The organism is Amycolatopsis oliviviridis (assembly GCF_014654365.1).
Taxonomy (GTDB): domain Bacteria; phylum Actinomycetota; class Actinomycetes; order Mycobacteriales; family Pseudonocardiaceae; genus Amycolatopsis; species Amycolatopsis oliviviridis.
Genome location: NZ_BNAY01000004.1, coordinates 665,154 through 756,388, shown reverse-complemented (window position 1 = coordinate 756,388; position 91,235 = coordinate 665,154). Strand labels below are relative to the sequence as shown.

Below are 91,235 nucleotides of genomic sequence, written 5' to 3'. Positions count from 1 at the left end.
TACCTGAACACCTACGGCATGCACTCGATCCACGGCCGCGCGCCGTCGATCGCGACCGGTCTCGCGACCGCGCGGCCGGACCTGTCGGTGTGGGTCGTCACCGGTGACGGCGACGCGCTGTCCATCGGCGGCAACCACCTGATCCACGCGTTGCGGCGCAACGTGAACATCAAGATCCTGCTGTTCAACAACCGGATCTACGGCCTCACCAAGGGCCAGTACTCGCCGACCTCCGGGCCGGGCATGGTCACGAAGTCCACCCCGATGGGCTCGGTCGACACCCCGTTCAACCCGCTTTCGCTGGCGATCGGCGCCGAGGCGTCGTTCGTGGGCCGCGCGCTCGACTCGGACCGCAAGGGCCTGACCGAGGTGCTGGAGGCCGCCGCGAAGCACCGCGGGTCGGCGCTGGTGGAGATCTACCAGAACTGCCCGATCTTCAACGACGGCGCGTTCGACGTCCTCAAGGACAAGGACGAGGCCGCCACCCGGCTCATCCCGCTGAAGACGGGCGAGCCGATCAAGTTCGGGCCGCAGGGCGAGTACGGCGTCACGCGAAGCGGCTGGGCCGGGCTCGAAGTCGGGAAGGTCGCGAACATCGGCGAGGAGAACCTCGTCGTGCACGACCCGGCGATCGAGGACACCTCGTACGCGTTCGCGCTTTCGCGGATCGGCGACCAGAACCTGAACCACGTGCCGACCGGCATCCTGCGGCAGGTCGAGCGTCCCACCTACGACGACCAGGCACGTGCCCAGGTCGAGGAGGCCCGCGCGGCCCGGAAGCCCGACCTTCAGGGCCTCCTACGCGGCAAGGACACCTGGACTGTGGTCAGCTAACCGGTCCTCAAGCGCGTGAAGGCCCCCTTCCCTCGGCTGAGCCGAGGGAAGGGGGCCTTCACGCGCTTCAAGCCAACGGCCGGAAGCCGACGCGCTCGGCGTCGGAGGCGGAGCGGAACCAAACCTCCGCGACCATCTTCGGGAACTGGGGCGAGTCCTCGGTGCAGTACCGCAGCGCCGTCACGCTGGCCTTGACCGCGAAGTCGTCGGCGGGACGGCCACCGCCCGGCCGCGGCATCGCCGAACCGGGACCGAACGGGCCGGGCGGAACGGACTCCGAGACAGGAGCGGCGGTCTGTCGCGCGGGCGGGGGCTCCGGCGCAGGCATCGCGTCGCCGGGCTGGACGGCCGGCTCGAACAGCGAACCGCTCTGCCCGCCGGACAGCTCCGGCTCACGACGTTCGATCGCCCGCATCGACGGCTGGATCGGCTGCGGCGGCTCGAAACCGCCGCGCACCGCTCCCCGCGGCGTGCGCTTGGGCAGCACCTGGGTGGCTTCGGCGGGAGACTCGGGCTCCGAGTCGAGGAGCCCGGCCTTCGCGTCTTCGTCGGAACCGAAGGCGTACGCGGGCGGATCGTGCAGTTCTTCTTCCCGCTCGAACCAGCTGGTCTCGACGGGCGCCTGCTCCGTTTCGACGCGCGAAGCGGGGCTGAACAGCGACACCGACTCCGGCTGTGTCTCGGCGCCTTCGGGGTCCAGCTGGATCTCCAGGCGGGACCGGTACGGCCCGTCGCCCGGCAAGACCGGCAGCGGCTCAGGCTCAGGCAGCGGCTCGGGTTCCGGCTCAGGCTCGGGTTCCGGTTCGAGGTCCAGCTTCGACGCGGGCTGGAGGTACTCGGTCGCCGCGGTGGCGTACGGGTTCTCCGGCTCGGGCTGAGGTTCGGGTTCGGGTTCCGGCTCCAGCTGGGCGGCCGGGATGTACTGCGTCCGCTCGGCCGCGGCCTCGGGCTCCGGATCGGGTTCCGGGTCCGCCTGCGGCGCGGTGCGGTACTCGGCCTCGCACTCGTCCTCCGGCTCGAAGGTCTGCGGCTCGACAGGCTCCACAGCCTCCCCGGGTCCCGCGGGCTCGAAGATCTGCGTCGCGGGTGCGACGGGCTCGGGAGCCGTCTCCTCGACGGCGTCCTCGTACACGTCCTGGACGGGCTGGGGAGCACGCTCCTCGACAGGTTCGGACCACGGCCGCTGCGCGGGCTCGTGCTCGGCGAGCGTCTCGGGGTACGCGGGCTTCGGCTCCTCGGCGGCCGCGAAGTCCTCGTCCAGCTCGTCGTGCGACGGCTTCGTGAGGTACGCGGTCCCGCCCGCGACGGCCGCGGCCCCGGCGCCGAGGCTCACCCCGGCGGGCAGCCGGGACTTCTCGGCGTGCGCGGTGGCCAGCGAGCTCTCCAGCTCACGGACGCGCTTGCGCGCCGGGAGCACCAGTACCAGCCAGGTGAGCAGCGCGCCGACGACGAACGCCAGCAGACTCCACAGCCAAACCTGTCCGAAAATGGACATCTAACCTGCCCTTTGTCAATGCGTTCGCGCGACCAGGTAGTCGGCGACCGATTCGCAGGCGTCCCGGGCGGGCGACGCGGGCAGCGCCGCGAGCTCGGCACGCGCCCGACGAGCGTAGTCGGAAAGAGTTTCGCGTGCGCGTTCGAGTCCGGACGAGGCGCGCAGCAGGTCCAGGGCCTCGGCGACGAGCTTGTCGTCGGAGATCGGCCCCGACAGCAGCTCGACCAGGCGCGGGTCGGTGGCCGGGTCGGCCAGCGCGTACAGCATCGGAAGCGTGCGGACGCCTTCACGCAGATCCGTGCCCTGCGCCTTGCCGAGCTCGTCCGAGGCGGAGGCGATGTCGATGACGTCGTCGGAGATCTGGAACGCCGTCCCGATGATGTCGCCGAAGCGGCGGAGCGCGTCGATGTAGTCGTCGGGCGCGCCGGACATCATCCCGCCGAACCGGCCGGAGGTGGCGATCAGCGAACCGGTCTTCTGCGCGATGACCGTGAGGTAGTGCTCGACCGCGTCGTCGCCGTCGCCGGGGCCGACCGTCTCGCGCATCTGGCCGGTGACCAGCTCGCCGAAGGTCTCGGCGATGATCCGGGCCGCGTCGGTGCCGAGGTCGGCGACCAGCCGCGAGGCGTGCGCGAACAGGAAGTCGCCGGTCAGGATGGCGATGGTGTTGTCCCAGCGGGCGTTGACGCTCTCCGCGCCGCGGCGCATCTTCGCCTCGTCCATCACGTCGTCGTGGTACAGCGTCGCGAGGTGCACCAGCTCGACCGCCGCGGCGGCGGTGACCACCTGGTCGCCCTGCTTCGGCCCGAACTGCGACGCCAGCAGCGTGAACAGCGGACGGAAACGTTTGCCCCCCGCCTCGACCAGGTGCGAAGCGGCGTCCTCGACGGCCTTGACGTCACTGCGGACGACGTCGCGAAGGAGCGTCTCGACATCGGCGAGACCGGTCGCGAGGGTGCGCAGGAGCTGCTCGTCGGCGATCTGGAGCCCGACGGACGCGCGCAGGTCCTCGATGGCACCACCTGGGGCAGGTGAAGACACAGACACGTCGGCTCCGCTCTCTTTGACACCGTTCGGGGTTGCTTCCAGCGTAGTGGCTACCCACTGAGCCCTGTTGACGTGCTGTCCAGGGGAAACGGTGACGAATATGACACCCCGGCCGCGTATCCTGCCGTCCTTGGCACGAACTGGGGGAACACCGTGGAAAGTCCGGACGATTCCGGCGACAGACCGGCGTGGGCGCCACCCGCCGAAGCACCTCGTGAGCAGCGTTCGACGGTAAGGACCACCGTCGTTCTCTTCGCCGTGTTCATGACGTTGGTACTGGTCGCGGCGGCGTTCGTGGTGGGCGGCTTGAAGCAGTCGAAGGCGGACCCTGTCCAGACCCGGCAGCCGACGCTCTCGCCGTCCTCGACGGTTGTGACGTCCGTGACGCCGCCGACGTCACGAGCGGAGGTGCCGACCCGTAAGCACGAGGCGGCGGCCAACCCCCTCGTCGCCCCTGGCGTGACACTGCCGAAGGTGACCTGCGAGCTGCCCAAGCTTGGCGGCACGAAGGACGGGCTCGAGGCGTTCCACACGGCGCTGATCCCCTGCCTGGAGCGGGCGTGGCATCCGGCCTTGAGCCAGGTCGGCGAACCGCGGATCCCTGTCGCGATCAACGTCCACGACGTCAAGGACACCGCCTGCGGCCCTTCGCCGCCTCCCGACGAGGCCATGGGCTTCTATTGCTCGGAGGGGGCGACGATCTTCCTCCCGCTGCCAAGGCAACTCGAGAACGGCGGGCCCGACCTGCTGACGCAGCTGTTCCTGCTCGGGCACGAGTACGGGCACCACGTCCAGGAGCAGTCCGGAATCCTCCGCAAGTACCACGCGCTCTACCGCGCCGCGGACGGCGATCAGCCGAAGATCCTCGAACTGAGCAGGCGGTTCGAACTCCAGGCGGACTGTTTCAGCGCGATGTTCCTCGCCAACGCCGCCGGCCGCGGCTCTATCGGCGCCGGGATGGTCTCCCAGCTCAGGCAGAGCACGTTCGAGGACAGCGACACCCATGGCTCGTCGAAGAACGCGGCGCTGTGGCAGAAGCGCGGCTTGACCGCGAAGGACACCTCGGCGTGCAACACCTTCGCGGCACCGGCGAAAGAGGTCTCCTGACCGCGCGGGATCAGCGGCGGCGGATCTTGATGTCGTCCATGCAGGTCGCCTTGCCCGCGACGTCGCGATACGGGTAGTCCTTCGCGTCCAGCAGCTCCATGACCTTCAGCTCGGCCTCGTCGAGCACGTCGCGTTCCTCTTCGCCCTGAAGCGTGACGCGGTAGGAGAACGCGCCGAGGTGCGCGCTGTAGGTGAACAGGCCGTCCTCGGTGAACCCGATCGCCTGGTGGTGACTCAACTCGGAAAGAAGCCTGGCGCGGGTTTCGGCGTCCGGGTGGTCGAACTTCCCGTTGACGAGGACGCGATAGGTCGGCATGACCTCGAATATACAGACCTGTATCCGGATACGAATCCGAATATCCAACGGGTGTCCATGATCCACGGTCGAGTGAAACGACTGTCACGCGCGCAACGGTCGAATCCGACACGCAGATAGTGATGACAAAGGAAGAACGGCCGATCCGGCTCGCTCTCCCGTCACGTGAGGAGGACGTGGAATGCGCATCACCATCGCAAGCCGGGCAGCCGTGGTCGGCGCGCTGCTGCTGGCGGGCCTCGGCGCCGGGGTGGCGCCGGCCTCCGCCGCGAACCCCGCGGGCGTGGCCTCGCTCGGCTCCGCCGCCTTCACCAAGGGCAACTCGGCGCCGATTTCGATCTCTTCGCTCGCCGACTGCGCGGTCGAGGGACCGACGAGCAACTCGTCCGGAGTCGTGAGCAGGACCGGGATCACGTTCGGTGGCGGCACGTCGACGTGCACGACCACCGTCGTCGACCCCGAGAACGACGTGACCACGACGTCTTCGGTCGCCGAGGGCAAGAACTTCGAGCTGTCGGCGCTCGTGTCGTCGAGCGGGCCGCGGATCAAGATCAAGACCTACAAGGTCACCTGCACGGCGACCCAGAACACCACGAACGCGAGCTGGACCTACGGCGGCGCGACCGGACTCGGCACCCTGCCGTCACCGGTGCCCGTGGGTTACGTCAAGCCGATCACCAAGTCGAACGGCACCCTGCTCGCCGAAGCGGTCTTCAACGAGCAGACCTTGCCGGGCGACGGCAGCATCGCGCTGACCATGCTGCGGATCAAGTTCGCCCCGGCCTCGGGCATCACCGGCGAAGTGGTCATCGGGCGCACGGCCTGCTCGCCCACCCCGTAAGCCATCCCTCCGAAAAGGGGCGTCCTGGATCTTTGCCAGGGCGCCCCTTTTCTCTTCTGGCTTATATAAGCCTACGCTGATATCTTGGCCGCAACCGAGCCGAGGAGGGCACCGATGGCCGACGTGCCGAGCCAGATCAACTCCGTCCAGCGCAAGCTGGGCAAGCGCGTGGTCGAGGCGGGCGAGGCGGTGACGGCGACCGTCAGCCAGGTCTACGACACCGACATCGACGATCTCTGGAACGCCTGCACCGACCCCGAACGCATCCCGCGCTGGTTCCTGCCGGTCAGCGGCGAGCTGCGCGTCGGCGGCAAGTACCAGCTCGAAGGCAACGCGGGCGGGACCGTCGAACGCTGCGATCCCCCGAAGAGCTTCGCCGCGACCTGGGAGTACGGCGGCGACGTCAGCTGGATCGAGGTCCGGCTGAGCCCCGAAGCCGATGGGCGCACGCGGTTCGAACTCGACCACACCGCGGTGCCCAACGAGCACTGGAACCGGTTCGGACCGGGTGCGGTCGGCATCGGCTGGGACATGATGCTGAACGGGCTCGCGCTGCACCTCGAATCCGGTGAGGCCGCCGACCCCGAGGCGGCCATGGCCTGGATGACCAGCGAAGAAGGCGTCCGATTCATGACCCTGAGCAACGAGGGCTGGTACGAGGCCGATGTCGCCAACGGAACCGACGCGGCCACCGCCCGCACGCGCGCCGACGCCACCTTGGCCGCCTACACGGCGCCGCCGGAGAGCTGAAGGTCTTCGGCGAGTTCCGGCTTGCGAAGCAGGTCGATGAGGTCGTCGTCCGCCCGGAACACCGCGCGGGCGCCGGGCATCCCCGCCTGCCGGAGCATCGCGTGGAGGACGTCGGCGTGCGGCTGATCGAGCAGGGTCCAGGCCATCGCGCGCCGCTTCACGTCGTCCCCCAGCTCGCGCGCGGTCCACCAGCCCATGACGAGCGCGCTCACCTGGTTGACCGCCGTTTCCCGCCCGCGCGCCAGTTGCGCGCGGTTCAGCCCGCACACCTTGATGGTCTGCTCGCCTTTTTCGGTCAGCGCGCGGTAGGTCCCGATCGACAGCACCAGGAACAGGTGGTCCAGCGGGTCCTCGGCGGTCGGGTCGATCAGCAGGCTGTCGCCGTCGTCGTCCACCGGGAACAGGTCGCGTTTGTGGTGGCTGTTGCAGTACTCGCAGGCGAGCACGTGGTTGAGCCAGTCGAACGCGCGGCCCGGGTTCCGCGCGATCGGCTCGAAATGGTCCACAGTGGACCCGAGGCCGTCGCCGCAGTACATGCAGTAGCCGCGGCCCGCGGCCATGACGTCCAGGCCCGCCCGCAAGGAACGCCGGACGGCACGGGAAACCCGCCAGAGCCGGCGCGCTTCCTTGCTGTCACCGGCGGGGATCCGCGCGGTCAGGTCTTCGAGGTCGGCCACCACCCGGCCCGGCAGCGCGATCCGGCGGATCCCGATCACCGATCGTCGGCCTCGAACCGCCTGGCCACCTCGTCCACCCGGCTCGGCGGCGAACTGCTCAGCATGCCGCGCAGGCGTTCCCATTCCCGGACGCCGTTCGCGTCCGCCCGTCCGGAAGCCACCTGGAACTCGAGCTCGGCGAGGTGCTCACGCAGTTCGACCGCCTGCGGCGAATAGGGCGTGTCCAGGCCGAAAAGGTCGGACAGCACGGCGTCGTCCCCGCTGCCGAACACGACCCGCTCGTAGAGCTCCTCGGAGACCACGCGCGGCGGGACCTCCTCGTCGGGCCCGGACAGCCGGATGAGGCCGCCGGGGTCGGCGGCCTGGCAGACGTAGGGGCTGTGCGTGGTGACGATGAACTGGATCCGCGGGAAATGCGCCTTGAACCAAGGTCCCATGCGCTTCTGCCACGACACGTGGAGATGTGCGTCGACCTCGTCGATGATCACGACGCCGGGACTCTCGTGATCGAGGCCCGCTCCGTCCAGTTGCTTGAGGAGGTCGACGACGAGCGCGGTCACCGTGCGGTAGCCGTCGCTCATCTCGCGCAACGGGAACCGGTCGCCGCGATACTCGACCCAGAGCCCGTCCGAATCGACGTCCCGGATCCGGTAACCGCCGGGCAGGAGGCCGTCGCCGAGGATCTCCAGCGCCGTGTCCTTCAGTTCGCGGGCGCCCGCTTTTCCTTCCAGGGCACGGAGATGCTGATTGATCAGCCACGTGACCCCCTCGGCGAGCGAGGCGTCTTCGTGGAAGAGGCTGGCCATCCGCGCGAGCGACCCCGCGCCGCGCATCCACGATTCGGCCTCGCCGCTGCCGCCCGCGAGCCGCCGGAAGGGCCCGTAAGCCGCGCAGAACGGCTGGCCCGGCGGAAGTCCGGAGATCGGCAGCAGACCGGAGTCGAGCCAGCGGACCTCGACCGGCGCCGGCCCCTCGTCGCGCATCACCGACAGCTCGATCGATCCGGAGGTCTGGTCCATCGAGATCCAGCTGCCGGCGTCCGACAGCAGCCCCCAGGCCACGTCCGGCGCCGCCGCGACCGCGATGGCGCGCAGCAACGAGGTCTTGCCGGAGCCGTTGCGCCCGGCGAGCACCACCCAGCCGGGGCCGGGCAACCGGAGGTCGACCGCGCGGGCACCGCTGAAGCCGCGGATGTTCTCCAGCCGGACCCGCTCGATGTACATGGAGGAAGCTTACGACGGCGCGGACGTCACCTCGCCACCCGAAAGTGGGTCGCCATCACGAAATCCATCACAGCGAACGCCTTGCCGACGTCCAGGACCGAAACGGCCTTCGAGCGGTCCCAGTCGTCGATCCCCCGCTCCCTCTCGGGCGTTATCCGCAACCGGACGTGCCCGCGGACGTCGATGTTCCCGAGCGGTGAGGCGTAAAGGGCGAATTCGCGGTCGTCCTGCGAACGGAACGTGATCCCAGGGCTTCCACCGAACGTCATCCGCTGGTGGTCTTTGAAGGTTCTGTTCGGATCCGCGTGCCATTCCCCCGGCGCGCCGCCGTTCGCGGTGGCACCGGCCTCGATCTGCAGCCGATGTTTCGGCTCGACGAAGTAGCACGCCCCCGGCGTTGCTATCGGCACGAACTCCGGGCCGAACGCCATCCTGACCGCGTCGCGGAACACCGCGCATTCGACGTTCGGATCGGCGGCGCCGGCGGCGATGATCAGCTCAGCGCCCGTGGGCACCTGCGCGGCTACGGCCGGATCGCAGTTCTCGCCCTTGCTGGTGACGACCCAGTCGGCGCAGGCCCCGAGTCGGCCGCTGTCCTGACCGTCCGGCGGGTAGACGAGATCGCGTGGCAGCTTCGCGGCCCCAGCGGTGGCGAAGTCCCGAAGGAGCCCGCAGTCCTTGCCGCGACTGGCGCTACCGATCTCGAATCCGATCGCCCGCTGGAAACTGACCGGAACAGTGATCGCACAGCCACTGATACCACCTTCGCGGTGCGTTTCGACCTGGTAGCCCTTCACGCCGCCAAGATCGATGACGGCTCCGTCGACCCGGCGAAGAACCAGATGTCTCGGCTCCACATCGCTGACTTCGAGAAGGTCGTGGCCGCCACGGAACAACGTGCACCGCTTCCTACCGTCCTTCACCTCCGTTTTTCGCTCGACCGGCCGGGTATCGCCACCCTTCCGTCGGTCGTAGGCGGCCTGGTCGATCAGCTGACAGAAATCGAGGGCGGCCAGCGCGGCATCGACGACCTGTTCGTCGCGATCCACGGGACGCGGTTGTTTCGGATGCCATTTCGGAAACTGCGGTCGCGGCGGGGGCGTATCAACGGAATCCGCACAAGCCGCCAACAGGCTGACGAGTAACGCGCCGAGAATCACTCTTCGGAACTTCATTACACAGAGTATGCAAAGTGGACGAGTCGACTACCAGGAAGAACCCTGCTTGCCGAGGAACGTTCACCTGAACGGTTTTCACGGATAGTCACCGAGTTCCTTGACGCTATTCAGTGAGGAACAGGACTTTATGCAGACCGGTTCCTCGTCAGGGGAACCCTGGTAATCTTCCCGGCGTCGGATTACGCAGGGTGCATCGGGGAGACGCGCCTTGTAGCCACGGGAGGGGCATATGACGACGGCGACTTCGGGGCGGCTTCGGCCATTCAGCGGGGATCGATTCAAGGCGTCAGGGGTGCGTGGCCGTGCCTGACGAACCGCCTGTCTACAAACCCGGAGTCAACTGGGGTGATGCCCTCGGTATCACTGACCGTCCCACCGGCGGCTCGTACGGGACGCCTGTGGCGGAAGGCGCGGGGTTCAAGTACGACGAGGCGACCCTTCACGAACTGGTGAAAGAGTGGCGCGCCTTGGCCAACGAGTACGCGGACGACCTCGACCAGGCGAGAGCCATCGCCGTGGCCCAGCCACCAGGGCGGGAATACGCCAGCGGGGGCAACGCTGAAATCACCCAGAAGTCAGGCGCCGCACTTGAAGACGCGCTCAGACATCGCATCGCCTACTGCAAGAATATGGCCAGCAAGTACCTGACCGCGCTGGGCAAGTACGCCACCGCCGAAGAACACGCCAAATCAGTCGTCAACCAGCTGCCGGAGGGCATCGCCTGATGCGACGCACCATTCTCATCCTTAGCGCGACCGCCCTCACCCTCGTCGCCTGCTCGCCTCCCACCACCAACGGTACCCCCACGCCTACTAACGGCGGGGCGAACCCGAACCCGTCGAACTCGGCCGGCCCGGCTCCCGAAGCCCCCAAAGTCGGCGACCCGATCGAACTCGCACAAATCAAACGAACACCTTGCAGGGCCCTTACTGACATCCAGGCCAAACAGATCCTCGGTCCCACCATCGAGCACGTGGAGCAGTTGGACGGCTCAGCAGGCCCGGCATGCAGATGGTCAGTTCCCTCCACCGCTCAGCCTCGAGTCAACGTGATCTTCAGCAATCTGCCGGACAGCGGCACTGCGAAGTTCTATGCGGCCAAGGGGACGACTTACAAACTCCTCGAACCGCTCGCTCCGATTGACGGATACCCGGTGACGGCCTACGACACCAAAGACGAGCGCGCCAGTGAGGGCCGCTGTTCGGTGGCTCTGGGAACCAGTGATACCCAAACCATCAGCATCTCCCTGGAGCAGTCCACGGCCAACATCGGCAAGAAGGACCCCTGCGACGCCGCACGCGAAGCGGCGATCAGAGTCCTCGCCACCGTCCGAGGGGGCAATTGATGGCCACCGAAGGACCGCTCACCGCCGCCCAGATCTACGAACAGGTCACCGGCGGCGACGGCACCGGTTCGCTCTCCGATGCCCAGCAAGGTGCCTACAACCTGGCCCTCCGGCACCAGGAGCGCATGCAGCGGATCACGAGGCTCGCCCAGAAGACCGCCTCCGGCTGGGAGGGCGGGGCCAGCAGCGCCGCCGTGGACGCGACGAAGCCGCTCGTCGAGGCATCGATGGACGACGCGATGCACCTGACCACCGCCCAGAACGCCATCACCGCGCAGCTGGGCGCGTTCGGTTCGGCCAAGAACTCCGTCAAGCCGGTGCCGCCTGAGCAGCCGCAGCCCACCGTCCAGGACGCGATCAACCTGATGGAGGGCAACCCCGTCGGCTACTTCGACAAGCTGAAGAGCTACCGGGACGACAGCCAGCACAACATCGACACGTTCGCGACCTACCACTCGGCCAGCACCGCCAACGGCGACGGGCTGCCCGCCCAGTACGCGCAGCTCGTCGACCCCGGCGGCAGCGTCACGTTGGACGACGGAAGCTCCGGGAAGCCGGCGGCGAAGGGGTTCGGCGACGGCTCCGACGGGCGCGATCCCGGGATCGGCGAGCCCTATCGCCGCACGAGCGGGCCGGAGGGCCCCAGTGGGCCGAGCGGCCCCAGTGGCCCGGGTGCCGGAACACCTGGACCGGGTCAGGGCGGCCCCGCCGACAGCGGTCCGCAGCCCGGTCAAGGCCCTCAGCCGGGTCAGCATCTGCCCGGCCAGCAGCCGGGCTCACATCAGCAGCCCGACGACGGGACCCGCGCGAATTCGTACACGCCGCCCCAGACCACACCGGTCGTGCCGCCCGCGGCGAACCTCGACTTCGGGCCGAACGGCAGGCCGCCCACCGCGTACAACCCGCCCGGCACGTTCCCGCCCGGGTACGGCCCCTTCGGCCCGGGGACCGGAGGACCCGTGACCGGCGGACCGGGAACGGGACCCGGCGGCCCGGGGACGGGCAGCAAGACACCGGCCGTGGCAGGAGGCGGGTTCCGAGGCGGTGTCCCCGGTGGCACGACAGGCCAGCCCGGCATGGGTGGCCGAAGCGGCGCCGGGCTGCCGGGTGAAACCGTCGGCGGCCGTGGCGCGGCCGGTTCCGCAGGTGCGGCCGGTCGTGGCGGCGCGAACGGGATGCCGATGGCGCCCGGCGCGGGCCGCGGGAAGGGCGAGGAGGACAAAGAGAAGAGGGCTCCGTCGTACCTCCAGAACCCGGATCCGGACGAGACCTTCGGCGGTTACATCGAGAAGCCGACGCCGCCGGTGATCGGCGAGAAGAAGAACTAGCACCACAGTCCCAGGGGAGGGAGACACGTGGTGCTCGCGCGCCCGGTCGAGATCACGCTCGACACCTTGTTGACCGCGTTCCGTCACGCCGGCTGCGGGGATCCGCATCTGATCTTCGCCGGCGGACTGCGTTATGTCCCGTCGTCGTCGCGCACCGGCGAGGACCACGCCGCGTTCGAGGAGCTCGGCGGGCTCGGGTTCACCGAGGGCAGGCGGCTGACCAGCGACTTCGAGGACGTCCTGCACATCCTCGACCGGCCGGACTCCGAGTACTACGCGACGGTTCGCACGGAGGCGGAGCAGTACAGCGTGCTCGTCGCCGGGCGCGGGCGCGCCGCGGTGACCGCGATCTGCGAAGGAAGCCGGGTGTGGCTGAAAGGCGTCCGGACGGCCGATCGCGCGGCGGCGCTCGTGCTGAACCTGCCCGAGTACCCACCGGCGCGGTTCGCGCCGTTTTCCCTGCCCCAGGACGATTTCAAACCCGGCGCGGGGAACGAGCTCTACGACGAACCCGAGTCACGAAGCCGGGAAGCGCGGCGGCTGGACGAGGTCTTCGAGCAGCCGTACTTCGGCGTCGGGTTCTTCGCCGCGGCCAAGCGCGCCGACGGCGGCAGACGCATCGAGGCCGTCGACGGCCTGACGTATCTGGACCTCGACGGAGGCCGGGTGGCCATGCACGTGACGGGTTCGCCCCGGAACCGGTACATCACCGTCCTGCCCGGTGAACCCGTTCTCCTGGCGCAAAAAGTCGCCGCACTGCGGGCCGGCCTCGATCACTGACTCGATCAGCCGCACCGATCGCGCGGGGTCCAGCGCGACCGCGTCCACTGTGGACTGCAGATACGGTTCGACGTCGTCGGGCCGGTGCAGGATCAGCCCGTATCGCCGGCTTTCCTGGTACACCAACGCTCGCGTGCCACCGAATTCCAGCAGGACATAGGCATCGCCGGGATGTGCCCCGGCCGAGAAGGGGATCACCCGCAGTTCGACATTGGGGCGCTCTGTCATCGCGACGAGATGCCGGAGCTGGTTCGCCATCACCCGCGACCCGCCGACCTGACGGTGCAGCGCCCCTTCGTCGATGTAGGCGACGAACTTCTTGTGCCCCAGCATCTTCTGCCGTTCCCTCCGCGCTTCGACAGCCGCGACGGGAAGGTCCGCAGCTCTCGAATAAGACGGGGTTTGCAGCAGACCGGGCAGGAGGACGGTTCCGAATTCGACGATCCTGGTGGCCTCCTTTTCGTAGCATGCGAAGGCTTTCCTCTGAAGAGACACGTCGCCGAACCACCAGGGCCCGATGTCGCGAGACAGCGCGAGCAGCGCGTCTCGCCGTTCACCGGTGACCCGGTAGATCGCGAGCAGTGCCGACACCTCTTCGGCGGATGCCGCCCGCGCCCCGGTCTCGATCCGGCTGATGGTCGCCTGGGACCAAGCCAGTTTGTCCGCCACCTCGGTGGCGGCCAGTCCGACCGCCCGGCGCGCCTCTCGAAGTCCCCAGGCGAGGGCCCTCGCCTGGGGTGTGGGCTTCGGTTTCGGCATCGCCAGCAACCTGCCCGATGCGCCCCGGCAAGTCATTCCCCGGCATGGGCGACTTCGCGGATCGCGGCCGAAATGGCGCCGAAGTCCTTCTTCAGCAGCGCGCCGTGGTTGCTGTCGACCTTGGCGCTCACCTTGATGTTCGGGTTGCGCTCGGTCACCGCGTCGAGGCCGGTCCGGATCTGCTCCTGCTCGTCACCCTTGCTGCCGAAGGAAGTTCCCGAGGCGACGACGTACCGCGTCTGCACGGTGATGCCGTCGAGCACTGGGCCCAGCTCGGACTGCCGGGAGAGTTTGCCGAGTTCGATGTTGCTTTCCGCCTGCTCCGCGGCGGACATGCGCGGCGCCAGGCCGGTCGGGCGCAGCAGCGGCATGACCAGGTTCAGCCGCTTGAACAGCTTCCGGATCCGCGCTTCCATGGCGTCGTCGAGCCAGTCGTACGGGAAGGCGCCATCGACGAGGACCGTGCCGAGAGCCCGCTCCGGGTTGCGGGCGGTCCAGTGCGCGGCGACGACCGCGCCGTAGGACCAGCCCACCACGACCGCCTTCTCCACTCCCCGGGCCGCGAGGACGGCGTCGACGTCGCGGACGGCGGCTTCGAAGGAGTAGTCGGCCGAACGCCCGGACTTGCCGCGCGCACGCTCGTCGAAGGTGATGTGGCGGAAGTCCGGCCCCAGATCGGCGAGGATCCGGCGCCAGTAGCCCTGGTTCGCGAACTGGCCGTTGAGGTAGACGACCGGGATGCCGGGGCCACCGGTGTCGGTGACGGCCAGCCGGGTGTCTTCGACCGGGAGCATCCCGGCCCAGGCGGCGGTGGAGGTGGTGGTCGAGGCGGTGCTGGTCTTGGTCATGAGGGAACTATCGCGATCCGGCCTGACACCACCCTGACGGCGCTCTGACACGCCCTCTGACACGAAAAAGGCCCCCTCACGACAGCGAGGGGGCCTTTCGCGACAACAGGACTACTTGAGGGCGAAACCGCCGGAGCCCGCCCAGTCGAGGGCGAACGCCGGGATCAGGCCGAGCACCAGCGTGACGATGACGCCGAGCGTGATCGCCGTCGTGGTGAACGCGCCGGGCACGGTGACGGTCGGGCCGTCGGGAGCCGGCTCGGAGAAGTACATCAGCACGATCACGCGCAGGTAGAAGAACGCGGCGACGGCGCTGAAGATCAGGGCGACGACGACCAGCGGCGCCATCCCGTCGGACAGGGCCGCCGAGAACACCACGAACTTGCCGACAAACCCACTGGTCAGCGGGATACCGGCCAGCGCGAGCAGCAGGAACGTGAACACCCCCGCCAGCACCGGGGACCGTTTCGCCAGCCCTGCCCAGGCGGACAGGTGCGTCGCCTCACCGTTCGAGTCCCGCACTAGCGACACGACACCGAACGCGGCGAGCGTGGTGAAGCCGTAGGCCAGCAGGTAGAACAGCGTGCTCGACAGGCCTTCCTCGGTCATCGTGATCGCACCGATGAGCAGGAACCCGGCGTGCGCGATGGACGAGTAGGCGATCATGCGTTTCACGTCGGTCTGCGTCAGGCCGAGTACCGCCCCGATCAGCATCGAGAGGATCGCGACGCCCCAGAGCACGCCGCGCCATTCCCAGCTGGTCGACTCGAACGCCACCGAGAACACCCGCAGGATCCCGCCGAACGCGGCGACCTTGGTGCAGGCACCCATGAACGCGGTGACCGGGGTCGGCGCGCCCTGGTAGACGTCCGGGGTCCAGGTGTGGAACGGGCCGACCGAGCCCTTGAACAGCAGGCCGACCGCGAGCAGCCCGAGCCCGGCGAACAGCAGCGTGTCCGACCGGTCCGAACCGGCGGCCGCGTTGGCGATGTCCGACAGCTTCACGGAGTTCGCGTAGCCGTAGAGCAGCGCGAGACCGTAGAGGAAGAACGCCGACGAGAACGCGCCGAGCAGGAAGTACTTGACCGCGGCTTCCTGCGAGAGCAGGCGGCGGCGCCGGGCGAGACCGCACATCAGGTACAGCGGCAGGCTCAGCACTTCGAGCGCGATGAACATGGTCAGCAGGTCGTTGGCCGCGACGAACGCCATCATGCCGCCGAGCGCGAACAGCGTCAGCGGGAAGACCTCGGTCTGCATGCCGGTGGTGCCGACCTGCGCGCGGTCCTGGATGGTGCCCGGGCGGATACCGGCCTGCGCGACGAACGCGCCGCCCGGCTCGACCGAACGGTCCGCGATCAGCAGCAGCGCGCCCAGCGCCAGCGCCAGCAGCGTGCCCCACAGGAACAGCGACGGCCGGTCGACGGCGATCGAGCCACTGAAGGTCGTGACACCGTTCTTGGGCGCCGACGAACTGGCGTACCAGACGAGGAAGACACCGGCCGCCCCGATCCCGACCAGGGACAGGAAGACCTGCGACGGCCACCGCATGTGCTTGGGCAGGAAGGCTTCGAACAGCACGCTGACACACGCGGCCCCGAGGATGATCAGGATCGGCGTGACGGCGAAGTAGTCGATCGACGGCACCTGAACCTGTGGCGCCTGAGTCAAGAAGTGCACTGTTACTTGCCTCCCTGTACGGACGACATCGTCGCCTGCACCGACGGGGTGATCGTGTCGAGCACCGGCTTCGGATAGAACCCGAGCGCGATGATCAGCACGACCATCGGCGCCAGGATCGCGATCTCCTTGCCGCCGAGGTCCTTGATGGTCTTCTTCGCCCCGAGTTCCGGAGCGATGGCCGTGCCGGGTCCGCCACCGGCGCCGACCAGGGCGTCACCGCGGACGGGGCCCTGCATGACGCGCTGGTAGAGCCAGAGCACGTACGCCGCGGCCAGCACCATGCCGACCGTCGCGATGATCGTGTACACCGGATAGTCCACAAAGGACCCCAGCAGCACCAGGAACTCACTGATGAAGGAGTTCGTGCCGGGCAGGGACAACGTGGACAGACCGGCGATGAGGAGCATCCCGCCGAGCAGCGGAGTCACCTTCGCCATGCCGCCGTAGTCGGAGATCCGGGTGGATCCGCCGCGCATCACGATCAGGCCGACGACCACGATCAGCATGCCGGTGGCGAGGCTGTGGTTCAGCATGTACGACACCGAGCCGACCATCGCCTGCTCGTTGAAGGAGAAGATGCCGAGCGCGATGAACCCGAAGTGGGCGATCGACACGTAGGCGATGAACCGCTTCATGTCGCGCTGCCCGGCCGCGAGGATCGAGCCGTAGAGGACACCCGCGACGGCGAGCACCAGCACCCACGGCGCGAGTTCCTTGCTGGCGTCGGGGAACATCGGGAGGCAGTAGCGCAGGAACCCGAACGTGCCGACCTTGTCCAGCACGCCGACCAGCAGGACCGCGACGCCGATGGGCGCCTGGCCCGCGGCGTCCGGCAGCCAGGTGTGGAACGGCACCAAAGGGGCCTTGATCGCGAACGCGAGGAAGAACCCGAGGAACAGCCAGATCTGCGTGCCCAGCGGGGCGTCGCGGACGACGGTGACGAGGGTTTCCCAGTCGAAGGTGCCCTTGCCGAGCTTGTCCGACGCCAGCGAGTACGCCCCGATCGCCGAGGCCAGCATGATCAGGCCGCCGAGGAACGAGTACAGGAAGAACTTGACCGCCGCGTACTGCCGGTTCGCGCCGCCGTAGCCGCCGATCAGGAAGTACATCGGGATCAGCATGATCTCGAACAGCACGTAGAACAGGAAGACGTCGGTCGCGGCGAACACCGCGATGGTCAGCGCCTCCTGCACCAGGATCAGCGAGAGGAACCCGCCCGCCGAGCGCCCGGCCGGGAGCTTGTCGGTCAGGCCCAGCGCGCCGACCACGATCGGCACCAGCAGGCCGATGACCGCGATCATCACCAGCGCGATGCCGTCGATGCCGAACGAGATGTGGATGCCGAAGTTCGGGATCCAGTCCATCGACGTCTTCTGCTGGATCCGGTCCCCGCTGGGCGTGTAGCTCGCCCACATCGGGATCACCAGCAGGAACGTCAGGAGGGACACCACGAGCGCGGTGAGCGTCGCCAGGCGGTCGTTTTTCTTCATCCCGGCGACGACCGCCGCACCGAGCAGCGGCAGCAGGATGGATGCGAGAACCCAGGTCATCAGGAGAACCTCACCAGCAGGAGTGCCGCCAGAAGCAGGAATGTGCCGCCCAGCATGGACAGTGCGTACGAGCGGACGAAGCCGGTCTGCAGGCGGCGCAGGCGCCCGGATCCGCCGCCGAGCCCGGCGGCGAGGCCGTTGACCGCGCCGTCGACCCCGCGGTTGTCCACGTAGACCAGGGCACGGGCGAGCCAGGTGCCCGGACGGGCGACCAGCGTCTCGTTCAGGGTGTTGCCGTAGAGATCGTTGCGCGCGGCCTTGACCACGGCGGAGACCCGCTCGGGACGCTCGACCGGAACGTCCTTGCGGCCGACGAACAGCCACGCCGCCACCGCGCCGAGCACGGACAGCGCCACGGTGAGGATCGGGACCAGCGCGTGCGGGATGACGCTGTGGCCACCCTCTTCGAGCGGACCGACCACCGGCGAAAGCCATTCGGCGAACCGGTCTCCGAGGGCGAAGAACGCGCCGGCGCCGAGCGAGCCGACGGCCAGGACGATCATCGGCCACTTCATCACCGCGGGCGATTCGTGCGGGTGGAAGTCGCGGCCGTCGCTGGACTTGATCTCCTTCCAGCGTTCCTTGCCGAAGAAGGTCATCACCATCAGGCGGGTCATGTAGAACGCGGTGAGCCCGGCGCCGAGCAGTGCCGCGCCGCCCATCACCCAGCCGCGCCAGCCGCCCTGGCTCAGCGCCGCTTCGATGATCGCGTCCTTGGTGAAGAAGCCCGAAAGCGGCGGGATGCCGATCAGCGCGAGGTAGCCGAGGGTGAAGGTCCAGAAGGTGACCGGCAGGTGCTTGCGCAGCCCGCCGTACTTCCGCATGTCGACCTCGTCGTTCATGGCGTGCATGACCGAACCGGCCCCGAGGAACAGCCCGGCCTTGAAGAAACCGTGCGCCACCAGGTGCATGATGCCGAGCGCGTAGGCGATCGGCCCGAGGCCGACGGCGAGCATCATGTAACCGATCTGGCTGACCGTGGAGTACGCCAGGACCTTCTTGATGTCGTCGTAGGCGCAACCGATGATGCACCCGATCAGCAGCGTGACCGTGCCGACGAGGGTGACGATCAGGCGGCCGTCCGGGGTGGCGTTGAAGATCTCGTGCGCGCGGGCGACCAGGTAGACGCCGGCGGTGACCATCGTCGCGGCGTGGATGAGGGCCGAGACCGGGGTCGGGCCCTCCATCGCGTCCGGGAGCCATGCCTGCAGCGGGAACTGACCGGACTTACCGCAGGCGCCCAGCAGCAGCAGGATCGCGATGGCGGTGATCGCGCCGGTCGGGATCTGGTCGATCGCGCCGAAGACCTCGGCGTAGCCGGTGCTCCCGACGTACTTGAACATCAGGAAGATCGCCAGCGCGAGCCCGACGTCACCGACGCGGTTCATCAGGAACGCCTTCTTCGCGGCGGTGGCCGCGGACGGGCGGTCCTGGTACCAGCCGATGAGCAGGTACGACGCGAGGCCGACACCTTCCCAGCCGAGGTACAGCGTCACGAAGCTGTTGCCCAGCACCAGGATCAGCATCGAGGCGACGAACAGGTTGAGATAGGCGAAGAACCGCGAACGGTCACGGTCCTCGGCCATGTAGCCGATCGAGTAGAAGTGGATCAGCATGCCGACGCCGGTGATCAGCAGCACGAACGTCAGCGAAAGCGCGTCGATCCGGAGCCCGAAGTCGACCTGCAGCGCCGAAACCGGGATCCACGAGAACAGCTTGACGTCCGCGGTGGCCTTCGTGTCGGCGGTGAAGAAGAGGATCAGGCCGTACACAAAGGACAGTGAGACGGTCGCACTGCCGAGGAGGTGTCCCCAGCCCCGCGCTCGTTTACCGGCCAGCAGAAGGATGAGGGCGCCGAGGGCAGGGAAGGCCACCAGCAGCCACGATGATGCGGTCAACTCGGTGCTCCTAGTACTTCAGCAGGTTGGTGTCGTCGACCGAGGCCGAGCGCCGGGTGCGGAAGATCGCCATGATGATCGCGAGCCCCACCACGACCTCCGCGGCGGCGACGACCATCACGAAGAACGCCATCACCTGACCGTCGAGCGACCCGTTGATCCGGGCGAACGTGACCAGGGACAGGTTCGCCGCGTTCAGCATCAGCTCGATGCACATGAACACGACGATCGCGTTGCGGCGCACCAGCACCCCGACCGCGCCGATGGCGAACAGCAGCGCGGACAGGAGCAGGTAGTACGTCGGGGTCATTCCTCGTCCCCTTCTTTCTTGCCCACGAGCGCGTGCGCGTCCGGGCCCGGTTCCGAACCGGTCACCTGCTTGCGCTCGTTTTCCAGCTGCGAGGCCGAAGTCGACTCGATGATCTCCGAGAGCGACTCCGGCGCGATCGAACCGTCCGGCAGCAGCGCCGGGGTGGCGACCGAGTTGGCGGTGGCGAAGACACCCGGGCCGGGCAGCGGCGAAGGCCGGTCGTGCTTGCCGGTGAACCGGTCGACGACGAGTTCCTTCTGCGACTTCTTGCCGCCCTTGGCGTGCCTGTCCGTGAACGCGAGCACCATCGCGCCGAGCGCGGCGGTGATCAGCAGCGCCGAGGTGAGCTCGAACGGGAACAGGTACTTGGTGAAGATCAGCCGTCCCAGCCCGCCGGGGCCGCCGCCGTCGAGGTTCGCCGGGTCGCGCGGCAGCGCCGGGGTGACGTTGGCCAGCGCGCGGGCGAGACCCGCGGCGAGCAGCCCGCCGACGCCGATGCCGAGCAGGGTCGCCATGACCCGCTGCCCGCGCAGTACTTCCACGACCGAGTCCGAGCTCTCCCGGCCGACCAGCATCAGCACGAACAGGAACAGCATCATGATCGCGCCGGTGTAGACGATGATCTGCGTGAAGCCGAGGAACGGCGCCTGCTGGATCATGTACAGCGCGCCGAGGCACAGCATCGTGAGGACCAGCCACAGCGCCGAGTGCACGGCGTTGCGGGAGAAGATCATGCCGAGTCCGCCGAGCAGCGCGAGCGGGCCGAGCACCCAGAACGCGATCGTCTCGCCGGTGGTGATCCCGGCGGAGACGTCCGGCGCCTGGGCGAGGAGAGCCGTGATCACTTGACCGGCTCCTTCGGTTCGGCGGGCTGCTTGCGCGCCAGCTCAGGGCCGTTCACGTAGTAGTCCTGCTCGTTGTCGCCCAGCCGCATCGGATGCGGCGGCTGCTCCATACCGGGCAGCAGCGGCGCGAGGAGGTCTTCCTTGGTGTAGATCAACCGCTGCCGGTCGTCGTCGGCCAGCTCGTAGAAGTTGATCATCGTCAGGGACCGGGTCGGGCAGGCCTCGACGCACAACCCGCAGCCGATGCAGCGCAGGTAGTTGATCTGGTAGTCGGCGCCGTACCGCTCACCGGGCGAGAAGCGTGCCTCTTCGGTGTTGTCGCCGCCTTCGACGAAGATCGCGTCCGCCGGGCAGGCCCACGCGCACAGCTCGCAGCCGACGCATTTCTCCAGCCCGTCCGGATGCCGGTTGAGCTGGTGCCTGCCGTGGTAACGCGGCGCCGCGGGGGCGCCCGCCTCCGGGTACTCCTCGGTGGCGACCTTCTTGAACATCATGCCGAAGGTGACACCGAAACCCTTGATGGGATCAAGAATCCCCATCGCCGGCCTCCCTTCCACTGGAAACCGCCGCGGGCTTGCGCTTGGCAGCCCGGGCTTCGGCCTTCGCGAGGGCCTTCTGACGCGGAGTGTGCTCCGGGACCTGCAGGTCGAGCGGCGGCACGGGGAACCCGCCGCCGGTCACCGGGACGTAGTCCTCTTCCGGGATCTTCTTGTCCGGCAGCAGCAGGCTCAGGATGACGACGACGAGGATGAGCGCGCCGCCGCCGATGAGGATCTGCGGTGTGGACAGCCCGCCCGAGTTCTTGATCGCACGGACCGAGACGATCACGACGATCCAGACCAGGTTGACCGGCACCAGGACCTTCCAGCCCAGCCGCATGAACTGGTCGTACCGCAGCCGCGGCAGCGTGCCGCGCAGCCAGATGAAGCCGAACAGCAGGATGAACAGCTTCGCGGTGAACCAGAGCAGCGGGAGCCAGCCCTGGTTGAGCGCGTGGTCCGCGCCGACGAACGGGAACTTCCAGCCGCCGAGGAACAACGTTGTCGCGAACGCCGAAACGATCACCATGTTGACGTACTCGGCGAGGAAGAACATCGCGAACTTCATCGAGCTGTACTCGGTGTGGAAACCGCCGACCAGCTCGGATTCGGCCTCGGGGAGGTCGAACGGGGCGCGGTTGGTCTCACCGACCATGGAGATCAGGTAGATCACGAAACTAGGCAGCAGCAGGTAGAAGTACCAGCCGCTCTGCTGCGAATCGACGATCTGCGAGGTCGACATCGAGCCCGCGTAGAGGATGACGCCGACGATGGAGAGACCCATCGCGATCTCGTAGGAGATCACCTGCGCGGCGCTTCGCAGTCCGCCGAGCAGCGGGTACGGCGAGCCGGACGACCAGCCGGCCAGCACCAGGCCGTACACGCCGATCGAGGAGCAGGCCAGGATCACCAGCACGCCGACCGGCAGGTCGACCAGCTGGAGCACGGTCCGCTCACCGAAGATCGAGACCACCGGGCCGAACGGGATCGCCGCTAGCGCGATCAGCGCCGGCACCGCGGAGATCACCGGCGCGAGGAAGTACACCTTGCGGTCGGCGGTGTCCGGAATGATCTGTTCCTTGAACGGCAGCTTGATCGCGTCCGCCAAGGACTGCAGGTAGCCGCCGGGGCCGACCCGGTTCGGGCCGGGCCGGTTCTGCATCCGGCCGACCGCCTTGCGCTCCCAGACGATCAGGAAGATCGTCAGGATCGGGCCGATCAGCAGGATGACGACCGTCTTGATCAGGATCAGCCACAACGGGTCGTCCGCCAGCAGCGCCGCCCGCTCGGCGGCGTCCGGCATCTGGCTGAGCAACGGAGTCACTTCTCACCTCGGCATTCTTCGAAGCCGCGCGACCGCGATCGCGTCGCCAGGGCGCGATTCGGCGATCCCAGCACAGCTGCTGAGTCGTGGCGCCCTGCCGCCGCGATAGCGGGGCCTTCGGCCAGGGCGCGGCGTAGTGCTTGGTCGCCACAGCTGAGCAACATCGAACTCACCCCTCCGCCCCGGTGAGGGTGACGGCAGAGCCATGTCCGGCACAAAGGGAAGCTCGTACGGCCGAACCGTCGGAGTTGCCCGGGAGCCACACGACGCCGTCCGGCAGGTCCGCGACCTCGATCGGCAACGTGATGGAACCGCGTTCGGTGGAGACCTTCACGCTGCCGCCCAGGCCTTCGGCGGTCTTGGCCGAGAGCTTGGCGACGACGTCGCGCTGCGTGCCCTTGAGGTGCGGCTCGTCGTCCTGCAGCGAACCGTTGTCGATCAGCTGCCGCCAGGTGGCGAGGAGGACCTGACCGTCCTTGGGCTCCGGGCGTGCAATGAAAGCGTCCTTCATAGCAAAATCTGCAATGAAAGCGTCCTTCATCTCACGCGACGGCAGCTTGGCCAGATCGGCGGCGGAAGCGGCCGGGGTCTGGGTGAACAGGTCCGCGTCCATCTCGACGGCGAGGGTGTCGAGCACCCGGCAGTCCGGCAGGGCGCCGGTGCCTTCGAGGGTGACGGCGAACTCGCGGCGGCGGCCTTCCCAGTTCAGGTAGCTGCCCGCCTTCTCGACCGCCGGGGCGATCGGGAGGACGACGTCCGCGTGCTCGGTGACCCCGCTGTGCCGCAGTTCCAGGCTCACCACGAACTTCGCGTTCTCGAGCGCGCGGCGGGCCAGGTCCGGATCCGGCAGGTCGTCCGGGTCGACGCCGCCGACCAGCAGGCCGTCGATGTCCTGACCCGAAGCGGCCTTGAGGATGGCGGTGGTGTCACGGCCCTCCGTGGCGGGAAGCGTGACGCCCCAAGCCTTTTCGACCTCGGCACGAGCCTCTGCGTCGGCGACCGGACGGCCACCGGGCAGCAGCGTCGGCGCCGCGCCCGCCGCCAGGGCACCGCGTTCACCCGCACGACGCGGGATCCACGCGAGCCGGGCGCCGGTGCGCTCCACCAGCCGGTGCAGGGCCGAGAAGAGACCCGGGACCTCGGCGGCACGTTCGCCGACGAGGATCACGGCTCCTTCCGAAGCCAGTGCCTGGTCGACATCCTGCGCGTGCTGCGCGATGCCGTCGATCGCGGCGGCCTCGGCACCCGGCGCGCAGGCCAGCAGTTCGCCGAAGGTCTTGCGGACCGACGAGGTGGTCCACTGTCCCAAGTGGACGACGCGGGTGCGGTTCTTGCGGGCCGCCTTGCGCAGCCGCAGGAACACGATCGGCGCTTCGTCCTCCGGCTCGAACGCGACGCACAGCACCGTGCGCGCCCGCTCGATCTCGCCGAAGGTGACTCCGCTTTCCGGCGTCGTCCCGACCACGTGCGACGCGAGGAAGCCCAGCTCCTCGGCCGAATGCGGGCGGGCGCGGAAGTCGATGTCGTTGGTGCCCAAGGCGATCCGCGCGAACTTCGAGTACGCGTAGGCGTCCTCGACGGTCAGACGGCCACCGGTCAGCACCGCGGCGCCCTTGCCGTCGCGTGCCTTGGCCAGCCCTTCGGCGGCCGCGCGCAGCGCGTCGGTCCAGGAAGCCTCTTCGAGCACGCCGTCGGCGTTGCGGACCAGCGGACGGCGGATGCGGTCGTCCGCGGTCGAGTAACGGAACGCGAAGCGGCCCTTGTCGCAGATCCACTCTTCGTTGACCTCGGGGTCGTCGCCCGCGAGCTTCCGCATGACCTTGCCGCGGCGGAAGTCGGTCCGCTCGGCGCAGCCGGAGGAGCAGTGCTCACACACGCTCGGCGAGGACACCAGGTCGAACGGCCGCGAACGGAACCGGTACGCGGCCGACGTCAGCGCGCCGACCGGGCAGATCTGGATGACGTTGCCGGAGAAGTACGACTGGAACGGCTGGCCCGAGGTGGTCCGGGAGGCCAGGTCCAGCACGTCGGCGGTCTCGGCGGTGCCGATCTGCTGGTGCGCGCCGCGTTCGAGGAGCTCGATGAACGGGTCGCCGGCGATCTCGCGGGAGAACCGGGTGCAGCGCTGGCAGAGCACGCAGCGCTCGCGGTCCAGGAGCACCTGCGAGGAGATCGGCAGCGGCTTCGGGAACGTCCGCTTCGTGTCGACGAAGCGGGAGTCCGCGCGGCCGTGCGCGAGCGCCTGGTTCTGCAGCGGGCACTCGCCGCCCTTGTCGCAGATCGGGCAGTCCAGCGGGTGGTTGATGAGCAGCAGCTCCATCACACCCTGCTGGGCCTTGTCCGCGACGGGCGAGGTCAGCTGGGTCTTCACGACCATGCCGTCGGCGACCGTCATGGTGCACGAGGCCTGCGGCTTCGGCATCGGGCGACCGCCCATTTCGACCTCGACCAGGCACTGGCGGCAGGCGCCCGCCGGGTCGAGCAGCGGGTGGTCGCAGAAGCGCGGGATGACCGTGCCGAGCCGTTCGGCGGTGCGGATCAGCAGCTCGCCCTTGGGCGCGATGACCTCTTCACCGTCGATGACCAGCTTGACGTGGCCCTCGGGGACCGGAGTCTCTTCGACCTCGGTTCCGGGCTTGTCGGGTGCGATCGTCATGCCTGCGCCCCCACCAATTCGCGCTTGTTTTCGTGACACAAAGCCAGGAACTCGTCCCGGAAGTACTTGATCCCGCTCTGGATCGGCGAGACCGCGCCGTCGCCGAGGGCGCAGAACGAGCGGCCGAGGATGTTGTCGCAGACGTCGAGCAGGGTGTCGATGTCCTCCTCGGTGCCCTTGCCCTCGACCATGCGCTCCAGGATCTGCGCCAGCCAGTAGGTGCCTTCACGGCACGGCGTGCACTTGCCGCAGGACTCGTGCTCGTAGAACTGCGTCCACTTCATCACGGCCCACGGCACGGAAACGGTCTCGTTGAAGACCTGCACGGCCGTCGTGCCCAGCATCGACCCGGCTTCCGCCGCGCCCTCGAAGTCCAGGGGAACGTCGAGGTGTTCCTTGGTGAACATCGGCGTGGACGAACCACCCGGCGTCCAGAACTTCAGCGGGACTCCGTCCTTCATGCCGCCCGCCATGTCGAGCAGCTCGCGCAGCGTGGTGCCGAGCGGGCATTCGTACTGGCCGGGGTTCTCGACGTGGCCGGAGATCGAGTAGATCTTCGGGCCGGGCGACTTCTCGCGGCCCATCTGGCGGAACCAGTCGGAACCGCCGTTGATGATGTACGGCGCGCTGGCGATGGTCTCGACGTTGTTGACCGTGGTCGGCGCCGCGTAGAGACCGGCGGCGGCCGGGAACGGCGGCTTGAGCCGCGGCTGGCCGCGACGGCCTTCCAGCGAGTCCAGCAGCGCCGTCTCCTCGCCGCAGATGTACGCCCCCGCGCCCGCGTGCACGGTGATGTCGAGGTCGAATCCGGAGTCGAGGATGTTCTTGCCGAGGTAACCGGCGTCGTAGGCCTCGCGCACGGCCGCGTTGAGCCGGCGGATGCAGTGCAGCGCCTCGCCGCGGACGTAGATGAAGCAGTGGTGCGAACGCATCGCGTACGAGGCGATGACGCAGCCTTCGATCAGCGAGTGCGGGTCCGCCATCATCAGCGGGATGTCCTTGCAGGTGCCCGGCTCGCCCTCGTCGGCGTTGATGACGAGGTAGTGCGGCTTGTCCTCGTTCGGCGGCATGAAGGACCACTTGATGCCGGCCGGGAAGCCCGCGCCGCCCCGGCCGCGGAGGCCGGAGTCCTTGACCAGCTGGACGATCTGCTCGGGAGTGCCCTTGAGCGCCTTGCGGATCGCGGTGTAGCCCTCGAGGGCTTCGTAGGACTGGATCGTCCAGGAGTTGGGCGAAAGCCAGCGCTTCGTGAGGACCGGAGTGATGGGATCTGCCATTACTTCTTCTCCACTTCAGGGAGCGCGACGTCCTTCATGGCGGGCGCCGTCCAACCGCGGTCTTGCGCGACCTGCGCGCCCCGCAGGGTTTCGACGGCCTGCGAAGGACCGTCGACGTCCGTGCGGTACTGCTGCGCGTCCTCCGGGAAGAACCCGGCGAGCTGCAGTTCGGCGCCCTTGAAGTCCGTCAGCGGCGCGCCGCGCGTCGGGGCGGGCTTCTTGCCCGCCTGCAACGCGTCGACCAGCGCGACGGCCTTTTCCTCGGTCTGGTTGTCGAAGTACTCGTAGTTGACCTGGATGACCGGGGCGAGGTCACAGGCCGCGAGGCATTCGGCGTGCTCCAGCGTGATCGAGCCCTGCTCGTTCGGCGTACCCGCGGTCTCGTTGTGTCCCAGCGGCTTCTCCTCGGAACCGAGGTGCGTCTGGAGCTTCTTGTAGATCGCGTCGCCGCCCATGGCCGCGCAGAGCGTGTTCGTGCAGACGCTCACCAGGTGCTCGCCGCACGGGCGGCGCTTGTACATGGTGTAGAACGTCGCGACCGCGCTGACCTCGGCGTCGGACAGGTCCAGGTTGCTCGCGCAGAAGGCGATGCCCTCCTGGCTCACGTACCCCTGCACCGACTGCACCAGGTGCAGCATCGGCAGCAGCGCCGACCGGGACTGCGGGTACCGCGAGATCAGGTTCCGCGCCTTGGCGTAGGTGTCGGCGTCGAAGATGTCTTCGAGCTTCGCGTTCTCCAGGATCCCTTCCGCCTCGGCGGGATCCGGCGCGATCGCGATCACGTCGACGTCACCACCGGCGGCGGCGTGGGTCTGCTCGGCCAGGCTGGTGCCGGGCTCGGGCGTCGGTGTCGTTCCGGGCTGGGTGCTCAACGGTCCACTCCCCCCATGACGGGGTCGATCGAGGCGATGGCGGCGATCACGTCCGCCACCAGGCCGCCTTCGGCCATCGCGGGCATCGACTGCAGGTTCACGAAACTCGGTTCGCGCACGTGGACCCGCAGCGGCCTGGTGCCGCCGTCGGAGACCAGGTGCACCCCGAGCTCACCGCGCGGCGATTCGACCGCCGTGTAGGTCTGGCCCGGCGGGACCTTGAAGCCCTCGGTGACCAGCTTGAAGTGATGGATCAGCGATTCCATCGACTGGCCCATGATCTTGCGGACGTGCTCCAGCGAGTTGCCCATGCCGTCGCTGCCGATCGACAGCTGTGCCGGCCAGGCGACCTTCTTGTCCTCGACCATGACCGGGCCCGGCTCGAGCTTCTTCAGGCACTGCTTGATGATCCGCAGGCTCTGGTGCATCTCCTCGACGCGGATCAGGTACCGCGCCCAGCAGTCCGCGTCGGTCGAGGTCGGGATGTCGAACTCGAACTCGTCGTAGCGGGAGTACGGCTCGGTCTTGCGCATGTCCCACGGGAGGCCCGCGCTGCGCAGCACCGGACCGGTGACACCGAGCGCGAGGCACGCGTCGACCGGCAGGTACCCGACGCCCTTGAGCCGGTTGCGCCAGATCGGCTGGCCGGTGAAGAGCTTGTCGTACAAGGGAAGCCGCTCGTCCATCGTCTTGACGAACGCGCTGACCGCCTCGTGGTAGTCGGCGGGCATGTCCTGCGCGAGACCGCCGGGGCGGATGAACGCGTGGTTCATCCGGAGACCGGTGAGGTGCTCCAGCAGGTGCAGGACCTCTTCGCGCTCACGGAAACCGAGCGTCATCGCCGTGGTGGCACCGAGTTCCATCCCGCCGGTGGCGATGTAGACCAGGTGCGAGCCGATGCGGTTGATCTCCAGCAGCATCACGCGCAGCAGCTCGGCCCGGCGCGGGGCCTGGATGCCGAGCAGCTTCTCGACGCCGAGGCAGTACGACAGCTCGGTCGACAGCGGCGCGAGGTAGTCCATGCGCGTCACGAAGGTGACGCCCTGGGTCCACGTGCGGTACTCGCAGTTCTTCTCGATCCCGGTGTGCAGGTAGCCGATGACCGAGCGGAGCTGGGTGACGGTCTCGCCCTCCATCTCCAGCACGAGCCGGAGCACGCCGTGCGTCGACGGGTGCTGCGGGCCCATGTTGATGACCATGCGCTCGTCGTGGCGGGAGTCCTCGATGAGGTCTTCCCAGTCACCGCCGGAAACGGTGTAGACGCGGCCTTCGGTCGTGTCGCGGGAGTCGGCTTCGGGGACTTCCGTTGCTTCTTCGTGGATGCTCACGAGTAAGACCTCCGCTGGTCCGGCGGCGGGATCTCCGCGCCCTTGTATTCGACCGGGATCCCGCCGAGCGGGTAGTCCTTGCGCTGGGGGTGACCGTCCCAGTCGTCCGGCATGAGGATGCGGGTGAGCGCCGGGTGCCCGTCGAAGACGATGCCGAACATGTCCCAGGTCTCCCGCTCCTGCCAGTCGGCCGTCGGGTAGAGCCCGACCAGCGACGGGACGTGCGGGTCCTCGATGTCGAGGGTGACTTCCAGCCGGATGCGGCGGCGGTAGGTCATCGACGTGAAGTGGTAGACCGAGTGCAGCCGCTGCGGGACGTCGACGCCGTAGTCCACGCCGGACAGCGAGCTCAGCAGCTCGAAGCGGAGACCTTCGTCGTCGCGCAGGGTCCTGGCGATCTCGACGAGGTGCTCGCGGGCAACGTAGAAGGTGATCTCGCCGCGGTCGACCGTGGTCTGCTGGATCGCGCTCGCCGGAACCTTGTTGTCCGCCAAGGCCGCGTAGAACTCGTCGGCGAATTCGTCGAACCAGCCGCCGTACGGACGCTCCGCCGGGGGCGGGCTGAACGCGGGGAGCCGGACACCGCCGTACCCGGAGGTGTCACCGGTGCCGTGCACGCCGAACATGCCCTGGCGTTCTTTACCGGTGACGACCGGCTCGGCCGGGCGGACACCCTGCGGTTCGAGACCGCCTTCGGGCCGTTCGGCGCTGGACTGCTCGCCGCCCGTCTCGGGGACTTCGGGAGTGTTTTCTTCGGGCACGTCGCTCACTTCTTCGCGTACTTGATCGAGGAGGCGATCAGCTCGGTGCGCTCACCGCTGGCGGCGCGGATCGCGGCCCGGCGGGCGTTGATCGGCTCGTCCTGGATCTTGGCGTGCAGCTTCAGGATCGCGTCGAGCAGCATTTCGGGGCGCGGCGGGCAGCCGGGGAGGTACATGTCGACCGGGACGATGTGGTCGACGCCCTGCACCACGGCGTAGTTGTTGAACATCCCGCCGGACGAGGCGCAGACGCCCATCGCCAGCACCCACTTGGGCTCGGCCATCTGGTCGTAGATCTGGCGCAGCACCGGCGCCATCTTCTGCGTGACACGGCCGGCGACGATCATCAGATCCGCCTGGCGCGGCGTCGCGCTGAAGCGCTCCATGCCGAAACGCGCGATGTCGTAGCGGGAACCGCCGACGGTCATCATCTCGATCGCGCAGCAGGCGAGACCGAAGGTGGCGGGCCACATCGAGTTCTTGCGGGCCCAGTTCACCAGGCCTTCGAGACTGGCCAGGAGGATGCCGTTGGGGAGTTTTTCTTCGAGGCCCATGCTTCTCTAGTTCCAATCCAGGCCGCCGCGACGCCACACGTAGGCGTACGCGAAACCGACCGTCGCGATGAACAGCACGATCTCCACCAGGCCGAACATGCCCAGCGCGTCCGCGGAGACCGCGAACGGGTAGAGGAAGACCATCTCGATGTCGAACAGGATGAACAGCATCGCGGTGATGTAGTACGCGACCGGCATCCGGCCGCCGCCGACGACCGGCTGCGGCGACGGTTCGATGCCGCATTCGTAGGCCGCGAGCTTCGCCTTGTTGGCGCGGCTCGGGCCGACGAGCGGGCCGAGCAGCACCGAAAGCACCGCGAACGCGAGCGCGAGGACGAACAGGAGGACCAAGGGGAGGTACATGTCCAGATTGGGCACCTTCGTGGTGTCCGCCTGGGCCAGCACGGGCAACATCAGCACGGGGTTTTCGCCATCCTTTCCGCGCCGCTGCGGTTTTCGAGTCGGGGTTCACCGCTTCCCTCGGTCGGCACCCTAAGTCACCTGGGTCACACCGCCGAGGGTTAGGCAACCCTTACGGGCCGTGCATGACGACCCCCTTGCTTGTGAAATAGTTCACAAGCCTCCCGTCGAGGATGTGAAGCGATTCACAAAGCATGGGGGGAGTGTAGGACGTGACTCACATTCTTGTCCCTAGGCCCCGTGCTATAAGGCTGCCCTAACTTGACCGCACGGCCAGCACGGTTTCTTCCCGCGTGCGATACCGGTGACCTGCGACGTCGTTCCGAAGATCGACTCGGGACGTCCGATTGACCACTTTTGTCCTGTGACCGATACCACTGCGCGGAGTACCCGTGACTGGTCCAGACGTGTGGTCGCGCGCCCTGGCCCACCGCATTTCGTCCTCTGATTGCGGTAGTTCAGAACGCGAACTACCGCAATCAGAGGACGAAATGCGTGGCGTCAGCGTGGGGTCAGCGCGGAGTGGGGGTGGCGCGGGCCAGAGCGGCGATGAGGCGGTCGACGCCGTCCCCGCCCTTGGCGTCGTAGCAGCCGGAAAGTCCCTTGTAGACCAACGGAAGGATCGAGTTGATCCGCAGCCCGTACTTCGTCGCGGCGTGCATGACCTTCGGCTTCCCGATCAGCTTCGCGAACACGTTGCCGAGCCGGTAGTAGCCGCCCATCAGCTCCCCGACAGCGCGCGGGTAGCCCTCCAGCGCCCGCTCACGCGAAGGTCCTTCGCGCCGCGCCAGCGCCTGCACGACGAACTCCGACGCCAGCTGCGCGGACTCCATCGCGGCCGAGATGCCCTCACCGTTGAACGGGCTGACCATGCCGCCCGCGTCGCCGAGCAGCAGCAGGCCGTCGCGGTAGTGCGGGGTGCGGTTGAAGCCCATCGGGAGACCGGCGCCGCCGACCTTGCCGATGGCGTTCTCCTCGCGGTAGCCCCATTCCTCGGGCGTCCCGTCGAGCCACTGGCGCAGCAGCGCGCGGTAGTCGGTGCTGCGGAACGCCGCCGACGTCGACAGCATGCCAAGGCCGACGTTCACCGTGCCGTCGCCCAGCGGGAACGCCCAGCCGTAGCCGGGAAGCAGCTTCGGGTCGCGCGGGTCCGAGCGGTCCCACAGCTCCAGGTGGCCCTCGATGAACGGGTCGTCGTGGCGCGGGCTCTTGTAGTACTGCCGCACCGCGACGCCCATCGGGCGCTTCTCGTTCTTCTGGATGCCGACGCTCAGCGCGAGCCGCGCGGAGACGCCGTCGCAGGCCAGGACCAGCGGAGCGCGGTAGCTCACCGGCGTCTTCTCCGGGCCGACCTTCGCCTCGACACCGATCACACGGCCGGTGGGGCCGGTGATCGCGCCGGTGACGGTGGTGCGCTCGTAGAGCCGCGCGCCCGCCTTGACCGCGGTCTTCGCGAGCAGGTCGTCGAAGTCCTGACGGGTCCGCGAGACGCCGTAGGGCGGGTAGCTGGTCAGATCCGGCCAGTCGAGCTCCAGCGTCAGCTCGCCGGTGAGGATCCGCAGGCCGCGGCTGTGCACCCACCCCGCGTCCTCGCTGGTGTCGATCCCCAGGTCGATGAGCTGCTTGACGCCGCGCGGGGTCAGACCGTCGCCGCACACCTTCTCGCGCGGGAACTCGGTCTTCTCCAGCAGCAGCACGTCGACGCCCGCGCGGGCGAGGTACGTGGCGGCGGTGGAGCCGGCCGGACCGGCACCGACGACGATGACTTCGGCGTCGTGGTCAGGGTTGCGACGTGTCATGGCCGCGAGTTTACGGAGGGCTTTTTGGCACGGTGGATGGCGACGACGCCGAACGTGAGGTTCAGCCACTCCACCTCGGTCCAGCCCGCGCTCGCGATGATCTCCCCCAGCGTCCGCTGATCCGGCCACGCCAGCATGGATTCGGCCAGGTAGGAGTACGCCTCGGGGTTCGATGAGGTCCGGCTGCCGACCCAGGTGAGCAGCCGCAGGATGAACTTGCGGTGCAGGAACCGGATCGGCGGGAATGTGGGCGTCGACACCTCGCAGATCACCAGGCGGCCACCCGGTTTGACCACCCGCGCGATCTCGGTGAGCGCGGCCTTGGTGTCGACGAAGTTCCGCAGCGCGAGCGAGATGGTCACCGCGTCGAAGCTGCCGTCGGCGAACGGCAGCTTCAACGCGTCGGCGGCCACCATCGGGACGCCGCGATGCCTGCCCGCCTTGAGCATGCCGACCGAGAAGTCCGCGGCGAGGCACCACGCGCCGTTGCGCGCGTACTCGACGGTGGACACGCCGGTGCCCGCCGCGAGGTCCAGCACCTTCTCGCCGCGTTTGGCGTCCAGCACCCGTGCGGTGATGGTGCGCCAGCGGCGGTCGAAGCCGAAGGTCATGAACGAATTCGCGCGGTCGTAGCCGTCCGCGACGTCGTCGAACATGGCGGCGACTTCGTGCGGATCCTTGTCAAGACTCGCTCGGGACATACCCCGAACAGTAACTCGCCGCCGCTGAGACACTTCGGCCAAGCGGGAGCAAAGCGACGCCCCGTAGGGTCACCTGGTCCGGTGAAGCAACGCCGGGGCACGGTGCGCACCGGCCCCCGCGACCTCGCCGGCGAGGATCCTCCGCTCCAGCGACCGCAGTTCCGGCCCCGGTTCGAGGCCGAGATGGTCGACCGAGAACCGGCGCGCCCGCCGGTACGCCGCCAGCGCTTCGGACGTGCGCCCGGCCCGCCAAAGAGCGTCCATCAGGAGGTACTGGGCACGCTGCCGCAACGGATGCCGCCGCACCAGATCCGCCAGTTCGAGGGCCGCGCTCGCGTGCCGCCCGAGGGTCAGTTCGGCCTGGTAGAGCTCTTCGAGCAGGACCAGGCGGTGCTCCGAGAGGCGCATGGTCTCGTCCGAAAGCAGCGGGACGTCCAAGCCGTCGTAGGGCGCGCCGTGCCAGTGCGTGAGGGCCTGCCGGATCAGGGAGACGCGCTGCGCGGGGTCCGCGGACTTGAGCGCCTGGCTCCCGAGCGTCTCGAAGGTCTCGACGTCGAGTTCGCCAGGGTGGACCTCCAGCCGGTAACCGCCGTTGTCGAACCCGAGCCGGTCGCCTTCGGGCAGGGCCTGCCGCAGCTTGTGGACGTGCCAGTGCAGCTTCGGCACCGCCCGGGGCTCCCACCGGCTCTCCCACAGTGCCTCGGTGAGCACGTTCACCGGAACGTAGGTGTTCGCGCGGACCAGCAGCACGCCGAGAAGCGTTCTTCTCATCCGGCCGTGCAGCGGGACCGACCGCGAACCCGAAGAGATGCTGAACGTTCCCAGTACTTCGAACCTCACGTGCCGTCCTCTCGCTCGATGGCGTGAGGGGACGATGAATGCCGGTTGTACAAAGAAGATACAAATGATCAGGCCTGGGAGCGAAGCTCCTCCGTTGAGGGTGGTGGCGGGGGCATGGATGGAGATCACTTGAGTGCGGAGAGCATTCCTTCGACCGATCGCGGCCAGGCGAAATCCTCCGCTCGCGCCCGCGCCGCCGCCCGTCGCGTGTCCTCGGGGCACTCCAGCAGATCTGTGACCGCGCCCGCGAACGCCGGGGCGCGATCGTCGACGGCCTCACCGCAGCCGGGACGCACGATCTCCCGCAGCGCCGACGACGCCGAGACCACCACCGGCGTGCCCGAGGCGAGCGCCTCCAGCGCCGCCAGCCCGAACGTCTCATGTGGACCGGGCGCGAGCGAGACGTCGGCGCTGGCCAGCAGGCGCGCGACGTCGCCACGTCCGGAGAGGAAGCCGAGGAAGGTCACCGGGAGCCCGCGCGCCCGCCGTTCCAGCGCCCGCCGCCGGGGCCCGTCGCCCGCGATCACGAGCCGGACGCGATGCCCCGCCTCGGTCAGCTCGGCGACGGTGTCCACACTGCGCTCGACGTGTTTCTCCGGCGACAGGCGTCCACAGTGGACGAGCAGCGCGTCCGCGTTCCCGGACAGCGTGTGCCGCCAGCCGTCGTCGCGCCGGGCCGGGGCGAACGTCGTGAGGTCGACACCGAGCGGGACGCGCCGCACGTTCGGCGCGGCGATCCGGTCGAACTCCGCGCGGGCGAACGCCGTCGTGCAGACGACCGTGTCGTAGCCCCGCGCCATCCGCCGGTTCGCGACGTCCGCGACGCGCCGCGCGACGGGCTCCGGCATCAGGAACTGCTCCAGCAGCCTGTCCAGCCGTTCGTGCGAGATCACCATGCTGGGCACGCCGTTGCGCCGCGCCCAGACGCCCATACCGCGCAGCGTGAGCCTGTCGGACACTTCCAGTCTGTCCGGTTCGAGGCGGTTCAGCACCGCGCGGACCCGGTGCGGATCGACCGCACGGTAGCCGCCCGTGCCCGGGATCTGCGGTGCCGGAAGAGAAAACCGGCGGACGCCCGAAGGCAGCGCCTCGTCCGCGTAGCGCTGCCCCGGCACCACGAGGGTCACCTGATGTCCGCTGGCCACGTAACCGGCGCCGAGATGGTGCAGCGCCGTCCGCAGCCCGCCCGAGCGTGGCCCGTAGAAGTTGGCGAGCTGCACGATGTGCACGGGTCAGGCCGCGCGAGCGACTTTGCCCTGGACGGCCTCGTAGTGGCCGACCAGTTCCCGGCAGACCGCGGGCCAGGTCCGGCCCAGCACCACCTTGCGCGCCTTCTCCCCCAGCCTGGCGCGCAACGCGTCGTCGCGCAGGTCGTTCACCTTCTCCACCAGCGCCGTCGCGAACCCGGCTCGGTCGGCGGGCAGCAGGTAACCGGTGCGGCCGGGCAGGACCAGGTCCTTCGGGCCGCCCGCGTCCGGGGCGAGCACCGGGAGCCCGGACGCCATCGCCTCCTGGATGGCCTGGCAGAACGTCTCGTGCGGTCCTGTGTGGACGAAGACGTCGAGGCTCGCGTACGCGGCGGAAAGCTCTTCGCCGTATCGAGCGCCGAGGAACGCCGCGCCCGGGATGCGTTCGCGCAGCATCGGCAGTTCCGGCCCGTCACCGACGACGACCACGCGGATCCCGTCGACCCCGGCGAGCGCGGTCAGCCGCTCGACCTCCTTTTCGGGCGCGAGCCTGCCGACGAACCCGACCAGCAGTTCACCGTTCGGGGCCAGCTCGGCGCGCAACGCCGGATCGGCGTGGGACGGCGAGAACCGCTCGATGTCGACGCCCCGCGCCCAGCGGTGCACCCGCGGGATCCCGTGCAGTTTCAGCTGTTCCATCGAATCCGACGACGGCGCGAGCGTGCGGTCGGCGCGCGAATGCAGGCGGCGTACCCAGCGCCAAGCCGCGCGGGCGGCGAGGCCGAAGCCGTACGCGGCGGCGAAACCGGCGATGTCGGTCTGGTACACCGCGACACACGGCACCCGCAGCCGTCTCGCCGCGGCGAGCCCGCGGGCGCCGACCACGAACGGGGACGCCAGGTGCACCACGTCCGGCCCGAAATCGGCCAGCGCGGTGAGCACCGTCCTGGTCGGCACGCCGACCGGGAGCGAGTTCACGCCGGGGAAGTCGAGGGCGGGGATACGCACGACCGGGGCGCCGAGGTACTCCCCGGGACCCGGCCCCGGGGCGATGATCAGCACGTCGTGCGCGCGGTCGCGGAGGTGTTCCACGACGCGGAGCACGGAGTTGGTCACGCCGTTCACCTGGGGCAGGAAACTTTCGGTGACTATCGCGACTCGCACGACGATCACTTTCGCATCCGGTTGTGACGCCCACGCCAACAAAAACGGAACAGACGACATGTCATCTCAAGGTCGTGTTCCGTAAACCAGTTTCGGCCACACTAGGCAGGCATGACCCTCCTGTCGTCAAGGCCGCCTCAGCCAGTCGAGCCCGGGCTGTTGTCGAGGGCCCTCGAAGTGGCCGGGCGGCTGGCCAACGACGCGACCGACGTGATCACCGCGACCGCGGGCCGTGGTGCCCAGCCCGATCCGAAGGACTCACCCTTCGATTGGGTCACCGACACGGACCGGATCCTCGAACGCCACACCCGCCGCGTGCTGACCGCCGAGTTCCCCGGCATCCCCGTCGTCGGCGGTGAATTCGGCGCCGACCACGGCGCCGACGTCGCCGAATACCGCTGGGTGGTCGACCCGGTCGACGGCACCGCGAACTACGTCGCCGGGGTCCCCTGGTGCGCGTACAGCCTCGCCCTGATCGACGCTTCGGGGCCGGTGGTGGGCGTGGTCGCGGACCCGTACCGGGCCCAGATCTACGCCGCCGCGCGCGGCCGCGGCGCTCGGGCGAACGGGAAGCCGATCACGCTCACCGACCGCCGCGGGACCGCCGGGGCGATCGTCTGCACGGAACTCACGCGCAAGGGTGTCTGGCCGGGGATGGGCCAGTTCATCGAACGGGCCGCCGCCGCGCACGCCGGGGTCCGGGTGCTCGGCTCGGCCGCGCTGGCGATCGCGCAGGTCGCGCTGGGACACGCGGCCGCCGCGGTGCTGCACAGCTACCGCGAATGGGACGTCGCCGGCTCGGTCGCGCTGGCCATCGAGGCGGGCGCCGTGGTGCTGGACCGGCACGGGGAAGACGCGGCGCTGCCCTCCGACGCGCTGTTGGTGGCTGCTCCGGGAGTGGCCGACGAGGTGCTGGGCTGGTGGCGAGAGTCAGTCGGCTGAGTTCGCCCTCCGATCACGCGAGCCCCGCCTTCAATCACGCGTGATCGCCTTCTGATCACGCGTGATCGCCGGTTCCGCACAGCGAGCCCGCGGGCCTCATCGGACGGCTCGCGTGATCAGAGGGACGACACGCGTGCCTGGATGGACGACACACGTGATCAGACGCGGGACTCGCGTGATCAGACGGACGACTCGGCGCGAGACCGGACGTTCTGCCGCCGGATCCACCACAGCAGCGGCCCGGCGATCACCCAGGTGAAGAAGATCATGCTGCCCAGCGGCAGCAGCGTGTTCGTCGCCGAGCGCCCGGCCACCCGCGCGAGTTCCGGGTCGCCGGCGTCGTACTCGATGTTCACCAGCTGCCCGGCGGCCAGCCCGGCCGGGTAGAGCACGCCGTTGGACGGGCTGTGCATGATGCCGTCGGGGGTGGCGTAGTTGATGATCGTCCGATCGAACGACACGGTCTCGACCTGTGCGGTCGCCTGGCCGAGCTGCGCTTCGATCGCGCTGTCGTTGCGGAACGCGGCGAACAGCAGCGAGACGCAGAGCACGGTGACGAGTGAGGCGACAACGAGGGCGGCATACCACCCGATGCGCCTCACCCGCTCCGCTTTGGCCGTCACGCCGCGAGCGTAGCGCTACCCGTCAGTGGGCGTGTCGCTCGGCGAGGAATTCATGGGTCGCCTTGATCTGCGGGTAGGACTTGGGTGCGACCGGTGCCACAGCGGCCCTGAGCGCGGCAGGCGGCGTCCCGTTCGGACCCACCGCGGGCTTGCCCTTGGTGTACAGCCAGGTCTGGAACAGGTCGTACAGCGGCTTGCCCGAGACCTTCTCCGCGAGCGCGATGAACTCCGGGATCACCGCCGACTTGCTCTTCTTCACCTGCTGCCAGGTCTGCAGGATCCGGAAGAACGTGTCGTCGCCCACAGCCTTGCGCAACGCGTGCACCGCGAGCGCGCCGCGGTTGTAGACGGCCGCGTCGAACTGCTTGTCCGCGCCCGGATCGGCGGGCAGGACCTGCCAGAACGGGGAGTCGGCCGGCAACGAGTCGTAGACGTACTGGGCGAGTTCGTCGGCCGTGCCCTCGCCGCTCTCCTCCGACCACAGGTACTCGCCGTAGGAGGCGAAGCCCTCGTTCAGCCAGATGTCGCTCCACTTGCCGAGCGTGACGCTGTCACCGAACCACTGGTGCGCCTGCTCGTGCGCGACGATCGAGGTGTTGGAGCCGGACCGGAACGCCCGGGCGCCGTACACCGGCCGCGTCTGGTTCTCCAGTGCGAAGGTGATTCCGGTGGTGACGACGCCGCCCTGCGCCTCGAACGGGTAGGGCCCGAACTTCGAGGCCAGGAACTCGGTGATCTCCGGCGTCCGCTCGATGCTGGCCTTGGCCGCGCCGAGCGATTCGCCGAGGTCCGCGCCGTAGGCGGTGATGAACGGCTTGCCGTCCGGCGTGGTCTGCTCGTTCACCTCGAACTTGCCGACCTCCAGCGACGTGAGATACGTCGCCTGCGGTTTGGTGCTGCGCCAGTTCCAGCGCGTCCAGCCCGGCCGCTGCACCGTCTTGCGCACGAGCGTGCCGTTCGACAGCGCCGCGACGTCGTTCGGGACCTCGACCGAGATGTCGTAAGTGGCCAGGTCGGTCGGATGGTCGTTGGACGGGAACCACCAGGCCGCGCTCTGCGGCTCGTCGACGGCGAGCGCGCCGTCCGGGGTCTTCTTCCAGGCGGTGAAGCCGTCGATCTTCACCTTCGACGGCGTGTCCGCGTAGGCCACGACGACGGTCGCCGTCTGGCCCTTCTTCAGCGGGGTGACCGGGGTGACGCTCAGCTCACCGGTGCCGTCGGTCGACGTCGCGAACTGCGCGGGCCGGTTGTTCACCCGGACGCTCGACACCTTCAGGCCGAAGTCGAGGTTGAACCGGGACAGGTCCTGCGTCGCGGTGAGCAGGATCGTCGTCGCCCCGGACAGCAGGTCGGTCGAGGGCTGGTAGGTCAGCCGGAGGTCGTAGTGCCCGACGTCGTAGCCGCCGTTCCCGGCGTGCGGATAGTACGGGTCACCGATACCGATCGAGCCGGGTGCGGGCGCGGCCGCCGCGGTGCTCGCGAGCAGCACCGAGACGACGCCCGCAGTCAATCCGGCGAAGCCGGCGCGAGTCTTCAAGCGCATTGCGAATCCTCCCAGGATTTGTCAGCGCGCTCGAAACTATCCAGATGATCATCACCGAGACACGTCCGAAGGAGGGGTTCCTACCCTCTGGACTGAGACGCGAAACGCCTAGACAGCGCGTACGGCGGAGGAAACCGCCGTACGGAGTCGCGCGTGCAGCTCGCGATGGCGCGTTCGGTCCACCCGGACCTCCACCACCCGCAGACCCGGCGCGGGCTTCAGCGCCTCGCGGAACTCGGTGAGCGTCTCGGCGACGACATGCGGCACGCGGTAACCGGCGCACAGGGCGCCGAGATCGGCGCCGTGCGGCGTCCCGAAAACGCGCTCGAAACTCGCGTTGTGCTCGGGCGCGCCCTGCTCCAGCAGGGAGAAGATGCCGCCGCCGTCGTCGTTGAGGACCACGATCGTCAAGTCGGGGCGTTGTTCGGCGGGCCCGGTCAGCAGACCGCTCGCGTCGTGCAGGAACGTCAGGTCGCCGAGCAGGGCGTACGAATGTCCCCTGTGGACGGTCGCGGCGCCGATCGCGGTCGACACCATGCCGTCGATCCCGGCGACGCCGCGGTTGCGGTGCACGAGGACGTCGGGCCGCAGCCGTCCGGCGAGCGCGACGTCACGGGTCGGATTGGACGAGCCGACGACCAGCAACGACCCCTCGGGCACCGCGTCGACCAGCTCGGTGGCCAGGCGCAACCCGCTCGGCCACGGCTCGGCGGCCAGCGCTTCGGTCACCGCCGACGACGCCGCCTTGTCCGCGCGCTGCCAGCTGGCGAGCCACTCCGGATCGGCCGGTTTGGTCGGCTCGTCGAACCACTGGCCGACCTGGCGGACGTTGTGCGCGGGCGCGGGCCAGTCCGAATCGGGCCGGACCAGCAGCACCTCGACGCCGGGATCGGACAGCACCCGCTGGACCTGCCGGAACACCGTCGGCCTGCCGATGCACAGGACCTGTTCGGGCTTGTGCCGGGAGATGAACTCCTCGACGCCGAGCAGCCACGCGCCGGACGAGATCGCCGTCGCGCCCGCCAGCCCGATGCCGCCGGTCTCGGAGACGACCGGCCAGCCGTGCAGTTCGGCCCATTCGCTGGCGGCCTGCACGCCGGTGTCGCACGCGATGACCAGGCCGTGGCGGGCCGAGGGCACCACGAACGAGGGAAGCGCGCCGAAGTCGGGGAGTTCGGTCCAGCGAGCGCCGTCGGGACGCCCTTCGAGTGACTCGTACCACTCGCCGTCATCGTCGATCTCCGGCACGAGCGGCTCGCGGAACGGGATGTTCAAGTGCACCGGCCCGCAGCGCCATTCGCCGTACGCGGCGTTCCAGGCGCGGCAGATCTGGCCGCGCCAGTACGAGTTCTGCCCGGCGCGGCGTTCGGCGACGGCGAGCTCGTCGAAGTAGCGGATGGCGTTGCCGTAGAGCTGGTGCTGGTCGATGACCTGGCTCGCGCCCGCGGCCCGCAGCTCGGGCGGGCGGTCGGCGGTCAGGACGATCAACGGGACACCCGCGCGGTCGGCCTCCAGGACGGCGGGGTGGAAGTTCGCGGCCGCGGTGCCCGAGGTGCACAGCACGGCGACGGGACGGCCGGTGCGCGCGGCGATGCCAAGGGCGAGGAAGGCGGCGCCGCGTTCGTCGATGCGGACGTGCAGCTGAAGGCGTCCGGCGGCCGCCGCGTCGTAGAGCGCGATCGACAGCGGGGCGTTGCGTGAGCCCGGGCAGAGGACGACGTGCGAGACGGTGTTGCGGACGAGTTCGTCGACGATCACCCTGGCCTGCGCGGTGGAAGGATTCACCGGCAGACCTCGGGTTTCACTCTACGACTCACGGCCACACGTCCTATTCTCCCAAACGTGGATGACGCCCAGGTTTCCGAGCTGTTCGACCCCGCCTTGTGGACCGAGATCGAAGGTTTCGACTTCACCGACATCACCTATCACCGCTCCTCTGAGAGCCGCTCAGGCAAACGTGTCGTGCGTGTCGCGTTCGACCGTCCCGAGGTCCGCAACGCCTTCCGTCCGCACACCGTCGACGAGCTGTACCGCGCGCTCGACCACGCGCGGATGAGCTCGGACGTCGGCTGCGTCCTGCTCACCGGCAACGGCCCGTCGCCGAAGGACGGCGGCTGGGCGTTCTGCTCCGGTGGTGACCAGCGTATTCGCGGACGCTCCGGGTATCAGTACGCGGACGGGGAGACCTCCGACACGATCGATCCGGCCAGGGCCGGACGGCTGCACATCCTGGAGGTCCAGCGGCTGATCAGGTTCATGCCGAAGGTGGTCATCGCCGTGGTCCCGGGCTGGGCCGCGGGCGGCGGGCACTCGCTGCACGTGGTGTGCGACCTCACGCTCGCCTCGGCCGAGCACGCGCGGTTCAAGCAGACCGACGCCGACGTCGGCTCGTTCGACGGCGGCTACGGCTCGGCGTACCTGGCCAAGCAGGTCGGGCAGAAGTTCGCGCGGGAGATCTTCTTCCTCGGGCGCGAGTACACGGCCGAGCAGATGCAGGCGATGGGCGCGGTCAACTCCGCCGTCCCGCACGCGAAGCTCGAGGCCGAGGCGCTGGACTGGGCGTGGGCGATCAACGGCAAGTCGCCGACGGCGCAGCGCATGCTGAAGTACGCGTTCAACCTCACCGACGACGGCCTGGTCGGCCAGCAGCTCTTCGCCGGCGAGACCACGCGGCTGGCGTACATGCAGGACGAAGCCGTCGAAGGCCGGGACTCCTTCCTGGAGAAACGCTCCCCCGACTGGTCGGCCTTCCCCTACTACTACTGACGCCCGACCTGCGTTTAGCCCCCTAATCGCGATCCGGGACGCGGGCCCGCCCACTTGCGTTTAGCCCCCTAATCGCGATCCGGCGCACCCCCGCACCCACCTGCGTTTAGCGGGCTAAACGCGACCCGGCGCACGGGCCCGCCCACTTGCGTTTCGCCCCCTAATCGCGATCCGGCGCACCCCCGCACCCACCTGCGTTTAGCGGGCTAAACGCGATCCGGGACGCGGGTCCGCCGACCTGCGTTTCGCCCCCTAAACGCGATCCGGGGCGGGACGTAGGGTGGCGGGATGCGTGCGGTGGAGGTGGACGGGAGTCCGGCGTCGATCACCGAGCTGACCTCGGCGCTGGCCGGGGCGCTCGGCGGCGGCCCGGCCGTCCTCCCCTACGCGTCGGAGGCCCTGCGCGACGCGATGGAGCCGACACGCCCGGCCGAGCCCGGGACGGCGGTGATCATCGCCACCTCGGGGTCCACCGGCGAGCCCAAGGGTGTCCTGCTCTCGGCCGCCGCGCTCGCCGCGTCGGCGCACGCCACCCACGCGCGGCTCGGCGGACCGGGTCACTGGCTGCTCGCGACGCCGGCGCAGTACATCGGCGGGCTCCAGGTGCTGGTCCGCTCGCTGCTGGCCGGGACGACGCCCGCCGCGCTGCACGCCCCCGGTTTCCGGCCGGACGACTTCGCCGAAGCGGCCGCGCCCCTGCTGGCCCTCGATGGACCCCGCTACACCGCCCTCGTGCCGACCCAGCTCGGGCGGCTGCTCGACGCGGGCGGCCCGGGTTTGGCGGCGGCCCGCGCCTTCGACGCGATCATCATCGGGGCCGCGGCGACCACCGCCGGGCTACGCGAGCGCGCGGCCGAAGCGGGCGTGAAGATCGTCCCCGCGTACGGCATGAGCGAGACCGCCAGCGGCTGCGTCTACGAAGGCGTACCGCTGGACGGAGTAACCGTCGAACTCGAGGACGAGCGGGTCTATATCACGGGTGACGTGCTCTCGCACGGCTACCGACTGCGACCCGACCTGACCGCGGAGGCCTTCGAGGGCGGCCGCTTCCGCACTTCCGACCGCGGCCGGTGGTCGTCCGACGGGCGGTTGGAGATCCTCGGCCGTGTCGACGACATGATCAACACCGGCGGGGTGAAGGTGGCCGCCGCGGCCGTCGAGCGGATCTTGACCGCGCAGCCCGGGATTCGCGACGCGTGCGTGGTCGGAGTACCCGACCCCGAGTGGGGCGAGGCCGTCGTCGCACTCGTCGTCGGCGCTGGTTGCGACGTCGATTCCCTCCGCGCCGCGTGCCGCGAAGAGGCCGGTGCGGCGGCCGCGCCGAAGCGGGTCGAGTTCGCCGAAGAACTCCCTTTGCGGGGTCCCGGAAAGGTCGATCGGACGGCCGTCAGGAATCTCCTACGAAGGTCGTGAATTCTCCACCGTTTACTGGGACTTTGTTGACATGATCATTACTCGCGGGTTTACGTCTAGGTATGACGCGCTGGACACGCACAGTATTGGCCTGCACCGCCGTCACGATGGGCTTGGTCGCTTTGGCCGGGCCCGCGCTGGCGGACGAACCGGAAACCGCCGTTCCGAACAGCGGAACGCTCACCTGGACCCTGGAAGACACGATCAACGATCTGAAGTAGTGCGCTTCGTCGTCCGCTCGCGGTGGCTCGACGCCGCGGGCGGGTGACGAGCCCCGCATACCGGCCGGTAGTGACCAGGGCCAGAATGGCGGCATGGCGACTGCTGGTGAATGGATCGAAGGGGCGCGCCCGCGGACGCTGCCCAACGCGGTGGCGCCGGTGGTCGCCGGAGTCGGCGCCGCGCTCGCGCTCGACGGCTTCTCGTGGTCCCGATCGGTTCTCGCGCTTCTGGTCTCGCTGGCCCTGATCGTCGGCGTCAACTACGCCAACGACTATTCCGACGGCATCCGCGGCACGGACGAGAACCGCGTCGGCCCGCTGCGGCTGGTCGGCTCCGGGGTCGCGAAGCCGAAAGCGGTCCTGGCGGCCGCTCTGGCATCACTCGGGCTCGCCGGAGTCCTCGGGCTCGTGCTCGTCGCGATCAGCGGCCTGTGGTGGCTGCTGGCGATGGGCGCGGTCTGCATCCTCGGCGCCTGGTTCTACACCGGCGGCAAAAAGCCCTACGGCTACTACGGTTTCGGCGAGATCGCGGTCTTCGTCTTCTTCGGGCTGGCCGGCGTGCTGGGCACTGTGTACGTCCAAGCCGGACAGCTCAGCTGGACCGCGCTCGGTTGCGCGGTCGCCGTCGGTTCGTTCTCGACCGGTGTGCTGACCGCCAACAACCTCCGCGACATCCCGACCGACATCGAGTCCGGCAAGCGCACGCTCGCCACCCGGCTCGGCGACAAGGGCACGCGGCGGCTCTACCTGGTGCTGGTGGCGGTCCCGTACGTCGTGAGCGTGCTGCTCGCCTTCGTGACGCCCTGGGCGCTGCTGGGCCTGCTGACCGCGCCGCTATTGCTGAAGTCGGTCAAGGCCGTCGGCGGCGGCGCGCAGGGGCGGGCGCTGATCCCGGCGCTGCGCGACACCGGGTTCGCCATGCTGGGCTGGGCGATCCTGACCGCGGTCGCCCTCGCCCTCTGAAGCGGGCTGAAGGGGCCCTTCAGCCCTCCGGGGCGAGCTTCCCGCTCACCAGGAACTCCCGGTACTTCTCCAGGTAGGGCGCGATGTCGATGTTCTTCTGCGCCAGCCACGCGTCGTCGTAGTACGTGTTCGCGTACCGCTCGCCACCGTCGCACAGCAGCGTGACGACGCTGCCCGCCTGGCCTTCCGAGACCATCCGCGAGATCAGGGTGAACGCGCCGAAGAGGTTCGTCCCGGTCGAGCCGCCTGCCCAGTGCCCGGTCCGCTCGCGCAGCACGCGGATCGCCGCCAGCGAGGCGGCGTCCGGCACCTGCAGCATCTCGTCGATCACGCCGGGCACGAACGACGGTTCGACGCGCGGCCGCCCGATCCCCTCGATCCGCGACGGCATTCCGGTCGCGTAGTCGAGCGCGCCGGTCTCCCAGGCGCCGTAGAACGACGAGTTCTCCGGGTCGACGACGGCGATCTTCGTGGTGTGCCGCTTGTAGCGCACGTAGCGGCCGAAGGTCGCGCTCGTGCCACCGGTCCCGGCGCCGACCACGATCCACGTCGGCACGGGGTGCCGCTCGGACTGCATCTGCGCGTACACCGATTCGGCGATGTTGTTGTTCCCGCGCCAGTCCGTCGCGCGCTCGGCGTAGGTGAACTGGTCGAGGTAGTGGCCGTTGCACTCCGAAGCGAGCCTCTCGGCCTCCGGGTACATGTCCGGTGCACGGTCGACGTAGTGGCATTCGCCGCCGTAGAACTCGATGAGCGCGATCTTCTCCGGCGAGGTGCTGCGCGGCACTACGGTGATGAACCGCAGCCCGAGCATCCGCGCGAAGTACGCCTCCGAAACCGCCGTCGAACCGCTGGAGGCCTCGACGAGCACGGTGTCCTGCCCGATCTGGCCGTTCACCAGGCCGTACAGGAACAGGGAACGCGCCAGCCGGTGCTTGAGCGAGCCGGTCGGGTGGACGGACTCGTCCTTCAGGTACAGGTCGATGCCCCAGTCCGCGGGCAACGGGAAGACGTGGAGGTGCGTGTCGGCGCTGCGGTTCGCGTCGGCCTCGATGATGCGGACGGCTTCGCGGACCCAGCTGCGGCTGTGGAGCCGGCTCACGCCGTCCCGTCCGCTCGGTCGCCACGCAGCTGGGAGCGCAGTTCGGCACGGGCGCGAGCGCGCTTTTCGTTGCGGCGGGCGAGCCCGGCGGTCACGCGCGCGTTCAGCGAGCGGAACAGCAGCATGCCCAGCGGCAGCCCGACGAGCAGCCCGATCAGCAGCGCCACCAGCAGCGGGACGTTGGCCAGCAGCAACCCGCCGCCGATGACCCCGACCAGGGCGAACCTGGCCAGCAAGTACAACGTCAGGTCTCGGGGCAGGTGATTGTCGCTCACATCAACGCAGGCTACGCGTTGCCGTTCCGCTCGTCCTCCAGGCCCGCGTTGTTGGGCCGCCCTTCGAAGCGAGTGGAGAGCACGACGGTGGTGTTCGTCCGGCCGACGCCGGGGATCCGCCGCAACCGGTTGAGCGACTTCTCAAGATCGTCGACGGTCGCCACGCGCACCTTGACCACAAAGGCCTCGTCACCCGCGACGGCGTAGCAGCTTTCGACCTCGTCCAAGGCCGCGAGCGCGGCCGCCACGTCCTCGTCGGTCGCGGTGTCGGTGGGATGGATGCCGACGAGCGCCGTCACCCCGAGTCCGACCGTGCTGGGATCGACCATGGCGTGGTAGCCGGTGATCACGCCGGCGGCCTCGAGCTTGCCGACCCGCTCGTGCACTGACGACGCCGAAAGCCCGACAGACCGGCCGAGGTCGGCGTAGGTAGCCCGGCCGTTCTCCCGTAATGCCGCGATGATCTTCCGATCCACCTGGTCCACCGCTACACCTTAGGGGCCGCGGCCCGATTCGCGAGATCAGGGCGCGTTTTCGTACATCCGTGACAACTCCTCGACGCACGGATGCGCATGTCGTGGTTGTCGGTTTTGACCTTTAAGGGCTCTTTACTGTTGGACAACCGTTCGAGTACCTGACGGGTGAGATGCAACGATTGCCGTGTTGGCTACCCGGCACGACGGGCACAGTGCCCGCCTCCGGTTTAGCACTGGAACCGTGAAGGAGGCGGAAAATGACCGCGACCATGGGCGGAAGGTTGCTCACCCCCGGTGAAGTGGCGGCCCTGTTCCGGGTCGACCCCAAGACCGTGACCCGATGGGCGACCGCGGGCCGGATCGGCTCGATCCGCACTCCCGGCGGGCACCGCCGGTTCCGCGAAGCCGAAGTGAACGAGCTCCTCGCCGAACTCACCACCGACGCCAGCGAACCCGCTCGCAAGGTCTGAACAGGCATTTCTCCCAAACGGGACTCCGGTGACGAAGGGTTCGCAATGGCCCTTCGTCACATTGGGGTATCCGTGGGTCCCCCCGCGCGCGGCAAAGGGGCTAGCCTCGTGGGACTGAGCAACGTCCTCCACGCGGAAAGGGACCGGGCATGATCTATCTGCTCGCGGCCATCGGAGCGCTCACCGTCGCCGTGGTCTTGTGGCGCGCGTTCGGGATCGAGCGCGTCGGGGTGCCCTCGTCGCGGCCGACACTGGCCCCGGACGACGACCCCGACTTCCTGCGCAAGCTCGGCGAGCAGCAGCGCAAGGGTAAAGACGAGGACAAAGAGTAAAGAGAACGCCCTTAGGGCTGGATCGGCTGGTACTGCTGGCCACCGAAGCCGTCGGCGACGGTGGCGGCCAGTTCCAGCAACGCCAGCCGGGTGTCGGCGCCGAGCCGGTCCAGTTCGATCTCGGCGCCTTCTTCCAGGTGCGGGTCGAACGGGATGCGGCACACCGAACGGACCCGCGCGCCGAAGTGCGCGGAGAGCTTGTCGAGGTCGACGGAGCCGCCCTTCGGCCGCACCGAGTTGATCACCGCGACGGACCGTTTGACCAGGTCGCCGTAGCCGTGCGCCTCCAGCCAGTCGAGGGTGGCCGACGCGCTGCGCGCCCCGTCCACGGAGCCTGACGAGACCACCACCAGCGCGTCCGCGACGTCCAGGACGCCCTTCATCGCCGAGTGCATCAAACCGGTCCCGCAGTCGGTGAGCACGATGTTGTAGAAGTGCTCCAGCAGGTTGACCGTGCGCCGGTAGTCGTCCTCGGAGAACGCCTCCGAAACCGCCGGGTCCTGCTCGCTGGCGAGGATCTCCAGCCTGCTCCCGCCCTGCGAGGTGTACGAACGGACGTCGCTGTACCTGGTGATCTTGTCCGCGTCGCGCAGCAGGTGCCGGACGGTCGCGGTGGTCTCGATCGGGATCTTCTGCGACAGCGTCCCGCGGTCCGGGTTCGCGTCGACGGCGACGACCCGGTCACCGCGCAGCGAAGCGAACGTCGAGCCCAGCGTGGTCGTCGTGGTGGTCTTGCCGACGCCGCCCTTGAGGCTCAGCATCGCGATCTTGTAGCACCCGCGCAGCGGCTGGTTGATCTGCGCGATCAGCTCGCGTTTGCGGGTGTCGGCCGGGCTCTCCCCCGGGTTGACCAGCTTGCCCGTGCCCACGTAAAGCGCCTTGCGCCAGCCCGACTGCGGCTTGCGCTTCTGCGGCTTGACCAGGCTCGCGGTGGCGAGTTCGTCCGGCAGCGCGTGCCTGCCCTGCGGCTGCGGGAGCCCCGGGACCCCCTGCTGCTGGACGGGCTGCTGCGGCGGCTGCGCGTACTGCTGCTGAGGCGGGTACTGGGCGGCCGGCTGCTGCGGCACCTGCTGGGCCTGCGGCTGCAACGGCGGCAGGTTCTGGTCGTAGGGCTGCTGGTACTGCCCTTGCGACGGCTGCGGCAGCGGCGGCTGCTGCTGAACGGGCTGCTGCTGCGGGTACTGACCCTGCTGCGGGTACTGGGTCTCCTGGTACTGGGTCTCCTGGTACTGGGGCTGGACGACCTGGGTCGGCTCGGCCTCGAAGGCGCTCGCGGGAGGATGCGGCGCCGAGTCCGTCCGGTCCTCGGAGAACAACTCCGAGGGCTGGACGCTCTCGGTGGGTTCGGGGTGGCCAGGAGCCGATTCTTCGCTGGGTCCGGTCACCGCTGAATTCCTCCTCCGCGCACGTCTACCCCCATTACCTCAGTATTGACGGTAGTCGGCTCGCGTGCAGCGGCGACGGTCAGCCCCCGGCGTAGGAGTGCAGACCGGAAGTCACCAGGTTCACGAAGAACAGGTTGAACACCGTCGCGGAGAACCCGACGACGTTGATGATCGCCGCCCGCTTGCCCCGCCAGCCCGCGGTCGCGCGGGAGTGCAGGTACGCCGCGTAGATGACCCACGCGACGAACGCGACGGTCTCCTTCGGGTCCCAGCCCCAGAACCGGCCCCAGGCCGCTTCGGCCCAGACCGCGCCGCACAGCACGCCGAAGGTGAAGACGGGGAACGCGAAGATGGTCGTGCGGTAGGCGATGCGGTCGAGCACGTCCGCGGTCGGCAGCTTCGGGCCGAACTTGGGGAACTTGGCCGGGTTGTCGTCGTGGGCGGCGCGGAAGAGGTAAAGGACGCTCGCGACACCGGGGACCAGGAAGACGCCCGAGCCGATGATCGCCGCGGACACGTGGATGATCAGCCAGTACGACTGGAGCGCGGGCTGCACCGGCGCGGCCGTCGTGTACAGCATCGTGCCGTTGATGAACATCAGGATCACGACCGGCGTGAGCAGGAAGCCGGTGAGGTGGCGGACCGGGAACTTCCGCAGGATGACGATCCAGGTCAGGACCGCGATGAAGGTCGTGGCCATGCCGTACTCGTACATGTTGCCCCAGGGCGCGCGGTGCACGGCGAACCCGCGCAGCACGATCGCGGCCAGGTGCAGCAGCGCGGCGAGCACGAGCAGCGCGGCGCCCATGCGGCCGATGCGCTCGGGGCGGCCGATCTCGCGCGGCGGCTCGACCTGCGTCCCTGCGGTCACCGACGGACCGCCGGCGCCGACCAGTTCGCGGGCCTTCTGCTTGGAGCGCTCCGCCGCCATCCGGCCCTTCGCCCCGAAGCCCTGCTCGATGAGGGCGAACATCAGCGCGAGGACGTAGATCGCCGTCGCCGTGGTGTAGGAGTAGTCGCTGTACTGGGACAGCGTCTCGTTGATCGGCATGACCTTCAGTTGCCTCTCTGCCCCTGGACCAGCTTGTCGCTGATCCGCTGGAACTCTTCTCCGTAGCCCGCCTGATCGGTGCGCGCCAGCCCGGCGACCTCGATGACGGTACTCGTCTCACCTTCACGGGCCGGGGTCACCCGGACCCACACCCGGCGCCGCTTGACCAGCAACGATCCCGCCAGCCCGATCAGCATCGCGACCGCGCAGACCAGCACCCAGCCCTGCACCGGGTCGTGCGAGACCTGGATCGCGACCCATTCCTGGACGCCGTCGAAGCGGACCTTCGTGCCGTCGTCCAGCACGGTCTCCTGCCCCTGGTCCAGGTTCTGCCGGGTGAGCTTCTTGAGCCTGCCGTCTTCGACGAGCGACTGGTCGATCTGGAAGATCGACTGCCCGCGACCGGCGTCGAGGCCGAGGTCGCCGCGGTAGATGTCGACGGCCACCGCCGGCTTGTTCGCCTCGGGCCGCGACGACGTCAGCACGTTGCCGTGCATGAAGGCGGTCGGGGCGAGGAGGCCGGTGATCGCGAGCTGGCGGGTGCGGCGTTCGATCGGGTCGGTGATGCCCGGCTGGTCGATCTTCGTCGCGCCTTCGGAGAGCTTCGTCGGCTCGTCGGCGGGACGCCACGGCGTGATGTTGGTGCGCACGGTGCCGTCGGGGAAGGTCACCGTGAACTTCGGGGAGTAGCCGAAGTTCAGCAGGTAGACGCGGTCGCCCGCGGTGCGCAGCGGCGAGTTGACCTCGAGCCCGTACGGCTTCCACGCGCCGGTCTTCAGGTCTTCGCCGGACTGGTACTCCATGTTGGAGTGGTAGTAGTTCGCCTGGCCGGTCTCGGTGTAGCGCGCTTCGAAGTCCTTCAGCCGGATGCAGAAGGGGTTCAGGTCGGTGCCGTCGACCCGCAGCCCGGCGTTGAAGGTGTCGTAGCCGAGGATGCCGGAGTTGCACCACTGGCTGTTGTCGGCCTGGACGATGACCTGGCCCTCGTAGCCGAACAGCTTGCCGAGGGCGAAGAAGATGATCAGGCCGAGCATGCCGAAGTGGAAGACGAGGTTGCCGGTCTCGCGGAGGTACCCGCGTTCGGCGGAGATGCTCCGGACCCCGTCGGCCTCTTCGCGCTCGACGCGGCGCCAGCCCTTGAGCAGGTCGTGAGTGTCCTTCAGGACCGTCTCGGGGGTCCGGTCGGTCGTGGTGGACACGTGATGCGGCATCCGCGAGAGCTTGCGCGGCGTGATCACCGGCTTCGCACGCATCGCCTTCGCGTATTCGAAGCTGCGCGGCGCGAGACAGCCGATGAGCGAGACCATCAGCAGGATGTAGATCGCCGAGAACCAGACGCTGCCGTAGACCTCGAAGAACTGCGTGCGGTCGAGCAGTTCGCCCCACCAGCCGTGCGCGGCGATGTACTCGTCGGTCTTGGCGGCGTTGAGGTTCCGCTGCGGCAGCAGGGCGCCGGGCATCGCGGCGAGCGCGAGCAGGAACAGCAGCACCAGCGCGGTGCGCATCGACGTCAGCCCGCGCCAGGTGTTGCGCAGGAAGCCGAGGACACGCTTGAGCGGTGTCTGGCGGTATTCCTTCTTCGGTGGGGCTTCGGTGGTGGTCACAAGGGCAGCCTGATGTCGGTCACGAGGGTGTTCCTGATCCAGCCGGTCATGTCGCCCCACAGGCCGGTCACCAGCAGGAGGCCGACGATCAGCAGCAGGACGCCGCCGAAGACCTGCACCTGACGGCCGTGGCGGCGGAGCCAGTCGGTGGCGCGGACGGCCCAGCGGGTGCCGAACGCGATGAGCAGGAAAGGCAGGCCGAGGCCGAGGCAGTAGACCAGGATCAGCACGTACCCGCGCGCCGCCGCGCCGCCGGTGGCGCTGGCCATGGACATGACCGCGGACAGCGTCGGCCCGATGCACGGCGTCCAGCCGAGCCCGAACACGGCGCCGAGCACCGGCGCGCCCCACAGTCCGCCGCGCGGCACGTGGTGGGAGCGGAACTCGCGCTGGAGCCCCGGGATCCAGCCGATGAAGACGAGCGCCATCGCGATCGTCAGCACGCCGCCGAGCCGCTGGAGGAGTTCCATGTTGACCGCGACGGCGTCGGCGATCCACACCAGCGTCCCCAGCGTCACCACGAAGACGACGGTGAACCCGAGCACGAACAGCGCCGCCGCGCCGACGACGGCGAAGCGGCCCTTCTTGCGCTCCTCGTCGGCGCTGACCGCGGGGGCGTCCGCGCCGACCAGCGCCGCCAGGTACGCGAGATACCCGGGCACCAGCGGCACGACGCACGGCGACGCGAAGGAGATCGTCCCGGCCAGCAGCGCGACACCCGCGGCGAGCAGCAGTGGCCCGGTCAAGGCCAGCTCGGTAACGGAGTTCACCCGGCTGAGCGTAGGCAGTGTGGTCGGAGTGAAAACGCCGGGGCGCCCTCAACGGGACCTACGTCGCACCCGGTCAGGACGTTGGTCCCGTCTCCCTCTCGCCGCGTTTCGTCCTCTGGATGCGGTAGTTGCTCACGCAAGGACCGCATCCAGAGGACGAAACGCGCTACTTGGGTGAGTCGGGCGGGGTCAGCGGGATCGTAGGGAAAGCGGGCGCGGTGACCTCGGGCTTGGGACGGCGGTCCCGGAACACCCAGCCGCCGATCAGGCCGCCGAGGAACCCGAACAGGTGCGCCTGCCAGCTGACCCCCGCGTCCTGCGGGAACAGGCTGGCGAACTGGTAGGCGAAGCACAGCGCCATCACGAGCCCGATGACGATGTCGATCTTGTGCCGGTCGAAGATCCCGCGCACCAGGACGTACCCGAAGTACCCCATGACCAGGCCGCTCGCGCCGACCCCGACCGTGCCGGAGTCGTGGAGTGTCCAGGCGCCGAGCCCGCTCAGCACCGCGATCAGCACCGTGACGCTGAGGAACTTCTTCACCCCGCGATACGCCGCGAGGAACCCGAAGATGAACAGCGGTCCCGAGTTGAACTCGATGTGTCCCCAGCTGGCGTGCAGGAGCGGCGCGGTGAGGACGGTCGGCAGCGAGCTGACCTCTCGCGCCCGCGTCCCGTACTCGTACACGAGGGCATAGCCGTCCACCGCGTTGTAGAGCTGGATCAGCCAGAGGACCACGAGCGCGCCGACCATGACCCAGAGGGCCTTCTTCGCCTCGGCGATCATCGCTTCGGCGTCCCGCTGCCCGGATCTGGGCACGTCTGAAGCAGTCGTCATTTCCTTCTCCCCAGATCAGCGCCGCTTTCAGCGGCTGTGGCGAGGAGGATAACCGTCCCGAAAGACAAGTCATCGCGTTTCGTCCTCTGAATGCGGTCCTTGCACGCGCAACTACCGCATTCAGAGGACGAATTGCGAAGGGGGTCAGGCTGGTTCGGCCGCCAGGCGCTGGACGACCGGCAGCAGGTCCGACGCCAGCAGGTCGCGCAGGAACACCGCCGCGACGCGGTGCTGTTTGTCCAGCACGATCGTCGACGGGATGATGTTGCGCGGATAGCCCGAAAGCTGCAGCAGCGTCCGCCCCGACGGGTCGTAGATCGACGGGTACGTCAGCTTCCGGTCCCGCATGAAGTCCTGCGCCGGGGCCCGGTCGTTGTCGCGCAGGTCGATGCCGACCACCTGGACACCGGACTCCTTGGTCTGGTCGTAGACCTTCTGCATCTCCGGCGCCTCGACGCGGCACGGCCCGCACCACTGGCCCCACAGGTTCAGCACGATGACCTTGCCGGGGAAGTCGGCGATCGAAAGCTGCTTGCCCTCGTTCATCAGGTCGTCGCCGGACAGGGTCGGCGACGGCTGGCGGTCCGCGACGTCGTAGGTGATGTCGACCTTCCCGCCCGGCGACACGAAGTTGAACGTGCCGCCGGTGACGACGGCGTCCTTGCCGGTGGTGCAGCCCGTGACGACGAGCAGCAGCACCGCCATGGCCGCCAGCGCGCGTTTCATGCCCCGGTCACCTTCGGGTCGGTGGTGCCGGCGGGCTCGCTGTAGACGATCCGCACGAGTTCCTCGCCCTCGAAGACCAGGCTGGTCAGCGACGCGAGCGAGCACTGCCGGTTGCGCGGGTCGTGCCAGAGCCGCTTGGCCTCCAGGAACCGTCGCACGGTCCAGATCGGCAGCTGGTGCGAGACGCACAGCGCCTCGTGGCCCTCGGCCGCCCGCCGTGCCCGGTGGATCGCGCCGAGCATGCGGTGCGCGATCTCGACGTACGGCTCGCCCCACGACGGCCGGAACGGGTTGACCAGCTTCGGCCAGTGCTTCGGCTGGCGGAGGGCGCCATCGCCGACGGCGACCCGCTCGCCCTCGAACTGGTTGTCCGCCTCGATGAGCCGTTCGTCGGTCTCGACGTCGAGGCGGTGCGCGGCCGCGATCGGCGCCGCGGTCTCCTGAGCGCGCTGAAGCGGCGAAGCGACGACGTGCGTGATGTCGTGCTTCGCGACGGCTTCGGCGACTGTCAGCGCCTGGCGCTGGCCGCGCTCGGAGAGCTTGAAGCCGGGCAGGCGGCCGTACAGGATCTTGTCCGGGTTGTGCACTTCACCGTGGCGGAGCAGGTGCACGATCGTCGTCTCGCTCACGCCTGGACCGCCTCGGCGGCGGCGCGGGCGGCCACCCGCAACGCGGAGGAGATGATTTCGAACTCGGCGTCGCCCATGGCCGCGTTGACGAACCAGGCCTCGTACGCGCTCGGCGGCCCGTACACGCCGTTGTCCAGCAGCGCGTGGAAGAACGCCGGGAACCGCCAGGTCTCCGAGGCCTGCGCGCCCGGGTAGTTCGTCACCGGGTTCTCGCTGAAGAACACGCTGACCAGGTTGCCCGCGTACTGCACGGTGTGCGCGACCCCGGCCTCGGTCAGCGACCGGTCGAACAGGTCACCGAGCCGTTTCGCGTTGGCGTCGAGGGCCGCGTACACGGCGTCGTCGGCCGCGCGCAGCGTCGCCAGCCCGGCGGCGACGGCGACGGGGTTCCCCGAAAGCGTCCCCGCCTGGTACACCGGCCCGCCCGGGGCCAGCTTCGCCATCACGTCGGCGCGACCGCCGAAGGCCGCGGCGGGCAGCCCGCCGGACATCACCTTGCCGAAGGTGTAGAGGTCGCCGGCGACGCCGTCGATGCCGAACCAGCCCGACTTCGAGACGCGGAACCCGGTCATCACCTCGTCCATGATCAGCAGCGCGCCGTGTTCGCGCGCGATCTCCTTGAGCCCGGCGTTGAAGCCTTCGGCCGGGGCGATGGCGCCCATGTTGCCCGCGGCCGCTTCGGTGATGATCGCGGCGATCGAGTCCGGATTGTCCACAAAGGACTTCCGGACCGCGTCGAGGTCGTTGTACGGCAGGACGATCGTGTCGGCCGCCTGCGCGCCGGTGACGCCGGGCGACGTCGGGAGGCCGAGGGTCGCGACGCCGGAGCCCGCTTCGGCGAGCAACGCGTCGACGTGACCGTGGTAGCAGCCCGCGAACTTGATGATCTTCGCGCGGCCGGTGAATCCCCTGGCCAGCCGGATCGCGCTCATCGTCGCCTCGGTGCCGGAGTTGACCAGGCGGACCTGCTCGACCGGCTCGACGCGGCCGATGATCTCCTCGGCCAGCTCGACCTCACCGCGGGTCGGCGTGCCGAACGACAGCCCGTCGACGGCCGCTTCGCGCGCCGCGGCGACGACGTCCGGATGCGCGTGCCCGAGGATCATCGGCCCCCACGAGGAGACCAGATCGACATAGCGGTTGCCGTCGGCGTCCCAGAGGTACGGACCCTCGCCGCGCACCATGAACCGCGGGGTGCCGCCGACGGAGTTGAACGCCCGCACCGGGGAGTTCACCCCACCCGGGACCGCGGCCTTCGCTCGTTCGAACCATGCCTTGGACTGATCGACTCCGGTAGTCACGTCCCCAGTCTCGCAAATCCCGGATGACACCCGCCGCCAGGCTGTCGCGGTTGCGGGCACGGCGTGACCAGGCCCACTAGGGTGGGAAGCACTCCCGTCGAAACCCTCGCGGAGGAATCCACGTGTCCACGGTGCCGTCTCCGCCGACTCATCACCGTCGCCTGCGCTGGCAGGCCCTGGCCGGATTCATCGCGCTGTCGGCGATCGTGGGAGCGGTGGCCGCGCTCGCCGTGGCCACCCGCTCGGACGCGCAGAACCTGCTGGTCCGCCCGTCGTGGGCGCCGCCGGGCTGGCTCTACGGTCCGGTGTGGTCGGCCCTGCTCCTCGTGGTCGCCGTCGCGGGCTGGTGCTACTGGCGGACCGACGGCGAGACGCGCGGCTTCGCCTTCTACGGCCTCTGCCTGCTGCTGACTCTCTTGTGGACGCCGTTGTTCTTCGCCGGCAGCGCGCACGCGCTGGCCCTGGCCGACGTCGTCGTCCTGGACTTCGTGGTGCCCATCACGATGATGGAGTTCGGGCGGCGGTCGAAGCTCGCGGCCTGGCTCCTGGTGCCGTATCTGCTGTGGCTGCTGTTCTCGACCGCGGTCAACGCCGCCGTCGTCTGGCTGAACTAGTCCTTGGGCTTCTTGCCCTTGGCGCGGACGGCGAGCAGGAACTGGCGGATGGCGTCTACCACCAGGATCGAAGCCAGCACACCCAGTCCGATGGCGCCGGCGAGCGGGCCGCCGAAGTAGCGCTGCGATTCCAGCGTCGTCGTCTCGTTGTAGGTGATCACGACCGGGACGACGCCGGCCTTCCAGCAGGCGAAGGCACCCCACACCGCGAGCGCGGCGAGGATCAGCTCGGCGGCCCCCACCAGAGCGCGCAAGGGTTTGTGCAGCCGGGCCGCCGGCCGGTCGTCCTCCGATGGCCACAGTTCGGCACCGGTCGGCTGGGGAAGGTCGATCACGGTGAGCAGTTTCTCATGACTCTGTGGTGCGAGCACGCACCAAATCCTGGAGAGCCTCACGCAGGGCTTCTGGATCTTTGGCCCAAGCGCGGACGTAGACGCCGTCGTCGAGCTTCAAGCCGACTTCGCCGTGCTTCTTGGGGATCGTCCAGCCGCCGCCGAGGACCCGCGATCCGATCGGCGTCTCCTCGTCCCCGAGGACCTCGGCGATCCGGGCCGCCTCCAGCGTTTCCCGGCCCTGCCGGTAGCCGTCGGGGGCGACTTCGAGCGAGAGGTACCGGCGGCGGGCGTAGACCCACGGCACGGTGATCGCCACCAGTCCTGCCGCGACCAGGCCCCAGGCGAGCCAGTGGACCGGCCCGCCGGTCGCCAGCTCGGCGAGCAGCCCGGCGAGGGCGAACAGCGGTGCCCACAGCAACGCCGCCCAGCCGACGCCGGGTTCGCCGTAGAGGGCTGACGGCTCGGGGGTCATGGCAGCTTGCGCCCGACCTTCGGGAAGAAGTCGGAGACGCTGGGCAGGTACATCAGGATCAGCGCGATCGCCACCAGCAGGGTGGAGACCAGCAGGAACACGTTGAGCGAGCCGCGGAGGATCAGCAGCTCCACCAGCACCAGGAAGACCGCGCCCACGGTGAGGACCGTCCTGGCCGAACGCGTTCCTTCGCGGGCCTTGTACGCGAACAACGCGAACAGGACGGCGAAGGTGACCGCGCCACCGAACAGCATCCACAGCAGGGTGTTCACGCCGGACGCGACCAGCGCCGGGTCGGCGGGCTGGCCGGGGACCGGGTTCTCCTTGATCTGCTTGAGAATCCCCTGGGTCAGTTCCTCTTTCAGCACCAGGAGGGCGATCTGGCCCGCGACCAGGACGACCCCGGCGAGGATCCACAGCCAGAACGAGATGGCGACCGGCTTCGGCACCGTGATCTTCGGCGACGTCTGCCCCGGGAGGATCGGGTCGGGCGCGCGTCCCCGCTTGCGGCGCTCGTCGTCGGTCTCGTTGGCTGCGGTGTCGCTCACGCCCGGCAGCCTACGTGATTCCGCAGGCCAGAGCGGTCCCGCCCGGGTAGCTTTCGTTCGAACACCACCGAGAAACTGGGGAATCGCATGACCACACCGAGTCAGCCCGGCGGGCAGCACTGGCCGCCGCGGCAGAACTGGCAACACCAGGCTTACCCGCCGCAGCCGTACGGCTATCCACCACAGGCGCCGCCCCCTCCGCCGAAGCGGAAGACCTTCCTTCTCTGGCTGATTCCGCTGATCGTCGTGGTGGTCGCCGCCGCGGTGATCGTGCCGATCGCGCTGAGCGGTGGCGGAGACCCGGCCCGGGACCAGGCGGCGCCGCCCGCCTCCGGGTCGTCTGCCGGGTCGCCGAAGGTCAAATGGGAACTGTCGGGGGCGAAGAAGGACGTCCCGGAGTACAAGAACGGCATCACCACCTGGCTGCACGAAGACGACCTCGTCGTCGTCCGCGACAAGTACGTGGCCGCCTTCACCAGGGCGGACGGCAAACAGCGCTGGCTGGTCGAGGCACCGGGCGGCAAGGTCTTCTGCGGAACCTCGGTCGAACCCGCCGACGGCAAGATCGTCCTAGCCTTCGGCAAGGCGAAGGCCGGCAGTGAGGACGGCAGCTGCGACAACGCGACCGTCCTCGACCTGAAGACCGGCAAGCTCGGCTGGCAGGTGCCGATGGCCATCCCGCAGAAGATGCAGGACCGGGTGACCACGGTCCAAGCCGTCGTCACGCAGATCATGGGCGACGTCGTGTTCGTGACCGCGGACCAGGGCTACGCGGCGCTCGACCTGGCCACCGGCGCGATCAAGTGGACGAAGACCTTCTCCCGCAAGGCCGACGGTGAGGACACCTGCGCCGGGCACGACATGATGCCGCGAGACGACAAGGCCATCGTCGTGGCGAGCTGCCTCACCGGCGACTTCTCGGTCACCGTGCTCCAGATCGACCCGGTGACCGGGAACGTCGAACTGGAGGACAGCGTCCCGCACTCCGGCTACTCGGTCTCCGGGATCGGTCTCCTGTCGGTGAAGCCCGTGCTGGCGTACGGCTCCAACACCGAGCAGGGCACGTACTTCCTCTTCGGCGACGACCTGAAACTCAAGTCGAAGATCGACGGCGGCAAACCCAACACGCCCGAGGAACTCGACGGCACCACCTCGCAGGGTTTCGGGCACAGCACGTCGGGCACCGAGCATCACCCGGGCGCCGTCATCGTGACCGCGGACGCCTTCTACACCCCGACCCGCACGATCGGCGGCGAGACGAACATGCTCGTCGCGGTGGACCTGAACACCGGGCAGCGCAAATGGACGGCGACGGTTCCGGAGGGCACGATCCAGGCGCCGATCAAGATCGTGGACGGCCAGCTCCTCGCCCAGGTCGGCCCGGTGTACAACACCGGACCGCAGCGAACGGTCAAGATCGCCGTCGCGGACGGGAAGGTGACTCCGTTCCTGGAGGCCCAGATCAGAAACTCCGACCAGGACGAGACCGGGCCGATCCCGGGCTTCTACCGGTACCTGTGGGCCGACGACCGCGTCTACGCCGTGGCGGGCCGCTGGTCGGATCTCAGTGTGGACGTGTTCCTGCTTCAGGCCGAGTAGCGAAGCGAAAGGGTCCCTTCGCCGCGGTTTCCGTGGCGAAGGGACCCTTTTCGTCCGTACGAGGTCTCAGTCCAGCCAAGCAGCGGCTTCGGCGGCCCAGTAGGTGAGGATCATGTCCGCGCCCGCCCGGCGGATCGACGTCAGCACTTCGAGGATCGTGCGTTCGCGGTCGAGCCAGCCGTTCGCCGCGGCGGCTTCGACCATCGCGTACTCGCCCGAGATGTTGTACGCCGCCACGGGAACCGGCGACGCCTCGGCGGCGGCCCGAATGACGTCCAAATAGGACAGTGCGGGCTTGACCATGACCATGTCGGCGCCCTCGGCGATGTCCAGCTCGATCTCGCGCAGCGCTTCGCGCACGTTGCCCGAGTCCTGCTGGTACGTCTTCCGGTCGCCCTTCAGCTGCGAGTCGACGGCCTCGCGGAAGGGGCCGTAGAACGCGCTGGCGAACTTCGCCGAGTACGCGAGGATCCCGGTGTCGGTGCGCCCGGCGCGGTCGAGCGCGGCGCGGATGACGCCGACCTGGCCGTCCATCATGCCGCTGGGGCCGAGCAGATGCGCGCCCGCTTCGGCCTGGGCGAGACCCATTTCCGCGTACACGCGCAGGGTCGCGTCGTTGTCGACACCGCCGTCGGCGTCGAGGACGCCGCAGTGGCCGTGGTCGGTGAACTCGTCGAGGCACGTGTCGGCCATCAGGACCGTCGCGTCGCCGAGCTCGGACCGCAGGTCGCGCAGGGCGACGTTGAGGATGCCGTCCGGGTCGATCGCGCCGGAGCCCTCCGCGTCCCTCGTCTTCGGGATGCCGAACAGCATCAGGCCGCCGACACCGGCGTTGACCGCGTCGACGGCGGCTTTGCGCAGCGTGTCACGGGTGTGCTGGACGACCCCCGGCATGCTGGAGATCGGGCGGGGCGCGTCGGCGCCCTCGGCCACGAACATCGGGAGGATCAGCTGACGTGGGCGCAGCGACGTCTCACCGACCAGCCTGCGCATGGCCGGAGTGGTACGGAGCCTGCGGGGACGATGCTCAGGAAACACCCTTACGACGGTACTCCCGCCCGCTTGAGAACCGGTCCGCAGGCGCGGTGAACGGCTCATTGCTCCGGTCGGGCGACCTTCCCTAAGTGACGGTAAAGAGTCACGTACGTCCGTTTTGCACCCGGTGTGACGCGGGTTACCTTCCACCGCATGTCGAGTTCAACGGTGACCGACCAACTGGAAGAACCGCCCGTCGGCTGGCGCGCCCGGCTGCGCCAGGTCGGGCCAGGGATCATGGCCGCGGCGACCGGGGTCGGCGCGGGCGACCTCGTCGCGACGATGGTGGCGGGCTCGCGCTTCGGGTACACGCTGCTGTGGGCGGTGCTCGTCGGGACGATCTTCAAACTCGCGCTGGCCGAAGCCGTCGGCCGCTGGCATCTGACGTCGGGCCGGACGATCCTCGCCGGCTGGCGGACGCTCGGGATCTGGGCGCTGATCTACTTCGGGATCTACGCGGTGATCTGGGGATTCGTCTACGGCGCGACCGCGATGTCGGCGTCGGGGCTGCCGCTGAACGCGCTCTTCCCCGCGCTTTCGGTGCGGTACTGGGCGATGCTCTGCGGCCTGCTCGGCTTCGCGCTGGTGTGGTTCGGCCGCTACGCGATCATCGAGAAACTGATGACGGTGCTCACCGGCGTGATGTTCGTGACCGTGGTCGGCACCGCCATCCTCGTCGTCCCGGATTTCGCCGAACTGTTCAAGGGCGCCGTCCCGACCCTGCCCGACGGCTCGCTCGTCTACGTCCTCGGCCTGGTCGGTGGCGTCGGCGGCACGATCACCATGGCGGCGTACGGCTACTGGACGCTCGCGAAGGGCTGGCGTTCGGCGAAATGGCTGCCGATGATGCGCACCGACAACGCCGTCGGGTACGTCATGACCGGGATCTTCGTGATCGCGATGCTGATCGTCGGCGCGGAACTACTGCTGGGCCAGAAGATCATCTCGGGCGACAAGGGCCTGCTGTTCCTCGGCGACACCCTCGCCGCCGATTACGGGCAATGGGCGCGGATCCCGTTCCTCATCGGCTTTTTCGCGGTCTCGTTCACGTCGGTGATCGGCGTCTGGCACGGCGTGAGCCTGCTCTTCGCGGACTGGTGGCGCATTCTGCGGCTGCCCGCGAACACGACGGAAAGCGTTGAGACGTACGAGAAAAAGGCCGGGGAACGCAGTGTCGCGTATCGCGGCTACGTGCTGTGGCTGACTTTCCCGCCGATGGCGTTGCTGTTCCTGGACCAGCCCTTCCAGCTCACCGTGATCTACGGCGTGCTGGGCGCGCTGTTCATGCCGTTCCTGGCGGCGACCCTGCTGGTGCTGCTGAACACGTCACGAGTGCCGCGGGAAGGGCGGTCGGGCTGGGTCTCGAATGGACTGTTGGGGGTGTGCCTGGCGATGTTCGCCTACCTGGCCTACACGGAGGTCGTGAAGTTCTTCGGCTGAGGCTGGCGCTTGTCCTCCTTGCAGTACATGAAGGCCCCCTTCCTTGCGCCTGTCGCAAGGAAGGGGGCCTTCATGTACTTGGGTCGGCGACCCTTACAGCCGGATGATGGACTTGCTGTTGCAGTTGGTCAGGGTGCTGCAGGCCTTCACCGTCAGCTGCTTCCACTCGCGCGGCACGTTGACCACGACCTCGAACACCCCATCGTTGACGTGGACGTAGTTGATCTGAGCCGGCGGGGACACGATGAACTGCGCGAGGAGCGCCGCCGTCGGTGAATTGTCGGTCAGCGTGGCGAATACATCGTCCCGGTCGATGGTGACCCGCACGCTTTGCGCCGCGCAGCCGAGCGGGCTGCAGACCTCGAACGACGTGGCGGGCGCCGCGGCCGCCGTGCCCGCGAGTGCGGCGGAACCAAGAGCCAGCACACCCAGGACGGTGGCGGCCCGTGCAAGAGACTTCATGATCACTCCCCAGTGATTTGTCGAGGCCACGAAGCTACGGCCCACCGCTACGCGAGCGATAACTTCTCACTAAGGAACGAGAAAGCCCCCTTCCCCCGCGAACGCGGGAAGGGGGCTTTCAACGGCGATCGTCAGGAGCGACGGGCCCGCTTCGCCTTGCGCGGCGGCGGGAGCGCACCTTCGGCGCGGAGCCGCGCGGCGTGCTCGGCGAGCGCGTCGACCAGGTGCGGGACGTCGGCCTTCTCGGGCTGGACGTCGACCCGGAGCCCGAACTCCACGGCCGTTTCCGCGGTCTTCGGGCCGATGCACGCGACCAGCGTGCGGGTGTGCGGCTTGCCGGCGATGCCGACGAGGTTCCGCACGGTCGAGGACGAGGTGAAGCAGACCGCGTCGAAACCACCGGTCTTGATCATCTCGCGGGTCTCGGCCGGCGGCGGCGCGGCCCGCACGGTGCGGTAGGCGGTCACGTCGTCGATCTCCCAGCCGCGTTCGCGCAGGCCGGCCGACAGGGTCTCGGTGGCGATGTCCGCCCGCGGCAGCAGCACGCGGTCGACCGGGTCGAGGACGTCGTCGTACGGCGGGAACTCGGCGAGGAGACCCTCCGAGGACTGCTCACCTTCCGGGACCAGCTCGGGGATGATGCCGAAGGAGCGCACCTTCGCGGCGGTCGATTCGCCGACGCAGGCGATCTTCACGCCGGAGAACGCGCGGGCGTCGAGGCCGAACTCCTCGAACTTCTCCCACACCGCGCGGACGGCGTTGGTCGAGGTGAAGACGATCCACTGGTAGCGGCCGTCGACGAGGCCCTTGACCGAGCGCTCCATCTGGGCGGGGCTGCGCGGCGGCTCGACCGAGATGGTCGGGACCTCGTGCGAGGTGGCGCCGTGGCCGCGAAGCCGCTCCGCCATCTCACCGGCCTGCTCCTTGGTGCGCGGCACCAGGACCTTCCAGCCGTACAGCGCGCGCGACTCCCACCACGACAGCTTCGAGCGCTGCCCGACGGCCTGGCCGATGGTCACGATGAGCGGGCCGACGAGCTCGCCCGCCTCGTTCGCGACGGTGGCCAGCGTGGTGTCCAGGGTGCGCTGGGTGTTGATGGTGCCGTTGGAGGTCACCGCGACCGGGGTGGTCGGCGCCAGTCCGTGCTCGGTCAGCGCGGACGCGGCCTCGGCCAGGTGCGCCGACGTCGCGTGCAGCACGATGGGGCCCGGGGTGGCGGCCAGCGCGGCCCATTCGACGTCGCCGCGGACGTCGACCTCGGTGTGCGTGCCGCCGAGCGCGACACCGGCGTACGCCGGGACGGCGGCGCCGGGCGAGACGCCCGGGATGATGTCGAACACGGCGCTGGTCCGGGAAACGGCCTGCACCTCGGCGACGACGGCGGGCTGGGTCAGCGGGTCACCGGCGATCAGCCGGAGCACCAGCCGTCCGGCCTTGGCCTCGTTCACCAGGTCCTTGGCGACCTCGGTGGCCTCGCCGACGGCGGGGCGCACTTCGGCGCCTTCGGCGGCGAAAGCCAGGACGCCCGAAGGGACGTCCGGGTCGGTCACCACGACCTCGGCCTTGGCGAGCAGCTCCTGAGCGCGGACGGTCAGCAGACCGGCGTCACCGGGGCCCGAGCCCACGAAGGCGACACGCCCGGTGGTCTTACGCGCGGGGGTCATCTGTGCGTTCTCCTCTTGAGCGGCCGCAGTCGAGCGCGGCCCTACCTTCAACGTTCTGACTCACTGGGCGGGGCCGGACAGCGCGCCCGCCCCCAGGTCGAGCAGCTCGGCGGCCAGTGTCCGGCCGAGCTGTTCGGCTTCGTGCTTGTCGGCGAGCGCGGAAGCGCGCACCATGTCGACCGCGTCCCCGTCCCCTTCGACGGCGGCGGTGCCCCGCAACGAGATCCGCTCGACGACCCGCCCTTCGGCGTCCAGGTCCTCGACGATCTCCGCCAGCGCTCCGACCGGTGCGCTGCACCCGGCTTCCAGCGCCGCGAGCAACGCCCGCTCGGCGGTCGCCACGGCACGGGTGCCTTCATCGTCCACTGTGGAACCGAGCAGGTGCTCGATGTCCACGTCACCGGTCCGGCACTCCACCGCCAGCGCGCCCTGTGCGGGCGCGGGCAGCATCTGGATCGGGTCGAGGGTCTCGGTGATCTCCTCCGCCCGGCCGATCCTGGCCAGTCCGGCACGCGCCAGGACGACGGCGTCGAGCTCTCCGTCGCTCACCTTGCGCATGCGGGTGTCGATATTGCCTCGGATCGGCACGATTTCCAAACCGAGACCGAGCGCGCGCAGTTGCGCGGTGCGCCGCGGGGAGCCGGTGCCGACGGTCGAACCCGGCGGGAGCTCGCCGAGGGTGAGCCCGTCACGGGCGATCAGGGCGTCGCGCGGGTCCTCGCGGCGCGGCACGGCGGCGAGCGTGATGCCCGGCTCCGGCTTCGTCGGCAGGTCCTTGTACGAGTGGACGATGACGTCGACTTCCTCGCGCAGCAAGGCTTCGCGCAGCGCGGAAGTGAACACGCCGACCCCGATCGTCGGGATCGGCGCGGACGATTTGTCGCCGGGGGTCGTCACGGTGACGAGCTCGACCTCGGCTCCGGTGGCCCGCAGGGCGTCGGCGATGGTGCCGGTCTGCGCGAGGGCGAGTTTGCTGCCGCGCGTCCCGATGCGGATGACTCTGCTCACTTGATGATCACTCGTCTTTCGGCGTCGTGGGACTCGCCACCGCGGCGGGCGCCTGCGGGTCGAGGCAGAACAGCTCGCGCAGCGCGTTGGCGTAATCAGTGTCGGCCGTTTCGGCGGCCAGCTGCTTGACCCGCACCGTCGGCGCGTGCAGCAGCTTGTCGACCACGCGGCGGACCGTGCGGCCGACCTCCTCGCGGACCCCGGCTTCGAGGTCCGGCAGGCGGTTGTCCAGGCGCAGCAGCTCGGCGTCGACCACCTCGGCCGCCCGGCGCCGCAGCGCCGTGACCGTCGGGGTGACCTCGGCGCTGCGCTGACCGGCGAGGTACTCGCGCACCTCGTCGAGCACGATGCCGGTGGCCTTCGCGGTCTGGCGTTCGGTGGTCGGGGTGCCCGCTTCGCGCATGCGGCGCTGGATGGTCTCCAGGTCGACCACGGTGACGTCGGCCAGCTCGGCGACGTCGTGGTCGACGTCGCGCGGGAGGCCGAGGTCGCAGACGACCAGCGGCCGCCCGGCGCGGGCCGGGACGTGTTCGGCGGTGAACACCGCGGCCTGCGCGCCGGTGCAGCAGACGACGACGTCCGCCTCGGCGACGGCGGCCGCGATCCCGCTCATCTGGACGGCCTTCGCGGGCACTCCCTGCTCGACGCTCGCGGCGGCGAGCCGGGCGGCCCTGGCTTCGGTGCGGTTGGCGATGGTGATCTCGCCGATCCCGGATTTGCGCAGGTGGGACGCGGTGAGCGCGCCCATCGAACCGGCGCCGACGATCAGCGCGTGCTTGCCCGCGATGTCCCCGGCCGCGGCCAGCGCCTCGGAGACGACGGACGCGCCGAGCTGGTCCAGCCCGGTCTCGGTGTGGACGCGTTTGCCGACGCGCAGCGTGGTCTGGATCAGTTCGTGCATCGTGCGCCCGACGGTGCCGGCCTCACGCGCGGTGGCGTACGACGCGCGGATCTGGCCGAGGATCTGGGTCTCGCCGACGACCATCGAGTCCAGCCCGGAGGTGACCGAGAACAGGTGCTCGATCGCGGCGCCCGCGTAGTGCACGTACAGCGAGTCGTAGAGGTCCGCGGGCTGCATCCCGGCCTGGCGGGCGAGCACGTCGGAGACGTCGTTGAGGCCACCGTGGAAGGTCTCGACGACGGCGTAGACCTCGATGCGGTTGCAGGTCGAGACGAGGATCGCCTCGCTGACGTGCTCGGCCTGCTGCAGTTCGTGGAGCACCTTGGTCACTTCGGTCGCGGGGACCGCGACGCGTTCCAGGGTGTTCAGCTCGGCACTGCGGTGCGAGAGCCCGACCGCCAAGACGCTCATTTTCAGCGCACCACCATTCCGTTGCCGTGGCCGTTCACGCTGCCATTCTCGGCGCCCCCGGGGCCACCGTCTCCTCCGCCGTTGCCGTTGGCGGCCAGATCCGCGCGGCGAGCGACGTGGAACGACAGGATCTGCAGTTCGACCGCGAGATCGACCTTGCGCACCTCGATATGTGCCGGAACCTGCAGCACGACCGGGGCGAAGTTCAGGATGCACTGCACGCCACCTGCGACAAGGCGGTCGCAGACCGACTGCGCGGCGGTGGGCGGAGTGGCGATGACGCCGATGGAGATCTGCCGTTCGGCGCAGACTTTGGGGATCTCGTCGAGATGCGAGACCGGGAGACCGCCGACCGGGACGCCGACCAGATCCGGGTCGAGGTCGAACAGCGCCTCGACCGGGAAGCCGCGGCCGGGGAACCCGCCGTAGTTGGCCAGCGCGTGCCCGAGGTTACCGATACCGACCACGGCGACCTTGTGCTTGCGGGTCAGGCCGAGGATCCGCTCGATCTGACTGACCAGGACCTGGACGTCGTAGCCGACGCCGCGGGTGCCGTAGGAGCCCAGGTACGAGAGGTCCTTGCGCAGTTTCGCGGAGTTGACGCCCGCGGCCTGCGAGAGCTCTTCGCTGGAGATCGTCGTCGCGCCCTGCTCGGCCAGTCCGGAGAGGACACGGAGGTAGACGGCGAGGCGAGCGACGGCGGCCTCGGGGATCGACTTCGCGCGGACCGCTTCCGGTTCGGCGGTGGTCTCGACGGCGGGCATCTCCGCGGTGGGCGCGTTGTCGGCGTCCGGTGTCACCCGGGTGCGCCGGCCTCGTTGCGACACCACGCTTGTCCGCTCCTCTGGTCCTGCTGACGACATGATTCGCCCGAACCTGGAAATCGGCTCTTGACCCGCGGCGCTGAGTCCGGTTCGATGCCGGGCGCTTCCGGTGGCGACGTATCTACGGTAGCCACTTGTGAACGCAGGCACAAAGTCACAGGTAGAGGGGATGACGCACCCCACACCCGGGCATTTCCCGCGTGAAGGCCCCCTTCCCTCGGCTGAGCCGCGTGAAGGGGGCCTTCACGCGGGTCTAGCGCGCGTTGACCGTCACTCTGTGCCAGCCGGTGGCGCCGTCGGGGACGGTACCGGCGATCTCTTGAGTCTGGGTGTAGCCGGACTGGTCCGTCGCCCGGACCGCGATCTCGTGCTGACCACGGGCGACGTCGACCTCGGTCCACCACATCCGCCAGGTGTCCTTCGACGTCTCCGCCGACAGCACGGCTTCCTTCCACGGCCCCTGATCGACGCGGATCTCGACCTTCGCGATCCCGGTGTGCTGCGCCCACGCGGTGCCGGACACCACGACCTTGCCCGCGGTCACCGCCGAACCGGGCGCGTCGATCCGCGACTGCGTCTTCACCGGTCCCTCGCGGCCCCAGCCCCGGTCGAGCCAGTACGCCCGGCGCTCCTCCCAGGTGGTGATCTCCAGCTCGGTGACCCATTTCGTGGCGGACACGTAGCCGTACAGCCCGGGGATCACGATCCGCGCGGGGAAACCGTGTTCGATCGGGAGCGGTTCGCCGTCCATGCCGATCGCGAGCATCGCGCCGCGTCGCGGATCCAGGGCCGCTTCGACCGGGGTACCGCAGGTCCAGCCGTCGACACTGGTCGCGAACAGCTGCTCGGCGCCGGGTTTCACACCCGCCTCCAGCAGCAGGTCGCGCAGGTCGACGCCGATCCAGCGCGCGTTGGAGATGTACGGACCGCCGACCTCGTTGGAGACGCAGCACAGGGTGACGTCGCGTTCGATCAGCGGCCGCGAACGGATGTCTTCATACCGATAGGTGACCTCGCGGTCGACCATCCCGCGGATCTGGAGGCTCCAGTCCTCGGTGCGGACCTGCGGGACCACCAGGGCCGTGTCGATCCGATAGAAATCCTTCGAAGGAGTGAGATACGGCGGGGTGCCGAACTTCACGAAGTCCGCGTCGGGCGGGATCGGCGGCGCGGTCCTGGCCGGGACGAGCCTGCCGACGGCGGCGCGCGACTCCTCGGCGTTCTTCCGGGTCCCGGCGATCTGGCCGACCAGCGCGGCGACGCCGGCGCCCGCCGCGACGGAGATACCGGTGACCAGCACCTTCCGCCTCCCCGGTCCCTCGCCTTCGCGGTCGTCGAAGAACACCTTCGGGCGGAAGAACAAATGCAGCCGGGTGAAGACGACGAGCCCGGCGACCGTCGCGGCGACCGGGGCCAGCAGCGCGATCTGCCCGAGGTCGGTCCGCGCGTAGACGGCGGCGACGCCTGCCGCGCCCAGGACGCCGACGAGTATCTGCCCCGGCAGCGGCTTGCGGCGGGAGAGCTGCCCGGCGAGCAGCGCGAACAGCACCAGGACCACGGCCAGGCCGATTTTGAGGACGGGTTTGTCCCAGGTCTCCAGCGTCCGCTCGGCCCAGGCGACGACCGCGTGCGGGCTGTGGTCGATGACGAAGTTCGCGACGGCGACGAACGGCGAGGCCGTGTACCCGACGAAGCCCGCGACGAGATGCCCGACGCCGAGAGCGGCCGCCAGAGTCAGGAGCCCGGTCAGTGCGGCTTGGCCGAAAGTGAGCCTGCGTTCGTCGTCCACGACTCCATCTTCGGAGCGAAAGCGGCTTCGGGTCGGCCGATCGCCCCTTACGAGTGTGTTACGCCAGAGCTTTCCGGAGCCTGTCCTCTTCGACCCGCCAGTAGCCGTGCTCGGCGTCGTCGATCAGGATCACCGGCACACGGTCGCCGTATTCGGCCCGCCATTCGGGGTCGCTGTCGACGTCGTGGGCGGACCAGGCGACCCCCAGTTCGCCGCAGATCCGCTCGATGTCCTGTTCCGCGACCTCGCACAGGTGGCAACCGGTGCGGGTCATGACGGTCACGTGGTGCGCCATGTCCCCATCCTTACCTGAGGCGTAGACGGCGGAGCTTCCCGGTGGCCGAATGCGGCAGCGACTCGGCGAACTCGACGGTGTGCGGCACCTTGTACCCGGCCAGGTGTTCCGCGCAGTGCTCGACGACCTGCTGTTCCGAGAGCGACGCACCCGGCGCGGGGACGACGACGGCCTTCACCGCTTCACCGGTCCGCTCGTCGACGACGCCGACGACACCCGCCTCGACGACCTCGTCCAGCATCGAGATCACGTTCTCGACCTCGTGCGGGAAGACGTTGAAGCCGTTGACGATGATCAGGTCGTTGGCCCGGTCCACCAGGTGCAGGTCGCCGTCGGTGTCGAGGTAGCCGACGTCGCCGGTGCGGAACCAGCCGTCGGCGTCCGGGCCGTGCGAGCCGTCGGGCCAGTAGCCGGAGAACAGGTTCGCGCCGCGGATCGACACCAGCCCGGTGCCGCCGTCCTCGTCGAAGGCGTCGCCGAGGTCGTCCGGGTCCAGCGGGACGGGCTCCGCGTCGCCGTCGCTGTCGACCAGCCGGAGCTCGACGCCGGGCAGCGGCCGCCCGACCGAACCGGGCTTCGGGTAACCGGTGACCAGGGTCGTGGTGACCACGGGCGCGCATTCGGTGAGGCCGTAGCCCTCGTAGACGTCCAGCCCGGTGGCGCCGCGCAGCGCGGTGAGGATCTTGGGGTGCAGCGGCGCCGCGCCCGAGGTCATCCGCCGGACGGTGGAAAGGCCCTGGCCGAGTTCGTCGGCGTCCATCGCGGCGAACTCGGCGTACATCGCGGGGACGCCGGCGATCGAGGTCACCCGGTACTCGGCGCAGTCGGCCAGGGTCCGCTCGGCGAGGAACCGTTCGGACAGGATCGCCGTCGCCCCGACCGACGTGGTCTGCAACAGGCCCGGCCCCAGGCCGTAGACGTGGAACAACGGGATGGTGATGAGCACGCGGTCGCCGTGCACGAGCGGCGCCGGGACGATCCGGCTCAGCTGGTCGAGGTTCGCCAGCAGCGCCCGGTGCGACAGCATCACGCCGCGCGGCGGACCGGTCGTGCCGGAGGTGTACGAGATGACCGCTATGTCCTCACCGGACCCGGCCTCGTCGACCGGTTCGGCTGCTCCATCCGAGGTAACAGGCGGTGAGAGGCTTGTCACTCCGTCGGGGAGCTCCTCGGTGGCTTCGCGTTCCAGGACGAGCCGCGCGCCGCTGTGCTCCAGCAGCCCGATCAGCTCCGCCACCGGCCCCTGCGGCGAGATCGGGACGACCACCGCGCCCGCGCGGAGTGCCCCGAACAGCGAGACGGCGAAAGCGGCCGACGTCGGCAGCCGCAACGCCACCCTGTCGCCGCGCTCGATTCCCGCGTCGAGCAGGGTGCGGGCCAGCGTGTGGGCGGCGGCGTCGAGCTCCGCCCAGGTCAGCGTGACCCCGTCGCCGGTCTCCTGGACGGCCACCTTGCCGGGCCACTGCCGGGCGGCCTCGACGAGCAAGGTGGGCACACTTGGATCGGCAACCTGCTCCGCGCTCAACTGCGAACCTCTTCCCTCGATGAACGGCGTTGCCAGTTTGTCATCTCGGCCACCGTCATGGGTGTCACTCGCTTTCGTCGCAGTTCCGTAACCCCGGCACCGCTACCTACTTCGCGGTAACTACACGTATGCTGCTGGGCGTCGTCGAGTGGTGTTGATCACTCGATGGTGAGAAAGGGAGTCCGGACGTGCAGATCTTGCAGGCCCACGCGGCGGTGGGACATGCGGGCCGGTCCTCCCTGTCCGGAACGGGAGGTGGACCGTGACTCTTCCCGCGCCCAACCCCGTCTCGATGCTGGCCGGCCACATCCTCCGACGGAGTGGCTTCCCGTCCGCTCCGTCGCCGCGGCCCAAGGCCGCCGACACCACCGAGAACGACGCCGCCGCCGAAGCCGCCAAGACCGAAGCGTGGGAGCTGGTCAGCGCCGCGCAGGGCGGCGACACCTCCGCCTTCGGACGGCTCTACGACCGCTACGTCGACGTCGTCTACCGCTACGTCCTGTTCCGCCTCGGCGACCGGGACCTCGCGGAGGACGTCACCAGCGAGACCTTCCTCCGCGCGCTGCGCCGCATCACCTCGGTGAGCTACCAGGGACGTGACGTCGGCGCCTGGTTCGTCACCATCGCGCGCAACATCATCCTCGACCACGTGAAGTCGAGCCGGTTCCGCCTCGAAGTCGTCACCGACGAGGTCGCCGAGCCAAACGGGGCGCCGATCGGGAACGTCGGCGTGCAGGCCGTCGCGGGGCCGGAACAGCAGGCGATCAGCCGTGCCACCCGCGCCGAACTGCTGCGCTGTGTCGCCGAACTCGGCGAAGACCAGCGCGAGTGCATCGTGTTGCGGTTCATGCAGGGACTCTCGGTCGCCGAGACCGCGGCGATCATGAAGCGCAACGAAGGCGCCATCAAGGCCCTTCAGCACCGCGCGGTACGCCGTTTGGCACAACTTCTGCCCACCGGATTGCGTTAGAGTCCCATATTTACTCCTCACCGGGCCTTGCCGTAACCCTTGGGCGTCTCCGCTCGTTTTCACTGCCAGACCGGTGGTCAGGACCGGGCTGATCAGATGGAGACTTCGCCGTGGGCGTGCCGGGATGGTTCGCGCGTGAGCGGGCGGACGGTGACCGCTTCGCGGACCTTGTCGACGGCACCGACACCCCGGACGACGACGAGTTCGCGCACGAACTCGCGCTCGTCGGCGGGTTGCGCGAACTGGGCACCGGCGGCGCTCCCGACGCGGAGACCCGGCAGCGGATCCGCGACGAGATCGCCGGACGTCTCGCCGAAGCCGAAGCCCCGCCCAAGCGCCGTGGCCACGCCGTCGCCAACCTCGCCGCGGCCGCCGTCGCCCTCGTCCTCGCGCTGGGCGGCATCACCCTGCTGCTGTCCAAGGACGCGTTGCCCGGCGATCCGCTCTACGGCATCAAACGAGCAGGTGAATCGGCCGCGCTCGGGCTCACCTTCGACGAGCGGGACAAGGCGAAGAAGCATCTGGAGTTCGCCGCGAACCGCGTCGGCGAACTCGACGAACTGACCCGGCAGGACGCGCCCACCGAGGCGTACTTCACCGGCCTCGCCGATTTCGAGACCGACCTGCGGGCCGGCGTGTCGCAGCTGACGGCGCTCGTCACCGATCAGGGTGGCCAGACCCGGCTGACCGAACTCCGCACCTGGGCGCGGCAGCAGTCCGACCGGCTCGGGCTCCAGGTCGGCTACGCGCCCGCCGAAGCGCGCGACAAGTTCGCCGCGGCCCGTGTCCTGCTCGACAAGGTCCAGACCCGCACGACGGACCTCGGTTCGCGGCTGGTCTGCTACACGATCACCACGGGCTCGTCCGACGAACTGGGCGCGGTCCCGGCCGCCGGTGACTGCGTCCGCGATCCCGGCTCCCCCAACGCCGTCCTGCCGCCGATGACGTCCACCCCGCCGTCGTCGGCGTCGGCCGAGTCACCGGCGCCGAGCTCGGCGCCGCCGTCGTCGTCCGTCGTGGACACCGCGACCCCGACCGGACCGCTCGTGCCGCCGACGGGCGGAACGCCGCCGCCCGTCGTGGCCACGCCCCCGCCGGCGACGAGGACGGTTCCGCCGTCGACCACCACCCCGAAGCCGCCGTTGATTTCGATTCCGCCGCTCATTCCGGGATTACCGCCGATAACCATCGGCTGACAGGGCGTCACGTGAGGGAGGCACCACACCCGGGACAGCGTGGTCGGCCGCTCGCTACGCTGTGCACAGGCACCTGGGATTCCGGAGGCGGTGTGCGTGTCAGTTTGGCGGGGCAAGGATAAGAGTCAAGAGCTCGAACGGCTGGCCGAGCTCGCGGGCGAGGCGTCGGCCGAGGCCGCCATGGCGACCGCGTCCGCCGAAGCCCTCGAACCGCCCGCGCCGCCCGCCCCGCCGGACCTGACGGCGGCCGCGTTCTTCGACGTCGACAACACCATGATGATGGGCGCGTCGATCTTCTACTTCGCCCGCGGCCTGGCCGCGCGCAAGTTCTTCACGTCCGCCGATCTGGCCGGATTCGTCTGGCAGCAGGTGAAATTCCGGCTCGGCGGCCGGGAGAACAAGGAGGACATCAAGACCCATCGCGAGCGCGCACTGTCCTTTGTGGCTGGTCGCACGGTGCAGGAACTGACCGACATCAGCGAAGAGATCTACGACGAGCTGATGGCGGACAAGATCTGGTCCGGCACCCGGGCGCTCGCGCAGATGCACCTCGACGCCGGGCAGCGCGTCTGGCTCGTCACCGCGACCCCGATCGAACTCGCGGCGATCATTTCGCGGCGCCTCGGCCTCACCGGCGCGCTGGGCACGGTCGCGGAGACCAAGGACGGCGTCTACACCGGCCGTCTCGTCGGCGACCTGCTGCACGGCCGCGCGAAGGCCCACGCCGTCCGGGCGCTGGCGTCACGCGAAGGGCTGAATCTCAAGCGCTGCACGGCGTATTCGGACTCGCAGAACGACGTCCCGATGCTTTCGGTCGTCGGGACCGCGGTCGCGGTGAACCCCGATGGCGGCCTTCGCGACGTCGCGCGGGCACGCGGCTGGGAGATCCGCGACTTCCGGACCGGGCGCAAGGCCGCGAAGATCGGCGTGCCTTCGGTGCTCGGCGTGGGTGCCGTCGCCGGTGCCGTCGCGGCCGGAATGGCCTACCGGCGCCGCTGACCCGGCACTCACGTGCTCCAACCCGGGATTCGCGTGCTTGGGACCGTCACATGCGTGCTTGGAGCCGTCACACGTGAGTTCCGGCTTCAATCACGCGAGTTACGGCTCCAAGCACGCGAGTCACGAGTTGAAGCACGCCAGGGACGCGACGGCTGAAGCCCCGATTCGGGCGTTACGAAGCCTGGCGTCCTTTGTGGACCTCGTTCCCGTAGGACGGGGCGGTCAGCCCTTGAAGACGCTCTTCCGCTGCGAAAGGCGTTTGTACAGCGACTGCTGGATCGACTCCCGCACCTGGTCGGTCAGCGTGAACACCAGCATCGGGTCGTCCACGGCGTCCGCGTCGTAGGTGTCCGTGCGGATGGGCTCGCCGAATTCGATGCTCCACTTCGTCGGCAGCGGGATCGCGCCGAGCGGGCCGAGCAGCGGGAAGAACGGCGTCACCGGGAAGTACGGCAGGCCGAGCACCCGCGCGAGCAGCTTGATCTCGCCGACCTTCGGGTAGATCTCCTCCGCGCCGATGACCGACACGGGAATGATCGGCACCCCGGTCCGCAGCGCGGCCGAGACGAAACCACCGCGGCCGAACCGCTGCAGCTTGTACCGCGAGGAGAACGGTTTCCCGATCCCCTTGAACCCTTCCGGCCACACGCCGACGAGTTCTCCGTTGCGCAGCAAGCGTTCCGCGTCGGCGTTGCAGGCGAGCGTCTGCCCGGACTTGCGGGCGAAGGAGCCGACGAGCGGCACCTGGAACACCAGATCGGCGCCGAGGCCGCGCAGATGCCTGCCGCCGGGGACGTGGTCGTGCACGGCGACGGCGGTCATCAGCGCGTCGAGCGGCAACGTGCCGGAGTGGTTCGACACCAGCAGCGCGCCGCCGTCGGCAGGCAGGTTCTCGACGCCGAAGGTGTCGACCCGGAACCACTTCTCGTACAGCGCCCGCAACGGCGGCAGCAGCAGGGTTTCGGTGAGCTCGGAGTCGAAGCCGAACTCGTCGACGGTGTAGTCACCGGTCAACCGGTCCCGCAGGAACCCCAGCGCCGTCCGGAGCGAGGGCGGCAGGAGGTCCGCGTCGGCCGGACGTGTCCGGGCCGGCGAGACCCGCGCCGCCCCGGGGAACTCGACGACGGGCGCGTCCGCCCGGCGTTGGAGTTCCAGTTGTTCTCGCGCTTCGTCGGACTCGCGAAGATCCTGATCCGCCTGTGCGGCCGGGTCCGGCTTCTCTCTGCCGGGGCCGTGCAACGGGATGACCTGCGCTTCAGCGCCGCTCACGTCTTCCGCCTCGCCTTCGTGAGAGTTCTCGGAGTCGTTCTCGTAAGGCCTGCTCACCGGCTCGCCGCCTGCCCGGTCGCCGCTGCCACCAGGACCTTGCCCGCGAACCCGGCGAGCCTGCCGCCGTCCACCACGGGCCGGAGCCCGCGGCCGGTGATGTAGTCGTCGAACGCCTCCCGCGTCGTCCACCGCGGGGTGTAGCCGAACTCCTTCTTGAGCTTCGTGATGTCCACGACGCGGCCGAAGTTCAGCAGCCGGACCTGGTCGGCGGAGAAGTCGACCACCCTGGCTCCGCGCAGCACCTTGCCGACCGACGGGACGACCCCGCTGGGCATCGGCAGTTCGACCCGGCCCGCTCGCCGGATCGCCTGCGACAGCGTGAGTACCCCCTCCGAGCCGACATTGAACACGCCGGGTTTGTCGTTCAGCGTGGCCTGCTCGAACACCGACAGCGCGTCCGAAGCGTGTAGCAGCTGGATCCGGGCGTCGTAGCCGAAGACGGTCGGCACCACCGGCAGCGCGAAGTAGCGCGAGAGCACGGTGTCGATCTCCGGGCTGATGATGTTGGCGAACCGGAACAGCGTCGTCGTGATGTCGGGACGACGGCGCGTGAGCCCGCGGACGTAACCCTCCATCTCGACGGCGTCCTTCGCATACCCGCTGGTCGAGGTGGGGATGAGCTCGGAATCCTCGGTGAAGACGGCCTGTGAACGCGCGCCCGCGCCGTAGACGGCGGCCGTCGACTTCACCACGAGCTTGCGCACGAGCGGCGAGCGCTGGCAGGCCGCCAGGAGCCGCATCGTGCCGATGACGTTGACCTCTTTGATCGCCGTGCGCCGGGCGGGACCCGCCGGATGCGCAGTGCACGAGGCGTGCACGACGGTGTCGACCTCGGCCGTGCTGATCACCTTGGCGATCAGCGGATTGCGGATGTCGGCCCGGACGTATTCAGCGCGCCCCATACGCTGCAGCACCGACTTCTGCGGGGGCGTGGTGTCCACGCCGATCACCCGCTCGAACTCCGGATTGTTGCCGAGTCTGGCGAGCAGTTTCCCGCCAAGGTCTCCCCCGACCCCGGTCACGAGCACGATGTTCGACGGCATAGGACTCCCTGCGGCTTGCGGGCGGTTCTCGGACTTCGATCACGGGGTCCTGATGACCTTGAACGCGAATTGATCTACCGAGTGTGCGCGTACCTGCACTCACTGGAAGCATCGCGCGGCTGCCCTTGAGATGTTACCGCTCATTAGGGGTAGTCGAGTCAGCGCTTACATGCTATTAACCCGCCGCTCGCACAGGGGATGCACGTCTCACTCGAACGGGCGGAAAAGGTCCACTGAATGGGAGTGGCCCGTCCAGAACCTGGACGGGCCACTCACCGGCTGTGTCTTACTTGCCGGCCTTCCTACGCTGAACACGCGTCCGGCGCAGCAACTTGCGGTGCTTCTTCTTCGACATGCGCTTACGGCGCTTCTTGATCACAGAGCCCATCGAGAGCGCTCCTTCCTTCGTCGTCGGTCACGCTGCCCGGCGCAGCGTCCAACGGGTGGAGCGCACAGGCACGAGCGGTCTTCCAGGGTACTCGCGCCCCGGAAGACGCCCTCGGGCGGGCACGTTGTGCTCCGCGAAGCGAGCCTCAGCCCACGTCGAAGTACGCGCCTTGCAGATATTCGTGAACGGCCTTTTCGGGCACTCTGAACGACTTCCCCACGCGCACCGCGGGCAACTCGCCCGAGTGAACTAGGCGGTAGACGGTCATCTTGGAGACCCGCATCAGCGTGGCCACCTCGGCGACCGTCAGGAACTGGACCTGACCCACTGTGTTGACCTTGGCCAGGTCATCCTTCTTGTTCGGCGGCATGATTCACCGTGTCCTTCGACACGTGTCGCGCCACGAGGCTTCCCCACCTGTGGTATCGACACGCACGTGCTCTCCTGAGAGTAGCGGGACACGTGTGGCTAAAGCGACGCGAGTCACCGAGATGGGCCCGTCCGACTACGCATTTCGTCCTCTGAATGCGGTAGTTCGCCGGTGAACTACCGCATCCAGAGGACTAAACGCGGGGATCGTGGGCGCGGCCCAGCTCGGTCGAGCGGTCCTTCGCGGCCTCGATGGCGGCCAGGAGCGCCGCGCGGACGCCGTGCTTCTCCAGCTCGCGGATGGCGTTGATGGTCGTCCCGGCGGGCGAGGTGACGGCTTCGCGCAGCAGCACCGGGTGCTCGTCGGACTCGGCGAGCATCTTCGCCGCCCCGACCGCCGACTGGATGATCAGCTGCCCGGCGAGCGCGCGGGGCAGGCCGAGCAGGATCCCGGCGTCGATCATGGCCTCGACCAGGTAGAAGAAATACGCGGGCCCGGATCCGGACAGCGCCGTGACGGCGTCCTGCTGCGACTCCGGCACCTCGACGACCTGCCCGACGTGCGAAAGCAGCTCCTTCACCACCGCGATGTGCTCGGCGGTCGCGTGCGCACCCGCGGAGACGGCGCTCATCGCCTCACCGACGAGCATCGGGGTGTTCGGCATGACCCGCACCACTGGGATGCCCTCGGCCAGCCTGCGCTCGTACAGGGCGGTCGGCAGGCCCGCGCACAGCGAGACCACCAGCGAATCCTTGCCGAGCAACGGCGCGACCTCGTCCAGCACCGGGTCGATGTCCTGTGGCTTGACCGCGACGACCAGCACGTCGGCCCGGCTCGCGGCGTCGGCGACGGTGACCCCGTGCACGCCGTAGCGCTCGGTCAGCTCGGCCGCCCGCGCCGGATACCGCTCGGTGAACAGCAGGTCACCAGGGCTGTGCCCGCCGTGCAGCAGACCCGAAAGCAGGGCCTCCCCGATCTTCCCGGCACCCAGAACCGCGATCACGCTCATGCCGTTCAGCGTGCCAAACCGCCGTCAGCCGCCGGGCGCCGGGGCGAGCGCCAACTGACGCGCCTGGCAGACCAGCCTGCCCTGTGAGTCGACCACGACGGCGTCGGAGTCGAACCACGCCTCGTGCACCGACTGGGCCTGCACGATCACCCGCAGCCAGCCCGGCGCCGGCCGGGTGCGCAGCAACGCGGTCAGCTGCACGGTCGGCGCCCAGCCGACCCGGCCGAGGTTGTAGACCACCGGCGGGTTCACGTCGCTCGCGAGCAGCGCGAAGAACGGGTCGGGCAGACCGTGCCGCGGCCGGACCCACAGCCGGATCTTCGGCGGGTCGCCGATCCGGCCGTGCAGGTAGCCGACGCTCGCCGGATCGAGCCGGACCTCGCAGCCCTTCGCGAGGTTGAACAGGCCTTCGGACGTCTCCCCGGTGACGGGCACCGCGCCGGGCGGCGGCTCCGCGGGCATGGCCGGGACGTCGGTCCACTCCGGACGCCGCATCGGCAGCCGCCCGGTGGTCACCCTGGCCTCGACGCAACTGCGGCCCCGCTGTTCCAGCAGGACCGCGACGACCGAGGCGCGCCTTCCGACCTTCCGGACGTCCATGCGCAGCAGCACCGGCCCCACAGCGGGCGGATGCAGGAACTCCGCGCTGATCGCGAGAGGCTCGGACGGCGGCTCGCCGCGTTCGTGCAGGAACGCCAGCGCCGCCCTGGCCATCAACGCCATCAGGAAGCCGCCGTGCGGATTCCCGCCGATCGACCATTCGGTCCGCAATACCGCGGTGAACGTGCCGTCACCCAGTGATCTCGTCGCGCAAGCCGCGTCGAAGGAGGTGCCCGTTTCGTCGGCCGCGCTCACCGAGCACTGACCCAGGCCACGAGCCGATCCATCGGGGTGCGGGAGATCAACAAGCGCAGCTGGTTCACGGTCGGAACTTTACGTGTACCAGCGCCTCCGGCGCAGGGAGGAATGAATCTCCGCACCCGGGGACGATCTTTGTCACTGGCCGAGGTGGAGCCTCGCGAACAAGAGTGACTCCGCGAGATCCCTTGACCGCTGCGCCGCGTTCGGCGAACGGCGGGTGTTGATCTCCAAGACGATCTGTCCGGAGAAATCGCTGTTCACGAGCTTTTCGAGCAGTTCGGCGCAGGGTTCGATCCCGCGTCCGGGCACCAGGTGCTCGTCCTTCGGGAGCCCCGTGCCATCCGCCAGGTGGACGTGGGTGAGCCCGGAACCCATGCGTTCGGCGAGCGCGAGGGCGTCCATCCCGGCTGCCGCTGTATGGGACAGGTCGAGCGTGTAGTGGCGAAACCCTACGTCCGTAGGGTCGATCGACGGCCGGAACGCCGACACGCGCGAGGTCCGCGAGCCACCGGGCGGGCGGACCTTGAACATGTTCTCGACCGCGACCTCGATGCCGCTCTCTTCTTCGAGCTGGTCGACGAGGTCACCGAACGCGTCGCCGTAGCGGCGCTGCCAGCGGAACGGCGGATGCACCACGACCGTGCGCGCGCCCAGTTCCAGTGCCGCGTCCACGGACATCCGCAGGCGCACCTCGGGATCCGGCGACCACACGCGCTGGGTGATCAGCAGCGACGGCGAGTGGATCGACAGCACCGGCACCCCGGTGCGGCGCGACCAGCGGCGCAACGCGGAGACGTCCTGGCTGACCGGATCGGCCCAGACCATCACCTCGACCCCGTCGTAGCCGAGGTCGGCGGCCGCCTCGAAGGCGGCGCCCGCCCCCAACGGCCATACGGACGCGGTCGAGATGCCTACCGGAATCTGCTGAACCATTCCGGCATCCTTCCCGAGGCCGCTAACGAGCGACCAGCAGGAGTGCGGCCGGTGAGACCGTCACCACCAGACCGACCAGCACCGCGAGCACCAGGGTCTGCAGATCCTCCGCCTTGCGGATCTTCCGGACGATCCACACCAGCGCGACGATCACCAGCAACGCGGCGACCAGCGCGGCGGCGGGGAGCTTCACCCACAGCCAGTTGAAGCCCAGCCAGACGCCGGCACCGCCGACCACGCCGAGGGCGAGCTGACCGGCCAGCGCCAGCCACTGCTTGCCCGGTGAGGTGTTCTCGGCGGGTGCCGCGGGCTCGTCCTCCTCGACGGCGTCGACGTCCTCGGCCCGGTCGTCTTCGTAGTCGTCCTCGTACTCGTCGGCGCGGTACCCGTAGTCGTCACGGTCGAAGTCCGGATTCCCGTCGGGGTACGCCGGGTCGGCGAATTCGCGCTCGTACTCGTCGAGGTTGTCCTGCTGGCGCGTGCGGTCGTCGAGCGAATGCGGCGGCACGAACGGCATCGGGGCGGGGTGGCCCATGGTGGGCGGGCCCGCGTCGAACGGGTCCGGTTCGGGGTCGGCGTCCGGTTCGACGGGTGCGACCGGGGGCGGCACCGGCGGGATCCCGCCGATCTCGGTGTCTTCGGACTGCACCTTCTGCCTGCGCTTGCGCCATCCGGCGAGCCCCGCGGGCGGCGCCGCCGGCTCGACGGGCGCGGGCGCCTCGGGTTCGGCCCCGGGCGCGTCGCCGACCGCGGCGAACTGCTCCGTGCTCGGCTCGGCCTTCGGCTGTGGCGGGCGGGCCGCCGGACGACGGCGGCGCACCGGCTGCGCGGGCGGGGTCTGGAAGGCGCCGCTGGCCATCGGGCCGGGCTGGTCCTGGACGTCGTCGGGCGCGGCGTCGAGACCGTCGAGCCTCGCCGACAGGCCCGCGGACGGCGGTCCGGCGGGCGGCTCGGGACGACGGCGGACCGGCGGCACCGCGCCACGGGTCTCCTCCGGGCCCGCGGGCCGCGGACGGCCGCGGGGCGGCAGGCCCTCGGAGTCCGGCGGACGCTGCTGATAGCCGGACTGTTCCTGCGGCGGGGTCGGCCGGGCGAACTGGCCCGACTGCTGCGGCGGACGCTGCTGGTAACCGCTCTGCTCCTGCGGCGGGGTCGGTCGCGCGAACTGTCCCGACTGCTGCGGCGGCTGCGGCGGACGCTGCTGATAGCCGCTCTGCTCCTGCGGGGGCTGCGGCGGGCGCACCGGCGGCGTCTGCCGGGTGGGGGCGTTCGGCGGGACCGGCAACGGCGCGGAGTCCTGCTGCGGCGGCGGGACCGGGCGTGCGCCGGTGTCCTGCGGCGGAAGCGGCCGCGCGCCGGAATCTTGTGGCCGCGAGCGGCGCGGAGGACGGTTGGCCGGCGGCGGGGTGTCGCCGGACACCCTGTCGATGATCGCCTGCGGCGCGGTGTCGCTCACCGCCGGCGCGCGACGGCCGCGAGTGGGCTCGGGAGCCTCGTCCTCGTCGTCGGCCGCGCGGCGTCGCCTGCGGCGCCCGCCTTCGGGCTGGGCTCCGTGCTGCGCGAGCAGCTCCGCCACGGTCTTCTGTGGCTGGCCGCTCTCTGTCTCGTCCGTCATACCGTGCTGTCCAATGCGCGCTCCAGCCGTTGCGAACCGGCACGCGACGGGGCATCGGCGGCGTCGCGCGCGCTATCCACCGTCATCCGCATTTCCGTCACCTCTTCACCGTGCCCGTTCTCCGTCGACTAAGTCCAGTCGGGCGCTGCCGCCCACAGTCTCGTCCGCACCGTTCGAATGGTCCAGCCGTCGAAGGATGACACCTTCTCGCAGCGCCCACGGACAGATCTCCAGTTCTTCCAGGGAAAGCGCCCGCATGGTGGCTTGCGCGACGAGCGCGCCCGCCACCAGCTGATGCGACCTGCTCGCGCTGACCCCCTCGAGTTGTGCCAGGTCATGGGCGGTCATCCGGGAGATGAACGCGATGAGCTGGCGCAACGCGGTGTCGGTCAGGGTACGGCGCACATGCGGCCCGCTGGCCGACGGCGCCGCTCCGGTCAGCCGGGCGAGTGACCGGAAGGTCTTCGACGTCGCCACGACACGATCGGGTTCACCCAATTTGGCGACCTTCTTCGCGAGCGGGGCGAGTTGCTCTTCGAGCCACGCCGAAGTGGCGATGAGCTCCGAACGGGTCGGCGGGTCGTGATGGAACCGCGTCCGGGTGGTCCGGCCCGCGCCGAGGGGAAGCGACTCGGCCAGATCCGGCTCCTCGTCCCGGCCCATCGCGACCTCCAGCGAGCCGCCGCCGATGTCGAGCACGAGCAGTTTTCCCGCCGACCAGCCGAACCAGCGGCGGACGGCGAGGAAGGTGAGCCGGGATTCGTCGATCCCGGAAAGCACCTTCAGTTCCACGCCGGTCTGCTCTTGGACCTTCGCCAGCACCTTCGGGGCGTTCTTGGCTTCGCGGACGGCCGAGGTGGCGAACGCCATGACCTCTTCGCAGCCGAGCCTGGCCGCAGCCGCCTTCGCCGACTCGACCGCCCGCACGAGGCTGTCCGCGCCCGCCCGGCTCAGGTCGCCGGTGCGGGTGATCTGCTCGGCGAGCCGCAGGACGGCCTTTTCGGAATGCATCGGGGTCGGGTGGGCGCCACGGTGGGCGTCGACCACGAGCAGGTGGACGGTGTTGGAACCGACGTCGAGTACCCCTAGGCGCACGAGCGTCTACGGTACCCGCCCCCACGTCAGGTCACGAAACCGTAACCGTGATCTGTATCTCTTGGGATTCCCGTGAAGGCCCCCTTTCCTCGGCTGAGCCGAGGAAAGGGGGCCTTCACGCGCTTGCTCACGTCTCGAACTTGTAGCCCAGCCCACGCACGGTGACCAGGTGCCGGGGCGAACCCGGGTCCGGTTCGATCTTCGACCGCAGGCGCTTCACGTGGACGTCCAGCGTCTTGGTGTCGCCGACGTAGTCCGCGCCCCACACCCGGTCGATCAGCTGCCCGCGGGTGAGCACGCGGCCCACGTTGCGCAGCAGGTATTCGAGGAGGTCGAACTCCTTGAGCGGCAAGGAGACCTCCTGGCCGTCGACGGTCACCACGTGCCGCTCGACGTCCATCCGCACCGGACCGGCGGTCAGCACCAGGGGCGCCAGATCGCCTTCGGAGCCCGGCTCGCCGCCGCGGCGCAGCACCGCCCGCACCCGCGCGATGAGCTCACGGGCCGAGTACGGCTTGGTGACGTAGTCGTCGGCGCCCAGTTCCAGCCCGACGACCTTGTCGATCTCGCTGTCGCGCGCGGTCACCATGATCACCGGCACCGCGGAACGCTGCCGGAGCTGTTTGCAGACGTCGGTGCCGCTCATGCCCGGGAGCATGAGGTCGAGCAGGACGATGTCGGCGCCGTTGCGGTCGAACTCCTCGAGCGCCTGCTGCCCCGTCACGGCGACGGCGGCGGTGAAGCCCTCCTTGCGGAGCAAGAACGCGAGCGGGTCGGCGAACGACTCTTCGTCCTCGACGATGAGAACCCTCGTCACAGGTTTCCTCCATGGTCGGGGCTTTCTTGCCCTGTTGCCACGAGACGGGGTGTCCGCTCGGGGGTCTTTTCCGGCCGGGACACCGGCGGGGCCTGTTTCGCGGCCGCCGCCGGTTCGGCACCGATATGCGCGGGGATCCGCAGGGTGAACGTCGATCCGGTGCCGGGACGGCTCCAGAGGCCGACCGAACCACCGTGGTTGGCGGCCACGTGCTTGACGATCGCCAGCCCGAGGCCGGTGCCGCCGGTCGCCCGCGAGCGCGCCTTGTCCGACCGGAAGAACCGTTCGAACACGCGCTGCTGCTCGTCCTCGGCGATGCCGATGCCGCGGTCGGTCACCGCGATCTCGACCTTGCCGTCCACCAGTCGCCTGCTGATCGACACCGGGCTGCCCGCCGGCGAGTACGCGACGGCGTTCTCCAGCAGGTTCGACAGCGCGGTGACCATCAGCGTCCGGTCACCCTCGATGAGCAGCCCGCTGGCGGCGTCGGTGGTGATGGTGATCTCGGCGGATTCCGCCGACAGCGTCGTCCGGCCGAGCGCCTCGCGGACGACGGCGTCGACCTCGACGACGTTCAGGTCGGGCAGCCGTTCGGCGCCCTGCAGCCGCGACAGCGCGATCAGTTCGGTGACGAGCTGCCCGAGCCGGGTCGATTCGCGGAGGATCTTGCCGCCGAACCGGCGGACCTCCTCGACGTCCTCCGCGGCGTCGAGGACGGCCTCGGTGAGCAGCGCGATCGCGCCCACCGGCGTCTTCAGTTCGTGGCTGACGTTCGCGACGAAGTCCCGCCGGACGGCTTCGAGACGGATCGCTTCGGAGTGGTCGACGGCCTCGACCACGGTGAACCCGTCGCCGAGCGGACGAACCTCGCCGAGGACGGCTTCGGGCTGACGGCCTCGCGCCTCCAGCGGGGAGAGGTCGATCTCCATCGGTTCGTCGGTCTCGACCACCTGCTCGGCGGCCTTGCGGGCCCGCGGATCGGCCTGGTTGACCTTCACCAGGCCCAGCTCGTAGGCGCGCGGGTTGTGCAGGACCATGTCACCGAATCTGTTGAGGACGACGACCCCGTTGTTGCTGGAACGCACGAGACGTTCGAGCAGTTCGGCCACGGTGGGGCCGGTCGGGCGCCGCTCCTCGCGGCGGGCGCGGCCCCTCGCGATCAGGAAGCCGACGACCACACCGACGATCAGTCCGCCGATGGCCAGGGCGAGTGCAACAGGCGTGGTCACAGGGGAATCGTAAGCGTGCGGGTAGCCTTTTGGCCTAGTCCCGGCCGCGTACTCGTGATGCCTATGACACCTCCCGAAGCCCTGTTCGCCTGCAGGTCAGCCGCCGTTCACGTGGCCGATCCCTGGTCGAGATCTCCCGGGTGAGGCGGGTCACCCGAAGCGGGGACATCGGCGGAGGCCGGTGCCCGGTTCCCGACTTTCGTCGTGATCTTCCGGGCAGTGTTCCTCCCGCGCGGGGGGCGAATAGCGACGTTCCCGTCACGGCTGCCGGGGAATGTTGGAAGACTGTCGCCGTGGAACTCGTCAGTGACATCTCCCTGATTCGCGGAGAAGAAGAGCTGTTCGACCGGACGGCTCATCTGTTCGTCGCGGCGACCGACATCGCGTGCGCGGCCGACGACCTCTACACCTGGGCGCTCTCCCGGCCGTCGCTCACCCGGCAGGGCGAACGGCTGCTGCGCGGCAAGCGGATCCGCAAGCTGTACCGCCCCGGCGTCCTGCTGAACGAGCAGACCGCCCGGCATCTGCACCATCTCTCCGGCCTCGGCGCGCAGATCCGGATCGGCACCGAGGAGATCAACGAGACGATCCTGCTCGACGAGCGCGTCGCGATCATGGCGGGCGACGAGGGCAAGGCGGTGCGCTCCTACAGCGTCATCTCGCGCCCGGAGCTGGTCCAGGGCATCCTGTCGCTGTTCGAAACCGCGTGGCGGGCGGCCACCACGCTGGAGACGTTCGACGCGCGGTTCGCCGACATCCGGAAGGAGACGCCGCAGATGCTCGAATTCCTGACCACCGGATGCAAGGACGACAAGGCGGCGAAGAGCCTCGGCATGGGTGTGCGCACCTATCAGCGGCGGGTCTCGGAACTGCTGGTCGCGCTCGGCGTGACGTCACGGCTCCAGGTCGACGCGCGGGCGAGGGAACTCGGCCTGCTGTGAAACGCTGGGCGGGATTCGTGCTGCTGCTCGCGCTCGCGGGCTGCGCCACCACGGTCTCCGGTACCGCCCGGCCCGAACCGGAAACCCCGCCTTCGAATCTCGCGCTGATCGATCCCGCGCGGACCGCGTCGGTCCTGACCACGGTGAAGACGGCCACCGAAGCGGTGTTCTCCTACGACAGCACCGCCGCGCCCGCCTACGACAAGGCACTCGCCGAGAACCTGTCTCCAGGAGCGCGTGAAGAGCTGGCGAAGCTGTTCGCCCAGATCCGGAACTCGCCGGAGCCGATCAAACTCGTCACCCGGGTGATCGTGTCGGCCGCCGTCGAGCAGACGGCGGACAAGGCGAGCGTGCTGACCGTGCTCGACCAGAGCAGCAGCCGGGCGGGTGCCACCACCAAGGGCATGGCGTCGGTGCTGCTCACGGCGGCACGCGAGGGCGAACGCTGGCGGATCGGCGAGATCAAGGTGAATCCGTCCGTGCCGCCGCCCGCGGCGGAGAAACCGGGCGCGGGAGACCGCGCGATCGCGCGAGTGCGGGACTCCGCCCGAGACGGCGCGCTACGCGCCGCCGAGGCCCTGCTGACCGTGAATCCGGCCGATCCCGAAGGCACCTACGCCCGCTACGAGTCCGTGTCGACCGGACAACTGCTGACCCAGTTCCAGCAGGACAAGGCGGCGCGGCTCGACCGGATCCGGACCGGGGGCGCGAAATCGGCGCTGTCGCCGAACCCCGCCGCCGCGGTCATGGAGGTCGTGGACGACAAGGCGAGCGTGCTGCTCTACGCGGCGACGGACGTCACGGACGCGGCGGGGCAGGCTTCGAAGAAGTACCTGCCGCTCGTCCTGCGGCTTCAGCGGCTGCCCGAAGGCTGGAAGGCCGCCGGTATCGAATCCGTCCAGCCCCTGCCGTAACGCATTTCGTCCTCTGAATGCGGTACTTGCGTGTGCAACTACCGCATCCAGAGGACGAAATGCGTGAGATCAACGCGCGACAGAGATCAACGGCCTTGGTTGGCGACGGCGGCCGCGGCTTCCTTTGCGGCTTCCGGGTCCAGGTAGGTCCCGCCGGCGGTGACCGGCTTGAGGTCCTCGGTGAGGTCGTAGCGCAGCGGGATGCCGGTCGGGATGTTGAGCCCGGCGATGGCGTCGTCGGAGATGCCGTCGAGGTGCTTCACCAGCGCCCGCAGCGAGTTGCCGTGCGCGGCGACCAGCACGGTCTTGCCCGCGCGCAGATCCGGCACGATCGCGGACTCCCAGTACGGCAGCAGCCGCACGACGACGTCCTTGAGGCATTCGGTCAGCGGGGCGGCGTCGCCGAGGTCGGCGTAGCGCGCGTCGCCGGACTGGCTGAACTCGTCGGCCGGGTCGATCGGCGGCGGCGGGGTGTCGTAGGAACGGCGCCAGAGCATGAACTGCTCCTCGCCGAACTCGTCCAGGGTCTGCTTCTTGTTCTTGCCCTGCAGGGCGCCGTAGTGCCGCTCGTTGAGGCGCCAGTCACGCTTCACCGGGATCCAGTGCCGGTCGGCGGCGTCGAGCGCAAGGTTGGCGGTGGAGATCGCCCGGCGCATCAGCGACGTGTGGACGACGTCCGGCAGCAGGCCGGACTCGGCGAGCAGCTGCCCGCCCTTGCGCGCCTCCTGCTCGCCCTGGTCGGACAGCGGCACGTCCACCCAGCCGGTGAACAGGTTTTCGGCGTTCCACGTGCTCTGCCCGTGACGCAGCAGCACCAGAGTCCCAAGCTCAGCCATGTGGTCAGCCTGCCAGAGTGAGCGGAAGCGCCGGTCAGAGGGCTGGGATTGCGCTTTCTTCTACGGAGAGTGCGTTACCCGCGAGTAACACCTTCACCCGTCCAGAAGACGGGTTGCCAACAAGTCCAAATCCCCGGAAATCAGGCTGCACTCCGTTATCCCGGTTTTCAAAGTTCACTCGAACAGAGTAACCGGTAGTCTTGTGATTACAGGTGGAGATCTGACAGGTTGACTAAGTCCCGCGCGGCCGGATTCCACGCACTCCCCGGCTCGACGCGGGTGACGACCGCGACTCGTCTCCCCCCTGCCGAGTCGCGGCGCCCGCCGGCCCCGTTGGCATCCCCCTCGTCACCGGGTCCACCTTGGCGGGAACTTCAGCGGGGCGGCTCGAGATCGCGACTCCCCCCTCCCTCGAGCCGTCCCGCCTGTTCATCTTCAGTCCAGCGGGGGCGCGGACGGCAGATCCGAAGCGGTCGCCATCGCCGGTTCCGCCGGACGACGCCGCTTGCGCAGCCACCACACCAGCGCCGCCGCGGGGACGCCGAAGACCAGCAGGAAGGGCGCCATCGCGCCGATCACGGTCAGCAGGCCGCCACCGAAGGTCAGGAACGCGTCCCAGCCGTTGGCGAGACCGCCGAAGAACCCGTTGCGGGATTCCTCCTCCGCCACCACCGTCTCCGCCTTCACCTGCAGCGAGATCGTCGACATGGCGACACTTCCGGCGAGGCTCTCACGTCGCTTCTGGAGAGACTCGAGTTCGGCCTCACGGCTCGTCAGCTCGCTCTCCACGGAGGCGATCTCCGAAACCGACGTCGCCCTCGCGAGCAGCGCGCGGATGCGCTCGACGCTCGCCCGCTGGGTGGCCAGCCTCGATTCGATGTCGACCATCTGCTCGGTCACATCCGTCGCGGTGACCTCGCGCCGGACCTGCTTCCCGAGCTTCCCCAGCTGGTCCAGGACTCCGTCGAGGCGATCGGAGGGCACGACGATGTTGACCGACGCGCGCTTCTCCTGGGTGCTCTCCTGCCCGGTGTAACCGGCGGCGCCCTGCGTGATGACGCGGACCTGCGAGATCACGTCGGCGACGTTCGGCGCGGTGAGCTCCAGGCTCGCCGTGCGCACCAGCTTGCGGTCGGTGATCCCCGGCTGCCCGGCGGGCGCCGGGCCTTTGTCCGAACCCGCCCGGCCGGCGCTGTCAGAGCTCTCCTTGTTCGGCGCGCCCTGATTCGGCCCGCCTTGATTCGGTGCGGCTTGTTTTCCGTCGGCCGTCATCGGCATCGCGGCCGATTCGCCACCGGACTCGCTCGCCGAGCAGCCCGCCAGCGCCAGCGCGACGCCGACGACGGCCACCCATCTCACTCGCTTGTACATCGAACCGTCTCCCTCCAGTGCTGCGGAGAGAGACGGAGGCGCGCTCAGCGCGGTTGCACCATCCGGGTCACGAGTCGGTCAAGGCTCCGGGTTCGTGCCCGTTCGCGGGCTCGACGAGATGTTTGAACGCCTCCAGGTTCGCCAGCGACTCCCCACGCGAGACACGCCAGTCCCATTCGCGTTTGATCGATGCGGCGAACCCGAGTTCCAGAAGCGTGTTGAAGTCGCCGTCGGCGGCTTCCAGCACCTGCCCGAGGATCTTGTCCAATTCGGACTCGGTCACCGTGTCCAGGCCGAACCGGCCGACCAGGTAGATGTCGCCCATGGCGTCCACCGTGTAGTGCACGCCGTACAGCTTCGCGTTGCGGCGCAAGAGGAAACGGTAAACGTCCTCATGGGACTCATCGGGACGGCGGCAAACGAAGGCTTCGACGGCGAAGGCGTGGTCCCCGGCGACCAGCCAGCAGTTGGTCTGGAGTTTCTTGGTACCGGGCAACGTGACGAAGTACTTCCCTTCGCCCCGCCTGTCGTACTTCAGGCCCGCACTGTCCAAAGAGGACCGCAAGGTCTCGTCGAGCGTCAAACCGCCACCTCCGCGCGCTGTTCGAGGGCACGCCGGAACGCGCCGGTAGCCTGAGCGTACGTGTCCAGCAGGCGGTCCGTCGTCCGGCGCCAGGAGAAGCGCCGCGCGTGCACGACGGCGTTGGCCGAAAGTTCGGCGCGCCAACCGGGCCGCAACGCGACGTTCGCGAGCGCGCCCGCCCAGTCCTTCGGATCGTGCGAAGGCACCAGCAGCCCGGAGACACCGTGCGGGACCGCGACCGGCAGCCCGCCGACCTCGGCCGCGATCACCGGCGTCCCGCAGGCCTGCGCTTCGAGCGCGACCAGCCCGAACGACTCGTTGTAGCTCGGCACGGCGACCAGGTCGGCCGCGCGGTAGACATTGACCAGCGACCGGCCCGGCTGCGGCGGCATGAACCGGGTCTGTTCCTCGATCCCGAGGGAGACGGCCAGCTCGCGCAGTGCCTGCGGCTGCTCCAGCCCGGTCCCGGACGGGCCGCCGACGATCAGCACCACCAGCCGCGACGCCAGCTCCGGGCGTTCGCGCAGCATCTCGGCCGCGGCCAGCAGGAGGACGTCGGGCGCCTTCAACGGCTGGATCCGGCCCGCGAAGGCCAGCACGATCGCGTCCGGCGGCAGGCCGAGCGCCTGGCGCGCGGCCGACCGGGAACCGGGGGTGAAGCGGTCGAGGTCGACCCCGGGCGGAATGGCGTGCACGGCGCGCGGGTCGGCGTCGTACAGCTCGATCAGCTCGCGGGCCTCGACACGGGTGTTCGCGACCAGGCAGTCCGCCTCCTCGACGACCTGCTGTTCACCGATCACCCGGGTGCGCGGCTCGGGGGTGTCGCCCTCGGCCAGCGCGGCGTTCTTGACCTTGGCCAGGGTGTGCGCGGTGTGCACCAGCGGCACGCCCCAGCGGTCGCGGGCGAGCCAGCCCGCCTGACCGGAGAGCCAGTAGTGCGAATGGATGAGGTCGTAGTAGCCCGGCTCATGGAACGCCTCGGCCCGCAGCACCCCGGCGGTGAACGCGCACAGCTGCGCCGGCAGCTCGTCGCGTCCCAGCGGCTCGAACGGCCCGGCCGGGATGTGCCGGACCAGCACGCCGGGCGCCAGTTCGGCGATCGGAGGCTGATCCGAGGACGTCGCCCGCGTGAACACCTCGACCTCGACGCCGCGGCGGGCCATCTCGGTGGCCGTCTGGCTCACGTAGACGTTCATCCCGCCGGCGTCGCCGGTACCCGGCTGTTCCAGCGGAGAGGTGTGCAACGACAGCACCGCGACGCGCCTGGGCGCGGCGTCGAACCCGTGCAGAGGGATCGTCACCTGGTCAACACTCCTGAAGTCCTACTGATCGGCGAACCCGCGCAGCAGATCCCCGAACTCATCCGCTGCTTCGGCGAACGGCAGATGCCCCACCTCAGGTAACCAACGCAGAACGGCACCCGGAATCTTCCCGGCCGCGTAGTCCGCCGACGTCGGATCGATCACAGCGTCCGCGAGACCATGGACGATCAGCGCCGGTTTGTCCAGTTCGCGAAGAACGTCCTCGCTCCCGACGTCGCGGCGGAACAGCGCGGAGCGCACCGCGGGCGGGGTCGAAAGGCAGGCGCCGAGCAGCGACTGGGCGAGCGTCCCGGACACCGGGGCGGCGGTCATCCCCGCGCTGAACCGCACCAACGCGGGGATCGCGACCGCCGGATCGTCCGACAGCACCGCCGGGATGGCCTCGCGCATGGCGGGGCCGACCTTGCCGCCGGGCCGGTTCTTGCCGACTTCTGTGATCGCGCCCACAAGGACGACGCCGCCGAGCCGTGCGGGACCGTGCACGCGGAGGTAGTCGGTGATGACCAGGCCGCCGTAGGACCAGCCGACGACGATCGCGTCGTCTCCGGCGAAGTCGAGGACGGAGGCGAGGTCTTCGGCCCACACTCGCGGGTCGTCGTAGCCGGCGGAGGGCACTTCGGAGTCCCCGTGCCCGCGCAGGTCCATCGCGACCAGGCGGTACCGCTCGCTGAGCGAGGGGTCCACCAGCTGCGGCGCCCAGGCCCTGGCCGACTGGGCCCAGCCGTGCACGAACACGATCGGGCGGGTGTTCTCGGCGCCCTCGACCCACAGTCCGATGCGGGTCCCGCCGTAGCCGACTACCTCGGTCTTCATGCCTGCACTTTATGGG

General features: G+C 69.2%; 91 protein-coding genes and 1 pseudogene. 23 read left to right on the top strand and 69 right to left on the bottom strand.

Going from position 1 to position 91,235, the window contains the following annotated elements; all coding sequences use genetic code 11:
• Positions 1-834: 2-oxoacid:ferredoxin oxidoreductase subunit beta (locus IE302_RS21600; protein WP_191256263.1), on the top strand; the 834-nt coding region annotated here is incomplete at its 5' end.
• 67 nt (positions 835-901) lie between these two features.
• On the opposite strand, the gene IE302_RS21595 is transcribed toward IE302_RS21600, so the two are convergent.
• Together IE302_RS21595 and IE302_RS21590 are read right to left on the bottom strand one after the other, a co-directional pair.
• Positions 902-2,329, bottom strand: a complete 1,428-nt coding sequence (locus IE302_RS21595) for a sunset domain-containing protein (RefSeq protein WP_191256262.1) — start codon at positions 2,327-2,329, stop codon at positions 902-904.
• A 15-nt stretch (positions 2,330-2,344) separates the two neighbouring features.
• On the bottom strand, positions 2,345-3,370 hold the full coding sequence (locus tag IE302_RS21590) for a polyprenyl synthetase family protein (protein ID WP_191256328.1): 1,026 nt from the start codon (positions 3,368-3,370) through the stop codon (positions 2,345-2,347).
• 159 nt (positions 3,371-3,529) lie between these two features.
• Between IE302_RS21590 and IE302_RS21585 the strand changes: the two genes are divergently transcribed.
• Entirely contained in the window at positions 3,530-4,483 is a 954-nt protein-coding gene (locus tag IE302_RS21585) for a neutral zinc metallopeptidase (RefSeq protein WP_191256261.1), read from the top strand.
• Positions 4,484-4,493: 10 nt separating this feature from the next.
• Here IE302_RS21585 and IE302_RS21580 read toward each other — a convergent pair whose 3' ends face one another.
• Positions 4,494-4,799, bottom strand: a complete 306-nt coding sequence (locus IE302_RS21580; protein ID WP_191256260.1) for a DUF6204 family protein — start codon at positions 4,797-4,799, stop codon at positions 4,494-4,496.
• Between the two features lie 181 nt (positions 4,800-4,980).
• Here IE302_RS21580 and IE302_RS21575 point away from each other — a divergent pair, with 181 nt between their 5' ends.
• Together IE302_RS21575 and IE302_RS21570 are read left to right on the top strand one after the other, a co-directional pair.
• Positions 4,981-5,640 (top strand): hypothetical protein, encoded by a 660-nt coding sequence (locus IE302_RS21575; protein WP_191256259.1) that lies wholly within the window; start codon positions 4,981-4,983, stop codon positions 5,638-5,640.
• 114 nt (positions 5,641-5,754) lie between these two features.
• The gene (locus IE302_RS21570; protein ID WP_191256258.1) at positions 5,755-6,390 is read left to right on the top strand and encodes an SRPBCC family protein; all 636 of its coding nucleotides are present in this window, start codon (positions 5,755-5,757) and stop codon (positions 6,388-6,390) included.
• Here IE302_RS21570 and IE302_RS21565 read toward each other — a convergent pair.
• From IE302_RS21565 to IE302_RS21555, 3 genes are read right to left on the bottom strand one after another with little or no spacing between them, the layout of a single operon-like run.
• A complete protein-coding gene (locus IE302_RS21565; RefSeq protein ID WP_191256257.1) occupies positions 6,366-7,106 on the bottom strand; it encodes an HNH endonuclease in 741 nt (246 codons plus the stop codon). The two genes, IE302_RS21570 and IE302_RS21565, sit on opposite strands and share 25 nt — an antisense overlap.
• A complete protein-coding gene (locus IE302_RS21560; protein ID WP_191256256.1) occupies positions 7,103-8,290 on the bottom strand; it encodes an AAA family ATPase in 1,188 nt (395 codons plus the stop codon). The genes IE302_RS21565 and IE302_RS21560 overlap by 4 nt, the downstream gene beginning before the upstream one ends.
• A 26-nt stretch (positions 8,291-8,316) precedes the next feature.
• Entirely contained in the window at positions 8,317-9,450 is a 1,134-nt protein-coding gene (locus tag IE302_RS21555) for a hypothetical protein (protein WP_191256255.1), read from the bottom strand.
• A 320-nt stretch (positions 9,451-9,770) separates the two neighbouring features.
• Here IE302_RS21555 and IE302_RS21550 point away from each other — a divergent pair, with 320 nt between their 5' ends.
• Genes IE302_RS21550 through IE302_RS21535 form a run of 4 tightly spaced genes read left to right on the top strand, consistent with a single transcriptional unit; the run spans position 9,771 to position 12,921 of the window.
• The gene (locus tag IE302_RS21550; protein ID WP_229907882.1) at positions 9,771-10,193 is read left to right on the top strand and encodes a hypothetical protein; all 423 of its coding nucleotides are present in this window, start codon (positions 9,771-9,773) and stop codon (positions 10,191-10,193) included.
• Complete coding sequence (locus IE302_RS21545; RefSeq protein ID WP_191256253.1) at positions 10,193-10,813, top strand: DUF3558 domain-containing protein; 621 nt, start codon at positions 10,193-10,195, stop codon at positions 10,811-10,813. The genes IE302_RS21550 and IE302_RS21545 overlap by 1 nt, the downstream gene beginning before the upstream one ends.
• The gene (locus IE302_RS21540) at positions 10,813-12,141 is read left to right on the top strand and encodes a PPE domain-containing protein (RefSeq protein WP_191256252.1); all 1,329 of its coding nucleotides are present in this window, start codon (positions 10,813-10,815) and stop codon (positions 12,139-12,141) included. The genes IE302_RS21545 and IE302_RS21540 overlap by 1 nt, the downstream gene beginning before the upstream one ends.
• A 27-nt stretch (positions 12,142-12,168) precedes the next feature.
• Positions 12,169-12,921: an ESX secretion-associated protein EspG gene (locus tag IE302_RS21535; RefSeq protein ID WP_191256251.1), complete on the top strand. Its 753-nt coding sequence runs from the start codon at positions 12,169-12,171 to the stop codon at positions 12,919-12,921.
• A gap of 12 nt (positions 12,922-12,933) precedes the next feature.
• On the opposite strand, the pseudogene IE302_RS21530 reads toward IE302_RS21535, so the two are convergent.
• The 21 genes and pseudogenes from IE302_RS21530 to IE302_RS21430 form a co-directional block, all read right to left on the bottom strand.
• A pseudogene (locus IE302_RS21530) lies at positions 12,934-13,680 on the bottom strand (helix-turn-helix domain-containing protein); the annotation flags it as partial.
• Between the two features lie 32 nt (positions 13,681-13,712).
• Positions 13,713-14,528, bottom strand: a complete 816-nt coding sequence (locus IE302_RS21525; protein WP_191256250.1) for an alpha/beta fold hydrolase — start codon at positions 14,526-14,528, stop codon at positions 13,713-13,715.
• A gap of 111 nt (positions 14,529-14,639) precedes the next feature.
• The gene (gene nuoN / locus IE302_RS21520; protein ID WP_191256249.1) at positions 14,640-16,205 is read right to left on the bottom strand and encodes an NADH-quinone oxidoreductase subunit NuoN; all 1,566 of its coding nucleotides are present in this window, start codon (positions 16,203-16,205) and stop codon (positions 14,640-14,642) included.
• 2 nt (positions 16,206-16,207) lie between these two features.
• Positions 16,208-17,758, bottom strand: coding sequence for an NADH-quinone oxidoreductase subunit M (locus tag IE302_RS21515; protein WP_191256248.1), 1,551 nt, complete (start codon positions 17,756-17,758; stop codon positions 16,208-16,210).
• On the bottom strand, positions 17,758-19,656 hold the full coding sequence (gene nuoL, locus IE302_RS21510) for an NADH-quinone oxidoreductase subunit L (RefSeq protein WP_191256247.1): 1,899 nt from the start codon (positions 19,654-19,656) through the stop codon (positions 17,758-17,760). The genes IE302_RS21515 and nuoL overlap by 1 nt, the downstream gene beginning before the upstream one ends.
• 10 nt (positions 19,657-19,666) lie before the next feature.
• The gene (nuoK, locus tag IE302_RS21505; RefSeq protein ID WP_005151882.1) at positions 19,667-19,966 is read right to left on the bottom strand and encodes an NADH-quinone oxidoreductase subunit NuoK; all 300 of its coding nucleotides are present in this window, start codon (positions 19,964-19,966) and stop codon (positions 19,667-19,669) included.
• The gene (locus IE302_RS21500; RefSeq protein WP_191256246.1) at positions 19,963-20,811 is read right to left on the bottom strand and encodes an NADH-quinone oxidoreductase subunit J; all 849 of its coding nucleotides are present in this window, start codon (positions 20,809-20,811) and stop codon (positions 19,963-19,965) included. The genes nuoK and IE302_RS21500 overlap by 4 nt, the downstream gene beginning before the upstream one ends.
• Positions 20,808-21,350: an NADH-quinone oxidoreductase subunit NuoI gene (gene nuoI, locus IE302_RS21495; protein WP_191256245.1), complete on the bottom strand. Its 543-nt coding sequence runs from the start codon at positions 21,348-21,350 to the stop codon at positions 20,808-20,810. Before nuoI ends, IE302_RS21500 begins: the two co-directional genes overlap by 4 nt.
• A complete protein-coding gene (nuoH, locus tag IE302_RS21490) occupies positions 21,337-22,674 on the bottom strand; it encodes an NADH-quinone oxidoreductase subunit NuoH (protein ID WP_229907881.1) in 1,338 nt (445 codons plus the stop codon). Before nuoH ends, nuoI begins: the two co-directional genes overlap by 14 nt.
• A gap of 169 nt (positions 22,675-22,843) precedes the next feature.
• Complete coding sequence (locus IE302_RS21485) at positions 22,844-25,330, bottom strand: NADH-quinone oxidoreductase subunit G (protein ID WP_191256244.1); 2,487 nt, start codon at positions 25,328-25,330, stop codon at positions 22,844-22,846.
• Positions 25,327-26,607 carry an NADH-quinone oxidoreductase subunit NuoF gene (gene nuoF, locus IE302_RS21480; protein ID WP_191256243.1) on the bottom strand — a complete coding sequence of 427 codons (1,281 nt, stop codon included), beginning with the start codon at positions 26,605-26,607 and terminating at the stop codon, positions 25,327-25,329. Before nuoF ends, IE302_RS21485 begins: the two co-directional genes overlap by 4 nt.
• Positions 26,607-27,479, bottom strand: a complete 873-nt coding sequence (nuoE, locus tag IE302_RS21475) for an NADH-quinone oxidoreductase subunit NuoE (RefSeq protein ID WP_191256242.1) — start codon at positions 27,477-27,479, stop codon at positions 26,607-26,609. Before nuoE ends, nuoF begins: the two co-directional genes overlap by 1 nt.
• On the bottom strand, positions 27,476-28,807 hold the full coding sequence (locus IE302_RS21470) for an NADH-quinone oxidoreductase subunit D (RefSeq protein WP_191256241.1): 1,332 nt from the start codon (positions 28,805-28,807) through the stop codon (positions 27,476-27,478). The genes nuoE and IE302_RS21470 overlap by 4 nt, the downstream gene beginning before the upstream one ends.
• On the bottom strand, positions 28,804-29,568 hold the full coding sequence (locus tag IE302_RS21465; protein WP_191256240.1) for an NADH-quinone oxidoreductase subunit C: 765 nt from the start codon (positions 29,566-29,568) through the stop codon (positions 28,804-28,806). The genes IE302_RS21470 and IE302_RS21465 overlap by 4 nt, the downstream gene beginning before the upstream one ends.
• A gap of 5 nt (positions 29,569-29,573) precedes the next feature.
• Positions 29,574-30,122, bottom strand: coding sequence for a NuoB/complex I 20 kDa subunit family protein (locus IE302_RS21460; protein WP_005151847.1), 549 nt, complete (start codon positions 30,120-30,122; stop codon positions 29,574-29,576).
• 6 nt (positions 30,123-30,128) lie between these two features.
• On the bottom strand, positions 30,129-30,536 hold the full coding sequence (locus IE302_RS21455) for an NADH-quinone oxidoreductase subunit A (protein ID WP_191256326.1): 408 nt from the start codon (positions 30,534-30,536) through the stop codon (positions 30,129-30,131).
• A gap of 518 nt (positions 30,537-31,054) precedes the next feature.
• Entirely contained in the window at positions 31,055-32,341 is a 1,287-nt protein-coding gene (locus IE302_RS21450) for a geranylgeranyl reductase family protein (RefSeq protein WP_191256239.1), read from the bottom strand.
• Positions 32,338-33,042, bottom strand: a complete 705-nt coding sequence (locus IE302_RS21445) for a demethylmenaquinone methyltransferase (protein ID WP_191256238.1) — start codon at positions 33,040-33,042, stop codon at positions 32,338-32,340. Before IE302_RS21445 ends, IE302_RS21450 begins: the two co-directional genes overlap by 4 nt.
• 69 nt (positions 33,043-33,111) lie before the next feature.
• Positions 33,112-33,882: an AfsR/SARP family transcriptional regulator gene (locus IE302_RS21440; RefSeq protein ID WP_191256237.1), complete on the bottom strand. Its 771-nt coding sequence runs from the start codon at positions 33,880-33,882 to the stop codon at positions 33,112-33,114.
• A 125-nt stretch (positions 33,883-34,007) separates the two neighbouring features.
• The gene (locus IE302_RS21435; protein ID WP_191256236.1) at positions 34,008-35,111 is read right to left on the bottom strand and encodes a glycosyltransferase family 4 protein; all 1,104 of its coding nucleotides are present in this window, start codon (positions 35,109-35,111) and stop codon (positions 34,008-34,010) included.
• A 3-nt stretch (positions 35,112-35,114) separates the two neighbouring features.
• Positions 35,115-36,233, bottom strand: a complete 1,119-nt coding sequence (locus IE302_RS21430) for a glycosyltransferase family 4 protein (RefSeq protein ID WP_229907880.1) — start codon at positions 36,231-36,233, stop codon at positions 35,115-35,117.
• Between the two features lie 111 nt (positions 36,234-36,344).
• Here IE302_RS21430 and IE302_RS21425 point away from each other — a divergent pair, with 111 nt between their 5' ends.
• On the top strand, positions 36,345-37,175 hold the full coding sequence (locus IE302_RS21425; protein ID WP_191256234.1) for an inositol monophosphatase family protein: 831 nt from the start codon (positions 36,345-36,347) through the stop codon (positions 37,173-37,175).
• Positions 37,176-37,354: 179 nt separating this feature from the next.
• On the opposite strand, the gene IE302_RS21420 is transcribed toward IE302_RS21425, so the two are convergent.
• The 3 genes from IE302_RS21420 to menD all read right to left on the bottom strand — a co-directional run bounded on the left by IE302_RS21420 (position 37,355) and on the right by menD (position 41,126).
• Complete coding sequence (locus IE302_RS21420; protein ID WP_191256233.1) at positions 37,355-37,798, bottom strand: DUF3592 domain-containing protein; 444 nt, start codon at positions 37,796-37,798, stop codon at positions 37,355-37,357.
• Between the two features lie 22 nt (positions 37,799-37,820).
• Positions 37,821-39,341 (bottom strand): M1 family metallopeptidase, encoded by a 1,521-nt coding sequence (locus IE302_RS21415; protein WP_191256232.1) that lies wholly within the window; start codon positions 39,339-39,341, stop codon positions 37,821-37,823.
• 108 nt (positions 39,342-39,449) lie between these two features.
• Entirely contained in the window at positions 39,450-41,126 is a 1,677-nt protein-coding gene (gene menD / locus IE302_RS21410; RefSeq protein ID WP_191256231.1) for a 2-succinyl-5-enolpyruvyl-6-hydroxy-3-cyclohexene-1-carboxylic-acid synthase, read from the bottom strand.
• A 57-nt stretch (positions 41,127-41,183) separates the two neighbouring features.
• On the opposite strand from menD, the gene IE302_RS21405 reads away from it, so the two are divergent.
• The 4 genes from IE302_RS21405 (at position 41,184) to IE302_RS21390 (ending at position 44,704) form a co-directional block, all read left to right on the top strand.
• The gene (locus tag IE302_RS21405) at positions 41,184-42,107 is read left to right on the top strand and encodes a 1,4-dihydroxy-2-naphthoyl-CoA synthase (RefSeq protein ID WP_191256230.1); all 924 of its coding nucleotides are present in this window, start codon (positions 41,184-41,186) and stop codon (positions 42,105-42,107) included.
• Between the two features lie 288 nt (positions 42,108-42,395).
• Positions 42,396-43,520 (top strand): o-succinylbenzoate--CoA ligase, encoded by a 1,125-nt coding sequence (gene menE, locus IE302_RS21400; protein ID WP_191256229.1) that lies wholly within the window; start codon positions 42,396-42,398, stop codon positions 43,518-43,520.
• A gap of 62 nt (positions 43,521-43,582) precedes the next feature.
• Positions 43,583-43,741, top strand: coding sequence for a hypothetical protein (locus IE302_RS21395; RefSeq protein ID WP_167333169.1), 159 nt, complete (start codon positions 43,583-43,585; stop codon positions 43,739-43,741).
• A gap of 93 nt (positions 43,742-43,834) precedes the next feature.
• Positions 43,835-44,704, top strand: coding sequence for a 1,4-dihydroxy-2-naphthoate polyprenyltransferase (locus IE302_RS21390; RefSeq protein WP_191256228.1), 870 nt, complete (start codon positions 43,835-43,837; stop codon positions 44,702-44,704).
• Positions 44,705-44,723: 19 nt separating this feature from the next.
• Here IE302_RS21390 and cds1 read toward each other — a convergent pair whose 3' ends face one another.
• From cds1 to IE302_RS21375, 3 genes are read right to left on the bottom strand one after another with little or no spacing between them, the layout of a single operon-like run.
• Positions 44,724-45,806, bottom strand: a complete 1,083-nt coding sequence (gene cds1 / locus IE302_RS21385; RefSeq protein WP_191256227.1) for an L-cysteine desulfhydrase Cds1 — start codon at positions 45,804-45,806, stop codon at positions 44,724-44,726.
• Complete coding sequence (locus IE302_RS21380; protein ID WP_191256226.1) at positions 45,803-46,081, bottom strand: DUF4229 domain-containing protein; 279 nt, start codon at positions 46,079-46,081, stop codon at positions 45,803-45,805. Before IE302_RS21380 ends, cds1 begins: the two co-directional genes overlap by 4 nt.
• Positions 46,082-46,092: 11 nt before the next feature.
• Positions 46,093-46,566, bottom strand: a complete 474-nt coding sequence (locus IE302_RS21375) for an Lrp/AsnC family transcriptional regulator (protein ID WP_191256225.1) — start codon at positions 46,564-46,566, stop codon at positions 46,093-46,095.
• Between the two features lie 248 nt (positions 46,567-46,814).
• On the opposite strand from IE302_RS21375, the gene IE302_RS21370 reads away from it, so the two are divergent.
• Both IE302_RS21370 and IE302_RS21365 read left to right on the top strand, forming a co-directional pair.
• Positions 46,815-47,027 (top strand): BldC family transcriptional regulator, encoded by a 213-nt coding sequence (locus IE302_RS21370; RefSeq protein WP_005151795.1) that lies wholly within the window; start codon positions 46,815-46,817, stop codon positions 47,025-47,027.
• A gap of 149 nt (positions 47,028-47,176) precedes the next feature.
• Positions 47,177-47,359, top strand: a complete 183-nt coding sequence (locus IE302_RS21365; protein ID WP_005151794.1) for a hypothetical protein — start codon at positions 47,177-47,179, stop codon at positions 47,357-47,359.
• A gap of 11 nt (positions 47,360-47,370) precedes the next feature.
• On the opposite strand, the gene IE302_RS21360 is transcribed toward IE302_RS21365, so the two are convergent.
• The 8 genes from IE302_RS21360 to hemL all read right to left on the bottom strand — a co-directional run bounded on the left by IE302_RS21360 (position 47,371) and on the right by hemL (position 55,663).
• The gene (locus IE302_RS21360) at positions 47,371-48,744 is read right to left on the bottom strand and encodes a MinD/ParA family ATP-binding protein (RefSeq protein WP_191256224.1); all 1,374 of its coding nucleotides are present in this window, start codon (positions 48,742-48,744) and stop codon (positions 47,371-47,373) included.
• A gap of 79 nt (positions 48,745-48,823) precedes the next feature.
• Entirely contained in the window at positions 48,824-49,795 is a 972-nt protein-coding gene (ccsB, locus tag IE302_RS21355; RefSeq protein ID WP_191256223.1) for a c-type cytochrome biogenesis protein CcsB, read from the bottom strand.
• Between the two features lie 5 nt (positions 49,796-49,800).
• Positions 49,801-51,399 (bottom strand): cytochrome c biogenesis protein ResB, encoded by a 1,599-nt coding sequence (gene resB / locus IE302_RS21350; RefSeq protein WP_191256222.1) that lies wholly within the window; start codon positions 51,397-51,399, stop codon positions 49,801-49,803.
• Positions 51,396-52,169 carry a cytochrome c biogenesis CcdA family protein gene (locus IE302_RS21345; protein WP_191256221.1) on the bottom strand — a complete coding sequence of 258 codons (774 nt, stop codon included), beginning with the start codon at positions 52,167-52,169 and terminating at the stop codon, positions 51,396-51,398. Before IE302_RS21345 ends, resB begins: the two co-directional genes overlap by 4 nt.
• 166 nt (positions 52,170-52,335) lie before the next feature.
• A complete protein-coding gene (locus IE302_RS21340) occupies positions 52,336-53,007 on the bottom strand; it encodes a rhomboid family intramembrane serine protease (RefSeq protein WP_191256220.1) in 672 nt (223 codons plus the stop codon).
• A 144-nt stretch (positions 53,008-53,151) separates the two neighbouring features.
• Positions 53,152-53,733 (bottom strand): TlpA family protein disulfide reductase, encoded by a 582-nt coding sequence (locus IE302_RS21335; RefSeq protein ID WP_191256219.1) that lies wholly within the window; start codon positions 53,731-53,733, stop codon positions 53,152-53,154.
• Positions 53,730-54,362, bottom strand: coding sequence for a histidine phosphatase family protein (locus tag IE302_RS21330; protein ID WP_191256218.1), 633 nt, complete (start codon positions 54,360-54,362; stop codon positions 53,730-53,732). The genes IE302_RS21335 and IE302_RS21330 overlap by 4 nt, the downstream gene beginning before the upstream one ends.
• A complete protein-coding gene (gene hemL, locus IE302_RS21325; RefSeq protein WP_191256217.1) occupies positions 54,359-55,663 on the bottom strand; it encodes a glutamate-1-semialdehyde 2,1-aminomutase in 1,305 nt (434 codons plus the stop codon). The genes IE302_RS21330 and hemL overlap by 4 nt, the downstream gene beginning before the upstream one ends.
• 122 nt (positions 55,664-55,785) lie before the next feature.
• Here hemL and IE302_RS21320 point away from each other — a divergent pair, with 122 nt between their 5' ends.
• Entirely contained in the window at positions 55,786-56,277 is a 492-nt protein-coding gene (locus tag IE302_RS21320) for a TspO/MBR family protein (RefSeq protein WP_191256216.1), read from the top strand.
• Here IE302_RS21320 and IE302_RS21315 read toward each other — a convergent pair.
• From IE302_RS21315 to IE302_RS21305, 3 genes are read right to left on the bottom strand one after another with little or no spacing between them, the layout of a single operon-like run.
• Complete coding sequence (locus tag IE302_RS21315; RefSeq protein ID WP_191256215.1) at positions 56,274-56,648, bottom strand: hypothetical protein; 375 nt, start codon at positions 56,646-56,648, stop codon at positions 56,274-56,276. The two genes, IE302_RS21320 and IE302_RS21315, sit on opposite strands and share 4 nt — an antisense overlap.
• A complete protein-coding gene (gene mce1N / locus IE302_RS21310) occupies positions 56,626-57,084 on the bottom strand; it encodes a transport-regulating membrane protein Mce1N (RefSeq protein WP_191256214.1) in 459 nt (152 codons plus the stop codon). The genes IE302_RS21315 and mce1N overlap by 23 nt, the downstream gene beginning before the upstream one ends.
• The gene (locus IE302_RS21305) at positions 57,081-57,632 is read right to left on the bottom strand and encodes a hypothetical protein (protein WP_191256213.1); all 552 of its coding nucleotides are present in this window, start codon (positions 57,630-57,632) and stop codon (positions 57,081-57,083) included. Before IE302_RS21305 ends, mce1N begins: the two co-directional genes overlap by 4 nt.
• Positions 57,633-57,719: 87 nt before the next feature.
• On the opposite strand from IE302_RS21305, the gene IE302_RS21300 reads away from it, so the two are divergent.
• Positions 57,720-59,231 carry an outer membrane protein assembly factor BamB family protein gene (locus IE302_RS21300; protein WP_191256212.1) on the top strand — a complete coding sequence of 504 codons (1,512 nt, stop codon included), beginning with the start codon at positions 57,720-57,722 and terminating at the stop codon, positions 59,229-59,231.
• A gap of 66 nt (positions 59,232-59,297) precedes the next feature.
• Here IE302_RS21300 and hemB read toward each other — a convergent pair whose 3' ends face one another.
• Complete coding sequence (gene hemB / locus IE302_RS21295) at positions 59,298-60,269, bottom strand: porphobilinogen synthase (protein WP_191256211.1); 972 nt, start codon at positions 60,267-60,269, stop codon at positions 59,298-59,300.
• Positions 60,270-60,419: 150 nt separating this feature from the next.
• Between hemB and IE302_RS21290 the strand changes: the two genes are divergently transcribed.
• Positions 60,420-61,706 carry an Nramp family divalent metal transporter gene (locus IE302_RS21290; protein ID WP_191256210.1) on the top strand — a complete coding sequence of 429 codons (1,287 nt, stop codon included), beginning with the start codon at positions 60,420-60,422 and terminating at the stop codon, positions 61,704-61,706.
• A gap of 93 nt (positions 61,707-61,799) precedes the next feature.
• On the opposite strand, the gene IE302_RS21285 is transcribed toward IE302_RS21290, so the two are convergent.
• The 8 genes from IE302_RS21285 to IE302_RS21250 form a co-directional block, all read right to left on the bottom strand.
• On the bottom strand, positions 61,800-62,168 hold the full coding sequence (locus IE302_RS21285) for a hypothetical protein (RefSeq protein ID WP_191256209.1): 369 nt from the start codon (positions 62,166-62,168) through the stop codon (positions 61,800-61,802).
• 131 nt (positions 62,169-62,299) lie between these two features.
• The gene (locus IE302_RS21280) at positions 62,300-63,832 is read right to left on the bottom strand and encodes a bifunctional uroporphyrinogen-III C-methyltransferase/uroporphyrinogen-III synthase (protein ID WP_063274401.1); all 1,533 of its coding nucleotides are present in this window, start codon (positions 63,830-63,832) and stop codon (positions 62,300-62,302) included.
• 60 nt (positions 63,833-63,892) lie between these two features.
• On the bottom strand, positions 63,893-64,840 hold the full coding sequence (gene hemC, locus IE302_RS21275) for a hydroxymethylbilane synthase (protein WP_191256208.1): 948 nt from the start codon (positions 64,838-64,840) through the stop codon (positions 63,893-63,895).
• 7 nt (positions 64,841-64,847) lie between these two features.
• Positions 64,848-66,152, bottom strand: a complete 1,305-nt coding sequence (locus IE302_RS21270; RefSeq protein ID WP_191256207.1) for a glutamyl-tRNA reductase — start codon at positions 66,150-66,152, stop codon at positions 64,848-64,850.
• Positions 66,153-66,154: 2 nt separating this feature from the next.
• Entirely contained in the window at positions 66,155-66,982 is an 828-nt protein-coding gene (locus tag IE302_RS21265) for a redox-sensing transcriptional repressor Rex (protein ID WP_373308009.1), read from the bottom strand.
• 247 nt (positions 66,983-67,229) lie between these two features.
• Entirely contained in the window at positions 67,230-68,765 is a 1,536-nt protein-coding gene (locus tag IE302_RS21260; RefSeq protein ID WP_191256206.1) for a molybdopterin-dependent oxidoreductase, read from the bottom strand.
• A 58-nt stretch (positions 68,766-68,823) separates the two neighbouring features.
• Positions 68,824-69,060 (bottom strand): glutaredoxin family protein, encoded by a 237-nt coding sequence (locus tag IE302_RS21255; protein WP_191256205.1) that lies wholly within the window; start codon positions 69,058-69,060, stop codon positions 68,824-68,826.
• A 10-nt stretch (positions 69,061-69,070) separates the two neighbouring features.
• Complete coding sequence (locus tag IE302_RS21250; RefSeq protein WP_191256204.1) at positions 69,071-70,555, bottom strand: AMP-binding protein; 1,485 nt, start codon at positions 70,553-70,555, stop codon at positions 69,071-69,073.
• Positions 70,556-70,847: 292 nt separating this feature from the next.
• Between IE302_RS21250 and IE302_RS21245 the strand changes: the two genes are divergently transcribed.
• From IE302_RS21245 to IE302_RS21235, 3 genes are all read left to right on the top strand, one after another.
• Positions 70,848-71,555 carry a sigma-70 family RNA polymerase sigma factor gene (locus IE302_RS21245; protein ID WP_191256203.1) on the top strand — a complete coding sequence of 236 codons (708 nt, stop codon included), beginning with the start codon at positions 70,848-70,850 and terminating at the stop codon, positions 71,553-71,555.
• Positions 71,556-71,665: 110 nt separating this feature from the next.
• Positions 71,666-72,751 (top strand): DUF5667 domain-containing protein, encoded by a 1,086-nt coding sequence (locus tag IE302_RS21240; protein WP_191256202.1) that lies wholly within the window; start codon positions 71,666-71,668, stop codon positions 72,749-72,751.
• A 96-nt stretch (positions 72,752-72,847) separates the two neighbouring features.
• The gene (locus tag IE302_RS21235; protein WP_005151723.1) at positions 72,848-73,750 is read left to right on the top strand and encodes an HAD family hydrolase; all 903 of its coding nucleotides are present in this window, start codon (positions 72,848-72,850) and stop codon (positions 73,748-73,750) included.
• Positions 73,751-73,972: 222 nt separating this feature from the next.
• Here IE302_RS21235 and IE302_RS21230 read toward each other — a convergent pair whose 3' ends face one another.
• The 11 genes from IE302_RS21230 to IE302_RS21180 form a co-directional block, all read right to left on the bottom strand.
• Entirely contained in the window at positions 73,973-75,076 is a 1,104-nt protein-coding gene (locus tag IE302_RS21230; RefSeq protein ID WP_191256201.1) for a lysophospholipid acyltransferase family protein, read from the bottom strand.
• Positions 75,073-76,122, bottom strand: a complete 1,050-nt coding sequence (locus IE302_RS21225) for an NAD-dependent epimerase/dehydratase family protein (protein WP_191256200.1) — start codon at positions 76,120-76,122, stop codon at positions 75,073-75,075. The genes IE302_RS21230 and IE302_RS21225 overlap by 4 nt, the downstream gene beginning before the upstream one ends.
• A 286-nt stretch (positions 76,123-76,408) precedes the next feature.
• A complete protein-coding gene (locus tag IE302_RS21220; RefSeq protein ID WP_007030867.1) occupies positions 76,409-76,510 on the bottom strand; it encodes a 30S ribosomal protein bS22 in 102 nt (33 codons plus the stop codon).
• A gap of 145 nt (positions 76,511-76,655) precedes the next feature.
• The gene (locus IE302_RS21215) at positions 76,656-76,880 is read right to left on the bottom strand and encodes a helix-turn-helix domain-containing protein (RefSeq protein ID WP_005151704.1); all 225 of its coding nucleotides are present in this window, start codon (positions 76,878-76,880) and stop codon (positions 76,656-76,658) included.
• A gap of 193 nt (positions 76,881-77,073) precedes the next feature.
• Positions 77,074-77,889: a pyrroline-5-carboxylate reductase gene (gene proC, locus IE302_RS21210; RefSeq protein ID WP_191256199.1), complete on the bottom strand. Its 816-nt coding sequence runs from the start codon at positions 77,887-77,889 to the stop codon at positions 77,074-77,076.
• A gap of 24 nt (positions 77,890-77,913) precedes the next feature.
• Entirely contained in the window at positions 77,914-78,744 is an 831-nt protein-coding gene (locus IE302_RS21205) for a thioesterase family protein (RefSeq protein WP_191256198.1), read from the bottom strand.
• A gap of 141 nt (positions 78,745-78,885) precedes the next feature.
• Complete coding sequence (locus IE302_RS21200; protein ID WP_191256197.1) at positions 78,886-79,683, bottom strand: sugar phosphate isomerase/epimerase family protein; 798 nt, start codon at positions 79,681-79,683, stop codon at positions 78,886-78,888.
• Positions 79,684-79,705: 22 nt separating this feature from the next.
• Positions 79,706-81,298 carry an Rv0497 family membrane protein gene (locus tag IE302_RS21195; protein WP_191256196.1) on the bottom strand — a complete coding sequence of 531 codons (1,593 nt, stop codon included), beginning with the start codon at positions 81,296-81,298 and terminating at the stop codon, positions 79,706-79,708.
• Between the two features lie 105 nt (positions 81,299-81,403).
• Positions 81,404-82,393 (bottom strand): Ppx/GppA family phosphatase, encoded by a 990-nt coding sequence (locus tag IE302_RS21190; protein ID WP_191256195.1) that lies wholly within the window; start codon positions 82,391-82,393, stop codon positions 81,404-81,406.
• Between the two features lie 127 nt (positions 82,394-82,520).
• Positions 82,521-83,210: a response regulator gene (locus tag IE302_RS21185; RefSeq protein WP_005167072.1), complete on the bottom strand. Its 690-nt coding sequence runs from the start codon at positions 83,208-83,210 to the stop codon at positions 82,521-82,523.
• A complete protein-coding gene (locus tag IE302_RS21180; RefSeq protein WP_191256194.1) occupies positions 83,207-84,439 on the bottom strand; it encodes a sensor histidine kinase in 1,233 nt (410 codons plus the stop codon). Before IE302_RS21180 ends, IE302_RS21185 begins: the two co-directional genes overlap by 4 nt.
• A 293-nt stretch (positions 84,440-84,732) precedes the next feature.
• Here IE302_RS21180 and IE302_RS21175 point away from each other — a divergent pair, with 293 nt between their 5' ends.
• Together IE302_RS21175 and IE302_RS21170 are read left to right on the top strand one after the other, a co-directional pair.
• Positions 84,733-85,380 (top strand): DNA-binding response regulator, encoded by a 648-nt coding sequence (locus IE302_RS21175; RefSeq protein WP_191256193.1) that lies wholly within the window; start codon positions 84,733-84,735, stop codon positions 85,378-85,380.
• Positions 85,377-86,294, top strand: coding sequence for a hypothetical protein (locus tag IE302_RS21170; protein ID WP_191256192.1), 918 nt, complete (start codon positions 85,377-85,379; stop codon positions 86,292-86,294). Before IE302_RS21175 ends, IE302_RS21170 begins: the two co-directional genes overlap by 4 nt.
• 86 nt (positions 86,295-86,380) lie before the next feature.
• Here the strand turns inward: IE302_RS21170 and IE302_RS21165 are convergent, their stop codons facing one another.
• From IE302_RS21165 to IE302_RS21145, 5 genes are all read right to left on the bottom strand, one after another.
• Positions 86,381-87,130, bottom strand: a complete 750-nt coding sequence (locus IE302_RS21165) for a phosphoglyceromutase (protein WP_191256191.1) — start codon at positions 87,128-87,130, stop codon at positions 86,381-86,383.
• A 435-nt stretch (positions 87,131-87,565) separates the two neighbouring features.
• A complete protein-coding gene (locus IE302_RS21160) occupies positions 87,566-88,501 on the bottom strand; it encodes a DUF4349 domain-containing protein (protein WP_191256190.1) in 936 nt (311 codons plus the stop codon).
• Positions 88,502-88,568: 67 nt separating this feature from the next.
• Positions 88,569-89,084 (bottom strand): type III secretion system chaperone family protein, encoded by a 516-nt coding sequence (locus IE302_RS21155; protein WP_191256189.1) that lies wholly within the window; start codon positions 89,082-89,084, stop codon positions 88,569-88,571.
• Positions 89,081-90,385 (bottom strand): D-inositol-3-phosphate glycosyltransferase, encoded by a 1,305-nt coding sequence (gene mshA / locus IE302_RS21150; RefSeq protein ID WP_191256188.1) that lies wholly within the window; start codon positions 90,383-90,385, stop codon positions 89,081-89,083. The genes IE302_RS21155 and mshA overlap by 4 nt, the downstream gene beginning before the upstream one ends.
• A gap of 21 nt (positions 90,386-90,406) precedes the next feature.
• Positions 90,407-91,219, bottom strand: a complete 813-nt coding sequence (locus tag IE302_RS21145; RefSeq protein WP_191256187.1) for an alpha/beta fold hydrolase — start codon at positions 91,217-91,219, stop codon at positions 90,407-90,409.
• Positions 91,220-91,235 lie beyond the last annotated feature (16 nt).

Bases quoted from the DNA above. Each gene is read 5' to 3' on its own strand.
- IE302_RS21595 (WP_191256262.1), bottom strand. From the start codon at position 2,329: ATGTCCATTTTCGGACAGGTTTGGCTGTGGAGTCTGCTGGCGTTCGTC.
- IE302_RS21580 (WP_191256260.1), bottom strand. From the start codon at position 4,799: ATGCCGACCTATCGCGTCCTCGTCAACGGGAAGTTCGACCACCCGGAC.
- IE302_RS21575 (WP_191256259.1), top strand. From the start codon at position 4,981: ATGCGCATCACCATCGCAAGCCGGGCAGCCGTGGTCGGCGCGCTGCTG.
- IE302_RS21570 (WP_191256258.1), top strand. From the start codon at position 5,755: ATGGCCGACGTGCCGAGCCAGATCAACTCCGTCCAGCGCAAGCTGGGC.
- IE302_RS21560 (WP_191256256.1), bottom strand. From the start codon at position 8,290: ATGTACATCGAGCGGGTCCGGCTGGAGAACATCCGCGGCTTCAGCGGT.
- IE302_RS21545 (WP_191256253.1), top strand. From the start codon at position 10,193: ATGCGACGCACCATTCTCATCCTTAGCGCGACCGCCCTCACCCTCGTC.
- IE302_RS21540 (WP_191256252.1), top strand. From the start codon at position 10,813: ATGGCCACCGAAGGACCGCTCACCGCCGCCCAGATCTACGAACAGGTC.
- IE302_RS21525 (WP_191256250.1), bottom strand. From the start codon at position 14,528: ATGACCAAGACCAGCACCGCCTCGACCACCACCTCCACCGCCGCCTGG.
- IE302_RS21515 (WP_191256248.1), bottom strand. From the start codon at position 17,758: ATGACCTGGGTTCTCGCATCCATCCTGCTGCCGCTGCTCGGTGCGGCG.
- nuoK (WP_005151882.1), bottom strand. From the start codon at position 19,966: ATGACCCCGACGTACTACCTGCTCCTGTCCGCGCTGCTGTTCGCCATC.
- nuoI (WP_191256245.1), bottom strand. From the start codon at position 21,350: ATGGGGATTCTTGATCCCATCAAGGGTTTCGGTGTCACCTTCGGCATG.
- IE302_RS21485 (WP_191256244.1), bottom strand. From the start codon at position 25,330: ATGACGATCGCACCCGACAAGCCCGGAACCGAGGTCGAAGAGACTCCG.
- nuoF (WP_191256243.1), bottom strand. From the start codon at position 26,607: ATGGCAGATCCCATCACTCCGGTCCTCACGAAGCGCTGGCTTTCGCCC.
- IE302_RS21460 (WP_005151847.1), bottom strand. From the start codon at position 30,122: ATGGGCCTCGAAGAAAAACTCCCCAACGGCATCCTCCTGGCCAGTCTC.
- IE302_RS21455 (WP_191256326.1), bottom strand. From the start codon at position 30,536: ATGTTGCCCGTGCTGGCCCAGGCGGACACCACGAAGGTGCCCAATCTG.
- IE302_RS21450 (WP_191256239.1), bottom strand. From the start codon at position 32,341: ATGACACGTCGCAACCCTGACCACGACGCCGAAGTCATCGTCGTCGGT.
- IE302_RS21445 (WP_191256238.1), bottom strand. From the start codon at position 33,042: ATGTCCCGAGCGAGTCTTGACAAGGATCCGCACGAAGTCGCCGCCATG.
- IE302_RS21425 (WP_191256234.1), top strand. From the start codon at position 36,345: ATGACCCTCCTGTCGTCAAGGCCGCCTCAGCCAGTCGAGCCCGGGCTG.
- IE302_RS21415 (WP_191256232.1), bottom strand. From the start codon at position 39,341: ATGCGCTTGAAGACTCGCGCCGGCTTCGCCGGATTGACTGCGGGCGTC.
- menE (WP_191256229.1), top strand. From the start codon at position 42,396: ATGCGTGCGGTGGAGGTGGACGGGAGTCCGGCGTCGATCACCGAGCTG.
- IE302_RS21395 (WP_167333169.1), top strand. From the start codon at position 43,583: ATGACGCGCTGGACACGCACAGTATTGGCCTGCACCGCCGTCACGATG.
- IE302_RS21390 (WP_191256228.1), top strand. From the start codon at position 43,835: ATGGCGACTGCTGGTGAATGGATCGAAGGGGCGCGCCCGCGGACGCTG.
- IE302_RS21370 (WP_005151795.1), top strand. From the start codon at position 46,815: ATGACCGCGACCATGGGCGGAAGGTTGCTCACCCCCGGTGAAGTGGCG.
- IE302_RS21365 (WP_005151794.1), top strand. From the start codon at position 47,177: ATGATCTATCTGCTCGCGGCCATCGGAGCGCTCACCGTCGCCGTGGTC.
- ccsB (WP_191256223.1), bottom strand. From the start codon at position 49,795: ATGCCGATCAACGAGACGCTGTCCCAGTACAGCGACTACTCCTACACC.
- IE302_RS21340 (WP_191256220.1), bottom strand. From the start codon at position 53,007: ATGACGACTGCTTCAGACGTGCCCAGATCCGGGCAGCGGGACGCCGAA.
- IE302_RS21335 (WP_191256219.1), bottom strand. From the start codon at position 53,733: ATGAAACGCGCGCTGGCGGCCATGGCGGTGCTGCTGCTCGTCGTCACG.
- mce1N (WP_191256214.1), bottom strand. From the start codon at position 57,084: ATGACCCCCGAGCCGTCAGCCCTCTACGGCGAACCCGGCGTCGGCTGG.
- IE302_RS21300 (WP_191256212.1), top strand. From the start codon at position 57,720: ATGACCACACCGAGTCAGCCCGGCGGGCAGCACTGGCCGCCGCGGCAG.
- IE302_RS21290 (WP_191256210.1), top strand. From the start codon at position 60,420: ATGTCGAGTTCAACGGTGACCGACCAACTGGAAGAACCGCCCGTCGGC.
- IE302_RS21285 (WP_191256209.1), bottom strand. From the start codon at position 62,168: ATGAAGTCTCTTGCACGGGCCGCCACCGTCCTGGGTGTGCTGGCTCTT.
- IE302_RS21280 (WP_063274401.1), bottom strand. From the start codon at position 63,832: ATGACCCCCGCGCGTAAGACCACCGGGCGTGTCGCCTTCGTGGGCTCG.
- IE302_RS21270 (WP_191256207.1), bottom strand. From the start codon at position 66,152: ATGAGCGTCTTGGCGGTCGGGCTCTCGCACCGCAGTGCCGAGCTGAAC.
- IE302_RS21255 (WP_191256205.1), bottom strand. From the start codon at position 69,060: ATGGCGCACCACGTGACCGTCATGACCCGCACCGGTTGCCACCTGTGC.
- IE302_RS21225 (WP_191256200.1), bottom strand. From the start codon at position 76,122: ATGCCGTCGAACATCGTGCTCGTGACCGGGGTCGGGGGAGACCTTGGC.
- IE302_RS21220 (WP_007030867.1), bottom strand. From the start codon at position 76,510: ATGGGCTCTGTGATCAAGAAGCGCCGTAAGCGCATGTCGAAGAAGAAG.
- IE302_RS21215 (WP_005151704.1), bottom strand. From the start codon at position 76,880: ATGCCGCCGAACAAGAAGGATGACCTGGCCAAGGTCAACACAGTGGGT.
- proC (WP_191256199.1), bottom strand. From the start codon at position 77,889: ATGAGCGTGATCGCGGTTCTGGGTGCCGGGAAGATCGGGGAGGCCCTG.
- IE302_RS21200 (WP_191256197.1), bottom strand. From the start codon at position 79,683: ATGGTTCAGCAGATTCCGGTAGGCATCTCGACCGCGTCCGTATGGCCG.
- IE302_RS21195 (WP_191256196.1), bottom strand. From the start codon at position 81,298: ATGACGGACGAGACAGAGAGCGGCCAGCCACAGAAGACCGTGGCGGAG.
- IE302_RS21165 (WP_191256191.1), bottom strand. From the start codon at position 87,130: ATGGCTGAGCTTGGGACTCTGGTGCTGCTGCGTCACGGGCAGAGCACG.
- IE302_RS21160 (WP_191256190.1), bottom strand. From the start codon at position 88,501: ATGTACAAGCGAGTGAGATGGGTGGCCGTCGTCGGCGTCGCGCTGGCG.
- IE302_RS21145 (WP_191256187.1), bottom strand. From the start codon at position 91,219: ATGAAGACCGAGGTAGTCGGCTACGGCGGGACCCGCATCGGACTGTGG.